The 115,343-nt window shown below is 39.9% G+C and carries 105 protein-coding genes, 7 tRNA genes and 2 riboswitches (1 of these 114 running past the window's edge); of the genes, 14 read left to right on the top strand and 98 right to left on the bottom strand.

What is annotated here, in order from left to right; translation table 11 throughout:
- From IAE53_RS03875 to IAE53_RS03885, 3 genes are all read right to left on the bottom strand, one after another.
- Window positions 1-5,172, bottom strand: a 5,172-nt coding sequence (locus tag IAE53_RS03875) for a KxYKxGKxW signal peptide domain-containing protein (protein WP_200554190.1), incomplete at its 3' end; no start/stop codon positions are given.
- Window positions 5,173-5,402: 230 nt separating this feature from the next.
- Entirely contained in the window at window positions 5,403-6,845 is a 1,443-nt protein-coding gene (locus IAE53_RS03880; RefSeq protein ID WP_139967654.1) for an amino acid permease, read from the bottom strand.
- 76 nt (window positions 6,846-6,921) lie between these two features.
- A riboswitch (Lysine riboswitch) is annotated at window positions 6,922-7,089 on the bottom strand.
- A 19-nt stretch (window positions 7,090-7,108) separates the two neighbouring features.
- The gene (locus tag IAE53_RS03885) at window positions 7,109-7,783 is read right to left on the bottom strand and encodes a phospholipid phosphatase (RefSeq protein ID WP_370568019.1); all 675 of its coding nucleotides are present in this window, start codon (window positions 7,781-7,783) and stop codon (window positions 7,109-7,111) included.
- Window positions 7,784-7,942: 159 nt separating this feature from the next.
- On the opposite strand from IAE53_RS03885, the gene IAE53_RS03890 reads away from it, so the two are divergent.
- Genes IAE53_RS03890 through IAE53_RS03900 form a run of 3 tightly spaced genes read left to right on the top strand, consistent with a single transcriptional unit; the run spans window position 7,943 to window position 10,356 of the window.
- A complete protein-coding gene (locus IAE53_RS03890) occupies window positions 7,943-8,770 on the top strand; it encodes a sulfite exporter TauE/SafE family protein (RefSeq protein WP_370568023.1) in 828 nt (275 codons plus the stop codon).
- A gap of 11 nt (window positions 8,771-8,781) precedes the next feature.
- The gene (locus IAE53_RS03895) at window positions 8,782-9,144 is read left to right on the top strand and encodes a DUF1634 domain-containing protein (protein WP_148423415.1); all 363 of its coding nucleotides are present in this window, start codon (window positions 8,782-8,784) and stop codon (window positions 9,142-9,144) included.
- Window positions 9,145-9,156: 12 nt separating this feature from the next.
- The gene (locus tag IAE53_RS03900; RefSeq protein WP_148423414.1) at window positions 9,157-10,356 is read left to right on the top strand and encodes an LCP family protein; all 1,200 of its coding nucleotides are present in this window, start codon (window positions 9,157-9,159) and stop codon (window positions 10,354-10,356) included.
- A 60-nt stretch (window positions 10,357-10,416) separates the two neighbouring features.
- On the opposite strand, the gene IAE53_RS03905 is transcribed toward IAE53_RS03900, so the two are convergent.
- The gene (locus tag IAE53_RS03905; protein ID WP_148423413.1) at window positions 10,417-11,745 is read right to left on the bottom strand and encodes an APC family permease; all 1,329 of its coding nucleotides are present in this window, start codon (window positions 11,743-11,745) and stop codon (window positions 10,417-10,419) included.
- A gap of 138 nt (window positions 11,746-11,883) precedes the next feature.
- Window positions 11,884-12,900: a tryptophan--tRNA ligase gene (gene trpS / locus IAE53_RS03910; protein WP_148423412.1), complete on the bottom strand. Its 1,017-nt coding sequence runs from the start codon at window positions 12,898-12,900 to the stop codon at window positions 11,884-11,886.
- Between the two features lie 273 nt (window positions 12,901-13,173).
- On the opposite strand from trpS, the gene hflX reads away from it, so the two are divergent.
- A complete protein-coding gene (gene hflX, locus IAE53_RS03915; RefSeq protein ID WP_148423411.1) occupies window positions 13,174-14,454 on the top strand; it encodes a GTPase HflX in 1,281 nt (426 codons plus the stop codon).
- A 54-nt stretch (window positions 14,455-14,508) separates the two neighbouring features.
- Here the strand turns inward: hflX and IAE53_RS03920 are convergent.
- From IAE53_RS03920 to IAE53_RS03955, 8 genes are all read right to left on the bottom strand, one after another.
- Window positions 14,509-14,582, bottom strand: a tRNA-Pro gene (locus IAE53_RS03920).
- 46 nt (window positions 14,583-14,628) lie between these two features.
- Window positions 14,629-15,822, bottom strand: coding sequence for an MBL fold metallo-hydrolase (locus IAE53_RS03925; protein ID WP_148423410.1), 1,194 nt, complete (start codon window positions 15,820-15,822; stop codon window positions 14,629-14,631).
- The gene (locus IAE53_RS03930; protein WP_148423409.1) at window positions 15,822-17,111 is read right to left on the bottom strand and encodes an ABC transporter substrate-binding protein; all 1,290 of its coding nucleotides are present in this window, start codon (window positions 17,109-17,111) and stop codon (window positions 15,822-15,824) included. The genes IAE53_RS03925 and IAE53_RS03930 overlap by 1 nt, the downstream gene beginning before the upstream one ends.
- A gap of 113 nt (window positions 17,112-17,224) precedes the next feature.
- Window positions 17,225-18,046 (bottom strand): carbohydrate ABC transporter permease, encoded by an 822-nt coding sequence (locus IAE53_RS03935; protein ID WP_010290812.1) that lies wholly within the window; start codon window positions 18,044-18,046, stop codon window positions 17,225-17,227.
- 12 nt (window positions 18,047-18,058) lie between these two features.
- Window positions 18,059-18,952 (bottom strand): carbohydrate ABC transporter permease, encoded by an 894-nt coding sequence (locus tag IAE53_RS03940; RefSeq protein WP_148423709.1) that lies wholly within the window; start codon window positions 18,950-18,952, stop codon window positions 18,059-18,061.
- Window positions 18,952-19,992, bottom strand: a complete 1,041-nt coding sequence (locus IAE53_RS03945; RefSeq protein ID WP_148423407.1) for an ABC transporter ATP-binding protein — start codon at window positions 19,990-19,992, stop codon at window positions 18,952-18,954. The genes IAE53_RS03940 and IAE53_RS03945 overlap by 1 nt, the downstream gene beginning before the upstream one ends.
- Before the next feature lie 259 nt (window positions 19,993-20,251).
- Window positions 20,252-20,324, bottom strand: a tRNA-Thr gene (locus tag IAE53_RS03950).
- A gap of 74 nt (window positions 20,325-20,398) precedes the next feature.
- Window positions 20,399-20,480: transfer RNA gene (locus IAE53_RS03955), tRNA-Leu, on the bottom strand.
- A 110-nt stretch (window positions 20,481-20,590) separates the two neighbouring features.
- Here IAE53_RS03955 and IAE53_RS03960 point away from each other — a divergent pair.
- Complete coding sequence (locus IAE53_RS03960) at window positions 20,591-20,941, top strand: bacteriocin immunity protein (protein ID WP_148423406.1); 351 nt, start codon at window positions 20,591-20,593, stop codon at window positions 20,939-20,941.
- Window positions 20,942-21,038: 97 nt separating this feature from the next.
- Here the strand turns inward: IAE53_RS03960 and IAE53_RS03965 are convergent, their stop codons facing one another.
- The 3 genes from IAE53_RS03965 to mutY are packed head-to-tail and all read right to left on the bottom strand — an operon-like array spanning window position 21,039 to window position 23,559.
- A complete protein-coding gene (locus IAE53_RS03965; RefSeq protein ID WP_010290801.1) occupies window positions 21,039-21,413 on the bottom strand; it encodes a DUF6508 domain-containing protein in 375 nt (124 codons plus the stop codon).
- A gap of 30 nt (window positions 21,414-21,443) precedes the next feature.
- Entirely contained in the window at window positions 21,444-22,547 is a 1,104-nt protein-coding gene (locus IAE53_RS03970; protein ID WP_148423405.1) for an AI-2E family transporter, read from the bottom strand.
- Window positions 22,525-23,559 (bottom strand): A/G-specific adenine glycosylase, encoded by a 1,035-nt coding sequence (gene mutY, locus IAE53_RS03975; RefSeq protein ID WP_148423404.1) that lies wholly within the window; start codon window positions 23,557-23,559, stop codon window positions 22,525-22,527. The genes IAE53_RS03970 and mutY overlap by 23 nt, the downstream gene beginning before the upstream one ends.
- 89 nt (window positions 23,560-23,648) lie before the next feature.
- On the opposite strand from mutY, the gene IAE53_RS03980 reads away from it, so the two are divergent.
- The 3 genes from IAE53_RS03980 (at window position 23,649) to proC (ending at window position 26,127) form a co-directional block, all read left to right on the top strand.
- On the top strand, window positions 23,649-23,792 hold the full coding sequence (locus IAE53_RS03980) for a hypothetical protein (RefSeq protein ID WP_004913936.1): 144 nt from the start codon (window positions 23,649-23,651) through the stop codon (window positions 23,790-23,792).
- Between the two features lie 104 nt (window positions 23,793-23,896).
- Window positions 23,897-25,300, top strand: a complete 1,404-nt coding sequence (locus tag IAE53_RS03985) for an MDR family MFS transporter (protein WP_148423403.1) — start codon at window positions 23,897-23,899, stop codon at window positions 25,298-25,300.
- A gap of 59 nt (window positions 25,301-25,359) precedes the next feature.
- The gene (gene proC / locus IAE53_RS03990) at window positions 25,360-26,127 is read left to right on the top strand and encodes a pyrroline-5-carboxylate reductase (RefSeq protein ID WP_148423402.1); all 768 of its coding nucleotides are present in this window, start codon (window positions 25,360-25,362) and stop codon (window positions 26,125-26,127) included.
- A gap of 100 nt (window positions 26,128-26,227) precedes the next feature.
- Here proC and IAE53_RS03995 read toward each other — a convergent pair whose 3' ends face one another.
- From IAE53_RS03995 to IAE53_RS04160, 34 genes are all read right to left on the bottom strand, one after another.
- Complete coding sequence (locus IAE53_RS03995) at window positions 26,228-26,515, bottom strand: bacteriocin immunity protein (RefSeq protein WP_148423401.1); 288 nt, start codon at window positions 26,513-26,515, stop codon at window positions 26,228-26,230.
- Window positions 26,516-26,693: 178 nt separating this feature from the next.
- Window positions 26,694-26,765: transfer RNA gene (locus IAE53_RS04000), tRNA-Glu, on the bottom strand.
- A 64-nt stretch (window positions 26,766-26,829) separates the two neighbouring features.
- Window positions 26,830-28,065, bottom strand: a complete 1,236-nt coding sequence (locus IAE53_RS04005; protein ID WP_148423400.1) for an NADH-dependent flavin oxidoreductase — start codon at window positions 28,063-28,065, stop codon at window positions 26,830-26,832.
- Between the two features lie 22 nt (window positions 28,066-28,087).
- Window positions 28,088-28,246, bottom strand: coding sequence for a hypothetical protein (locus tag IAE53_RS04010; RefSeq protein WP_167497516.1), 159 nt, complete (start codon window positions 28,244-28,246; stop codon window positions 28,088-28,090).
- A gap of 168 nt (window positions 28,247-28,414) precedes the next feature.
- Window positions 28,415-29,008 (bottom strand): LysM domain-containing protein, encoded by a 594-nt coding sequence (locus IAE53_RS04015; protein WP_148423399.1) that lies wholly within the window; start codon window positions 29,006-29,008, stop codon window positions 28,415-28,417.
- Window positions 29,009-29,213: 205 nt separating this feature from the next.
- Window positions 29,214-30,719, bottom strand: a complete 1,506-nt coding sequence (locus IAE53_RS04020; RefSeq protein WP_148423398.1) for a bifunctional UDP-sugar hydrolase/5'-nucleotidase — start codon at window positions 30,717-30,719, stop codon at window positions 29,214-29,216.
- Window positions 30,720-30,767: 48 nt separating this feature from the next.
- The gene (gene phnE / locus IAE53_RS04025; protein WP_010291613.1) at window positions 30,768-31,577 is read right to left on the bottom strand and encodes a phosphonate ABC transporter, permease protein PhnE; all 810 of its coding nucleotides are present in this window, start codon (window positions 31,575-31,577) and stop codon (window positions 30,768-30,770) included.
- Window positions 31,578-31,587: 10 nt separating this feature from the next.
- Complete coding sequence (gene phnE / locus IAE53_RS04030) at window positions 31,588-32,409, bottom strand: phosphonate ABC transporter, permease protein PhnE (protein WP_148423397.1); 822 nt, start codon at window positions 32,407-32,409, stop codon at window positions 31,588-31,590.
- The gene (phnC, locus tag IAE53_RS04035) at window positions 32,409-33,155 is read right to left on the bottom strand and encodes a phosphonate ABC transporter ATP-binding protein (RefSeq protein WP_010291615.1); all 747 of its coding nucleotides are present in this window, start codon (window positions 33,153-33,155) and stop codon (window positions 32,409-32,411) included. The genes phnE (IAE53_RS04030) and phnC overlap by 1 nt, the downstream gene beginning before the upstream one ends.
- Before the next feature lie 95 nt (window positions 33,156-33,250).
- Window positions 33,251-34,294, bottom strand: coding sequence for a phosphate/phosphite/phosphonate ABC transporter substrate-binding protein (locus IAE53_RS04040; protein ID WP_139967633.1), 1,044 nt, complete (start codon window positions 34,292-34,294; stop codon window positions 33,251-33,253).
- A gap of 332 nt (window positions 34,295-34,626) precedes the next feature.
- The gene (locus IAE53_RS04045; protein WP_010291618.1) at window positions 34,627-35,070 is read right to left on the bottom strand and encodes a F0F1 ATP synthase subunit epsilon; all 444 of its coding nucleotides are present in this window, start codon (window positions 35,068-35,070) and stop codon (window positions 34,627-34,629) included.
- A 14-nt stretch (window positions 35,071-35,084) separates the two neighbouring features.
- Window positions 35,085-36,485 carry a F0F1 ATP synthase subunit beta gene (gene atpD / locus IAE53_RS04050; RefSeq protein ID WP_148423395.1) on the bottom strand — a complete coding sequence of 467 codons (1,401 nt, stop codon included), beginning with the start codon at window positions 36,483-36,485 and terminating at the stop codon, window positions 35,085-35,087.
- A 147-nt stretch (window positions 36,486-36,632) separates the two neighbouring features.
- Complete coding sequence (locus IAE53_RS04055; protein ID WP_004911728.1) at window positions 36,633-37,541, bottom strand: F0F1 ATP synthase subunit gamma; 909 nt, start codon at window positions 37,539-37,541, stop codon at window positions 36,633-36,635.
- A 14-nt stretch (window positions 37,542-37,555) separates the two neighbouring features.
- Window positions 37,556-39,073 carry a F0F1 ATP synthase subunit alpha gene (gene atpA / locus IAE53_RS04060; RefSeq protein ID WP_139967632.1) on the bottom strand — a complete coding sequence of 506 codons (1,518 nt, stop codon included), beginning with the start codon at window positions 39,071-39,073 and terminating at the stop codon, window positions 37,556-37,558.
- A 12-nt stretch (window positions 39,074-39,085) separates the two neighbouring features.
- Window positions 39,086-39,628: an ATP synthase F1 subunit delta gene (gene atpH, locus IAE53_RS04065; protein ID WP_148423394.1), complete on the bottom strand. Its 543-nt coding sequence runs from the start codon at window positions 39,626-39,628 to the stop codon at window positions 39,086-39,088.
- An 11-nt stretch (window positions 39,629-39,639) separates the two neighbouring features.
- Window positions 39,640-40,143 carry a F0F1 ATP synthase subunit B gene (gene atpF / locus IAE53_RS04070; protein ID WP_004911733.1) on the bottom strand — a complete coding sequence of 168 codons (504 nt, stop codon included), beginning with the start codon at window positions 40,141-40,143 and terminating at the stop codon, window positions 39,640-39,642.
- A gap of 26 nt (window positions 40,144-40,169) precedes the next feature.
- A complete protein-coding gene (atpE, locus tag IAE53_RS04075; protein WP_004902064.1) occupies window positions 40,170-40,397 on the bottom strand; it encodes a F0F1 ATP synthase subunit C in 228 nt (75 codons plus the stop codon).
- Window positions 40,398-40,567: 170 nt separating this feature from the next.
- A complete protein-coding gene (gene atpB / locus IAE53_RS04080; protein WP_010291627.1) occupies window positions 40,568-41,293 on the bottom strand; it encodes a F0F1 ATP synthase subunit A in 726 nt (241 codons plus the stop codon).
- Between the two features lie 304 nt (window positions 41,294-41,597).
- Window positions 41,598-42,872 carry a uracil-xanthine permease family protein gene (locus IAE53_RS04085; RefSeq protein ID WP_148423393.1) on the bottom strand — a complete coding sequence of 425 codons (1,275 nt, stop codon included), beginning with the start codon at window positions 42,870-42,872 and terminating at the stop codon, window positions 41,598-41,600.
- 453 nt (window positions 42,873-43,325) lie between these two features.
- A complete protein-coding gene (gene nagE, locus IAE53_RS04090) occupies window positions 43,326-45,323 on the bottom strand; it encodes an N-acetylglucosamine-specific PTS transporter subunit IIBC (RefSeq protein ID WP_148423392.1) in 1,998 nt (665 codons plus the stop codon).
- Between the two features lie 242 nt (window positions 45,324-45,565).
- Complete coding sequence (gene gpmA, locus IAE53_RS04095) at window positions 45,566-46,279, bottom strand: 2,3-diphosphoglycerate-dependent phosphoglycerate mutase (RefSeq protein WP_004912306.1); 714 nt, start codon at window positions 46,277-46,279, stop codon at window positions 45,566-45,568.
- 108 nt (window positions 46,280-46,387) lie between these two features.
- Window positions 46,388-46,588 (bottom strand): cold-shock protein, encoded by a 201-nt coding sequence (locus IAE53_RS04100; RefSeq protein WP_004912309.1) that lies wholly within the window; start codon window positions 46,586-46,588, stop codon window positions 46,388-46,390.
- Window positions 46,589-46,863: 275 nt separating this feature from the next.
- Window positions 46,864-47,541 (bottom strand): DUF4811 domain-containing protein, encoded by a 678-nt coding sequence (locus IAE53_RS04105; protein ID WP_148423391.1) that lies wholly within the window; start codon window positions 47,539-47,541, stop codon window positions 46,864-46,866.
- Window positions 47,541-49,052, bottom strand: coding sequence for an MDR family MFS transporter (locus tag IAE53_RS04110; protein WP_148423390.1), 1,512 nt, complete (start codon window positions 49,050-49,052; stop codon window positions 47,541-47,543). Before IAE53_RS04110 ends, IAE53_RS04105 begins: the two co-directional genes overlap by 1 nt.
- 118 nt (window positions 49,053-49,170) lie before the next feature.
- Window positions 49,171-49,863 carry a type I pantothenate kinase gene (locus IAE53_RS04115; RefSeq protein ID WP_148423389.1) on the bottom strand — a complete coding sequence of 231 codons (693 nt, stop codon included), beginning with the start codon at window positions 49,861-49,863 and terminating at the stop codon, window positions 49,171-49,173.
- Window positions 49,860-52,226 carry an RNA polymerase recycling motor HelD gene (gene helD / locus IAE53_RS04120; protein ID WP_200136062.1) on the bottom strand — a complete coding sequence of 789 codons (2,367 nt, stop codon included), beginning with the start codon at window positions 52,224-52,226 and terminating at the stop codon, window positions 49,860-49,862. Before helD ends, IAE53_RS04115 begins: the two co-directional genes overlap by 4 nt.
- Window positions 52,227-52,331: 105 nt before the next feature.
- Complete coding sequence (locus IAE53_RS04125; protein WP_200136063.1) at window positions 52,332-54,569, bottom strand: BspA family leucine-rich repeat surface protein; 2,238 nt, start codon at window positions 54,567-54,569, stop codon at window positions 52,332-52,334.
- 129 nt (window positions 54,570-54,698) lie between these two features.
- Window positions 54,699-55,133: a hypothetical protein gene (locus tag IAE53_RS04130; RefSeq protein ID WP_010295859.1), complete on the bottom strand. Its 435-nt coding sequence runs from the start codon at window positions 55,131-55,133 to the stop codon at window positions 54,699-54,701.
- Window positions 55,134-55,545: 412 nt separating this feature from the next.
- On the bottom strand, window positions 55,546-55,848 hold the full coding sequence (locus IAE53_RS04135) for a hypothetical protein (RefSeq protein WP_148423385.1): 303 nt from the start codon (window positions 55,846-55,848) through the stop codon (window positions 55,546-55,548).
- Window positions 55,849-55,991: 143 nt separating this feature from the next.
- The gene (locus IAE53_RS04140) at window positions 55,992-56,759 is read right to left on the bottom strand and encodes a helix-turn-helix transcriptional regulator (protein ID WP_148423384.1); all 768 of its coding nucleotides are present in this window, start codon (window positions 56,757-56,759) and stop codon (window positions 55,992-55,994) included.
- Window positions 56,760-57,120: 361 nt separating this feature from the next.
- On the bottom strand, window positions 57,121-57,474 hold the full coding sequence (locus IAE53_RS04145; RefSeq protein ID WP_200136064.1) for a hypothetical protein: 354 nt from the start codon (window positions 57,472-57,474) through the stop codon (window positions 57,121-57,123).
- 26 nt (window positions 57,475-57,500) lie between these two features.
- Entirely contained in the window at window positions 57,501-57,695 is a 195-nt protein-coding gene (locus tag IAE53_RS04150; RefSeq protein WP_200554188.1) for a hypothetical protein, read from the bottom strand.
- Between the two features lie 28 nt (window positions 57,696-57,723).
- Window positions 57,724-57,909 (bottom strand): hypothetical protein, encoded by a 186-nt coding sequence (locus IAE53_RS04155; RefSeq protein ID WP_148423382.1) that lies wholly within the window; start codon window positions 57,907-57,909, stop codon window positions 57,724-57,726.
- A 79-nt stretch (window positions 57,910-57,988) separates the two neighbouring features.
- Complete coding sequence (locus IAE53_RS04160; protein ID WP_200136065.1) at window positions 57,989-58,156, bottom strand: hypothetical protein; 168 nt, start codon at window positions 58,154-58,156, stop codon at window positions 57,989-57,991.
- A 371-nt stretch (window positions 58,157-58,527) separates the two neighbouring features.
- On the opposite strand from IAE53_RS04160, the gene IAE53_RS04165 reads away from it, so the two are divergent.
- On the top strand, window positions 58,528-58,851 hold the full coding sequence (locus IAE53_RS04165; RefSeq protein ID WP_148423381.1) for a hypothetical protein: 324 nt from the start codon (window positions 58,528-58,530) through the stop codon (window positions 58,849-58,851).
- Between the two features lie 323 nt (window positions 58,852-59,174).
- On the opposite strand, the gene IAE53_RS04170 is transcribed toward IAE53_RS04165, so the two are convergent.
- The 6 genes from IAE53_RS04170 to IAE53_RS04195 form a co-directional block, all read right to left on the bottom strand.
- Window positions 59,175-59,262: transfer RNA gene (locus IAE53_RS04170), tRNA-Ser, on the bottom strand.
- Window positions 59,263-59,316: 54 nt separating this feature from the next.
- Window positions 59,317-59,853, bottom strand: coding sequence for a biotin transporter BioY (locus IAE53_RS04175; protein WP_148423380.1), 537 nt, complete (start codon window positions 59,851-59,853; stop codon window positions 59,317-59,319).
- Window positions 59,850-60,596: a biotin--[acetyl-CoA-carboxylase] ligase gene (locus IAE53_RS04180; RefSeq protein ID WP_188353350.1), complete on the bottom strand. Its 747-nt coding sequence runs from the start codon at window positions 60,594-60,596 to the stop codon at window positions 59,850-59,852. The genes IAE53_RS04175 and IAE53_RS04180 overlap by 4 nt, the downstream gene beginning before the upstream one ends.
- Entirely contained in the window at window positions 60,597-62,153 is a 1,557-nt protein-coding gene (locus IAE53_RS04185) for an ABC-F family ATP-binding cassette domain-containing protein (RefSeq protein ID WP_148423378.1), read from the bottom strand.
- A gap of 20 nt (window positions 62,154-62,173) precedes the next feature.
- Window positions 62,174-63,124, bottom strand: coding sequence for an Rgg/GadR/MutR family transcriptional regulator (locus IAE53_RS04190; protein ID WP_148423377.1), 951 nt, complete (start codon window positions 63,122-63,124; stop codon window positions 62,174-62,176).
- Between the two features lie 8 nt (window positions 63,125-63,132).
- Window positions 63,133-64,077, bottom strand: a complete 945-nt coding sequence (locus IAE53_RS04195; RefSeq protein WP_148423376.1) for a helix-turn-helix domain-containing protein — start codon at window positions 64,075-64,077, stop codon at window positions 63,133-63,135.
- Window positions 64,078-64,264: 187 nt separating this feature from the next.
- On the opposite strand from IAE53_RS04195, the gene IAE53_RS04200 reads away from it, so the two are divergent.
- On the top strand, window positions 64,265-65,545 hold the full coding sequence (locus IAE53_RS04200; protein WP_148423375.1) for an MFS transporter: 1,281 nt from the start codon (window positions 64,265-64,267) through the stop codon (window positions 65,543-65,545).
- Window positions 65,546-65,550: 5 nt separating this feature from the next.
- A complete protein-coding gene (locus IAE53_RS04205) occupies window positions 65,551-65,883 on the top strand; it encodes a VOC family protein (RefSeq protein WP_148423374.1) in 333 nt (110 codons plus the stop codon).
- 44 nt (window positions 65,884-65,927) lie between these two features.
- On the opposite strand, the gene adhP is transcribed toward IAE53_RS04205, so the two are convergent.
- From adhP to alr, 27 genes are all read right to left on the bottom strand, one after another.
- Complete coding sequence (gene adhP, locus IAE53_RS04210) at window positions 65,928-66,980, bottom strand: alcohol dehydrogenase AdhP (protein WP_148423373.1); 1,053 nt, start codon at window positions 66,978-66,980, stop codon at window positions 65,928-65,930.
- 170 nt (window positions 66,981-67,150) lie between these two features.
- Complete coding sequence (locus IAE53_RS04215; RefSeq protein ID WP_148423372.1) at window positions 67,151-68,053, bottom strand: NADP-dependent oxidoreductase; 903 nt, start codon at window positions 68,051-68,053, stop codon at window positions 67,151-67,153.
- A 253-nt stretch (window positions 68,054-68,306) separates the two neighbouring features.
- Window positions 68,307-70,157, bottom strand: coding sequence for an ABC transporter substrate-binding protein (locus tag IAE53_RS04220; RefSeq protein ID WP_148423371.1), 1,851 nt, complete (start codon window positions 70,155-70,157; stop codon window positions 68,307-68,309).
- Between the two features lie 123 nt (window positions 70,158-70,280).
- Window positions 70,281-71,177, bottom strand: a complete 897-nt coding sequence (locus IAE53_RS04225; protein WP_010295902.1) for an ABC transporter permease — start codon at window positions 71,175-71,177, stop codon at window positions 70,281-70,283.
- Window positions 71,178-71,187: 10 nt separating this feature from the next.
- Complete coding sequence (locus IAE53_RS04230) at window positions 71,188-72,153, bottom strand: ABC transporter permease (RefSeq protein ID WP_148423370.1); 966 nt, start codon at window positions 72,151-72,153, stop codon at window positions 71,188-71,190.
- A gap of 2 nt (window positions 72,154-72,155) precedes the next feature.
- Window positions 72,156-73,145: an ATP-binding cassette domain-containing protein gene (locus tag IAE53_RS04235; protein WP_148423369.1), complete on the bottom strand. Its 990-nt coding sequence runs from the start codon at window positions 73,143-73,145 to the stop codon at window positions 72,156-72,158.
- Window positions 73,142-74,155: an ABC transporter ATP-binding protein gene (locus IAE53_RS04240; RefSeq protein ID WP_010295912.1), complete on the bottom strand. Its 1,014-nt coding sequence runs from the start codon at window positions 74,153-74,155 to the stop codon at window positions 73,142-73,144. The genes IAE53_RS04235 and IAE53_RS04240 overlap by 4 nt, the downstream gene beginning before the upstream one ends.
- A 222-nt stretch (window positions 74,156-74,377) precedes the next feature.
- On the bottom strand, window positions 74,378-75,595 hold the full coding sequence (pgk, locus tag IAE53_RS04245) for a phosphoglycerate kinase (RefSeq protein WP_080518862.1): 1,218 nt from the start codon (window positions 75,593-75,595) through the stop codon (window positions 74,378-74,380).
- 93 nt (window positions 75,596-75,688) lie between these two features.
- The gene (locus IAE53_RS04250) at window positions 75,689-76,534 is read right to left on the bottom strand and encodes a glycosyltransferase (RefSeq protein WP_200136066.1); all 846 of its coding nucleotides are present in this window, start codon (window positions 76,532-76,534) and stop codon (window positions 75,689-75,691) included.
- Entirely contained in the window at window positions 76,531-77,979 is a 1,449-nt protein-coding gene (locus tag IAE53_RS04255; protein WP_148423708.1) for a glycosyltransferase, read from the bottom strand. Before IAE53_RS04255 ends, IAE53_RS04250 begins: the two co-directional genes overlap by 4 nt.
- A gap of 79 nt (window positions 77,980-78,058) precedes the next feature.
- Window positions 78,059-78,130, bottom strand: a tRNA-Gln gene (locus IAE53_RS04260).
- Between the two features lie 39 nt (window positions 78,131-78,169).
- Window positions 78,170-78,252: transfer RNA gene (locus IAE53_RS04265), tRNA-Tyr, on the bottom strand.
- Between the two features lie 169 nt (window positions 78,253-78,421).
- Window positions 78,422-80,314 carry a M13-type metalloendopeptidase gene (locus IAE53_RS04270; RefSeq protein WP_148423367.1) on the bottom strand — a complete coding sequence of 631 codons (1,893 nt, stop codon included), beginning with the start codon at window positions 80,312-80,314 and terminating at the stop codon, window positions 78,422-78,424.
- 101 nt (window positions 80,315-80,415) lie between these two features.
- A complete protein-coding gene (locus tag IAE53_RS04275) occupies window positions 80,416-81,351 on the bottom strand; it encodes an ABC transporter ATP-binding protein (RefSeq protein WP_148423366.1) in 936 nt (311 codons plus the stop codon).
- 2 nt (window positions 81,352-81,353) lie between these two features.
- A complete protein-coding gene (locus IAE53_RS04280; protein WP_010295928.1) occupies window positions 81,354-82,403 on the bottom strand; it encodes an ABC transporter ATP-binding protein in 1,050 nt (349 codons plus the stop codon).
- A gap of 15 nt (window positions 82,404-82,418) precedes the next feature.
- On the bottom strand, window positions 82,419-83,444 hold the full coding sequence (locus IAE53_RS04285) for an ABC transporter permease (protein WP_010295931.1): 1,026 nt from the start codon (window positions 83,442-83,444) through the stop codon (window positions 82,419-82,421).
- Between the two features lie 11 nt (window positions 83,445-83,455).
- Entirely contained in the window at window positions 83,456-84,373 is a 918-nt protein-coding gene (locus IAE53_RS04290; RefSeq protein ID WP_139967604.1) for an ABC transporter permease, read from the bottom strand.
- 84 nt (window positions 84,374-84,457) lie between these two features.
- Complete coding sequence (locus tag IAE53_RS04295) at window positions 84,458-86,089, bottom strand: peptide ABC transporter substrate-binding protein (RefSeq protein ID WP_148423365.1); 1,632 nt, start codon at window positions 86,087-86,089, stop codon at window positions 84,458-84,460.
- A gap of 204 nt (window positions 86,090-86,293) precedes the next feature.
- Window positions 86,294-86,953: an amino acid ABC transporter permease gene (locus IAE53_RS04300; RefSeq protein WP_010295938.1), complete on the bottom strand. Its 660-nt coding sequence runs from the start codon at window positions 86,951-86,953 to the stop codon at window positions 86,294-86,296.
- Window positions 86,954-86,963: 10 nt separating this feature from the next.
- Window positions 86,964-87,605: an amino acid ABC transporter permease gene (locus IAE53_RS04305; protein WP_148423364.1), complete on the bottom strand. Its 642-nt coding sequence runs from the start codon at window positions 87,603-87,605 to the stop codon at window positions 86,964-86,966.
- Complete coding sequence (locus IAE53_RS04310) at window positions 87,605-88,471, bottom strand: transporter substrate-binding domain-containing protein (protein ID WP_010295944.1); 867 nt, start codon at window positions 88,469-88,471, stop codon at window positions 87,605-87,607. Before IAE53_RS04310 ends, IAE53_RS04305 begins: the two co-directional genes overlap by 1 nt.
- Before the next feature lie 79 nt (window positions 88,472-88,550).
- Window positions 88,551-89,288 carry an amino acid ABC transporter ATP-binding protein gene (locus tag IAE53_RS04315; RefSeq protein ID WP_148423363.1) on the bottom strand — a complete coding sequence of 246 codons (738 nt, stop codon included), beginning with the start codon at window positions 89,286-89,288 and terminating at the stop codon, window positions 88,551-88,553.
- 171 nt (window positions 89,289-89,459) lie between these two features.
- On the bottom strand, window positions 89,460-91,259 hold the full coding sequence (locus tag IAE53_RS04320) for an ABC transporter ATP-binding protein (protein WP_148423362.1): 1,800 nt from the start codon (window positions 91,257-91,259) through the stop codon (window positions 89,460-89,462).
- Window positions 91,252-93,027, bottom strand: coding sequence for an ABC transporter ATP-binding protein (locus IAE53_RS04325; RefSeq protein ID WP_188353355.1), 1,776 nt, complete (start codon window positions 93,025-93,027; stop codon window positions 91,252-91,254). Before IAE53_RS04325 ends, IAE53_RS04320 begins: the two co-directional genes overlap by 8 nt.
- 72 nt (window positions 93,028-93,099) lie before the next feature.
- Complete coding sequence (locus IAE53_RS04330) at window positions 93,100-94,098, bottom strand: YdcF family protein (RefSeq protein ID WP_167497515.1); 999 nt, start codon at window positions 94,096-94,098, stop codon at window positions 93,100-93,102.
- A 92-nt stretch (window positions 94,099-94,190) separates the two neighbouring features.
- Complete coding sequence (locus IAE53_RS04335; protein WP_148423360.1) at window positions 94,191-95,288, bottom strand: aspartate-semialdehyde dehydrogenase; 1,098 nt, start codon at window positions 95,286-95,288, stop codon at window positions 94,191-94,193.
- 9 nt (window positions 95,289-95,297) lie between these two features.
- Window positions 95,298-96,410 carry an alanine racemase gene (gene alr, locus IAE53_RS04340; protein WP_148423359.1) on the bottom strand — a complete coding sequence of 371 codons (1,113 nt, stop codon included), beginning with the start codon at window positions 96,408-96,410 and terminating at the stop codon, window positions 95,298-95,300.
- 109 nt (window positions 96,411-96,519) lie between these two features.
- Window positions 96,520-96,687: riboswitch (Lysine riboswitch) on the bottom strand.
- Window positions 96,688-96,802: 115 nt separating this feature from the next.
- Between alr and IAE53_RS04345 the strand changes: the two genes are divergently transcribed.
- Window positions 96,803-97,624, top strand: a complete 822-nt coding sequence (locus IAE53_RS04345; RefSeq protein WP_148423358.1) for a serine hydrolase — start codon at window positions 96,803-96,805, stop codon at window positions 97,622-97,624.
- A 58-nt stretch (window positions 97,625-97,682) separates the two neighbouring features.
- A complete protein-coding gene (locus IAE53_RS04350) occupies window positions 97,683-98,366 on the top strand; it encodes an NAD(P)H-hydrate epimerase (RefSeq protein WP_148423357.1) in 684 nt (227 codons plus the stop codon).
- Window positions 98,367-98,414: 48 nt separating this feature from the next.
- Here IAE53_RS04350 and rlmH read toward each other — a convergent pair whose 3' ends face one another.
- The 15 genes from rlmH to IAE53_RS04425 all read right to left on the bottom strand — a co-directional run bounded on the left by rlmH (window position 98,415) and on the right by IAE53_RS04425 (window position 115,120).
- Window positions 98,415-98,894, bottom strand: a complete 480-nt coding sequence (gene rlmH / locus IAE53_RS04355) for a 23S rRNA (pseudouridine(1915)-N(3))-methyltransferase RlmH (protein ID WP_148423356.1) — start codon at window positions 98,892-98,894, stop codon at window positions 98,415-98,417.
- Window positions 98,895-99,523: 629 nt separating this feature from the next.
- Window positions 99,524-100,657, bottom strand: coding sequence for a S1C family serine protease (locus tag IAE53_RS04360; RefSeq protein WP_188353357.1), 1,134 nt, complete (start codon window positions 100,655-100,657; stop codon window positions 99,524-99,526).
- 63 nt (window positions 100,658-100,720) lie between these two features.
- Window positions 100,721-101,518 (bottom strand): two-component system regulatory protein YycI, encoded by a 798-nt coding sequence (gene yycI, locus IAE53_RS04365; protein WP_148423354.1) that lies wholly within the window; start codon window positions 101,516-101,518, stop codon window positions 100,721-100,723.
- An 86-nt stretch (window positions 101,519-101,604) separates the two neighbouring features.
- Complete coding sequence (locus IAE53_RS04370) at window positions 101,605-102,903, bottom strand: hypothetical protein (RefSeq protein ID WP_148423353.1); 1,299 nt, start codon at window positions 102,901-102,903, stop codon at window positions 101,605-101,607.
- Entirely contained in the window at window positions 102,893-104,758 is a 1,866-nt protein-coding gene (gene walK / locus IAE53_RS04375) for a cell wall metabolism sensor histidine kinase WalK (protein WP_010295976.1), read from the bottom strand. The genes IAE53_RS04370 and walK overlap by 11 nt, the downstream gene beginning before the upstream one ends.
- Before the next feature lie 64 nt (window positions 104,759-104,822).
- On the bottom strand, window positions 104,823-105,530 hold the full coding sequence (gene yycF, locus IAE53_RS04380; protein ID WP_004911084.1) for a response regulator YycF: 708 nt from the start codon (window positions 105,528-105,530) through the stop codon (window positions 104,823-104,825).
- Window positions 105,531-105,760: 230 nt separating this feature from the next.
- A complete protein-coding gene (locus IAE53_RS04385; RefSeq protein WP_010295979.1) occupies window positions 105,761-106,741 on the bottom strand; it encodes a ribose-phosphate diphosphokinase in 981 nt (326 codons plus the stop codon).
- 160 nt (window positions 106,742-106,901) lie between these two features.
- Complete coding sequence (gene tpx, locus IAE53_RS04390) at window positions 106,902-107,402, bottom strand: thiol peroxidase (protein ID WP_148423351.1); 501 nt, start codon at window positions 107,400-107,402, stop codon at window positions 106,902-106,904.
- Window positions 107,403-107,445: 43 nt separating this feature from the next.
- A complete protein-coding gene (locus IAE53_RS04395; RefSeq protein WP_148423350.1) occupies window positions 107,446-108,261 on the bottom strand; it encodes a Cof-type HAD-IIB family hydrolase in 816 nt (271 codons plus the stop codon).
- 79 nt (window positions 108,262-108,340) lie between these two features.
- On the bottom strand, window positions 108,341-109,573 hold the full coding sequence (locus IAE53_RS04400; RefSeq protein WP_200136067.1) for an MFS transporter: 1,233 nt from the start codon (window positions 109,571-109,573) through the stop codon (window positions 108,341-108,343).
- Between the two features lie 63 nt (window positions 109,574-109,636).
- Entirely contained in the window at window positions 109,637-110,158 is a 522-nt protein-coding gene (locus IAE53_RS04405; RefSeq protein ID WP_010295990.1) for an NUDIX domain-containing protein, read from the bottom strand.
- The gene (locus IAE53_RS04410; RefSeq protein WP_200136068.1) at window positions 110,151-110,807 is read right to left on the bottom strand and encodes an HAD family hydrolase; all 657 of its coding nucleotides are present in this window, start codon (window positions 110,805-110,807) and stop codon (window positions 110,151-110,153) included. The genes IAE53_RS04405 and IAE53_RS04410 overlap by 8 nt, the downstream gene beginning before the upstream one ends.
- On the bottom strand, window positions 110,804-111,613 hold the full coding sequence (hisJ, locus tag IAE53_RS04415; protein ID WP_148423347.1) for a histidinol-phosphatase HisJ: 810 nt from the start codon (window positions 111,611-111,613) through the stop codon (window positions 110,804-110,806). Before hisJ ends, IAE53_RS04410 begins: the two co-directional genes overlap by 4 nt.
- Window positions 111,614-111,729: 116 nt before the next feature.
- Window positions 111,730-114,183 (bottom strand): phosphoketolase, encoded by a 2,454-nt coding sequence (locus tag IAE53_RS04420; RefSeq protein ID WP_147651151.1) that lies wholly within the window; start codon window positions 114,181-114,183, stop codon window positions 111,730-111,732.
- Between the two features lie 208 nt (window positions 114,184-114,391).
- Complete coding sequence (locus IAE53_RS04425) at window positions 114,392-115,120, bottom strand: GntR family transcriptional regulator (protein WP_148423346.1); 729 nt, start codon at window positions 115,118-115,120, stop codon at window positions 114,392-114,394.
- Between the two features lie 75 nt (window positions 115,121-115,195).
- On the opposite strand from IAE53_RS04425, the gene IAE53_RS04430 reads away from it, so the two are divergent.
- Window positions 115,196-115,343: the start of an aminoacyl-tRNA deacylase gene (locus IAE53_RS04430; protein ID WP_148423345.1), read on the top strand. It continues 353 nt past the right edge of the window; only the first 148 of its 501 coding nucleotides appear in the window; its start codon is at window positions 115,196-115,198; its stop codon lies off the right edge, out of view.

A 115,343-nucleotide genomic window follows, 5' to 3' on the forward strand; every position in this document is an offset into this window, starting at 1 on the left:
TGTCGAATCACTGTTTGAAATAGAGTCACTCTTTGACGTTGATTCGCTGTTCGAAACGGATTCACTATTTGAAACAGACTCGCTATTTGACGTTGATTCACTGTCTGAAACAGACTCACTTTTTGACGTCGATACGCTTTTTGAAACAGACTCACTATTTGAGGTCGAATCACTGTTTGAAATTGACTCGCTATTTGATGTCGAATCACTGTTTGAAATAGAGTCACTCTTTGACGTTGATTCGCTGTTTGAAACCGAGTCGCTCTTTGACGTTGACTCGCTGTTCGAAATGGATTCACTCTTTGACGTTGATTCACTGTCTGAAACAGACTCACTATTTGACGTTGATTCGCTGTTCGAGATCGAGTCGCTCTTTGACGTTGATTCGCTGTTTGAAACAGAGTCGCTCTTTGACGTTGACTCGCTGTTCGAAATGGATTCACTCTTTGACGTTGATTCACTGTCTGAAACAGACTCACTATTTGATGTCGACTCACTATTTGAAACAGAGTCGCTCTTTGACGTCGATTCGCTGTTTGAGATTGACTCACTCTTTGACGTTGATTCGCTGTTCGAGATCGACTCGCTCTTTGACGTTGATTCGCTGTTCGAGATCGACTCGCTCTTTGACGTGGAATCACTGTTCGAGATCGACTCGCTCTTTGATGTTGACTCACTGTTTGAAACTAATTCGCTCTTTGACGTTGATTCGCTGTTTGAAACCGAGTCGCTCTTTGACGTTGATTCACTCTTCGAAATAGACTCGCTCTTTGATGTCGATGCGCTGTTTGAAACCGAGTCGCTATTTGACGTTGATTCGCTGTTCGAAACAGATTCACTGTTTGACGTCGATGCGCTGTTTGAAACAGACTCACTATTTGACGTCGATTCACTGTTTGAGAGGGACTCGCTCTTTGACGCTGAGTCACTATTCGAAATTGACTTACTATTTGACGTCGATTCACTGTCTGAAACAGACTCACTATTTGATGTCGATGCGCTGTTTGAAACAGACTCACTATTTGATGTTGAATCACTGTTTGAAATTGACTCACTCTTTGACGTTGATTCACTGTTCGAAATGGATTCACTGTTCGAAATGGATTCACTCTTTGACGTCGACTCACTCAAGCTTGCCACAGTTGACATTGACTCACTTTCGCTAATCGACGTTGACTTCTCAACCGACATTTGCAAATGAACCGTAATCGTTGGCGTGGCATCGACAGAAGTGCCATCGGTACCAGCTGACATAACATAGGTTCCAGAACCATTCTCGACACTCACAAGTTGATAATCAGCCGTATCATATTGCTGCTCACCATTTAAAGTATCGGACCCGTCAACGTCAAACAAAGATCCAACTTGCCCACTAATAGTAGCCGTTGAAATCACACTACCAGTCTCATCATCCACATAATTAACAGTAGCACTTGTTGTTTGTGGTGTTGCGGTAATAATCAAATAATGAGTATATGAACCGTCAGCTTCAGCAATCGCGCCACTAATGGTATAGGTTCCAGGCACACTTTTGTTGCCAAGTGTATCCCAATACATATCTGAGCCAAGAGTATAGCCAGCTGCAGTGAATCCCATATCAACAGCTTGTTCCGGATTATAATCATCTATAATAGGTTGGAGGCTTGCAGGATCAATGGTATCGCCAATATGCGCGTCTCCTTGAGTTAAGTCTGCCCCATCCATCGCCTCATAAACAATATAATACTTGTTCCCAGCGGCGTCAGTAAACTCCTTTAACGAAGAGCTAACCGTATCGGTATAATCACTCGCTTTAACAACAGTGATTAACTTCACAGCAACCTGTTGCGCTGCACCATATACTTCATTAATGGTCTGTGTTGAAGCCACAGTTTGATTCTCATCAAAGGTTAGTGTGATTGCGTTAGTACCGTCAATTGCATTACCTTGCGCATCTTCACCCGGTGTATGCAAATAGTATGTCTGCCCATTTGACGTGATCGTTGCTGGTACATCAATCGAGTTAACAGTATAAGTCGTGCCATCATCAGAAGCCACGCCATCTGCACCTTGCCAAACAACAGCGCCACTTTGCGTCGTAACACCAGTTACGCCGTCGGTAGCTAGAGTGGCTGTTCCAGTTACAGTGGTTGTTGTAGCCAGCTGTAGTGTATTGCCACTCGCATCTTCGTACGTCAATTGAATATTAAACGTATTCACCTTGCTTGACGTGGTAATTTTGTGCGGTACATCAATCGTCACTGGCTGATCAACCGTGCTATCATTGTCGAAGTTAACCGTTAAGACACCATTCGCATCAATCGTGCCACCAGTTACTACTGCTTGCGAAAAATCATATCCAGCAGGCATTACTTTTGATAAATCAAAAGTTGCTGTGGTGCCAGATCCACCATAGACAGTGCTATCTGATGTCAAAGTGACAGCTTGCCCAGTAGTTGCATCATTAACAGTGATAGTGGCTGTTTGAGCGACTAAATTAGCGTACGCTTGATTCAAATCTTGTTGTGACGCATTATCATTCGTCAAAACTTGTTGTGCAGCAGTCAATTGCGCCGCCATCACACTTGCAAGATTGCTATTGGCAGTCGTTGTGTTCACCAACGCCTGTAACTGTGTCTTATCAATTGCTTGATACGCAATTACAGTCGCTGACGTGCCAGTTACTGCGCCCGTATAGGTCGCCGAATAAGTTGTCGTCGCAAATTGCCCAGCCGCGACATCTGACACATCTGGCGTCCCAGTATCAAAACCAGCGGTAACTGTAACCGTTGGTGACACCGCAATATTTTGGAAAGCTACCAACGCTGAATTAATCCCATTCGCCAAATTAATCTCGGATTGCGTCACACCAGTCATCATTGTGTTGACCGCATTAGAAATATTAGTTGTCGATGTATTGACCAAATCAGTAATTATGGAAGTAAATAAGCCACCAATGGTACCAAGTTGCGTCTTGATTTGACTGGTAAACGTTGAAGATGTTAAATCCGTAGTGCCAAGATAGGCACTAGCCGCATTGTAGTTACTTGCAGCCGTGTCAGACATGCTTTGTTGAGCATCTGATAATTGTAATAAAATATTCTTGGCATACAACGAATTAGCATCAGTACCAGTAATGGCATTGGCAGCATTTAATAGTGTCTGAGCATAACCAGCTGAAAGTGCCGCAACCTTATTATTGACAGTGAGTGAAACAGCTTGTGAAATCAACTTCATCGCAGTAGCTGTCATACTTGCCTTAGTGCCATTATTATAGGCTGTATAAGTTGTTGCATACCACGCCGTCACAAAATCAGGTATTGTAGTATTAACATAAGTGTTAATCGCCGTATTAATTGCTGTTAGGTCGCTAGTTAAATTGGCAACGGCAACATCAATGTTGTCATGAATCAATTGATTTGGATCAACTGAAACGTTGGTTGATAGGGTACCATCACCATTATCAATAATTGGATTCAAATAAGTTGCTGAAGATAATTTATCTGACGTTAAAATACCATTCAATGTGGTAATATCATTCTGCAATTGTGTCAGCAAACTATTATTGTCGCCCAAAGTTAGTGCTGGAATAATACCCGCAATTTTACCAGATGAGTTACCAGCCATCATTGCTGTAGCGGCAGTCCCCGTACTATCAGCTGCTAAAGAAGAAGCAAATGCTGCAACGGTGTTCCACATCGCCTTTTCAGTTGCGTCACTAGTTGCCGCAGCTGTAGCAGCTGCAGTAGTTGCATAAGAACTAAAATAGGTTTTTGAAAATCCAAAAGTTCCGCCAACAGTTTCTGTTGCCGCAAATTTCAAATTAGCATCCGTATTGACTGCGGCAATACCATTGGTTAGTGTTGAGCTCATCGACGCAGCAGCAGCAGCAGCCGTGGCAGCGGCACTAGAAGTTGCTGTGGCATTCGCATTATAATTAACATTCACCAAAACCATATCCGCGTTCAGCAAGGCTGCGTATGAATCTGCAAGCGATGTTGCTTGAGACGTCACTTCAGCAGCAGCACTTTGGTTAGCAGCAATTTGTGCTGAAGTAGGTGCAGCTGCTAGGGCTGCTTGTGCTGCGGAATTAGCTGATGACGCAGCTATCAAAGGCGTCGTATCATTAATAATAGCTTGCGAAACTGTACCCTTACTTGTGTAAGTTGCCAATGAAGTTAACGTACTATAAGATGTCCCAAAAACGGCAGCAAACTCCGATTGTCCTCTCGTCAAGTTCACATAGTCAAAAGCTGATGAAGCAGCCGAATTATAAGCGCTTAATGCAGCCTGATAATCACCAGCTTTAGCAGCAGATAATGCTTGCTGCATTAATGGCAGTGTATTTTGCGTTTGGGCAGATTGTACATTAGCCACAGCCGTTGTGAGAATGTTAATGAGATCTACGCCTTGATTGGCTGAAAGACTATTTAACAAATTTTGCGCGCTTGAAGCTGCACTTTGTGCGTTTTGCAAGGCAGCTGCTTGTGATGTTGCAGCTGAGCTATAAGAATTTGCAGCAGCTGCTGCAGAACTGGCAGCTGCACTTGACGCTTTTTCAATTGTTGCCAATGCGTCTGATGTCACAGTAGCAGTCGAACCACCAGCCGTGGTTACTGTGCTGCCACTTTGTGTGGGTGATACCAATGAAGAAGTGGCATTACTTGGCGTAGCGATAGTTACCGCCACACTACCGTTATTGTATGTTGAAGCTGCACTGCTTGATGTAGCACTTGCACTCGTCGTCACATCAACAGCATTAGACGTTGCATCAGCATTTTTATCTACTGAAATGGCATTTTGGTCATTCACGTCCGCACTAACTGTGTTATCTGTGGCAACTGAATCAAGCGTTGGGTAGGCACTGCTCCCCAAAGAACCAGTGGCGTAAGAATCACTGGCTGAATTAGCTGATACTTGTGCATTGGCTGAAGACACTGCTTCACTGGTTGTATTAGAAAGTGTGTTGTCAGCGGCACTTGCTGGATTAGCTGCTGCTGAAGCCGCCATTGCGGTACTACCAGTCGTTGTGTCCGCACTAACTTTATCAGTGTCATCAATGAGAGCCATCCCCGTCAAAACCATCAACGTTGACAATCCAGCTGTAATCCATTGCCGACCAGACTTATACATTTTATAACGTTTTACTTCATTAGTTTGTCGACTGCTGCGACTATCATATTTTGCGCTCATAATCAACTTCCTTTTCGTTTAGTCAATTTTCTACTCTAAATATATCACTACTAATACCATTAATGATATTTTATGCCTATATATAAACACATATTTTACATATTATTCATATATTATACATACTTACAAAAAGAAAGTATATTTTCAGACTTAACTATGTCTTTTTAATGAATTTTGAGCACAAAAAAACGTTAAATGGTACCACACCAGCTAACGTTTGCAAAAAATATTTATTTTTTTGGTTGTGACAGGTCGACGTCTTTTAACTTAATCACTTTTGTTTTGTGAGAAATTTTGTACCAAATATATAGAATGGCAAATAATGGTACCGACAAGTATGTAACTGCAATCTTTTCCCAATTCAAATTAGTAAAGCTTTCTGGATCTTGACCAATAATGACCCCAATTGAGATAACCAGAGCAAACAGTGGTCCAAATGGGAACCACTTTGCCCGATACTTCAAATCTGACAGGCTTTTACCTTGCGCGACATACGCGCGGCGGAAGCGATAATGCGAAATTGCAATTCCAACCCAAGCAATAAAGCCAGTCAATCCAGAGGCATTAACGAGCCAAGTATAGGCAACCGAGCCACCTTTAGTATTAGAAATAAACGCTAATAGACCGATTGCCGTCGTCAATACCAGCGCTGCCACGGGCACGCCACGTTTTGACACTTTGCCGAAAATCTTAGGGGCTTCACCCTTACGCGCCATAGCAAACAACATACGTGAGGATGCATAAGATCCCGAATTAGCCGATGACACAATCGATGTCAAAATAACAGCATTCATTAAACTAGCAGCAAAAGCAATCCCCGCATTTTTGAAGACAATTGTAAATGGTGATACAGCAATATTTTCAGTTGATGAACTTAACAAACGTGGATCTTGGTAGTAAACCAAAGCTGAAATCACAAAAATGGCTAAAATATAAAACAATAAGATTCGCCAAAATACCTGATTGATAGCCTTAGGCACTGATTTATCAGGGTCTTGTGCCTCACCAGCCGTAATACCAATTAATTCAGTGCCTTGGAAAGAAAATCCTGCCACGACAAAGACTGACAAAATCGCTTGTGGTCCCCCAACAAAGCCATGATTGCCAACTGATAAGTTTTTCATGACATTGACGTCAGAATGAATAACACCAAAGATGGTTGCCACACCGACCACCAAAAAGACGATGATTGTAATCACTTTAATCATTGACAACCAAAACTCAGCTTCACCAAAAGCGCCAACGGAGAACAAATTAATCAAAAAGATGAATGCCAAAGCAACGGCTGAAAAAATCCAACCCGGTGTATTTGGCCACCAAAACTTGGCAACTAATCCAACAGCCACAATATCAACCGCCAGCGTGATCGCCCAATTAAACCAATAATTCCAACCCATCGCAAATCCTAATGCGGGATCAACATATTTACCTGCATAATCGGAAAATGAACCAGAGGTTGGTGCATAAGTCGCCATTTCTCCCAAACTGGTCATCAAAAAATAAACCATCACGCCAATCGCTAAATAAGCAACAATCGCGCCCATTGGACCAGCCTGTGCCACTGTAGCACCCGAAGCGACAAACAACCCTGTACCAATTGATCCGCCTAATGCAATCATCGACACATGACGTGTTTTCAGATTTCGTTTGACTTGCCCACTATCTTCAGACATAAAAATTCTCCTATTCCCAACAAAAAACCTCTTCCTGCTCACACAGAAAGAGGTTTAAAAAGTCATTTTCGTAATCACTTTTCAAAGCGCACCGTATTACTACGACAGTCTAGTAACTCTTAATTACCAGCCCAAATATCATATTGCCAGATGATATTTTCGGCAATCGCCCCTTTAACATAACATCAGTGTCTTGGCAGACTCAGTTATGCGACTCATGTTGATTGCAACCTCTTTGATATATTAGTAAAAGCATATCACAATCAAACCCGACCGTCAATTTTTAGAACATGTTGCCACTGGCGAGCACGTTTGCGGTAAATTTGTGCGCTTAATTGCCACCAAAAGTAGCCAAATAGCAAAGCGCCAATGCCGCTTGATAATAGCATATTATTGGCTTGCATCAGTGAAATCATCATGAAAAGCCAAAATGCACCAATCAACGTACTCATGATTATTTGCAGTCGCCTTGACTTCAGTAAACGCGGTAAAATCAACGCCACCACCAAGAACAAGACTTGCAACCACCATACCAACAATAAATTTGGCATCATGTCACGTAACTGTAGCCCACTATCCCAAGAGATACCAACTACAATGGCAACAATCAAACACACTAACATCCCCATTATTTGTGAAATAATGAACCACCACATTGCAATTTTGTATTGCGCCAGATAAAGAACACCAGCCATCAAAGCGATAAATGGCAAGACTAACCAATAATGCGCAAATAGATGGCCTATTGTTATCAAAGCTTGCAGAGAATGTGGCAACATATTTTGAACCACTAGCGTAGCCGCATCATCTCCAAAAGCTACCAAAACAGCATTAAACCTGACTGCAAGGCAAAAGACAATAAAAACGACACCAAAAATAATAATCAATAATTTTCGTAATTTATCAGGTTGAATTAACACAAATACACTTCCGTTCACTCGTCATGCCGAAGTAAACGCTCTCCCAATTTATTAAAATTCTACAAACACGTTTGCTTATCGTACACAATAATTGTAGCATTGTGTAGAATATAATTATTGAAAAAACAGTGAAGTGGTAGGAATTTAATCTTGGCTTTAACTTTATCCATTATCATTATGCTATTGGTTGGTGTTTTTGCCGGAACCCTTGGGGCGCTTTTGGGCCTAGGAGGTGGCATGATTGTCACACCAATCCTAGTGATTGGTTTTAATATTCCTATTCACTACGCAATCGGTGCCAGTATTGTCGCTGTGATTGCGACTTCATCTGGTGCTTCAATCGCATATTTAAAAGACGACATGCTCAATCTGCGTGTTGCTATGTTACTCGAAATTTTTACGACAATTGGTGCGCTAATCGGTGCAATATGTGCAGGTTTTTTTGCCCCAATTTGGTTAAATTTCCTTTTTGGCGTGCTGCTGGTTTATCAATCCTATCGCATGTGGCGTAAGTTACACACCCACAATCAAGCCGAATTAGTTGCTCATAGCGACCCTCTCGCCAACAAATTACAGCTCAACGCTACCTACTATGACAAAGCACTGAATCAAAACATTGATTATCGTGTAGAGAATATTCCCGGTGGTGCAGTGGTCATGTTGTGGGCTGGACTCGCGTCTGGTTTATTAGGCATAGGATCTGGTATGTTCAAAGTATTTGCCATGGATGGTGTCATGAAAATGCCACTCAAGCCTGCCAGCGCAACCTCTAATTTAATGATGGGCGTCACGGCTGCAGCCAGCGCTCTTGTTTATTTTTTTAATGGCACAATTCGAGCTGACATCGCAGTACCAATTGCTTTAGGTATCGTGTTAGGTGCAACAATTGGCGCACGTATTATGCCACATGTTCCAGCAAAACGACTCCGACAACTATTTATCCCAGTTGTCGGCATTGCTGGCTTACAACTACTACTAAAAGCATTTAATATCACGTTGTATTGAGGCACTCACATATGTCCACTAATCAAACAGAAAAAGATTTAGAACGCCAAATTGGCATTGTTTTACGAATTGGCGTCATAATAGCGGTTGTTGTCATGATTCTTGGCTTTGCCTGCTATCTTATCAATAGCGCTAAAACAGGCTATTTTCACAATCGATATCCTCGTCAACTAGCACAGATTGTAAGTGGTTCTCTTCATTTTCAAGCCGGTGCTATCATGATGTTAGGATTATTTTTACTCATTCTAACACCCGTTTTAAGAATTATCGCCTCCATTTACGCCTTCACCAAAGTTAAAGATTGGCGATATGTTTGCATTACCGTCGCAGTTTTCATTATTTTACTCGTTGCCATGTTCATTGGCCAACACTAATCGGAGATCATCATGGCAGAAAATCAAACAAAGTCTCGTACGGATCGTTTTAAGAAACCAACCCACAAATTGCGAAATACGATTTTAGCAATCATTGCTGTATTAGCAATCACGGCCGGCGGCTTCGCATGGTACGCAATTAATAATGCTAAATCAACCATTGATAAGGTTTATAAGAGCACAGGCACTAAAAAGGCCCGTAACGTCTCAAGCGTTGTTTCTAGTGGTAAACCATTATCTATTCTATTATTTGGAACTGATACAGGCGAACTGGGTCGTACCTACAAAGGCCGTACGGATTCCATGATGTTATTGCTCATTAATCCCAAAACAGAAAAAACGACAATGATTTCCATCCCTCGTGACGCAATGGTTGCTATCCCTGGTTATGAAGATACTTTCCCACAAAAAATGAATGCCGCTTATGCTTATGGTTCAACCTCAACAGCCATCAAAACTGTTGAAGCTTATCTCAATATTCCAGTTGATTTCTACGCGTTAGTGAATATGGCTGGTTTGGAAAAAATGGTCACCCAAGTTGGTGGTATTTCAGTCAAATCGCCACTTGATTTCACTTATAGCCAAGACACCGCTCACGATTACGGTCCTAATTTATACCGTTTCCATAAAGGTAGTACCGGTTATGAACATTCTGATGACAATGGCGTCACATGGTCTGAAACAAAGCATGTCATGACCGGCGATGCCGCACTAGCATTCTCTCGGATGCGCTATGACGATCCTGAAGGCGATTATGGTCGTCAAAAGCGTCAACGTCTCGTCCTTGAAGGTTTGATTAAAAAATCTGCCAATGTTTCGAGCCTCTTGAATAATTCATTTATGACAACGCTCAGTAAAAACGTCCTCACCGATTTGACATTTGGTGACATGACAACAATTGCAAGTAAGTATATCAAAGCTAAAAATAACATTGTGAGTGAACATATTCAAGGTGAGGGAACAAGCTATCCAGACTCTTCTGGTAATGCCATTTCCTATGAAGTTGTGACGCAGCAAGAAAAGCAACGCGTGACTAACCTAGCTCGTAAAGCGCTAGGGTTAAAGGCAGCAACCACAGGTCCTGCCTATGGCGGTGAAGTGCCAAGTACACTTCAGGCCGTGGCTGCCTCTCTCAGACCAGCAGATGATGAATCCTCAAGTAGCTCTGATTCTTCTTCTGACACGTCAACAGAAAGTTCGTCAGATCAATAATTTTATCATTTTAAAACCCCCGAAAAGTGATTTTCGGGGGTTTCTTTTTGACTGAAAAACTTACTTTTTAATTTGTCGTTTTGATAAGATCAAATAAACAGGCAATCCAATCGCGACAACGGCAATCGATATTACAACACCAGAAAAATCATGCAAAATTTCGGAAATTTCCACGTAAAGTGAACCTGCAATTGCTAGTATTGGGATAAACGGATATAACGGTGTTGAAAACGCCCTATTGACGCCAGTCGGATCTTTGTGTCGCAAAATGAAAACGCCGACAAATGCCAAAATATAGAACAAGAAAGTCGTGAACATAGCAATGTCAGTGAGTCGATCAGGATTAGTTAACAATAACATTAAGTCACCAAGAACAATCATAAACCAAATCGCAGCATTGGGTGTCTTGGTCCGCATGTTAATCTTAGAAAACGTTTTTGCAAACGGGAATAAGCCATCTCGCGCCATTGCAAACAAGACACGTGGAAATGAAACAATTTTACCATTTAATGTCCCTAATAATGAAATTAAAACCGCCACACTCATCAAACGACCACCAACGACACCAAAGGCACTGGTTGCCATATGAATTGTTGTATTTTGACCAAGCGCAACGATTTTCGCTGCATCTAAACTTCTATATGTCCCATAACTGACACCCACGTAAGAAATAATAACAATAATAAGCCCAAATACGATTGCCTTTGGCAGAACTTTTTGTGGATTTTTAATTTCACCACTAATATTTGCCAAAGTTACCCAGCCGTCGTAAGCAAATAGCGTTGCTAAAATAGCAACCCCAAATCCCCCACTGTTAGTGTGTGCTACCGCAGTGACTGTCTGTCCTAATGCTTCATGTTGTCCAAAAAACATACCAAAAATGATCAACGCAACAATCGGCAACATTTTAAGTGTCGTCGTCAATATCTGAAAGCCAGCACTGAAACGATTAGGAATTGAGTTGATTATGCCAACAAACGCCAATGCAATAATCGCTGAGGGTATCGCCCACATTTTGGGTAATTGAAACAAGTCAACAAATAGTATCCCAAAATAAGCAGAAATTGATCCCATCATAGCCGGACCATAAAATATGACTTGCATCCATCCAGCTAAATAGCCCCAAACTTTGCCATAAATTTTTTCAATATAAATGTATAAGCCACCAGTTTTAGCCATTTGGGAGCCAATTTCAGCAACACTCATACCAGAAGCAAGTGTCAAAATACCGCCAGCTGCCCATGCAATTAATGCAGATGTCGTACTACCTGCCGACGCTAATACACTACCTTGTTTAAAAAAAATCCCTGAACCAATGATTGTGCCAACCACTAACGCCAGTGAGGCAGTCAGGCCGAATCCGCGGTTGAGTTGTGCTTTATTGTCCATATCATCCCCTGATTTTTTATCTATCTTGCCATTATATACTATTTTGTTTTATCATATTTTAACAATTTGTGTCTTTTTTGTGTCCATAAGCATATTTTGGCACTAAAAAAGCAACCTTTTCAGATTGCAGTGATTTTTTTAGTCGAAATAATCAATACCCATTGCATGGCGTACGTCTTTCATTGTTGACTCTGCTACTTCATTAGCATGATCAGAGCCAGCCTTTAACATAGCCATCACAGCTGGAATATCTTGGGCAAACGTTTCACGTCGTTGACGAATGGGTGCCATTTCAGCTTCCATCACTTCAATCAAGTGCTTTTTGATTTTCATGTCACCAAGACCACCAGCAGTATATTGCTCTTTTAGTGCCTGTACACGTTGCTTGTCGGGATCAAAAATATCCAAATAAGTAAAGACGACATTGCCTTCAACATGACCGGGGTCATCAATATTGATATGCAATGGGTCAGTGTACATCGACTTGACTTTTTTAGCTAATGTATCTGCATCATCACTAATATAAATACCGTTGTTCAGTGATTTTGACATTTTAGCATTACCATCAATACCCGGAAGACGTCCTTGCCCTTTTGGCGGAAAGACACCGACAGGCTCAACCAATACTTCTGATTGATAAGCATTGTTGAATGAACGAACTAGCTCGCGCGTCTGTTCAATCATGGGTTCTTGATCGTCACCAACTGGCACTTTTGTAGCTCTAAAAATTGTAATATCAGCCGCTTGAGACACCGGGTAAGTCAAAAATCCCGCTGGAATGCCCTCTCCAAAACCTTTTTGTTGAATTTCTGATTTAACAGTCGGGTTGCGTTGCAGACGTGCCACACTGACCAAATTCATAAAATATTCAGTTAATTCTGGCAATCCAGTAATTTGAGATTGTACAAAAATCGTTGATTTAGCAGGATCAATACCAACTGCCAAATAATCCAATGCGACTTCTGTTAGTGAACGACGAATTTTTTCAGGATTACGAGCGTTGTCTGTAAAAGCTTGTGTGTCAGCAATCATAATAAATGGATCGAATTCACCGGATTCTTGCATTACCACACGATTTTTTAGTGAACCAATATAATGTCCAATATGTAATTTGCCAGTTGGTCGATCACCTGTTAAATAAATTTCTTTTACCATGTTTAACCTCGATTTAATTGATTAGCTTATTTCATTATACTTGAAAACGTACACGCCGTGACAAGAAATATCGTTTCAGTTTGACATTAGGTTTGAAAACTTATACACTATCACTATTAAGAAAAAGAGGTACGGGAACTTGTTGAACAAATTTTAAGATGTAGTGACAACAAACAGGCAACTGTTTTGGTGCGCTTTTCTTGAGATTGGTCTGCAATTTTCGTCAACACGTTAAATGCCCCAGTCTCGCAGTTTGATTGGAGGCATTTTTTGATGCAAGAAACACCCCGAAAGGTATTTTTAGTTGGCTTGACAACGTGTCAGGCAAATTTAACTTATGAATTAGAAGAATTAGGTAACCTAGCAAAAGCAAACAGCTTAGACCCAGTTGAGACTTTTACCCAAAAACTGGAACGCCCTAATCCAGCAACTTATTTTGGTAAAGGCAAAGTCGAGGAAATTAGCGCGGCAGTAGCCACTTATGACGTCGACATGATCGTTGCTAACGACGAGTTGACGCCTTCGCAAATCCGTAATTTGGAAAAAGCGACCAACGCGACTGTGGTTGACCGCACTGGTTTGATTTTAGATATTTTTGCGCAACGTGCACAAACAAAAGTAGCCCAATTACAAGTTCAATTGGCGCGTTTGCAATATCAGTTACCAAGATTACGTACAAGTATGTCAATCACGCTGGATCAGCAAACTGGTGCTGGTGGTGGTGGCTTTACGTCTCGAGGCGCTGGAGAAACAAAACTTGAACAATCTCGTCGTCGTATTACAGCTCAAATGGTTCATATTCGTCAAGAATTAGCAGACCTTGAGAAAGGCGAGACAACACGATCAGCACAACGCCAAAATAATGATCTGCCAAACGTAGCCTTGGTCGGCTACACTAACGCCGGTAAATCAACACTAATGAACCGGATGTTAGCGCGTTTTGGTATTGGTGCTAGTAACGATGATAGCAAACAAGTTTTTGAAAAAGATATGCTTTTTGCCACTTTGAACACAACCGTGCGCCAATTGACATTACCAGATAAAAAACAATTTTTGCTCAGTGATACCGTTGGCTTTGTCTCTAAGCTACCTCACAGCTTAGTCGCTGCTTTTAAATCGACTTTGCAAGAAGCAGCCAGTGCGGATCTACTGTTACACGTCGTCGATGTCTCTGACCCTCACTATCAAGACATGATGACAACCACTAACAAAACATTACAAGAAATTGGTGTTAGCGGTCGTCCAACTATCACAGTTTATAATAAAGCTGACCGTACCGAGCTCGTCTTTCCAGAAGTAACTGGTGAAAATGCCATCACCATTTCTGCATTAGATATTGCTTCCCAAGATGCATTAATTGACCTTATCAAACAACATGTGTTCAAAGATGTCGCAGTCGTTAACTTGCACATCCCTTTTGACAAAGGTAACGTTCAGGCTCAGCTCGCCGCAAAACACACATTTTTACAAGAAGATTATGATGATACTGGCACTCTGATAACCGTTGAACTGTCAACTAATGAACGCGAGACTTTCAAAGATTATATCATTTAAAAAAAGGGCAGCAACCCAATTGTGGTTTGCTGCCCTTTTAATATTTCTCGCTCATCGGGATGACGAGATTTGAACTCACGACCCCCACGTCCCGAACGTGGTGCTCTACCAAGCTGAGCTACATCCCGTTGATACGAGAATAATTTTAACGCAATCAATGCGCCAATTCAAATTTTAATACACTAACGTTTCACCTTTTCTTGGTAGATAGACATTCAAACCTACTTTGCGCAAGGCTTCTGCTTCTTTTTCTGGCTTGAACGAATGCCAAGTAACAGTCTTTTGAGCATTGACATGTTGTGCTAATGACACCAAATCTTCTGGCTTGGCGTGACCACTTGCACCCAAGCGTTGGAGCTCGACATGATTGGCATCTAAGTATGCCTGTAATTCGGCAAAGCGAGGATCATACTCGCCTAAAGGTTCACCATTCATGTGTAGATATACAAATTGACCATCAAATTGATCTAAATCATGTAATTGATTAAAGTGATTTTGAACAACGTAATGATTGGGTTCTGCCACAACGGCTTCCCAATCAATTTCTTTAACATCCGCAACACCCATGGCCCGCATGATTGTTGCAAATTGCTTATCCCAAAGGATTTCACGACCATGAAGCCGTGCTGTATTTTGCAAAGCCTCTAAGCGATCAATGTTACGTTCATAGGGATTAATGACAACCAATTGATGATGTTCATCTAAAATTTGTCCAAAATCTTGTTGCACTGACATCTCAGTATGGCGCACATGTTCCGTTTCGTCATCGGCATCGAAACTAAATTCCGTACCTTCTAACAAAAATAAATCAATGTGTGCTTCACGTAAGATATCTGCCCAATGATTGACACGTTCGGGGTGAGGACCATCAAGTCGCACATCCCCACTATGAACAAACGTGTGTACACCGTCACGGACACGAATTGCAGCAGCGCCACGTGCATCATGGTCAGTTTCGAAAAATGTAACTTCAAAATCACCAAACATCATTGGCGTCTCAAATGGGATCACTTTAATAGTCGCATTAGGCGCAGATTCTGTCCCTAATTCAGTCAAGACCTGATATAAATCAGCCGAAGCTTGACTCATGTAAACATCGGTTGGCTTGGTTAAATACTTCAACGCGCCCATATGATCCAGATGTAAATGAGAAACAAAGATTGTTGTCGCCATATCACTGTCAACATCAGTGAATAAATCAGGTAGTGCTGGTAATGTTCCGTCTGCTAATAAATCGCCAGTCGGCGTTTCAGCCGGGGCAAAATTAACGCCAAAGTCCATTACAAGTCGGGTGTTTCCCTGTGTGAACGAGACCACATTGCCACCAATTGTATTCAGCCCATTTAAAAATTGTACTTGCGTACTCATTATTTATTCTCTTTCAAAGTCTTCTTTGTTTGGTCAGATAATGTTTTCAAAGCGTCTGCAGCAGGTGTTTTCTTCGTCAACATTGAATCAACAGCATTCAGCAAGTTCGTACGGTAATCTTGGTAACCCAAGAATGCAGTGTCTGAGAAGGCACCTGGCAATGAGTCTGACGCTGCTTTAGCTAATGGGTTCTTCTTTAGGTATGCTTTATAAGCAGATGACTTCGTTGCTTTCTTAGTAATTGGCAAGTAACCTGTTGCTTCTGCCCACTTTTCAGTTTGCTTATCAGACATCAAATATTTCATGAATGCCCAAGCGCCTGCTTGTTGCTTCTTAGTGGCTGTTGCCGTAACTACTAAGCTATTACCAGCCAAAACAGTCGCTGATTTGCCTTTGTGAGATGGTAATGGTGCAGTACCCCAATCAAAGTCTTTAGCTGCAGCTGCCTGCGTTGCTGTAATTCCTGCAGATGATGAGAAAGTCAAAGCTGTCTTACCATTGACAAAGTTTGTTGTGCCGTAGATATCAGAACCAGCCGTTTTAGCAGTGCCATCAGCGACCATATCAGTAATCAACTTAGCAGCAGTCACAGCCTTCTTTGAGTCAACATTAACCTTGCCTTTGCTGGTTATCAACGATACACCAGCTGAACGGACCATTGAATCCCATTCCATGTCAAATGACTTATCGAATCCTACTGTTGTAATGCCATCTTTCTTCAAAACGTCAGACATTTTTGCAATATCATCCCACGTTTTTGGCACTGATAAATTGTATTTTTTCAGAAGCGTTTTATTATAGAACATTTCTCGTACAGAGGCTGAGAAAGGTGTTGAGTAGAATTCGCCCTTATACTTAGATTGTTGCAAGAAACCAGAATAAATATTGTTTAATTGCTTCTTTGACAAGCCATTCTTACCATCAACCTGTGATTGAAGTGACGTTACAATACCGTCTTTGACGTAATCAGGTACTTGTGTGTAAGTTGCTTGCGCCATAACTGGCAAAGTCTTTGACTTAGCGCCAGCCATGATTTTTTGGTTCAAAGTCGTATAGTCTCCCTGCGCAGTTGCGACAACCTTATACTTACTTTGTGATTTGTTGAAGGCGTCAATACGCTTTTGCAAAGCGTCTTTGTATGGGCCAGCCATGGCGTGCCAAAATGTGACTTTAACTGGTTTAGTTGCTGCACTCACTGTCTCTGTGTGCACAGCCGACAAACCCGCAAAAGATGAACTTGCCATAATCGTGATAGCAGCCAAAGCTGCAACTTTCTTCCCAGTACTCATGTGTACATGTTTCCTTTCGTGTTCCCAAAAAAATTTAGCTGCTTTTTATAAGCAGTAAAGAGATACCATGTCTCATCACATCTCTTTACCGCCTACAAAACGTGGACAGTAGCTTAACCCTTAATGCCGCCACCAGAAATACCAGCAACAACATATTTATTCAAGAATAAGTACAAGATAACCATAGGTAGAATCACAAACGTAGATGCCGCCATCAATTCCGGATAATTGACACCCGAATCTGAACTGAACGCTTGTAACCCAACAGGTAAAGTACGCATCTTGTCTGTATTTGTGACAATTAATGGCCACATAAATGAGTTCCATGAGCCAATAATTTGTAACAAGCCAATTGCCGTAATGGACGACTTGGCATTTGGTACCAAAATTTGCCACAGAAACTTCCAATCAGAAGCCCCGTCAAGCTTTGCGGCGTAGTAAAGCTGGTCTGGTACACTAGCAAAAGACTGGCGCAAAGTGAATACCGCAAAGAAACTAGCTAACCATGGAATAATCAAAGCGCCATAAGTATTCACCAGATGCATTTGTGATAGTGTCACAAAGTTTGGGATAATCAACATTTCACCCGGTACCATCATTGTTGCTAACAAAATAGTGAAAAGCGTTTTCTTACCAAAAAAATTCATTTTAGCAAACGCAAACGCTGCCATGATGGCTGTGATAATCTGTCCTATCGTAGTCACAAATGATACAACCACTGAATTCAGAAGATACGTTGCAAAAGGTGCTGCTTTCCATGCTGAAATCCAATTAGTGATTTGCAGCTTTTTTGGCAACCAAGTTGGTGGTGTTTGCAATGCTTCAAAACCAGTTTTAAATGATGTTGACACCATCCAGAAGAATGGCAATAACATTGTCAGTGCACCAACCACTAACAGTAAGTAAACGATTGTTTTTGATATTGTCTTTCTCATCGTCAACTCCTCTTAGTAATGAACATGTTTTTTGCTAAACCATGTCTGCAATAATGTCACAATTAAAATCATAAAGAATAATACGACACCTGCGGCCGCAGCGATACCGTATTTGTTTTGCTCATAAAACATACGATATAAGTAAAATACAACTGTCATTGCAGCATTTCCAGGTCCTGCCTGTCCGCCAAACAATGAGAATATTTCATCAAAGACTTTAAACGATCCAATCACAGCATTAACGGCAATCAAAAACGTCATCGGACTAATCATTGGCACTGTAACATGCAAAAAACGTTCCCAAGCGTTGGCACCATCTAAGGTCGCCGCGCTATACAGTCGTTTGTCAACATTATTGAGAGCAACCAAGAAGAGCATAATATTGAAGCCCAAGCTCTTCCAAATAGCCAAAATAATCAACGCTGGCAATGCCCATGTTGGATCATTCAACCAGTCAATTGGATGGATACCTACAAAGCTCAAAAAATAATTCAATAAGCCGGCATCTTTATTATAAATCCACTTCCAAACCATTGATATAGCAACAATACTGGTCACAAATGGTAGAAAATAGATGGTACGGAAGAACCCAGCCAATACTTTAATCTGGTTTAAAAGCACAGCCACGGTCAAAGAAATTATAATTTCTAATGGGACAACACCAACAACGAAAATTAAAGTGTTCGCCACAGCAGAATGAAATAATGGGTCTTCCCATAAATATTTAAAGTTATCAAAACCAAGCGCCATTACTTGGTTCGTGAAAAAGTTATATTGCGTATAAAAACTCATCGCCAAACTTGACACAATCGGGTATAAACTAAAAATCGCAACGATGATTAGCATCGGCAAGACATAAAGCCACCCTTTTAATGTCTGTTTCCAAGTAGGCTTTTGATTGTTCATCATGCGTGATCACCCCTAAGTGGCAACCGCTGACCACTTTGATCGAAAGCGTAAACGCCACTAAGTGCGGCAAAGAGTGTTGTTTCTTGTTCCAAAGGTGCTGCCGTTGTGACTTCTGTTGCAACTAGTTGATGTGATCCAACTGAAATCGCCGCTTGCCGATCACGTCCAAATGACAATACTTCATGGACAACCGCTTGCATTTTGATGGCAGGTGCTTTCACCTCATTTGTTAATGCTTCGGCACGAATACCAATTGTGGCAACGTCACCATCAAATAATTGTCTCACCTCGTCACCAAACTGGTCTGCTGGTACCATATTTAACGCAGGTTCTCCGATAAAGTTAGCGACAAATTGATTATTTGGATTTTCATATAGTGATTGTGGTGCATCATATTGTTGAATGCGACCATCGTTTAATAGCATAATTTTATCAGCAACATGCATTGCTTCACTCTGATCATGCGTAACAAAGACTGTTGTGACGCCTGTTTCCTTTTGAATACGTCGAATTTCTTCGCGCATTTCAACTCTGAGACGTGCATCAAGATTTGAGAGAGGCTCATCAAGTAACAAAATGTTAGGTGATTTTGCTAACGCGCGGGCAATGGCAACACGTTGTTGCTGACCCCCAGACAAATCACTTGGTTTTTTGTTAATTTGATCAGAGACACGAACCAGTTGTGCTAATTCTAAAGCACGCTGTTTACGTGTGGCTTTATCCACCTTAGCCATTTTCATTGGGAAAATAATGTTATCTAAAACGGTCATATGGGGGTACAAGGCATAGTTTTGGAAAACCATCCCAACACCACGTCCCAACGCATCTTGCTTTGTAACATCTTCGTCACCAAAGTATATATTGCCACTAGTTGCTGATAATAGACCCGAGATCAAATTCAGCGTGGTAGATTTACCACCACCTGAGGGTCCTAAGAGTGCAACGAGTTGTCCGTCGGTGATATCAAAATCCATGTCATGTAAGACTTCGATGCCGTTTGGGTAGGTCAAAGTCACGTGATTAAATTTAACTTCCACTGTGTTTCTCTCTTCTTTTTTGTTATAAAGTTAGTATAGATGAAATCATCTGTCCTGTGCAAATGATATGTGGATAAGGACAATTTTTGTCTATGCTTCAAATATAGCAGAGTTCTGTCATGATTATGTAAATATCAGATAAAGATTTCATCATCATTATAATATTAACTGAACATACACAATCTGTACTTAACTATGTCAAGTTTGATTACACGAAAAAAGCTTTGAATGAATAATCATTCAAAGCTTTCATAAATTATGCCGACCGCCGGGCTCAAACCGGCGACCCCCTCATTACTAGTGAGGTGCTCTATCAACTGAGCTAGGTCGGCAGATCAAAGTACTCAAGTATTATATCAAATAATACCAGATACCTCAATATAATAATATGGCGGCGACCATATTATACGGGTGACAGGAATCGAACCTGCACGGATTTCTCCACTGGAACCTAAATCCAGCGCGTCTGCCAGTTCCGCCACACCCGCATGTCTAACACAACCCTTTAATTTTACTGGAAAAATGATTGTACGTCAAGCATTTATTTACCTTTGATCGCAAATAGGCGTAACATGGAGTTAGCGAGGTGACACAACAAATGACAAAAAGAAACGTTACAACAATAATCGAAGCAAAACACAATATTGAATTATTATATTTATCACTACAATCTCAGCTTATTGTCCCAGGTATTCGTGATATAGCTGATGTTTTACTACAAGTTAACAAAAAAATAGACACTAGTAAAAACCCTGAAGCCTTAGTGAACAGAATGATTAATTATATTCGTATCACGGCTTCGTCTGAAAAACTTCATTTTTCAAAAACCGACGAAAAATTGATTATTGATTTAGGCGTGATTGGTCAACGATCCGGTCTGAATGGTCAATATATGGCTGATTTTTCTGATAAATCACAATTCTATAGTTATACCGACACAAATAGATAGATTGAAATTATCACCTTTAATCATTTATCAACAAAAAAGGTTCGATACAGAAAAATGTGTATCGAACCTTTTAATCACCCTATTTGAGTCGCAATTATTATGCTTTTTGTTTTAAGTCACGTTCTCTTACTAACAAATCAAGTAAAATCCCATTTTGCACCAACGCTTGCCACATCCCCGGCGTGTACTTTTCACCACGAATAATCGCTGATACAATCGCTCTGATCAAGCTATAATCCTGAGAAGTATTTGCTAGTTGTGCCACATCTTCTTCTGCCAAACCTTCATGAAATTGATGCTGACGTAACGTGCGATCAAAATTTCTATCATATTCATCAGACTTAAAATAACTCTGCGCTAACGTTAAAATATCGGCTGTATAAGACGGATATGTCGTCTCATGCCATGGAATAGCCTGCCCTTTTGCCTGCCGTAATATACTGATATTTTTATCAAAATCAAATGCTTGCATTGCGATACCTCTTTCCGTGGTATCATTGTATCACTTATCTTTAGTAAGTTCACGCATTTGTGTGCCAAATTTGATAACAGTTCTAACCACAGCATAGACTGGCACTACCAAAATCATACCAACGATACCTTTCAAGTTACCCGCTACCATCAGTAAAATCATAATTGTCAGCGGATGAATCTGTAATGATTTACCAATAACATTTGGATAAATAAAGTTGCCATCCAATTGCTGAACAACTGTCATAACAACTAATACCAAAATCATTTGCTTCCAAGATTGCGTTCCTGCCACTATTAAGGAAGGAATGACACCAATCCAAGGGCCGACATAAGGGACAATATTAGTAATACCGGCGATAACCCCTAAAAGCCAAGCATAAGGTTGACCGATGATTAGGTAGCCAATCGCCATCGCCACCCCAACAAACAGCATTTCAATCGCTTGACCAGAAATATACTTTTCAATCGTGTGATCCATCTTATTCGTCAAATCTGCGACATTATCAGCAAAGCGATCAGGAAAAAGACGTTGTAAAGCTGGCAAGAGACGGTTACCATCACTTAACATATAGAATAAAACAACCGGTATTGTCACTAAGTTAATGGTCACTGACGTGATTGTTGAAATCACATTGCCTAGCGTCCCCGCTGTAATAGTCAAAAACGAAGCTGCATACTTACCAACTGCACTTTTCACCTCATCAACATCAATCGACAAATGCAAACTGTTAAACCATTTACTTTGCAACGTATCATTAACATAAGTTTGAACCGTCTTTGCAAATCCCGGCAAAGCGTTAATCAGATTGGTCATTTCACGAACCAAGGTTGGCACCAGCAATATTAAAGCCCCACCAATCACCGTTAAAAACAGCACAAATGTTATGATAACGGCCAGTTGATGTGGCATTTTGTGATTTTTAATGGTGATTTTTTCAAGTAAGGTCAAGATAGGTTTCAAGACATAGTACAAAAAACCGGCTACAATTAACGGTACGAATACCGTTGAAATGAAAACTGATATTGGCTGCATCAAAAAGTCAAAACGTGACACAATCCAAATTAGTGCCGACAGTGCTAATAATTCTATTGTCCAAAAAAACAAATTTTTATATTTCAGATTCGGAAACATTTAATTTCTCCAGCAATTTATATTGTAATTTTGGCAGACTTAGTTCTGCCAATTCTTCTTGACTAAAGTATCGTTGCCGTGAATCCGGTGTAATTGGTGTCGATTTGACCAACCAAATCTCCCAACGGCGATGTGTGAAAATATGAACCACGGGCTTAATATTGAGCATGTCACCCTGAATGTCTTCCACACTGGTAATCGGTGTTAATGGAAACGTCCAAAAATTAGCCAACAATCCTGTTTCTGGTCTCTGTTCTAAAAGTAAGTCACCGTTTTGCTCATAAACATGAGCCACAAACATTTGCTTGACTGGTTTGGGTTTGGGTGTTTTAACCGGATAATGACTTTCAACACCATCACGATAGGCCGCATTAAAAGATTTTACTGGTGAATGTTGCGTATCAGGGCTTTTAGCGGACATATAGCTAGCACCTAAGTCCATAATTGCCTGATTAAAGTCCCCCGGCCGTTTAGGATCAACAATTGGCAAAATGGCATCATAAAATATTTGGCGTGACTTAGGCTGTGCAATATCTGCATCAATCTTTAATAAACGACTAAACACACGATATTGATTACCATCAACCGCTGGTACCACTTCGCCAAAACTGATTGAACCAATCGCAGCAGCTGTGTAGGGTCCCACGCCCGGCAAAGTCTGTAAATCTTTGCTGGTCGTTGGCCACTCACCATTATATTCCCGAACAACGTATTGCGCTGCTTTTTGGAGATTGCGCGCACGCGAATAATAGCCAAGTCCTTCCCACAATTTTAACACAACTTCCTCAGGTGCCTGTGCTAAGGCGCTCACTGTCGGTAACTGCTGCATAAATCGTTCAAAATAAGGAATAACCGTGGCAACTTGCGTTTGTTGTAACATTATTTCTGAGACCATCACACGGTAAGGATCATGATTTTGCCGCCAAGGCAAGTTTTTACGCCCCTCGTCATCATACCAACGAAGTAGTGTATCCCGAAAAGATTCAATTGTTTGTTCAGACCATTTTTCCATAATATCTATTGTAGCACTTGTAATTGCTATTTTTTTAAAGTATAATAGTTATTTGTATGGAAAACATTGGATAAAAAAGGAGCACTATCATGGCATTAAAGAAGCCTCTTAACTCATTCGCCCGTGCCCGCAAAGTTAGTCACAGCGCTGCGAAGAAGCAACGCCAAGCTGCTATTGCAAAGTTGCAACAATGGGCCAAAGGTAAGTCAGAAGAATTACCTACGACAAAGTAAGTTTGACTTAAAAAACAAAACCAGTATACGTACTGGTTTTTTGTTTGTTTTTTTAACAGTAGCTCTTCTATCACTAAAACTTCCAAAAGAAAGGACGTTATTACTTGAATATATCTCAAAAGAATCGCACAATTTTAATCATTTTGGTGATTGGCACTTTCCTTGGTTTCTTAAATCAAACACTGATGAACGTTGCGCTACCAGATATTATGCGTGAATTTCACATTTCAACCGCATTAGGACAGTGGCTAACCAATGGTTATATGCTAGTCAATGGCATTATGGTACCTTTAACTGCCTTCCTCATTCAGCGCCTAACAACAAGGACACTTTATCTGACAGCAGTTGGGTTATTTGCTGTTGGCACGATCACTGCTGGATTTGCACCAAACTTTGAAATTTTGATCACGGGTCGTATGATTCAAGCAATGGGCGCCGGTGTTTTTGGTCCGCTAATGAATGTCGTGGTTATGAATTTATTTGCCCCTGATCGTCGTGGATCGGCAATGGGAACTATTGGGTTGGCGCTAAACTTCGCGCCAGCCTTGGGCCCAAGTCTGTCTGGATTTATTGTAACCAACCTGAATTGGCGTTTTCTATTTTATATTGTTGCTCCCCTCATTATCGCCAATTTTATTCTGGCTTATTTTCTTCTAAACAACATTGGCACACCAAAACAATTAAAGTTTGATGTACTTGGTGTCATTCTATCAAGTATCGGTTTAGGCGCACTACTTTATGGGTTTTCCAACGCTGGTGGTACACCCTGGCATGACTTTACCGTTTGGGGATTTATCGTAATTGGTTTAGTTGTTACAGCATTGTTCGTTCTTCATCAATTGCATACGTCAACGCCATTGCTTAACATGAGCGTTTTTTCTCATCGAGAGTTCAATGTTGCTGTTTTGATTAACATCGTTTTGATGATGGCTATGTACGGTGGTGCGTTAATGTTACCACTTTATATGCAAAATGTCCGTGGTGCTTCTGCCTTTATTTCTGGTTTGGTTTTATTCCCTGGGGCTTTGGTTACAGCATTTTTGTCACCATGGAGTGGTCGCTTATATGATCGTTATGGTGCCAAATATCTCACCCTCACCGGAATCTTAATTACTGCTATTGGTACTTTTATTCTCGCTTCATTGACACTAACAACACCACTTTGGTTTGCTGTGATTGGACAATTTGTACGACAATTAGGCTTAGTTTTGGTTTTGATGCCGATCCAAACTGAAGCATTTAACGCCTTACCACTTACTATCATCCCTGATGGTTCGGCCATGTTTACAACCATTCGTCAGCTAGCTGCCTCGTTTGGTACGGCCGCATTAGTAACAATTATGACAAAAAGTGCCGCCAATTATCAACTGCACCACCAACATGCTAGCAGTTCATTAGTCAATTTGCATGGCGTCCACATTACCTTTTTAACTGCTGCGTTGTTAATGCTCGTTGCAGCAGCGATGACTAGTTTACTGAAACCCAAAACAGCTATTACAAAAAAATAACGAGTATCTAAACTATTTCAGTTATAATAGAGATAACTTAATTAATTGGAGGTATTGTTATGACTTACGGGTTTATTGGTGCCGGCAACATGGCGACCGCAATGATGAAAGGTCTACTGCACGCAAATGTTGATCCAGCAGATATTTACGTATCTTCACCACACCGTGCCAAGACGTTGGCAGAGGAACTTCACATCAATGCTGCCGATTCACAAACAGTTATTGACCATAGTGACATCGTCGTTTTAGCATTTTTGCCTAATCAATTAACAGAAATTGGCGCAACGCTTAATTTCACTAATAAAATCGTCGTCTCTGTGTTAGCACAAATCACCATTGCTGACCTAAATCAAGCTATTCCAAATGCGTTCAATGTTCGCGCTTTGCCAAACATCAACTCAGCTATCGGGCAAGGTAATACCGCGTTAGCTTTTGCCGGCAACATAGACGCAGAACAAAATAAAATCGTCACTCATTTTTGGCAGTTGTTGGGCAACAGTGTCACACTCGCGGAAGAACAGTTTGCTATATTTTCTGCCATTGCCGGTTCTGGACCTGCCTACGTCTTCAAGTTCATTGACGCATTGACTAAAGCAGGTGTTGCGAACGGCTTGGCCGAAACGCAAGCTGCAAGTATTGCAACACAAACTGTTTTAGGCTCTGCAAGTACCCTAAATCAGTCGGACAGCGACGCCGTCACACTCATGAATAGCGTTGCATCACCCGGTGGCTCAACCCGCGCTGGCCTAGATAATTTTGAAGCTAACCAATTTGATGATGTTGTCGCCAAAGCGATTTTAGCGACCGTCAATCATAAACACGCCTAATCATTAGCACTTCAATCATGAAGTGCTTTTTTAGTGGGGAATAAAAAAGCCGCAACCAACGTTGCGACTAATAAGCAGCTATCTCAGCAAAATTATTAAATCAAATACTGAACAAAACATCACGACCGCCCATATCATTTGCGCCAATATAGCGCTGAGATAATTCTACAAGAAACTTTGTCGATTCAGATGTCAACTGTCGCTCAACTGCAAGCAAAGATAAACTATCTTTGAGCGACGCAGCCACAGCGCGATCATTTTGACTTTTTTCTAGTTGGGTTTTATTGCTAACAAATATGTCGCGTTCATCACTTGTAATGGTTTCATCTAAAATTAAGTCAACCAAATTTTCTAGCAACCAATTTTTATCTGGTGTCTTCCATGTCATCACGATACACCTCCAATTTTTGTTCAATCGACAGCACGATACGCCATCCTTATCGTTTTAATTAACAATGATTATTTATATCATACTACTTTTATCAGTGACAGATTATTAAAAAAAGAAAAATGTATATCATATTTAACAGCACACAAAAAGCCGCAACCTAAGTTGCGACTTTTAGTAGCTCGTGAGAGAATCGAACTCTCGATTCCGCCGTGAAAGGGCAGCGTCTTAGCCACTTGACCAACGAGCCATGGTCAGTTGTTGTTCGCTCTCGCTAAACAACTATATTAGTATACCAAGAATTCAAATACTCGTCAACCCTTTTTCTTCAAAGTCATCAGTTTTGTTGGATCAATTGGTTGTGGCACTTTGACTGGTGTACTTTTGTAATAACGCCAAGGCTTGTTCGGATCAAATTCCAAATCTGTCGTCACTGGCAAGCCATTCTTAAAGCGTGTCAACAACCATTGTTCCAATGGTTTTGGGACACCCAACAAGTCGAAATCTGCCGGTGAAATGGCATACCGAATTGCCCGTTCATCATTCATCTTCACCTTTTGTACCCAGTTAGGTTCAACAATTAATTCACGTCCCATCGCAGCAAAGGTCACGCCGGTATCCATCAATTCTTCAACTTGCGCAGGTTGTTTTACTAAGCCAGCCACCATCAGCGGAAAGTCGTCTGGTAGTGCCTGTCGATAATAATCAACAATTTTTGTCTGATCATCCTTATCTTTGAACGGTGTTTGAAAGGCGTCTTTCAATGATAAATGCAGATAATCAACCGGCAGGTCAATTAATTTATTGACAAAAGCTAATGAATCTTGCAATGTAATCCCTGGTGCCATTGGTTCTTCAGGTGATTGACGATAGCCAAGTAAAAATGGTCGATCAGCATACTGTTCAATAGTCTGCGCAACTTTAGCAGTCACCGCTAAACCAAAGCGCATCCGTTTTGCCAATGTCCCACCCCAAATATCATCACGTTGATTACTATCAGGTGAAAAAAACTGTTGCATTAAATATAAATTGGCACCATGAAGTTCAACCCCATCAAACCCAGCCAAAATAGCTCTTTTTGTAGCAGCAGCAAAATCATCAATTGTTTGTGCAATTTCTTGATGCGTTAGCGCACGTGGCGTTTCAAAGTCACCACGTGGATACGCAACGGCTGACGCCGATACTGGTTGTTGCCCACGCAATATTGCAGTAGTCGTTTGCCGACCAGCAGAAAATAGTTGCAGTATCGCTTTTGCACCGCCTGACTGTATAGCACTGGCTAAGCGTGATAACCCCGCAATTTTGTCGTCATCAGCGGCGGAAATACCACCTTCCCAACCTTTTCCTAAATGATTGACATGCGCCACTTCACTCACAATAATTCCTGGACCACCGCTGCGCATTTGGTAATAGCGCAACTCATTGTCTGTTACACTACCATCTTCAAAGGAAGCACGTAAGGTTGTAGGCGCCATCACAACATGATTGCGTACTGTCATTTGCTTATTTTTAAATGTATATGAGTCTAAAAAATCGTAATTTATTTGCATATCAATATTGTAACACGATATGTTAGTGCGTCACGAATTGACCAGTGGCAATATTCGGTGAGCCCCCGTGGTGATCATTTTTGCTAGTCCCCACTTGGTGTAAATAATAGGCATACTTTAACTTCAAATCGCTAATGATATTCTGATTCAGTTTTGTTGGTTTAACAGCCTTTTTTTCCATTTTATATAGATGAGCGGCAATTAAAAGATCGCTATCAGTTATTTTTTTGATTTAATTTGTGAATCTGAGAAAATCACATCACACTTTTTTGCCTTTAACTCATTTTAGACATAAAAAAATCATCCCCGCAAACGGAGGATGATTTAATATCACTTTTTGATTAATAAATTAATACCAACCAGTTGCTTGTGAGTGGGCCCAAGCATTTTCAGCAGTACCGTAACGTGCTGCAATATAAGCCTTCATAGCATTTAATTGATCGTTATAATCAGCTGAGTTTCCACCATAGATAGCACGTGCTTGTGCTGAAAGTTGACCTAAACCATAATATTGACCATTAGTAGCATTAACGTTACCACCTGATTCACGCGCAATCAAAGCATTCAATGCAGCAGAGTTAGAGCTGGTAGTTGAAGTTGTTGTTGCAGATGAAGTGGTAGTGGTGGTAGTTGTTGTCGTTGTGCTTGTTGACGCTGCTTCAGTTGTTGTTGACTGTGCAGGCGTTGCTGCCGCTTTTGTTGCTGTGGCAAACGATAAGTGTTGACCAACCATAATCAAGTTAACATTTGAAATGTTGTTATTAGTTGCAATTGTGTCAACTGAAACACCATACTTTGCTGATAACTTGTTCAATGTGTCACCAGATTGCACAACATAATCTGATGGGGCTGTTGTTGTATCGGCGCTAGCATGTGCACCACCAAAGGCAAAGGCACCTGCAACACCAGCAGCAATGGTCAAAGTCTTCTTAATATTAAACATTATATATTTGTACTCCTAAATTATCTGTTCGAAGATGACAACACCCGAATTGATGAAGTCATGTAATTAACTTACGAGTATTAGTTTAGTCGCTGAATATAATAAGCAAACATCTGTTTCATATCAAGAACATTACATACTATTATTTATTATACATTTACCGTGTTAGTTGTCTTATAAAAATCTTAAGATTTACAATAAAGCCTTAATATAGAACTTTTAATAGTAATTGTGGGGTCTTTGGTAATTGATCATGATCCTCAAAATATGCAACTAACATATCTTGAATTGCCTTATCCCCAGTATAAATTGTCTCAGAATTAGCATAACTTTGGTAATCACCACCGCCGACAGCGCGATAATTATTCATCGCAATGCTAAAGTAATCAGTGTCTTGAATATCTTTTCCCTGATACTTTAATTTTGTAATACGGTTTCCTACTGGTTTACGGACATCAATTTCATAATCAATACCAAAGGCCAAGTCGTAGTTATAATGTTCCACTTTTGGTTTCAACCAATCAGGATTAACAGCTAATTTCTGATTTTCAATAACAAAATAATTTGCTGTATGCTCCAATCCAACGCGTAAATCAGCACCCGAAATACGTTTTGTGACCAATGTATTATCAAATGGGTAATTTTGCAAAATTGATCTGAGTGTCAACTGTTTTGGTAAGCTCGACGGATTATTATTTAGGCCTTGCAATGTGATTTGCGCACCAGTTGCAGCCATTTGTACCGCCGCCACCCAGCGCAAAACATCATTACCATATTGTGCCAAAATTAACGGTTCTTCAACCGCGACAGATGATGTCAAATTAGCGATTGGCTGATCCAACCACGCTTCAACTTTGTCATTAAGTGGTTGTAAGGCTTTAAACATGTCAGGTTGGCTAGTCGTACCAGCAGCATTTGTTGATGCGGTGAATAACCATTTCCCGTCTCTTAACTCGCCATCAATTTGCGCAAAAAACTTAGCTTGGTTAGGTAATTGTAGCGTTAATGTGTCGTTCATTAACTGGGCCGGCACTTGACCATGCTGATGTGCTGTCAATAAAATATCCAAATCAAGTTCTGCGGTGAGTTGCCAAGCAATATTTTCAGATGTTGTACTAATTACCTTGCCTGAATCCAAGTCACGCTCATAACCACCATGATAAATGCCAATCACAACATCAGCTGATTGGCGCAGACGCGCGATAGTCTGCGCCGCTTTAATCAAAGGTGATTCAATTTTAATGCCTGCGAGATGTTCCGGTTTTTCCCAAATGTTAATATAATCAGTCACTAAACCAATTAAACCAACTTTTGTACCATCAGCTAGGGTCTTAATTTCTGCTGGATATAAGGTCTGTCCGTTTTCATCCGTAACATTTTCGGCTAACACAGTCGCATTCAAATTTGCCAAATGCTTCTTCAGTTCGTCATAACCAGCATTGAAATCATGATTACCAAGCGTAACATAGTCATATCCTGCCATATTCATCATGTCTGATACAGCGTCAATATCGTCATACTTCTTGAGATATTGTAATAGTGGTGAGCCTTGATACATGTCACCGCCATCAATTACTAGGGTGTTGCCATCTTTTTGATAGTTCGCAGCTACATTGATAAGGCCTTGAGATTGTGAACCGCTTTGAATGTAGTCAGTGGGCCATAAGTAACCGTGAACATCCGAAGTGTAATATAACTTGAAATGCTTCATTAAATTCCTTCTTTCAAAAACAAGGCAGCCAATGAGGCCGCCCATCTTCTAACCATGGAGTAAGTGTTGACGTAATTTATCTGATAAGTACTCAATGACAAAAATTAGCACAAACAGACCAATTAGAATGGCACCAACTTTATGCCACTCATACCCACTCATTGCAAAAATCATCGGTGCACCAATACCACCAGCACCAACTAATCCTAAAATAGTGGCTTCGCGTAGATTCATATCAAATCGGTACGCAAGAATTGAAATGAAGTCGGAACTAAGTTGTGGCAAAACACCATAACGGATTTTTTGGAAAAATGTGCTACCTGCTGCATCTAATGATTCCAAGATGCCCGAATCCAAATCTTCAATTGTCTCAATAAATAGTTTTGAAATCATACCAATAGAGACAACTGCCAGTGTCATCACACCGGCAAACGGTCCTGGCCCAGTGACGCGAATAAACATCAAACCATATACCAATGATGGTACTGTCCGAATCGCCATAATCACAAATCGTGTTACTACGACAACGGGTTTTGGCACTATATTTGTAGCTGAAATAAATGACAATGGTACTGCAATAATTGCCCCAACTAGTGTTCCAAGGAAAGCAATTGCAATTGTTTGCAAAATCAAATAGGCAACGCCACTATCCCCACCACCGAATAATAGGTCTTTATCGGGTGTTACAATTCCTTCTAAGATATTCCAACCAATTCGCCAACCTTTATCGGTTAAAGTCATTTGATTGACAGCAGATGATGACCAAATTAAAGCAATCAATACGATGATAGCAGCGGTGATATAATATTTAGCACGTTTAGGTTGCGTCAGCAGAACAGCTTCTAGTTTTTTATTCATGTTGTTCTCCTTAACTCAAAAATTTCCGTAGTTGTTGACTCAATGTTTCAATCAGCACCACGGCAACAAATAATGAAACCAAGATCATGCCAACACTTTGAAATTCGCGCCAACCAATTTTTTGGTTCAAAATCATACCAATGCCACCAGCACCAACGTAACCTAAAATAGCAGCATAGCGAACATTACCTTCAAAAGCAAATAACGATGTCGACAAATAAGTCGGCAAAATTTGCGGCATAATAGCGGTAACGAAAGCTCGCGGTGCATTTGCACCTGTTGCAATCAAGGCTTCATATGCTCCCATATCGACTGTTTCAATATACTCAAACAGTTGTTTACCAACGAATGATAAACTAAACATAAAGATAGCAACCGTACCGGCAAATGTGCCTAATCCAAAAATATAAGTTGCAATTAAGGCAGCAACTAATGTTGGCAAGGTTCGTAACACTGTCAATGAAAAGCGCACAATAAGATTGACGAATCGATTATTAGTCACATTGTTAGCAGCCAATATTGCTAATGGCAAGGCCACCACTGCCCCAAAGAAAGATCCAAAGAGTGACATTTTAATCGTATCAATGAGAGGTTGCCAAACTGATGGAAAATAAGACCACTTTGGTGGAAATAAATCGCCAAAGACAATCCAAAACTGCTGAAAATTAGCAAACAAAGTTGGCAAACTAAAACCAGTCACAACAACTGAAATAATTAAAATAACTAACAGTATCAACAAAATCAATGGTGCTCTCGTAAACTTCTGGCTGACTGTTTTACCGTTGGCTAACGTATATTTCTTAGCTTTAAATAATTTATCATACCACCACATTATTCGGCCTCATCTTTTGAATAGATATTATCTAAAATTTCTTGTGTCACACCAGAAACAGGACCATCGTATACAACACGGCCAGAACGAATACCAATAATGCGTTTGGCATAGTCAAGGGCCAGGTCCACATGGTGAATATTGATCAAAACGGTTTGACCAAGTTCGTCATTAATGCGTTTAAAATCGTCCATAACTTCATGCGCTGTCACCGGATCAAGTGCCGCCACTGGTTCATCCGCCAAGAGCACTGATGGATTTTGTGCCAAAGTTCTCGCCAATGATACGCGCTGTTGTTGTCCACCAGACAATTGATCGGTTCTAACAAAAGCCTTATCTAACATCGAAACACGATCTAATGCCTCTAACGCGCGCATTTTATCATTCTTTGAGAATAGCCCCAAAATGACCCGCCATAATGGCATGTCTGGTACCAATGAACTCATAACATTGCGAATAACCGTAATACGGGGCACCAAGTTATATGATTGAAAAATCATACCCACCTTACGACGAAAACGGCGTAATGCCTTTCCTTTTAAGTTTGAAATTTCAACGCCATCGACCGTCAATTTACCCTCTGTGATATTATTTAATCGGTTAATGGTTCGAATAAATGTAGATTTTCCGGCCCCAGACATACCAATAATGCCTACAAACTCACCATCTTCAATTTCTAAATTGATATCTTGTAAACCCTTCACACCGTTGGGATACGTTTTTGAAACATGCTCAAATTTAATCATCTTTTCTTCCTAAACTATAATATGTATTGGCGCCATTTAAGGCACCAAACGCAATAAAAAGCAGCTCAGGAGCCGCTTATTAATGTCGTTGATTTTTACTTAGTTGACTCTTTCAACACTTTTTGTGCTGCACGTTCACCGTCATAGTTAGATGACTTTGCCTTAACATAACCTTCGTGTGAATAGATTGCAATCACTTTTTTACCTTCTTTAGTCTTAGCCAATTTGATAAATGACTTTGACAAAGCTGACTTAAACTTCTTTGTCATAATCTTTGACTTCTTTGAAACTGAAATTGTGTCGTTGTAAATTGGTTGTGAAACACCGATAACGTTTGTTTCAGCCCAAATTGACTTTGATTGCTTGTAATCTTTTGTCCAAGCATCCGCAAAATCACGACGTGCATCTGCATAAACTGGCAAAATATCAATTTGTCCAGAAGCTAAACGTGCCATACCTGAACCGTATGAATCCACTTGTACTGTATTTGACAAATCAGTCACTGTCTTCTTGTAGTTTTTGTTCAACCACAATGATGGATAAATGTAACCAGCTGACGAAGTAGTTGATGACAATCCCCACTTAGCAGAGTTCAAATCTTTCCATGTCAACTTCTTGCCTGCGTTGATTTTCTTAGCCAATTCCTGTCCCTTAGCAGAAGGACCAGCGATAAATAATGAACGGTATGTCGCTGCTTGCTTTTTAGTAGGTTCAGTGGCCTTGCCATCATTCCACTTTGCAGCAGAAGTGAAGTCTTTATTTAAACCGGCACGCGTTGCAGTTAACAAAACTTGAACGCCGTCTTCATACATCACATAAGTACCACCAGGAATAAAACCAACATCAGCAGTGCCTGATGTTAGCGCTTCTCCGGCAGCTTCATAACTGGTACCTACTTTGATATCAACATTCTTAACGTTGTAACCTTGCTTTTTTAATTGTGCTTTCAGCAAGCCTTTCAATGGCTTAGTTGCTGTTACAATTTGGTCAGGTTGCTTTGAAGGAACAAAATAAATTTTCAATTCCTTGATTGTCTTTGTTGCTGCACTTGCGCTCTGCACGCTCAATGTTGCAAAAGCAATCAATGCAACAGCAAAAACCATACTCAAACGGACGATCTGCTTAGCAGTCTGTTTCATGATTCAGTTCTCCTGTGACCTTAACGGTCTCTCTCGTTTTAGTAACCATTGCGTTACCAGTATATTCTACACAAACATTGTCAAATTTTCGTCAAACTTTTGTCAAGAAAAATTCAATGTTTGTCCAGATACTACTTTACCAAAAAAAACATTATCATAGCGAAAAAATTATTAAGTATTTCCTCATTTTTAAAAATAACGTACGGAACGTCATGAACATTCATTATGATCTTTAATAAAAATACGAACGTTTAGTTTGTAAGCGCTTTTCATACAAACTAATGTCATCATAAAAACCCCGAAACAGTTGTTTCGGGGTTTTACAAATTGATTTAACGTCCAGATTTAAGAGCAGCAACGTGAATTCGGTTAACGGCACGCATCAAAGCAATACGAGCACGCTTTAGTTCTTCATCATTGTTGTCATCTTGGGCATGAGCTAAACGCGCTTCCGCACGCTCTTTAGCACTTTCAGCACGTGAAACATCAATTGTATCAGATGTTTCAGCACTATCAGCAATCACTGTCAAAATGTTATTAGAAAATTCAGCAATACCGCCATTTACGGCTAATGATTCTTTATCATCACCACGCTTGACAATTAATTCATCAATCGTCAATGCAGCTAAAATAGGAACGTGTTTTGCCATAATTCCAATTTGACCACCTTGCGTATTTACAATCGCGATATCAATACCACTTTCATTGTAAACATCACCAGCTGGCGTAACAATTTGAACTTGGATACCATGTGTTGCAGTTGTTTCATCTGCCATATGTCAATACCCCCTTATTGGGCCATTGTCTTGGCTTTTTCAACAACCTGTTCAATAGCACCAACGTTACGGAATGCATCTTCAGGCAAATCATCATATTTACCATCCAAAATTTCCTTGAATGAACGTACAGTTTCAGCAACTGGCACATATTCACCATTGATACCGGTAAACGTCTCAGCAACTGAGAATGGTTGTGACAAGAAGAATTGAATACGACGTGCGCGGTTAACAGTCGTTTTCTCTTCGTCTGACAATTCATCCATACCCAAAATTGAGATAATGTCTTGCAATTCACGATAACGTTGCAACGTGCGTTGCACTTCAGTAGCAATTTCATAGTGCTCTTGACCAACGATTTGTGGATCCAAAGCTGATGAAGTTGATGCCAAAGGATCAACCGCAGGATAAATACCTTGTTGTGTCAATGAACGCTCCAAGTTGGTTGTTGCATCCAAGTGCGCAAATGTTGTGGCAGGCGCCGGATCAGTGTAATCATCGGCAGGCACATAAACGGCTTGAATTGAGGTAACTGAACCCTTCTTCGTTGAAGTAATTCGTTCCTGCAATTGTCCCATTTCTGTTGCCAACGTTGGTTGGTAACCAACGGCTGATGGAATACGACCCAACAAAGCTGACACTTCAGAACCAGCTTGAGTGAAACGGAAAATGTTATCAATAAACAACAACACATCCTTACCTTCATTATCACGGAAGTTTTCAGCCATTGTCAAACCAGTCAAAGCAACACGCATACGTGCACCCGGTGGTTCGTTCATTTGACCATAAACCATGGCTGTCTGTTTCAAGACACCTGATTCTTCCATTTCGTGGTACATATCATTACCTTCACGGGTACGTTCTCCGACACCTGTGAAGACTGAAATACCATTGTGGCCTTGCGCAATGTTGTGAATCAATTCTTGAATTAGAACTGTTTTACCAACACCGGCACCACCAAACAAACCAATTTTTCCACCACGAACGTAAGGCGCCAATAAATCAATCACCTTAATACCCGTTTCCAAAATTTCGGTTGAGTTTGTTAATTCGTCATATTTAGGCGCTTCACGATGGATTGAATTACGTGGGACATCATTGGCAATTTCGCCATTGTTGTCGACAGGTTCTCCCAAAACGTTGAACACGCGTCCTAATGTCGCTTCACCAACTGGGACTTGGATTGGCTTACCAGTATCAGTGACTGACATACCGCGTTGAAGTCCATCTGTTGAATCCATGGCAATACTACGGACAATCCCGTCACCTAATGCCAAAGATACTTCAACTGTTAATGTTTGGCCTTCGCCTTTGTCAATGACAAGCGCATTGTTAATATCTGGCACTTGTTGACCAGCTTCAAACGCAACATCAACGACCGGACCAATCACTTGTACGACTTTTCCAGTACTCATTGTCGTTTCCTTTCATGATAAACATCAATAATCGAATTACCTTTATCGTCTGTCCAGATGTGTCACCACAAATAGTTCTGATATCGGGTAATTATTGATGTATGCTACACAAACAGTAGTTGTGTTTTATTTAATGTGACAGTCGACTTACTCTAAAGCAGCCATACCACCAGTAATTTCTGTAATTTCAGTCGTAATCGCTGCCTGACGTGCTCGGTTAAACTGTAACTCTAAACGACCTATTAAGTCCTTAGCGTTATCCGTAGCGCCCTTCATCGCAGTTGATGAAGCCGCATGTTCAGCCGTTTTTGCGTCAAGCACCGCTTCATACACTAAGCTTTGTGCAAATTGTGGTAAGACAACATTTAGCACCGCCGTTGTGTCTGGTTCGATTTCATACGTGGATTGAACGTCTAGTTCAGCTTTTTGTGCTTCTGTTCCACCCATTGCTTCCAACGTATCTGTTGTTAGTGGCAATAACTGGACATCACGGTACTCACTAGTCAATCGGTTAACAAAGTGATTATACACAACGTGTAAGGCATCAAATACACCCGTCTCATACAAACTCGTTACTGTTTTGACAACAGAACGAATTTCGTTAAATGACGGCACATCCGACACACCACGATGTTCTAAAATCACTTCAAACCCACGCTTTTTGTAGAAATCAGCACCATTTCCACCTACAGCAAGAATAGCTGTGTTAGTGGTATCCAAATTCAATTTTTCTAATAATGCGTTAGTTTGCTTAATAACGTTAGCGTTGTACGAACCAACCAAACCACGGTCTGATGTTACCACCAAGATACCTGTTTTTTGAATTGGACGTTGCGCAATCAACGGAATATGTTCAGCATCCGCATTATCGAAAAGATGAGCAGAGACAAGATGCTCAACCACCGTCTCTAAACGAGCAGCATACGCACCATATCCAGCACTGTATTTTTGAATTTGACTCAACTTGGCCGTTGAAACCATTTGCATGGCACTCGTAATTTGGCGTGTCTTCTTAGTTGATGAAATACGACGCTGAATATCTTGCAAAGAAGCCATTGCAGCGCCTCCTTTTATTCTGCTGATTCAGATCCAGCAAATCCAGCCTTAAAGGCCTCAATTGCTGCATTCAAATCAGCCTCTTCAGGTAAGTTCTTGGTTTCAACAATTGTCTTAAACAAATCAGACGCATTGGCGTCAACATAAGCAATTAATTCATCTTGGAAACGTTGAATATCTTCGACAGCAACATCATCCAAGTAACCATGTGTCAAAGCATACAGAACAACAACTTGATGCTGTACTGGCATTGGCTTGTGTAATGGTTGCTTCAACACTTCAACTGTACGACGACCACGAGCCAACTTTGCTTGTGTCGCTGAATCCAAATCAGATCCGAATTGGGCGAAACTTTCCAATTCACGGAAAGAAGCCAAATCCAAACGCAACGTACCAGCAACCTTCTTCATAGCTTTAATTTGCGCGTCACCACCAACACGAGAAACAGAAGTTCCGGCATCAATAGCAGGACGAACACCAGCATAGAATTGATCAGCATCCAAGAACACTTGACCATCGGTAATTGAGATAACGTTGGTTGGAATATAAGCTGAAACATCACCAGCTTGTGTCTCAATGAATGGCAAAGCAGTCATTGAACCACCACCCAATTCATCACTCAACTTAGCAGCACGTTCCAGCAAACGTGAATGCAAGTAGAAAACATCACCTGGATAAGCTTCACGTCCGGGCGGACGACGAAGAATCAATGACAGCTCACGGTAAGCCGTAGCCTGTTTTGACAAATCATCGTACACGATCAACACGTGCTTGCCATTGTACATAAATTCTTCACCCATTGCTGCACCGACATAAGGCGCCAAATACAACATAGGAGCTGGTTCAGAAGGACCAGCATTAACAACGATTGTGTAATCCATAGCACCCATTTGGCGCAAAGTTTCAACTTGTGTACGCACAGTTGAATCCTTTTGACCAATAGCCACATAGATAACAATCATGTTTTGATCTTTTTGGTTCAAAATTGTATCGATAGCCAAAGACGTTTTACCAGTCTTACGGTCACCAATAATCAATTCACGTTGTCCTCGTCCAATAGGCACAAGGGCATCGATTGCTTTAATTCCAGTTTGCAACGGTTCAAAAACTGATTTACGTTGCATAACACCGGGTGCTTTTACTTCAACAGGGCGTGTCTTATCAGTTTTGATATCACCCAATCCATCAATTGGTTGACCCAAAGCATTTACAACGCGTCCGATTAATTGTTCGCCAACTGGCACTTCCATGATACGGCCAGTACGCTTTACTGTGTCACCTTCACGAATGTCATCAAAACCACCAAGAATGATGATACCGACTTCGTTTGATTCGAGGTTTTGGGCCATGCCGTAAGTGCCATTAGCAAATTCGACAAGTTCACCAGCCAAGGCGTTAGCCAAGCCGGTTGCACGGGCCACACCATCACCAACATAGGTAACAGTTCCCACTTCTTCTACAGTTAGCGTTGTGTCGAACTTTTCGAGCTGTTGCTTAATTAAAGCAGATATTTCTTCAGCTTGAATAGCCATTATTCTTCCTCACTAACCTAATAATTGTGCCTTCATTTTGGCAATTTTTGTTTGTAAGCTACCATCAATCAGAATTGATTGTGATTGCAAGATAACACCACCAAGAATGCTGTTATCAACGACGTTTTCAATATTAACTTGTTTTGCGCCAGTCTTGGCTGCAAATACGTTAGCTAATTTATCTAAACGTTGGTCATCCAGAGCAACAGCCGTTGTTGCTTTGACGTCAACGATGCCCTTGACCTCATTATAATGACTGACAAATTGATCAATAACCATTGACAGAATGTCTAAACGCTCATTGCGCGCCAGCAGCTGAATCAAATTTTGAATTGACTCAGCTGCGCCCTTTGTGAGCGTCTGCAACAATTGATCACGATCTGTTATCGCTAAATCCGAAGCAGTCACAACAGTTACAAAACTTGGATTCTCAGTGATTAACTTTTGGATCGTTTCTAAGTCATGCAAGACATCATCAAGCTGATCTTGTTCACTTGCTAGCTCAAAAATTGCTTTGGCGTATTGGTCAGCAATATCTTTAATATTTTTTGCCATCCCAATACTCCTTATTTAGTTTCTAAATCTGAAATGTAAGCATCAATTAATGCTTGTTGATCATTCAACGACAATTCCTTTTGCATTAACTTTGATGCAATAGCCACTGAAAGGGCTGCTACATCGTCTTTTGCACCTGAAATTGCGTCTTCCTTGAGCTTTTGTGCATCCGTCTGAGCTTGTTGATTGATTGACGCTGCGCGATCAGTTGCAGCAGCAATCAAAGAATCACTTTGCTTTTGAGCACTTGCTTTGGCATCTGCCACGACTTTTGTGGCATTTTGACGTGTCTCAGCTAGCTCAGATTGACGTTGTGATGCTAATTGTTCTGCCTCTTGACGCGCTGACTCAGCCCCGTCAATATCAGAAGAAATTTTATCTGCACGTTCGTCAAGAATTTTTGTCAATGGTCCGTAGGCCACCTTCTTCAAAATGAGCATCAACAAGAGGAAGGCAATGATAATAAACAGCATATTTCCCAATGGAAGTGCTGCTAATGTTGTTAATCCCAACATGATTTTCCTCCGCTACTATTATGTGATTACTTGCCCATCAACATGAAGGCGAAGACGATTGACAAAATTGGCATAACTTCGACCAACGCGACACCCAAGAACATACGTGACAACAAACGACTTTCAAGTTCAGGTTGGCGGCTCATACCTGCCAAGAACTGTGAGATCAAAACACCGTTACCAATACCACCACCAACGGCAGCTCCAGCAGCTGCAAGACCTGCTGCGATTACACCAAGATTGTGCAAATCCATTAGATTTCTCCTTATTGTACCGTGTCGCATGGGTCTTCCCATACCACACACTTTATACTATATAGATGATACGCTCTCGCGTTCTTTTGGCAAACCAACTCGTGTCATAACCCCATCAAACACCTCAGTTTAGTGCGATTGTGGCACAAATCCCATTTGCTCCAACAACACTATTCATTACCTGACAATTGTGAAATAAACACGCCAGTCAAAATAACAAATACGTATGCCTGAATGGCACCAATAAAGAGTGAAAATCCTTGCCAAACCATTTCGATTGGCAATGACAACACTGACCAAAGACCATTAAAGTGTCCTGGCCATGCCAAACTGTTAGCTACGAGTGTCAGCAACATTTCACCAGCGAAGATGTTACCGAACAAACGCAGTGACAACGTCAAGAAATTGGCTAATTGTTCAATAATATTCAACGGTAACATCCATGCATACGGGGTGAAGAACATATTCTTGATATAGCCTTTAAAGCCAAGTTCTTGCACACCCATACCATGAGCTACCATTAACGACATAATTGCCAAGGTCATTGTTACAATTGGGTTGGCCGTTGGTGACTTAATATAAGTCACACCATCACCAAGCTTAATTTGTAACAGCAAGCCCATTTCGTTTGACACAATTACAAAGAAAAACAATGTAAATGCGAACAAACCAAATTGACGTGCTTGTTTTTTTGATAGTTGTCCACCAACGATACCGTTCGTGAAATCTAGCAAATATTCAATCACATTTTGCCGCTTGTTAGGTTTTACACTAAGATTGCGGGTCAATACAACTGAGACAATGACAACAATTGCCATAGCCAGCAACGTTGAAATAATTGTGGTCCAATCAAAGGTCAAACCAAGAAACTTAAACGTTGCCGTTGGGTCATCCATGCGCCTTCTCCTTTCTCAAATATTTGGCGAAGTGGTCGTAAGTATTTCGGCTATTCGTCATAATATAAATCTATGATACGCCTTTCAGTTTGAATTTCAACTACTTAGCGAACCTTTTTCACAAACTTTTTATTATCTTGACTTTGTAAGGTTGTCAACTTAGTTATCAACGCCCAAAAATTAAAATTTTAACCGGTTAATTTCGATCGACAACAAGATTATTTCATCACAATTTCAATCAAAAAAGTGCTACGTTTCAGCCTTTACAGGCTAACGCAGCACCTACTAACAAGGTTTATTCAAATTATTTTTCACTGGCAGCCACTTTTGGCAAAACCAGATTCAACACAATACCCAAAACGGTAGCGATAGCGACACCTGAAAAGTCGACTTGCGAACTTAACTGTAAATGGAAATTACCAATACCAACCACAAGAATCGGTGCAGCAATCATCAAATTACGCTTTTTGCTATAGTCAACCTTATTGTCCACAATGACCTGCAAACCCGCCGCCGCAATGACGCCGTACAGCATGAAGCCAACACCCCCAGTGACTGCACCAGGAATAGTTGAAATTAACGCAGATAATTTACCAATGAAACTAAAGACAACAGCGAAGAATGCCGCACCACCAATAACCCATACAGAGTATACACGACTCAACTGCATCACACCTATATTTTCACCGTAAGACGTTACCGCTGGTCCACCAACTAATCCAGCAACTACTGAAGCCGTACCATCACCAGTTAGTGTCCGCTTCAAGCCTGGATTAGCGAAAAAATCATGCCCAGTAATTTTAGACAATACCATCAAATGACCTAAATGCTCTGATAAGGTCACCAACGCCAAAGGTGCCATGCTCAACACCGCTGCCGGATAAAAGACAAAGCCATTCTTACCAATGAACGTTTCAAAGTTAGGTAATTGGAACCAGTGCGCTGAAGCAACTGGGCTTAGGTCAACTAAACCAACCATTAACGCGACAATATAACCAAATATAATCCCTAACAACACGGGAAGTAGTCCCAAGAAACCTTTTAAGAACATATTAAACGCAATTGTCGCAAGGAGTGTAACCAAAGCAACAACAAAGACGCGCCAATCATATTTATTGTTCAGCATTGTCGCAGAGCTAGCAGCCGATCCTGCCAAACTCAGACCAATAACCATAATAATCGGACCAACAACTTCTGCTGGAAAAATGTATTCAATCCAACCAGTTCCTGTAAATGTCACAACAAGAGCAACAATTAAGTAGACTAGACCAACGGAAATAATACCTTGCGCGACCGCTGGATAGCCAATTGTTTTCAAAAGCGAAGCCATCGGTATAATAAAGGCAAAGCTTGAGCCCATGTACGCTGGTACTTTACCACGTGTAATCAGTAGGTGTAATAGTGTGCCGACTCCCGAAGTAAACAAGGCCACACCGGGATTTAACCCAACTAGCAACGGCACTAAGACTGTTGCGCCAAACATTGAAAACAAGTGCTGCAGTGATAATCCAAGCCACACAAAAAATGGTGGTTTGTCATGAAGATCATAGATAGCATTGCTATTGGTATTTTCTGACATAATTACTCTCCTGAACGTATTGAGTCTATTATATACAAAAAACCTGACTTCATGCACGATGATGTCAGGTTTTTTGTTATATAATTTTGTCAAATATGCGCGGCAAACGCATAGTGTTGCTGAAACATCCACTGTCACGCAACACCTCGCTTCTTGCCAGTACACAACGTCATCCCACTTTTATTGGGGTGGTCAGACAAAATTTGTCTGCTACATATATATCATTTGGATAACTTGTGTACTTTTGCGACGTCAGTTGATTGCGCTTTATCATTAGCATTTGTTTATTCGCATTTGAATAATTAATTAATCTCAACCTTAGTCTGCGAGGCGTTGCCTTGAACTGCTTCAATTTCTGTCAAATTGTTTTGCGACATTCATGGCCTCCTCTTATTTGATTAACTACAGTATAACACTCTTTGTAAGCGCTTTCAACTATTTTTTATCCTTATTTTAGTACAATATTTGACCGACATAGTCCCCACTATGACCATCAAAATCCAATTCTTCATCAATTTTAACGGTGGCGGTTTCCGGTAATTCAAGGCAAATCACCATAATCGTTGCCATTTTGTCAGCTTCATGAATTGCTTTAATGTCCATATCTGCCAGCTTATCGCCATGTTTAACATGATCACCGACGACAATTTTAAGATCAAATGGTGTGCCATTCATAGCGACTGTGTCAATACCCATGTGAACCAACACATCTGTACCACGCTCTGTTTTAATACCGATAGCATGTTGTGTTGGTGCAATCATTGTAATTTCACCATCAATCGGCGCTAAAACATTACCATTAATAGGCTCAATAGCAAAACCATCTCCCATCACTTTGCTAGCAAATGTATCATCTTTTACATGTTCTAAATGTAAAAGTGTTCCATCAGCTACCGCAAAAAGCGACTCAACTGCTGTATGATTGACCGGTGTTGTCGTTTCTGAGAGTGTCAGTTCACTTGATTGTAATGGTTTCGCCAGCGTCGGTGACAAGTTGCCATCATAAATGTTTTGAATATTATCTGCCACAAATTGCACATCTGGTCCAATCACAATATGAATTTGATGTTTATCTAAAACATTAACGCCCATAACACCCGGTGCATGTTTTAAAGCATTAACATCAGCCAATGCCGTATCCGTCATTTTGTAACGTAAACGCGTCGTACAGTTATATAAATAAGTTAAATTGTCTTTTGCATTATCTCCGCCCAAAGCTTGCCAAATCACACGTGCAGTGCGTAAATACTTGTCTTCTGTTGACGGACTGAGCATGACATCACTTTCTGGCGAATCATTTTCTTTCGGATCACGACCCGGTGTCATCAAATTGAATTTTTGAATTGCATAATTAAAAATCACATAATACAAAATCGCGAATAAAATACCTTGTAGTAACAACATATATGGCTTGTTAGCCAAAGGCATTTTGAACGCTAATACATAGTCGACCAGCCCGGCTGAAAACCCAAAGCCAGATGTCCAATGGAAAAAAGCAGCAACTGCCAAGCTCAAACCAGTTAAAGCTGCGTGAATCAAATATAGTGGCCACGCAACAAACATGAATGAGAACTCTAAAGGCTCTGTTACACCTGTAAAGAATGAGGCAACACCTGCTGCCAACATTAACGAACCAATCCGTTTCTTTTGCTCTGGTAACGCATTACGATAAATGGCATACGCCCCTGCGGGCAAACCAAACATCATAATTGGGAAAAATCCTGCCTGATAACGACCGGTAATGCCCAAAACACCATGGGAATCCCAAAAATTACCAATATCATTAATTCCCGCCACTTTAAACCAAAAAACCGAATTCAGGGCATGATGTAGGCCAGTTGGAATCAGTAATCGGTTAAAGAAACCATACAATCCTGCCCCAATCCAACCAAGATTAGAAATAGTTGTTGCAAAAGCAACTAATGCCGCATAAACAAACGGCCACACCACAATCATCACAATACTAAATATCAGCATCGCCAAGGCCGTTAAAATCGGTACTAATCGCTTGCCACTAAAAAAAGACAGCGCTTGAGGCAATTTTGTTTGTCCAAATTTATCAAAAAGCGCTGCTGCGACTAAACCAGATACAATACCAAATAAGACATTGTTGTGCGTTGGTGTACCAAAGGCGGCGTTGACCGCTGTTATTTTTTGACCAAACAACGTCGCAATGTTTTCTGGACGCAGTACATAGTCTGTCAGCGCGTAGCCAACGACTGCTGCCAAAGCAACCGCTCCATCCTTTTTATTGGACATTCCCAAAGCTAAGCCTACTGCAAATAAAAGTGCTAAGATATCAAGTATCGAGCCACCAGCAAGCTTCAAAACGCCACTTACAAACCAAGTAGCTGGTAACCAATTACCAATACCTGTCAAAATTGCAGCAGCTGGTAACACTGCCACTGGCAGCATCAATGAGCGTCCTATTCTTTGAAAATAATCTTTCATAATTTCACCCACCAATTTGTGCTAAATTAAGCACAAATGCAGTGATTCCTTTCCCTATATGACATAACACTACTGATAATAACGCTTTTTAGGACAAATGAGTTTTTTCATGTAAACTTTCATAACACATCAAAATCATTTTCACAACATATACCAATGTACGCCTTTCTACTATAAAAAGCAAAAAAATAGCAATAAAAAAGGTATACCAATTTTGGTATACCTAAGAATGATAATTAGTTTTATTTTGTTAATGTTGTCTTTGATACAACTTCCAAATTGTCATCCAAGTCGTAAACTAGTGGTTGTCCATTCGCAATTTCAAGATTCAAAATATCATCATCTGAAATATGTTCGATATGCTTAGCCAAAGCACGGAGTGAATTACCATGAGCGGCGATGACAACATTTTTGCCAGCTTTCAAGTCCTTTGAAATGTTTGATTCCCAGAAAGGTAATACACGTTCCAAAGTAATCTTCAAATTTTCACCTAATGGCAATTCACCTTCAGGTACATCGGCGTAACGACGATCAAACGCAGGATATGTCTTACCTTGAACTGTCATTGTTTCATCGTATGAATCCAACAATGGTGGCAAAACATCGTATGAACGACGCCAAATATGAACTTGTTCGTCGCCCCACTTTTCAGCAGCTTCAGCCTTATTTTGGCCTTGCAAAGCGCCATAGTGACGTTCGTTAAGGCGCCATGACTTCTCTTCAGGAATAAACAATTGACCAGCCTCTTCCAAAGCATAGTGCAACGTTGTAATCGCACGTGTCAAAACTGATGTATAAGCCTGATCAAATTGGATGCCTTCAGCAGCCAACAATTCGCCAGCTTCCTTTGCTTGTTCAACACCCTTGTCTGACAACTTTGTGTCAATCCAACCATTGAATAAGTTCAATGCGTTCCATTCACTTTGACCATGACGGATTAGTACTAATTTAGCCATTTGTTCTAAACTCCTTAGTTTATGTTTGTGTTAATCGTAACGATATCATTATACCACGAAATCACGACACAAAAAAACTCGCCGAAGCGAGTTCCTTCTAATTGGTTATTAGCCCTTAACGATGTTAACAGCTTGCAAACCGCGGTCACCACTTTCAACTTCAAAAGTAACTGCTTGACCTTCGTCAAGAGTCTTGAAGCCGTCGCCTTGGATTGCTGAGAAGTGTGCAAATACATCTTCGCCGTTTTCGCGTGTGATGAATCCGTAACCCTTTTCGCCGTTAAACCACTTTACTGTGCCTTTTTCCATGATATGTTTCTCCTTTGGTGTGCTCACCAAGTAATATTGTGCGTAATCTAAAATAATTGGTACTGAGCGCCTTCCGAAAAAAACAAATCAAAATCAAAAACTTTTATTACCCCATTAGTGTAACACATTCACAGAAATTAGCAAGTAATACACTAATAACTGTAATTCTTTTTCACTCCCAATTATTGGATTATTTTTTTCACCGATTAAAAGCAACTTCAATGGTATCAAAAAAACGTTTTCAACCTGTTTAAGGCGAAAACGTCGATGATATATTATTTAATATTTAACGCTTTTTTGACTGCTGCAACTTGTAACTGTGCTGCTTTGTCTGGATCTGTTTTTGCCAAGGTAGCTAACTGCGCTTGCTGTTGGGCTAGTGCTTGCTTTTCAGCATCCGTTTTTGGCGTCATTTTCGATTGCAATGACTTAGCTTGAGTCGTCGTCAAAGCAACCCAAGTACTTGGCACTTGATAAATAACATGCTTATTTTTCAGTTGGTGATTATTACCACCAATACCAAACATCAATCGCATTGTGGCATTTTTATAGACATAACGCGTTGTTTTCGTAATTTTATAAGCTTTATTACCGGAAATGTTGGACATACGAGAACTAGTTTTCAAGCTTGGCTTTGCCACTGTAGTCTTTTTAGCACTTTCTGTCGCACGGTAAACATAGACATTTTCAGCGCCATTTGTACCAACACTTTGATAAAGCAATAGACCAAATCCTTGTGAAGCTGTGCCAGCTGTATAGATTTGTTTTTTGGTCGTAGTGGTAACTTCCTTCATACCGTAGTGTGCGTTCATATTAGCCGCAACGCCAGCAACACTTAAAATCAAGCCTACAAACATAATCACTGTCGTTACAATACGTACGCCACGATTAGTAATCATCATATTTGCCACAAAGGCCAAAATAGCAAATAACGCTATCAACAAAATAATCATTAGGCTGCGTCCTCCTTGTGTGCTGGTGTGTTAATTTTGCCACTGTGTAGTAAGAATGTAATTAACAATGCAACAAGAGCAAATCCTGCGGCCAACAAGAATGAAGCATGGAAGCCGTTCAATGTTGCATCTATTAACTTATTAGCATAGGACAATGGATCTTGACCTTTAAGTGAAGCAGCTGGCTTATTGTTATCAGTAACAGACTGCATGACTGATGCCAAAATTGCCGTTCCCAATGAAGAAGCAATTTGACGCATCGTGTTGTTGGCAGCTGTTCCTTGAGCAGCAGTTTCGGGTGACAAAGCACCCATAGCAGAAGCTGTCAACGGCATCATCGTCATCGCAATACCAAACATACGCAATGTATATAGCGCAGTGATGAAGTGTTGTGACGTATCAGCTGTCATATAAAATAGTGGTACCGTACCAATTAACAAAATAGAAAATCCCGTAACGGCTAAGCGCTTTGCGCCATGTTTATCGTAGAAAGCACCAGCAATTGGTGACATAATTCCCATCATCAATGCACCTGGAAGTAATGTTAATCCTGAGTCCAAAGGTGTTAATCCGCGAATATTTTGCATATAAATTGGCAAAACCATTTCAACACCAATCATAGCCATCATTGCTAGGGACACTAATATTGTCGTAATGGTAAATTGTCTAGACTTGAAGACAGACATATCCAAGAATGGCTTTTCCATACGAGATTGATGCCACATAAACTCAATTGTGATCAATAATCCGACAATCAATGGCAAAATAACCCAATTAAAGTCACCCCAACCATGATTAGAAACCATCGCAAAGCCAAACAAAATCAAACCAAATCCAAATGTTGATTCAATCAAAGAACGTACATTCAGTGTTACTTTCTTTGTTGGTAAAACATTGCGGAAATAGAAGAATGAAGCGATCATCACCAAAATAACAACTGGTAGAACAACGCCAAAGATTGAGCGCCATGAATTTTCAAGTGTGAATCCCAAAATTGTGTGGTCTTTTTCCAAAATCCAACCTGACAGCGTTGGTCCAATGGCAGGTGCCATTCCCACAACCAAACCACCAAGTCCCATCGCTTTACCACGTGATTCAGCATCAAACAAATTCAGTGAAATCACTTGCATTAATGGCATCAACACACCAACAGCCATAGCCTGCAAAACGCGGGCCACCATTAGCATCCAGAAAGCACTAGTTGGTGTCACGAACGCTAGTAAAGTACCAGCCGTAAACAAACCAAGCGCTGATAAATACAACGTTTTTGTTTGAATTCGTGTTGTTAAGAAAGCTGAAACTGGAACCATAATCCCGTTAGCCATTAAGAAAATGGTTGTCAACCATTGTACTGTTGAGGCATTAACATCAAACGCCTTCATCAATGCAGGTAACGCTGTCCCCAAAGCTGTTTGCATCAGCATTACAGAGAACACACCGACCAGCAACACAATCATCATGGCGACGCGGTTGACTGGTTTCCCCTTTGTGTCTACTATTTTATCAGACATATCAAAATCCTTTCATTTGTTTTCTGTCATTTACAGAAAACACTTTAGTTCTTCATTAGCTTCAAAAATGTATTTTACGCTTAAATAAAAAATTGTCAACTAAGTTGACAATTAATTATCATTTATTATATGTGATTTTTTGCACATCATGTTGCCCATTTAGCGTAACAATCACATCTGCTAATGATTTCGTAGGTAAAATATAGTGATCCAAATTAGTTTGATTCGTTGTATCCCACACTTTCATGACCAGATCACTCAACTCGTCTAACGGCATTTTGGCGTATTGATAGCGCCAGCTAGACGGATCATTCTTGGCTAAGGCTGTTTCTTGTAGCGTTCTTGACAAATACCATGACTTAATATCAACCAAATCTGCGGTAACAAAAATTTTGAAGTCTAACACATCCTCTGGTAATCGCAAGGCTGTTACACCTTCAACAATTAAAATGTTGGGTCGCGTAATTGTTTGCAATTGGGTGGGGTGAATATCAGCCAGTTCTTGCGTATAAAGGGGTATCTCGATTCGCTCACGACCAGCCTTGAAATCTCTAATCACTGTTGCCATACGGTTCAAATCGTATGTCTGTGGGAACCCTTTTTGTTCAAAAATGCCAGCAGCCAATAATGTGTCATTAGACATCATAAAATCATCTGTACTAATCACACTAGCCATCAAATTTTCCTGATGAAATAAGGATGCCAAATTATTAGCAAATGTACTTTTGCCAACTGAAACTGAACCGGTAACACCAATTACCATGAAAGGTGGCTGATAGCGTTTCAAAATTTCATTGACTAACTCGTTCATTTTTCAACCTCATAACGTGTAGCACTGACATGGTCCAACAACGGTGTCACTGACTTTTCAGCCAACAATGTCAAACGATGCATCGCGCGTGAGGCAACTGTATACAACAGACGGCGTTCGTCTTCTGCCGCATATCGTGTCCAATCCGCGTGCCAAATGACGACTGCGTCAAATTCAAGTCCCTTAGCCAAGTACGACGGCACTATAATGGTTCCCAGCGCCAAACGTTGATTTTCTGATTGAATCAGTGTCACACTTTTATCCGCCAATTGTTGCGCCAATAATTTCGCATCAGCGAGTGTTTTGGTAATAATAGCTGTCGAATCTTGGTCTTTGGCATTTTGTAGTAACTGTTGACGTAGCTTATTCAGCAATTCGCTTTCATCGTCAGCAATTTTTACAATTGGCTTCTCGCCATTACGATTAAACGCTTCAATATCTTGCCCACCCAATAAAATGTCTTTAGTGAAATCAGTAATTTGTTGCGTCGAACGGTAAGTTTGCGTGAGCTTAACCGTGTCTACCCGTTCTGAGTCAAACAAGCTAGCCAGATCTTCCTGCAAATTAGCCGCATTATCCTTGGTGAAGATGGCTTGGTTAAGGTCGCCAAGCACCGTGAACTTTGCCAATGGGAAGCTAAACTTTAAGAAAGCTAATTGGAACGGTGTATAATCTTGCACTTCATCAATGAATAGGAAGCGAATATCACGTTCGCCATGCTTACCAGTCATTAAATCATATAAATACAAATATAACGTTGTGTCAGCAAGGGACATTTGATGATTCTTGAGATTAGCCACAACGTGTTCAACATGCGTCTGCCACTCTTCTTCTGATAGTTGATAAGCCGCTAAGTCAAAGAATCTTGGTAATTCATGTAAGAAATCAATAAATTGCGCATTGATATTAAGGAAACTTGCACGTCTCACTTGTCTTGCCAAAGGCTTCAAAGCCCGTGTCGTAATTTGCTTGGCCAAGAACTTTCGCTCAGCTTTTTCACTGGAAAATTCTCGTTCTTGTTCCCCGGCACCTAATTGTGTACGACGTGTCACCGCAGCAGCATCATTTTCTTCATTATCGCCCATACGAACACGGCCAGCGCCAACAAGCTCATCATATTCTTCCTTAGATAGATTTTCAATTTCTAAATCTACCCAATCTTTACGCATTTCTGTGCCAATGCGGCTGCTTAGCATACGCATAAGTGTGTCGCGAGTTGCATCCAAACGTTGACTTAACTTGTAATTTTCGTTGTACTGATAATAAATTTCTGCCATGCGTTCTTTGGCAATAAATGGCTCGCCTCTAAACATAATGCTGCGGAACTTCATCCCCTGACGTGTCAAAGAGTTGGCATAATTGGTGACTGCGTTAAACATGTCAACACTACCTTTGGCCAATGCCAGTCGATTATTCACATGATCCAATTCAAAGCGTTCTTGCAACGTTTCTACAGACATTTTGGGTAAACGTCGTGAGGCGTATTGGTAAAATGTCATTTGAATCATATTCTGTTCACCTAATTCAGGCAAAACTTGATCAATATAATCATTAAATAGTTGGTTAGGACTAAATAGCACCACTTGCCCGCTGGTTAATTTACCACGGTAGCGATAAAGCAAGTAAGCCACACGTTGCAAAACTGCCGCCGTCTTACCGGAACCAGCTGCACCTTGAACAAATAAAAGATTCGCCGAAGTATTACGTATAATCTTATTTTGCTCTTTTTGAATGGTTGTCACAATTGACTTCATCTTGGTTGATGATTCGCCACTCAAGGCATTCATCAACATAGCGTCCCCAATTGCCTCTTCCGTGTCAAATAACGTCACAATCACGCCATCTTCAATTTGAAATTGACGTTTCAGCGTGACATTAGCTTTTTGAGTGCCATCCGGTGTCAAATATTCAACTGGTCCAATGCCACCATCATAATAAATAGAGGCTACCGGTGCACGCCAATCATAGACAAAATAGCGATTGTCGTCATCACTAAATGACCCCAAACCAATATAGATGGTTTCTGGTTCACCGCTTTCTGACACAGATTCACTAAAATCAATACGTGCAAAATACGGATTATGAATCTGCTTATTCAACACTTCATAGCGACGCTCTGCCCGTGACTTAGAATTTTCACGTTCAGCCAACATTTGTTGTTGCTGGCGGACAGACATGGCTGTTTCAACAATACCGGAATAGGTATCGGTTTTGAGACGCACATCTCCCCAACTTTTGGAAACGTCAGAGATGTTCTTGTTTGTCCGCTTAATTTCTAGCTCGGTATCAGCCAAAGATTGGTTCATGGCTGATAGTGTTGTCTTCAAATATTGCTCTTCAACTTGCTTAATTTTTTCGTCCAAAAACGCGTCCCACTCTCTTAAATTTCAATGATATAATTATACGCTTAGATTGAATAAATGAAAAGCAAAAACGTTTAAATGCTTAACATTTAAACGTTTTTGAGGTTATGGTGTTTCACTTAAAGTCCAAGTTAGTTCTGATTGTAACTGTTTGCCTAATAATATGGTATCAATCACCGCGTTAGGATTTAACCAAATGCTAAATGCGTTAGTGGCATTGTGATTAAACAAAATACTCTTTTGACTGGTTGTCGAATTACCCGACCAGAAGTCAACGCTATTGGTTAAACTATTGTCACCATATTGAATACTCAAATCATTCTTTGAAATCATTGCTGATTGACCAGATGTCGTCCAATCACTTGTTTGCGTCACAGACACTTTGTATGGTACGCCGCTTTCCAAGTTGATGAGATTAACTGAGCCAGTTGTCATATTAGTTGCCAATGGTTTGTTGCCGTTACGGAAATTCCCAGCCCCCAGTGTGCCAAAGGTAAGGTTAGCAACGCCATCAAAAGTGGGCGATTGTGCCCACACATAGGTAACTGGTTCCGATCGATCAGCGTACATTTCCGTTGTGGTAACCATGTCTCCGTTTGGGTGATGGTCCGTTCCATTGCCAACAATCTGCCAAGACGCGCTTGTGGTTTTGTAGTTTTGTCCATTATCTGTAGTTGTTGTACCGATAGATGGTGCTGACGTGAAAGTAGGATTACCGGGGAACTTGATATTTTGACCTAGCGTAATCTTCCAGAGATTAGTATTGGAGGTAAACATATTATCAACCAAAGCAGCACTCTGAGTATTCCACCCTGATAAATTCAATGTTTTCAGTGCCGTTTCTTGAAACATGCTAGCGAAAGTTGTTACTTTTGTGACGTCCCACCCACTGAGATCAAGGCTGGTTAAGCCATTGAGCCGAAACATGTACGACATATTCGTGACATTGTTAGTCGTAAAATTAGTCAGGTTTAAACTAGTGAGGGCGCTCATTCCATAAAACATACCTCGCATGGTAACATCAGTTGCTGTGCGATATTCGCCCCAACCAGAGAGATTTAACGTCTCCAACTCAGTAGCACTATTAAACATATACTCGAAATTTGTCACCTTAGCAACGTCCCAACTACTCAAGTCCAGCTCAGTTAATTTTGTCCTTTGGAATATGTAAGATATATCTGTGACGTTAGTGGTTTTAAAATTTGTCAGATTTAAACCAGCATTAGTTAACACGCTTGCATTAGAAATCATATGAGACATGCTAACATTGGTTGCTGTACGATTGACGCCCCAACCAGAGAGATTTAATGTTGTCAAGCTGCTACAAGTACTTAACATATAATTGAAATTTGTTACCTTAGTCACATCCCAATCACTCAAATCTAATTCAGTTAAGCCAGTGCCAAAAAACATATAAGACATATTTGTTACGTTAGTGGTTTTAAAATTTGTCAGGTTTAAAGTAGTAGTACGTGTATAACCAAACATAAAGTTCATATTAACAGATGTTGCTGTACGGTTGCCACCCCAATTCGACAAATTCAAAGTGGATAGTGCTGTATCATTATAAAACATATAACTGAAATTTGTTACCTTATCAACATTCCAACCACGCAAGTCTAAATTAGTAACGCCGCTTCCATAAAACATAGAAGACATATTCGTCACATTACTGGTATTCAACGCACTCAAATCAGGATTAGTCAGTCCTTTACTGTTGTAAAACCAATAAGACATCGAGGTTACATTACTCGTATCAAAATTTTGCAAATCAATAAACTCACTGAGTTGTCCTAAATTAGCGAATAAATAAGTCACTGATACTGGTGCTATCACGTTGCTTTCAAATTGAATTTTCTTGACTTGTGTGGCAACTAGTCCAGCGGCTTCCAAATTCTGATCAATTCTCTGTGCTAATTGCCCCGCCCCAAAAACCAACAAACCAGTATCCGAATCAAATGTCCAAGTACTAGTGCCGTTTGCGTTTGTCGTTATTCCTCGTGGTGCCTTTGCAGATGACGCTGGTTTGCTATCCGCTTTCGCCACCGTTGGCTGTTCAACTTGTGGGTCAGCTTCTGCTGGCTGTTCCGGTTCGGCTACTTCAGGTGTCTCGGGTTCATCAGGTTCCGGCTCTGTTGGCTGACCGTCACCCGTATCACCAGTAGCGACGCGCTGAATCAATTCTTGCAAGTCAGAGCGACCGTCATTTGGTAGACGTAGCTTTTTATCCGTTTTGACGTCATCAGCTGTCATCACTTCGGCAGCTGTCACGGCCTGTACTGGACCTGTGACGGTTAATAAGGTAATTAATATTGGTAAGTAGAATTGTTTGTTCAAACGCATGATTTTTCTCCATTAGTAGCCTAGACCCTCATTCTACTAGGGGGGTGGAAGACCAGACGAATTTTTAGTGAACAAATTGTGAACGTTAACCTAAAAAGCGGAAACGACATGATGTCGTCTCCGCTAATTTTATTTATCTGTCACAATCACAGTGGCATTGTCTCCAATGTAGATTGACGTTTTCTTACCTGTCTTATTATCAACCAGATTAACACCATGTCCGCTCCGATCAAAGCTAAATGAGCCAGTATATTGATAAATGACCTTACCTTGATAGTCTTTGATGACAATTTCACGTTTTTGATTGTTGTTATATTCCAACTGGTAAGTCTTTTTTGACTTAATGTAACTTGATGAGTGGATATAATTATAATATTTTGACGACGCTGCTAGTCCGAATACAACCAGTGCTGCGATGATACCGATGACACCAATCGTGTTGCCTAAACGCTTCTTACCACCAAAGAAATAGGCATAGACGCCTAGCAAAATAATGACAACAGGTACGGCAAACATAGCCGCCCACAGCACCCAAGAAATAGGCGTTGGCTGAATATGAAACATTTGATTCTCCCCAATTAATGAATTTTTTGTTATTTCTTACTATATAATATCAAACATTTTATCAATTTTCACGGTGTCTGGATGATAAGAAGATTATGGTATTTTTCAAATAAAGCAAGACGTATTACTTTGATTATAAATAGATGTCTGCTACTATTAAATTGATTAGTCCCACGAAAGGAGAAGTTAATGTATACTACCATGCTTGTTACCATAATATGTTGTGTCGTTGTCGGGGTATTTTCTTTAGCGATTGGTTTTAACATTCACCATCCTGTCGCAAAATATGTTTGTCAATTTATTGGATTTGCACTGTTAGTCTTTGCCATTATATTCTTCCTCACACATTATTGGTGGTGGATATAATTGACAATTAAGTCATCTGTTCTTTTCGCGTTCGCCAAACGACCTGTCAACGATTAAGATAGCTAATAATGTTTTGAGCGATGCTGGAATTCATAATACCCATTGTGAATTCACCGCCTTTGTCAATATTCAGTTCATTAGCCAAAATCAGATCTTGTAACTGTTTATTACCTACCAAGAGTTGCAACAAGTCGTTCTTAGAAATTTTATTTTGGCTCGTATCGCCCTCGTGTGTCACATAAAAATAATAACGATGTGTACCCACAGCAGCAATATTACCAATATTTCGGAGGGTATCTTTAAAACTATGCTTTTCAGCAATGCCATAGTTCATCTGATTATCGTTCATGATTTCGACCTCCCAATCGCTTCAATCAACCTAGTATATAACTCTCATTATAGTACAATGTGGCAGATAATTTCTCCGAATTTTTTAATCTTTTTTCAATAAAAGCAAAAGAATCATCCCCAATCATGATTCTTTTGTTGCGCCTACTGCACAACCAGCTCTTGAATGACTTTATTAAAGTGCTTTTTATTTTTTAAATCCTTAACTGATTGGAAATTCATACTCAAATTGTCGTGATCTTTTGAATACATCAATCTTGTGATGGCTGAAACATTGCTTTTCATGACGGTGCTAACTGATGATCCCGGTACAATTCTGGCAATTTTAACGTAGCTGCCTTTGTGATAAGCCATTACGTACGGATCTTTCACGCCGGGATTGAGTCCCGTTGTTAGCGTTAGCTTCGTCCACTCCGTCCCCATGTCATTATCTGAAAACCATTTTGTCCAATAACCACGGTTTGACTTATTATTGGGATTAGTGACTTTATCGCTAGGCATTTTTGTATAGGCTACTTTATATTGCAAAAATGGATTCATGCGGTCAATTGTATCAATGCCTTTTTGGTAACCAACCAACAGCATGCCTAACCATAATACCAATAATACAAAAATGGACCCCAGTATCATTGTGAGCCGCTTATAGCGATGCTTCAATGACACATCTTGATCAATTGCTTCAGCAATGCTTTTCTGTTTGTCTGTCATGTCGATTTCTTCTCCGAACATTATTTTTTCGAAAGATACGTCAAACAAATCACTCAAACGCCTCAAGACATCCAAACTAGGATAATTTTTACCTGTTTCCCAAGTTGACACAGTTTGCCGGCTGACATGAACTTCCTCTGCCAGTTCCTGTTGTGTCATCTTTTTTTGTAGTCTTAGTTGTTTAATATCTTGTTCAAAACTCATAGCTTTCATCTCCTAATGTAACCGAATCACTAAGAACAATACTAGCAATTCATGCTTGCTCTTGTAAAGCAAGCGTCACTAGCATGGCGTTATTTGGGGATTTGGGCACAAAAAAATATCAAGTAAGGCTCACTTGATATTTTGGATAATTGCGTTTAAATGCTTACTTATGCCCTTTTCCAATGCCAGCCCACTTAGCAGCATAATTGGTGCCTGCATAATCGCATGACCACCCACCATAAAAGGCTGTTGCAATATTGCCAAGTTCACTATAATGTGGCACTGTGCTGTCCCATACAACTGAAACGCCACTTTTTGGAAAACGAATTGATGGTTTATGGTACGCTGCCTGTGGATTGGGTCAACAATCATTACAATACCAATATTTATCGCCTTTAGCACATGAACCCAATCGCCAACACACACCAAAACCATTCGCAACAGCCATTTGAGCACGATACTTTAACGTCTTAGCACCACTTAAATTATTTAGAAGTTGTCCCAAATTTATGCCAAACCAGTTAGCACCGCCGCTATGATTATCAAAGTTTTTAACGTACCGAACACTTTCATCGAAAGATAAATAGTACATATTTCCTTTACCAACAGCATGCGGTTTTGGTAGTGCATTACCTGCCACGGCACCACACGCTTTGTGTGTTATTGGTATCAACAAAATTGTGATTATGCCTAATATGATAACTAATTTTTTCATGTATACCCTCTCTATCGGTGCGGTAGTCAATACTTTTTTGCACCTTGCTGTTTTTTCCTATCAGCGGACCTTGCTCTGAAGGCCAATACTAGTGAAAAAATCAATAACATGCAGGCCATTTGTATATCTATTAAAAACTCAGGTACTGCCATTCCAAACATACACCATGCACTATCACGTAAAGTTACTGTTTCTCGCCAGTTCATAAATTTCTGCCACATATTAGTTTCGTTTGTATTTTAGCAAAACTCACTTTTCGTTGCGTTGCTTAGCTTCTTTAGAATTAGCCAGCACGGCGTATATTACTGATCCCAAAAGCATCGTAATCGCCCACTGCATATCAACAAAAACACCAGAAACGGCGACTCCTAGAAAAAAAGCTGACATTTCACGATAGCTCGTACCAGGTGACAACATTTTTATTTTATCCCACATCAGCGTGCTCCTTAGTATGCCGTTTTATTGCCATTAACACTTATCCGACTATTGTATTCTTACAGTCTTTTATTTTTCTCTATTTTCTGTCTTTCAAAGATATTAATCCACATATTGCTGAAAAAAATAGATATGTATAGCCGTCTGCTGCATCAATTCTAAAAGAGGCCATTGCAAAGCCAAAGAAAAACCACGCGCCATCTCGATAATTAACTTTTTTAGACAATTTTTTAAAGTTCGCCCACATATCAACTCCTTTTGGTAGCCAGTGCAGCACCACAAAATAACCAAGCTAAATCACGATAAATCAGTAGTTCTGAATAGTAGAATTTTATTTTTTGCCACATCATAGTTCCCCTCTTAATATGCTGTTTTATTGCCATTGTCTATTTGCGTAAATATTTTCACTCAACCATTCATTTTTCATTAATCACCCCCTAATAAATCATATTTATTGCCAATAATGTTATTTCAGTGAACTTTTGTGACTTTAATGTGAATAAATGGATATTTTTATGTGCGCATAAAATGAGAAAAATCAATATCATATCCGACCACTTCGTCATTATGATAGCAATGGTTTATGGTACAATAAGAAAAACTTGAAGGACAATTACCATGGAAGAATTATTTGGCATGATTTTGGTATTCTCAGACACGTTATTTGATGTTGATGATGACAAACCATTTGGATTTAGATTCTGGCTCGCGCTAGTCGTCTGGGCTGTTACGGTTTGTGCTTTTGTCATTGCACTTTACATGTTCATCATATTTGTACCCAGCTTATTTAATCACCCTCTAACTCAGTTTTGGTGCGTGTGTGTTGGTATAGAAACTTTATTTGGTGGGGTGTCTTATTTTTTAGGATGGCGCACTGTAATTTGGGCTTTGCAAATTAAAAATAATATTCAAGCCCACAGTTCACATCAACACCACAACTAAACGAATACTTTAATTATGCCGGTAGACAATTTTTAAAATTAACCGTAGGACAAAAAAAACATGACTTGAATTACCTTCCAGTCATGTTTTTTTGAGATGTTAATTTGGATAAGTACCACACGTCATATCAACATGTTACTGTGCTCATGAAATATTGTTACCCGAGATACTGCGTTTAATGAGCACTGTCAATTTTGCAACGATTGTAATCCATATACTTAGTTTTATTAACAGTCACTGTTAAAATTTCAATCAATTTACTGCATGAAAAAAGCGTCATATCAAGGTTTTTACAACTTGATACAACGCCATTCAATGGTTAGTGGAGAAGAAGGGATTCGAACCCTCGCACGCTTTAACACGTCTACACCCTTAGCAAGGGCGCCTCTTCAGCCGCTTGAGTACTTCTCCATAACAGATAATACTATACCAGAATTTCCCGATGATAGCAATACCTGTTAACACTTATACCGTCAAACGCATTTTTTGAGTAGCCTGACGGATCAACACTGTAGCTAATACCACAACAAGTATTTTGATCAATCCTGATAATACGAACGGTGTCACACCAGCTGCAATTGCTGCTGTTGCACTCATGTGCGTACTGATAGATAACCAAATTGTACCAATCGCCAAATTAACGACCACTGCTACAACGTTGGCAACAATCAATGCCAAAATGTTTGAGGTGTGCTTAATTGTCAACCCAATGATTGGTGCATAAAGCAAGAATGACCACAAATAGCCGGCCGTTGGTCCAATCAAGACGGCAAAACCACTAGAATATCCTGCAAAGACTGGCAAACCAAGTGCGCCAAGTACAATATAAAGTCCAATTGCTGTTAAACTAACCCGCGTTGACGCTACTGAAGCTACTAATGCAACAATTAAAGTTTGTAGTGTCATTGGCACTGGTCCAACATTAATTGATAGTGGTCCAATAATCAGTAAAAGTGCGGTCAAAACCGCTGTAATCGCAATTCGTTGTGTATTATTTTTCATTTCTTCCCCTTAATGAACACCTTCGTTACATCACCACTGATGAATGGTGTTAAGTTTTCATCATGTTTCAATAATAATTCACCCCGTGTACCAATGTCAAGAACTTGTCCAGAAATTTCTTGGTTATTTGTCAGTAAAGTGACCATCTTATCCTTTAAATATGAATGCTGACGGTAATAATCAAGATGTTGACCAGCTTGATATCCAGATATATTTTGAACAATTCTTTCAAAAATCGCGGCAACTAACGCATTGCGATCCACGTCCACACCGAGTGTTGTTACAATATCTTCCAAATCAGATGGCACCGCCGTCGGTAAAATATTTAAACCGATACCGATAATCACCTGTGTTATTTTACCCGAATTTAAAATACCTTCAACTAAGACACCACCCATTTTACGATCATGTAGGTAAAAATCATTGACCCACTTCAATGACACTTGAATCCCAGTCATTTCAAAAAGAACTTCTGCCACAGAAACCGCCACCCCTGTTGTTAAGAGACCAGCGTCAAATTCGCCCGCAATATCAAAAACATAAGTTTGATAAACGCCTGCGCCTCGCGGTGAAAAGAAAAAGCGTCCCTTTTTACCATAACCAGCGCGCTGCTGATTGCTCACAATGCCAAAAGGTCGTGACACGCCCTGTTTGAGCATATCACGACCTATTGTCATTGTTGAATCAACCACATCAATCACAGTAATATCGTCATGCATACCTGTTTGAGTAAGTAAATTCATTTAATCTGATTCCTTTTTATAACTTAATGCTGCAACGTTCAATTCCTTGTCCCCAAGTCCTTGTGTAAAGCTGGTCTCGTGAGACACAATAATGACATTGCCTTGAAACTTGTCAATCGCTGCGCGCAAAGCATTCTTAGTACCTTCATCCAAATGGTTAGTTGGCTCATCTAAAATCAAGAAATTACTTGGTTTCATTTCCATGATTGCCAACTTAACTTTGGTTTGTTCACCACCTGAAAGTTGTTGCAATGGTTTTTGGGCATTTTCGGCATTGATGCCTGCTGCAGCTAAGCGCGTACGCAAGGCTTTTGGTTCCAATGTTGGAAAACGATCTTGCATTTCCTGCAACGGTGTCTTGCTATCATTATCCCAAGCCAAATCTTGGTCAAAATAGTTAACAACCGCTGACGGGGAAAATTCAGATTGACCGGCTAATGCAGGTATGACACCCAAAATTGATTTAATCAAAGTTGATTTACCAGCGCCGTTAAAACCTTTAAAGACAACTTTTTGCCCAGTGGTAATTGAAAAGGTCACGGGCTCTAGTACTGGTGTCACATAGCCCACAGACAAATCACTAACTGTCAACGCGTTAGCTGACTGTGAATTAACATAGGGAAAATTAAATTTAGCTTGTAATGTGTCAGAAGGTGGATCAACACGATCCATGCGCGCCAACATTTTTTCACGAGACTTTGCTTGCTTCGAAGTTGAAGCACGTGCCTTGTTTTTGGCAATGAACTTTTGTGCTTTTTCAATTTCTGTTTGTTGCTTTTCGTACTGACGCAATTGTTGTTCGGCGCGTTCGTCTTTTTGACGCATAGCCTTTTTAAATGAACCACGGAATTTAGTGATTTTACCAAATGAAACATCAATGATTGCGTTAGTGACTTTGTCTAAGAAATCAAAGTCATGGGAAATAATCATTGCTGAACCTTCAAAGGTTTGCAAAAAGTCTTCCAGCCATTCAATGTGTGCCACATCCAAATAGTTGGTTGGCTCATCCAAAATAATCACGTCGTCATTTTCCAACAAGAGCTTGGCCAAAATGACCTTGGCGCGCTGTCCACCAGACATAGCTTCCAACTCACGCTCACGTCCAATAGCCTCTAATCCCAAACCAGAAATCACACGCTCAATTTGCGTGTCGACCTCATAAAAGCCTGCCGCATCAAGTTCTTCTTGCATGCGACCAGCGCGTTCGAGCAATTTATCAGACAACGTTTCGGCATACTCATTGTAAAGTGCCGTGATACGATCTTGTTTGTCATAAAGGTCTTGATAAGCGGTATGCAAAAAATCAACCAGCGTCATACCCTCTGGAATTTCTGCATACTGGTCCAAATAACCGATTTTCAAGCCTTTTTGCCAATCAATTTTGCCTGATAATGGGAGTTCTTGCCCAGTGACAATCTTAATGAGTGTTGATTTGCCGGCACCATTTTGTCCAACAATTCCCATGTGTTCGCCGCTTTGAAGCTCAAACTCTGCGTCTTCATATAAAGTTTTTTCTGCGTAGGCCATGGTTAGGCCGTTTACTTCTAATAATGCCATAACTATAAGTTTATCACATTTTAAATCAACATTGAGTATGTGTGTGGTATATTGCCTGGATTATCAGCCAATATTTCCTTGCGCGTTAATTTGGCTCTCTCTTTAACGAACTTTGACATCTTATTCATGCCAGCAATTTCGTATGCTGGTACAACAGACATTGCTTGTGTGTAGCCACCTTCAACATCCCCCTGAAGCATTTTCAACAACCCTTTGCTAAAAATCAATCTTAACCGTTGCGTCGTTAAATCAGTCATGAACTCGTCCATGCCATTCATTACTGACTCTTCTAAGGCTAACATTTCAGCTGCACCCGCAATATCTGCATAAATCAAACCATTAAAAGCAGTATAAATAATATCAACTAAACGCATCTGTTCTGTTCGCAATTGTGAATAAAAATGTGCCCGTTTAATGGCTAAACGTCCTAGTGTTAACAAGTCTGTTGGTGACATCCCCGGATAAAATAAAGTAAAAATGTCTAGTTCAATTCGCCCCCAAGTTTCAGCTTGCTTGAGAAAATCAACAGCTGGTTTGACATGCTTTTTTACTTCAACACGATTATAGAACTGCTCATTCGTTTCTTTGTCTATGCCGTACTTCAGCATCAAACCAAATTCACGCATAAAACGAGCGCCAATCCCACCACGACCATGTTTTAAATCATTAGTTGCTCGTGTAATCATCGCCTCAAGTTGTTGCATTTCTTTTGGTTCACCGGTTTGCACGCCCATTTCATGTAGTTTTGTATAAATATAATTATCACTACGATCACCACCAAGAAATAAGAATTCATCATGGCTAACACCCATGTCGGCTAATAATTTGTCTAAACGATCAGCCGACATCCGTGTTTGACCGCTTTCAAATTTACCAATCAATGATCGTGAAATATTGGGTTGCTCGAGGTCAACAATTTTCAAGCCCTTATCTTCTCGCAAGCGTTTAAATGTCGCGCCATAATCAATCATAGTTTACCTCACAATTCAAAACGCAGAATGCGTGTATGTTGTTGCCCGTGCTTCACTTGATCTTCAAAAGCTAACCAGTCCTGTGCTGAGAAGCCAAAGAATGTATCAAATGTCAAACCAATTTGTTGGCTTACAGTTGTCAATTGTTCAAAATCTGCTCGACCTTTTGCAATTTGACCTTCAGCAAGCGCTTGTAACGCCTCAGCTAACCGGTATTTCAAATGATTATCAGCATTATTTCGAGCTGTCATTTCTCTGGACATAAGTGTCAGGATTTCAGCTGATAATTGCGTATCAGTGTACACAGTCGCAAAGAAAACTGAATTTAACAAACGAAACATATAATCTTCATATACAGCTTGCTGCTGATACATGGCAATTTTTTGTACCGCCAACTGAACTAATGGTCGTAGCTCTGAGGCGCTGATCATTGAGGCAAATCGGGTCAATATTTTCATCTCAAATTCACCCCATGTATCAACTGACAATAAATAATTTTTTGCTCGGCGACCACCTTGTAACAAACGTTGAGAAACATTTGTCATATTAGCATGTTGTGCTAAGTGTTGCACATCAAGTAATGTTTGAAAGAAATCTAGCGCCAACAACACCGGCAATCGCTGTGTCGTATGCGTTAATTTCTTAGCTAATAATGACACATATTGAGCCACAACTGCGCTGTTACGCGTTAAATCAATTGTTGCCTGTTCGGTTATTTGTGTAAATAAATCATCAAACACTTGCGCAGAAAAATTGTTGGCTAGCGCAAAAAATTCTAAGGGGCTGACATTTAACCGCTGCAATATCCTTGTGAAGTGTTCTAACGATATGTTGGTGTCACCTTTTTCAAAACGAGCCAAAAAGGAGGCAGATACAATATCCCCCGCTGTTTTTGCTAATGTCATCTGTTTGCCAACACGCAATTCATGCAAAACTTCGCCATAATTTGTCATTTGATACCTGCTTATTTTTAAAAGTTGTCATATATGTCACTTATATCGTATTAACAACAAAATCAACTATGCTTACTTTACTAACTGTTGTGTACAGATGATTTAAAGTAGAATATATTCTCTTATTTTTCTTTAATTTATCTTACCGTGTACACTTAATTTATTCAAGTCAAAAGGAGTATTGCTAATGCAGGTTTTCAAAGTCAACAAAGCATTTCGTGTGATGATTATAGCGCAGTTCTTTAATAATATTGGGAGCAGTTTTTTTAACATTGTTTTTTTAATTTATGCCGCTACCCTACCCAATAAAACGCTCGCAGTAACATTAGTGGCATTCGCTGAGTTCTTCCCGTCGCTATTATCAGTTGTGATGGGAAATTTGGCAGACAAAACTAAAAATCATCTGCGCGCTTGGTCATTTGCCCGACTATCGCAAGCCGGTATATTCTTAATTGTAACTGTTATTTTAACATTATGGCATGGTCGGTTTGACAGTTTTATCGTGCTACTAATACTTATTTTTTTCGCTGATACCATTGGTTCATACAGTAATCTATTAATGACCCCCGTATCACGATATATTTTAAGCGATGATCAATTACAAAACGCAATGGGATTGGAGCAAGCAGTCAGTATCACGGTGAGTTTAATTGGCGGTTTTGCCGGCGTGGGATTATTGGGATTACTACATCAAGATTATGCCGCTTTTAGCTTGATCAATACGTTCATGTTCATCCTCGCTTGGTTGATCATGACTGTCAATCGTCACCACTTCAAACAAGCCGAAGCACATATTGAAACAACACAACGTCCAAAATCAACGCAACCCATGTGGCACGACTTAAAAATGACTTTTTCGTATGTTTATCAAGACAAGCTGTTCTTTCAGTTAATGCTATTAGCCACTGCTGTTAATTTTATCGGCACCTCGCTAAATGGCGTATTTAATGTCACACTTTTACACGAAAAAAGCCTGCTCATTGGTAGTTTTGGCACTACCGTCGCGATGTTTGGCGCTATCTTTTCAACTGGGATGTTGTTAGGCTCTCTCCTGCCCATACCTTTTCTGAGTCATCTAACGACTAAGCAATTACTAGCCGTAGCGCTGACTGGCGTACTAGGCTTAGAGCTCGTGCCAATTATTTATCCAAACGGCAGTGTATGGATGATTATTTCCTTTGTCGTTGCTTATTTTAACGCGCAAGTCAATCCAAAATTTGGTGCTATTTTAATGAAACGCATTGATCAAAACAAGCTGGCAAGTGTCAGTGGTTTGCTCAATACATTTGCTTTATCAAGCGCGCCAGTTGGTCAGTTCTTGTTCCTTGGTATTGCAAATTTGATCTCACCAAATATCTCGTGGTTAATCATGGCGATTGTGACATTGATGACTGTTGTATACATCATTTTAACCCGTCAACATGACATTGAGAAGGTTGAAAAAACCGGTGAAACAGCTATACTATAAGTATTATGAAACCAAGAAAACTCAACATTAAAACAATTCCTGCTCAAGATGTTAACCGCGCCTACCGTTTTTGGCGTGATGTATTCGACCTACCACAATCTGGTCACGCAAGTGGTCGCCACTTAATGATTGATGGTGATGATATTATTTTTGTAGCCGGTGAATCAACAGATCGACTAGAAATGTTGATTAGAGACCATCAAGATGAGTTAAAGCAACATCTTCGAAATAATTTTATTCCGATTGTAGGCAAGCCCGAGCCACGTTTCGGCAATAAAATCGCCTTTAAAATCCATGACTCCGAAGGTAATTTAATCACACTTGAGGCAAATCAATAGTTAAAAAAAACGAGATACAAATTCTGTATCTCGTTTTTATTTGATTATAGTGCTGTGAAGTCAAAGACTTTACGTCCAGTAATGTTACCAGCCTTCATCTCATCAATCACATCATTCATATCCTTGAAATCAACTGTTTCGACGATTGGCTTAACTTTACCTTCAGCCCCAAATTGGAAGGCTTCTTTCAAATCGGCACGAGTACCAACAAGCGATCCTCGAACTTCAATGCCGTCTAATACTGTTTTAGCAATATTGAGTGCCATATCACCTTGTGGCAAAGCAACAGCTACTAACTTACCCATTGGGCGCAAAACATTAACAGCTTGTGAGAAAGCTGCATCATTAACAGCAGTTACTTGCGCGTTATGCACACCACCAGTTAGTTCATTAACCTTAGCAACCACATCTTCGGTCTTACGGTTGACCAACACCTCAGCACCGTTAGCCTTAGCAGCAGCCAACTTGTCATCGTTACCATCAATAACGGCTACGTGTGCGCCAAATACATTATGAGCATATTGCACAGCCAAGTTACCTAAACCACCAGCCCCATGAACTGACACCCATTCACCTGGCTTTGTTTCACCAACTTTAAGTGACTTATACATTGTCACACCGGCACAAGTGATTGATGTTGCTTCAACTGGATCCAAACCTTCTGGTACTTTCACTGCATATTTTGAGTTGACAACAACTTGTTGTGACATCGCCCCATCAATCGTGTAACCTGAGTTACGAACTTTACGGCAGAATGTTTCATTACCTGAAACACAGTAGTCACAAACACCACAAGCATCATAGAACCAAGCAATTGATACGCGATCACCAACTTTAAGATAATCACCGGCACCTTCGCCTAACTTTGAAACACGTCCCACACCTTCATGACCGATAACACGACGGAATTGACCATTGCGTTCACCAATTTCGTTTGGATTACCAAAATCACCATTAGCACAGTGCAAATCAGTGTGACAAAGACCAACGTATTCAACATCAACCAAAGCATCACCAAAGCCTAGCGCACGTGGTTGCCAATCATCAATTAAATCAACATACCCATCATTCACTTCACGAACAACTGCTGCTTTCATGTTTAACCTCTTTCATATATGTGAATTTATTTACAAGTAAATTGTAACCATAAAATTCATATTTGTAAATAGTTTTTATGTAAAATTTACATAAAATTCTTTTATAAAGTGACGTGTTTCACTAACAAATGTATAGAGAACCTCTACGGTTTCTAAAAATAAAAGTTGGATTACGAGAATTTTAAAACTAACTTGCCTAAAACGTGTTGACGACTATGGAATTCTTTCAGATTAATCACATTAAATGGCGCCACTTCAGCAATATTGACTTTCACATCACCACTGGCAACCATCTGCAACAATTCCGCCAATTGCTGACCATTTGACTTCATAAAACTATGAGTGACTCTTGGGTCATCATTATCATCAACTATGGACACAAGTCGACCTTCGAGTTGCAACACGTTCAAAGAATCAGTTAGTGTTTTACCACCAATGGTATCAAGCACGACATCTACTTTATCTTTAATAACAGTCGCCAAACTTTCTTTCTTATAGTCAACAACATGTAAATGCGGATTGAACGCCTTTAAGAATACGGCTGATTCCCCACTGGCGGTTGTGTATATTTTATCCGCACCGATTGCCTGAGCAACTTGAATCGCAGTAAATCCAACAGAGCCGGCGCCACCGTGAATCAATACGCTCTCACCAGGTCGTAAATCTAAATCGCTCGTCATCATTTGATAACCCGTTTGACCACCCAAAACAACTGCTGCAGCTGTTTCATAACTCACACCAGCTGGAATTTTAGCTAATTGCTTACTACTGACAGCCACAAATTCAGCGTAACTTTTGAGATGCGGTGATGCAGCAACGCGATCACCAACATGAAAATCACTTACTTCACTACCTACTGCAATAATGTCACCAGCCACAGACGAGCCATTAATCAGTGGTGTTGGTGCACTAGTTCCCATGACACCTGCACGAAACTTTACATCATAGGGATCAATAGCTGTTGCACGTTGCTTAACCAGTACCTGACTGGGCTTAATGTCTGGTGTTTTGGCATCTGTTACCTCTGCAAAAACATCGACGTCGCCATAATCTTTCATCTCTATTGCGTACATTTTTTCACACTTTCTTTTCTTCGAAATGTCTGAGTCGTTGTCACATACATTGTAAGCTAATTAGCCAATAAAATGTTAATTTTGGTTCAAATTTTTATAAAACAATTAGAAAATGACATAAAAAAAACATCACAACATTAGGAAGTCAAAAATCCATGCTGTGATGTTTTTTACTGTTTGGCTCAACTACTGCTTACGGGCTGGAAAAGTAACGTGAGCCATGGGAGGATACCAACCCGTATTTAATTTGTGATTACTTACGTGGATTACCAGAAGTAGTCAATTTATTTGAAGTAACACTCAATTTAGCGTACAAATCGTTGACAGGTGCATTTGTCCATCCCTTAACACGACCATTGACCAATTGTACATCAATGTTAGTGTAAGTAGGAATTGTGTAGGCTTCTTTATCAACAACTAACTTTTGGAAGGCCTTGATATTCTTAATCAAACTTGCATCAGAAGTTGAATTCTGTGTGTCAGTCAAATTCTTAGTCAAAGCTGCTGATGTGACATGACCAAAGTTATAAGCAGCATTCTTGCTCCAAAGTTGGTCAAATGTTGGTACTGTACCTTCACCCCAGCCACCATCAGTGATATCCCAATCATTGTTCTTTGCTGACAAAACAATTGACTGCCAAGTAGCCGCATCAACTAACTTGTCTTGATAAAGCTTAACTTCAATACCGGCTGCTTTCCATGCTGCGATGTAAGCTTTTGCTTCAGACTCAGCTGTTGAACGACCTGAACGAGCCAAGTAAGTCAACGTTAGACGCTTGCCGTCTTTAGCATAGTAACCATCAGAATCTTTCTTATAGCCTGCCTTTTCCAACAAACTATCAGCTTTCTTGATGTCGCCGTTTGCTTTTTCTTGATAACCCTTGACATTCTTATCGTAGAACAACTTCTTAGTTTCTGACTTTGAAACTAATGTGTTAGTTGTTACACGTAGACCGTTTCCATACTTAGCAACAACCGCACCGACGTTTTGTGCATAACCAACTGCCTTACGTACGTTGGCATCTTGCAATGGTGTTGAACGATCTTGAATACTTGTTCCCTTAGAATCTGCGTGTCCTAAGTTAAAGTAAAGTTCCCAATAGCCTGCATCAGCTTGGCCAGTAGCAGCATATCCCTTGGCATTATTATACTTTGACAACACCGGTGTGTTACCATTCTTCCACAATGTAGCTGGTGCTGTTGTCACAATATCAAACTTTTGCTTTGATAAGTCATTTTCAAGCTTTGACTGATCTTGGTTAATGTAATATGTGATTGTCTTCAACTTAGCTGGTTTACCCCAGTAATCACTGTTACGCACATACTTAACTGTGGAATCTGACGACACAGAAGACACTTTAAATGGTCCAAATGACAAAGGCGTTTTTGTAACTTTTTTAGACGTATCAATTGTCTTTGAACTCACATCTTTCAAATCATGATATGGCAAAGCATAATATGGTACACCATCACCCCAGTTAACAGCAGCAGGTAGACTTGTGTAAGATACAGTTAACTTCTTACCATCTTCACCATCATCAAACTTGATACCTGAAATTGACTTTGACTTACCATTTTGGAAGTCAGTTAAACCTTTAATCTTGGTATATGATTCTGTAAAGTTTCCTGAGGCCACTGTGTTAGTAGCCAAAGTTTCAAGTGAAAATTCAACGTCTTTAGCAGTGACAGCTTTACCATCCGACCACTTCAAGTTGTCGCGCAATGTAATCGTGACGGTTTTGGCATCTTTATCAACTTTCAATTTGGCTGGACCGCTACTGATAACTTTCCCGTTCTTATCAGTATAGAACAATGTATTCGATCCAGCAGGCTGCAACTGTTGGGCAGCCGCCGACCATTGTGCGAATTCTGTATACCCAGCAAACGTAATTGGCGAAGCGGCTTGTCCGGGATTAGTAACCGTCAAGTTACCACCCTTAATTGCCGTCTTAGTGTTAGTGTAATCACCCTTAAATGAGCCAACACTAACTGCTTTTGGTGTAGTGTCCTTATTTGATGTTGCTGACAATGCTGCCCAGCCACCTCCCACAACAACGACTAGGCCAACAACGCCAAAGCCAATTTTTGCACCTGTGCTTACCATATATATTCTCCCTTTTGTGTTTCTTCATTGGAATGTTCTTTTTTAAAACACTCATCATGTTAAGCAATATATCACTTATTTATTTTACTGTCAACATCATTTTCTCATTTTTATATTATTATTTTAAGAAACCGATTGTCGCTGGTCACTTGCACGCCGTGCAACTTGACCCAAAATCACAACACCAACCGTCAAAATAATCAACACAATAGTTTCTGGCAACCATAACCACCATTGCGTATAGATCGTTGAAGCTGAGTTCTGGCTTAACACAGTCAACATCATTCCGATTGAGTTAGTGCCTTGTTTTAAACCAAAACCAAGGAATGTCAAACTTGTCTCAATACCAATTGAGGTAGCCAATGTTAGTGCAAAATCCGATATAATCGTTGGTGAAATATTTGGAAAAATACCTGTAAAGAGTATTTTGTACCAAGGGGTTCCCGAAATTTTGGCCGCATCAACATAATCACGATTAACTTCAGATAACGTCAATGTTCGAACCAAACGCACGCTGGCTGGCCAACTGGTTAGTCCCAAAATCAATATTAAATTCCAAATCGACAAGCCTTTGGCCGTCGAAAAAATAATTGCTAAAATCATGATAAGTGGCATAATCAACCAGAAATCAATAATACGCATTGATAACCAATCTATCCAGCCACCAAAATAGCCGATAATCATACCAGCAACAACTGAAATAACTGTAATAATGATTGCAACGCCAAAACCAATAATAATTGAGTTTTTAGCTGAGGCAATCAACGTTAAAATAAAGTCAGCACCAGAATCTGTTGTGCCTAAGATATGACCACCACTCATAGGTGGTAGATTAGCATTCAAAATATCACTCATAGTCCCAATGTTACTTGGCACAAAGAATTGACCAATGACTATAAATAAGAATAGTGCAATTAACAAGACAACTGTCACTAATGCTAAGTTATCTTTTTCGAGTTCACGCCAGAAATTTTTAATAAAGCGTGCACCAAACCGTTGTTTTTTCATTTTAGTTTCCATGGTTCACTCCTTATTTCACTCGAATACGTGGATCAACCCAAGCTGAAATAACATCAGATAGTAAGCCACCCAGCAATGCTAAGAATCCTTGCAATAACATAACTGCTGTGATGACTGTATAATCACGGCTAGTCAGAGCTTGGACGAATAATGCACCAATACCGGGATAACCAAAGATTGTTTCAGCAAACATTGCACCACCCAGCACCCCAGTAATTGAGTAACCAATTCCTGATGCGATCGGCAGAAAGGCATTCCGTAAGATGTGTTTTCTAAAGACATCCTTAATCGTGACACCTTTAGCACGTGCAGTTCTAACATAATCTTGTGCTTGTTGGTCTAATAAGTTTGATCTCAAATATTGAAAAATACTGTTCGTACTGAACAAGGCAATCGTTAATGCAGGTAAAAACGCATATCGTAGATTACTGAAAAAGCTTGTCATAACAGTCTGTGAATCATCTATTCCTGTACCGGAGGCCGGGAAAATTGGAATCAAGTAAACAAACAAAATCATCATCAAAAAATAAAAAACAAAGGATGGTACTGCTGAGGTGATTGTATTCCACACCATCAAAATGCGGTCAATTGTTTTGTTTTCATGTCGTGCTGATAATAAGGCTTCAGAAATTGCAAAAACATAAGTTAAAATCGCCGCGATAATTCCCATTGAAATAGTTGGCCAAAGACGTGAAGCAATAATTCTCGTCACAGTCCAACCTTTGTTAACAGCGTATGATGTGCCTAAATCACCGTGAAAAACACGATCAATCCAGTGAATATATTGTTGATAGAGTGGTTGGTCCAAACCAGCCGCATGTCGCATGCGCGCAATGGTAGCTGGATCGGAGTTAGGATTTAAATTACCATAGAATGGATCACCAGGCATTAACTGCGCCAACATAAAAATCAGTATTGAAACCAAAAATAACTGAGGAATCATAATCAAAACACGCCGTAAAATCGTTCGCCACATAATTAAGCCTCTCCTTTCTTAAGTGCCGCAGAATGAGTCGGCGTAATTTGCTTTAAATCGTACGCACGTGCCCGTAAGCCATCCTGCTCATAATATGCAGCTTGATTTTCAGCAAATTCAGCTTCAACCCGCTTGCGATAAGCGCGGTTAGCATCACGTTTGCTAACATCTAGACTTGGAATTGCGGATAGTAACCGTTTGGTATAAATATGACGCGGATCATAGAAAATATCTGCCGTCGTACCCAATTCTACAAAACGCCCATTATGCATAATCGCAATGTTATCCGTCATGTACTTCACAACACCTAAATCATGCGAAATAAATAAGAAACTAATGCCGAAGTCACGTTGTATTTTTTTCATGAAATTCAAAACTTGCGCTTGAACTGATAAATCTAACGCCGAAACTGGCTCATCTGCCACAATTAATCGTGGATTGGTTGCTAAGGCGCGGGCCACACCAATACGTTGCCGCTGACCACCCGAAAACTGGAACGGATATTGCGTCACAGTTCGTGCTGGCAAACCCACAATTTCTAATAATTCTAATACACGTTTATCAATAGCATCTTGATCAAACGAACGTTTATCTCCCGCTCCCGCGCCAATTGCGTTAGGTACACCAAAGCTCTTCAAAGGTTCAGCGATGATTTCTCCGATAGAACGACGTGGGTTTAGACTAGATTGACTATCTTGAAACACCATTTGGACATCTTTGTTATAATTTAATTTCTTTTTCTGCTTGATTGTTGTAGCTTCCTCGCCATCAAACAAAATTGTCCCGCTAGTGGGGTCTTCTAATCCTACCAATGATTTGCCAATCGTCGTTTTGCCTGAGCCTGACTCACCTACTAACCCGTATGTTTGTCCTGCTTTAATGGAAAATGACACATCATCAACAGCCTTAATGTTATCCGTTACACGATTAAAGAAACCAGAACGTACCGGATAATAGACTTTCAAATTTTCAATTCTAATTAAGTCGCTCATACCTGATTTTCTCCCTCAGTAACGTCATTAAATTCAAAATTTTGCCACGCTGTACCACGAACATAGTGATGATCCCCAACTTGTTGTAGCTCATCTTTTACGTTGGCATTTACTACTGATTCATCTAACCAAGGCACACGCTGCAAAAACAAATCTTTATTGTGATCCATATCTTTTAGAGCTGGCACTGTACCTGGAATAGCATATAGCGTTTCACCTGGTTTAACATCTGAAGGATCAGCTCGCAATAACGAACGTGTGTACGGATGTTTCGGATGATTAAACAATTCCTCAACACCAGCTTTTTCAACAATCTGACCCGCATACATAACCGCGACAGTATCAGCCATTTCAGCCACAACACCTAAATCATGGGTAATGAGTAAAATACCGGCGTTCTTTTTTTGTTGGATTTCCTTAATCAAATCCAAAATTTGTGCTTGAATCGTAACGTCCAAAGCGGTTGTCGGTTCATCAGCAATGATCAAATCTGGCTCGTTAGCCAATGCAATTGCAATCATCACACGCTGACGCATACCACCAGAAAGCGCATGCGGATATTGCTGTGCGACACGTTTAGCGTCGACAATACCAACGTCATCAAGTAATCCTAACACGCGATTTGACACTTGTTGCGTGTGTTTATCATGAACAGTCATGGCTTCCGCAATTTGATCGCCGATTTTCATAAGAGGATTTAAACTTGATAGTGGATCTTGAAAAATCATGCCGACCGAAACACCACGATACTGATCGAATTGTCGTTCGGTTAAACCGATTAATTCATTGCCATTAAGTTTAATGGACCCAGTGACTTTTGTCTGGTCAGGGTTATGAAGTCCCATGACACTCATTGCAAACGTTGATTTTCCTGAACCGGATTCACCCACAAGGGCAAGAACTTCACCATGATTGATTGATAAATTAACTTTATGCAATGCTTTTTGATATTCACCGGCAATCTTAAATTCTACCGAAACATCTTGAGCATCTAACAATTTTTCTGCCATGTTACTCTTCCTTAATTTTAACCTGGGTAATATTATATCATGTATATCTAATCTTTGTACATGGTTTAGAAATCAAATTAACATATTTCTCATATAAACGACATTATAATATAGAAAAATAGCTATTTCATAAATGGTAAAGAAATCACTAAAAATGTGACAAAAAAAAAACACAGGCTCCTAGTAGAGCGCTGTGCCTTTAATCAGGTTTAACTGATAAATTTATTTTTCAGAAATTGAAGCAATACCTGGTAATTCCTTACCTTCAAGGTATTCAAGTGATGCACCACCACCTGTTGAAATATGTGTCAATTTGTCAGCAACACCCAATTGTTGTACTGCGGCAGTTGAGTCACCACCACCAACAATTGTTGTACCACCATTTTCAGTCACCTTAACCAATTCTTCACCAATTGCCAATGTACCCTTGGCGAAGTTAGGCATTTCGAACACACCCATTGGGCCGTTCCAAACAACTGTCTTAGCGTCTGACAAAGTATCTTGCAACAGCTTAACTGACTTAGGACCAATATCAAGTCCCATGTAACCATCAGGAATACCAGCTGTGGCATCAACAACTTCTGTCTTGGCATCATTTGAAAATGCATCAGCAGCAATTGAATCAACTGGCAAAACCAACTTGTCCCCAGCTTCAGCCATCAATTCCTTAGCCAATTCAACCTTATCGGCTTCAAATAATGAGTTACCGATTTTTTCACCCTTAGCAGCGTCAAAAGTATAAGCCATACCACCACCAACAATAACCTTGTCAGCTTTAGACAATAGTGACTTAACTATCTCAATCTTATCAGAAACTTTTGCACCACCAATGATGGCAACAAATGGACGAACTGGGTTAGCCACGGCGTCACCCAAGAACTTAATTTCCTTTTCCATCAAGAAACCAGCGGCTGCTTGTGAAACATTTGAAGCGATACCGACGTTTGAAGCGTGGGCACGATGTGCTGTTCCAAAGGCATCGTTGATGAACAAATCATCACCCAATGATGCCCAATACTTGCCTAACTCTGGATTGTTCTTTGATTCGTTTTTGACTTCAACGCCGTCAACAACATCCTCAAAACGTGTGTTTTCAACCATCAAAACTTCGCCATCTTGCAAAGCATTAATTGCTGATTCTAATTCTGCACCACGTGTAAATGGTACGAACTTAACGTCCTTACCTAATAATTCGCCCAATCGCGCAGCAACTGGTGCCAATGACAATTCTTTTTTATCATCTTCAGACTTAATACGTCCCAAGTGTGAGAACAAAATTGCACGACCGTTGTGTTCCAACACGTACTTGATTGTTGGCAATGCTGCCACAATACGGTTATCGTTTCCGATAACGCCTGCTTTGATAGGCACGTTGAAATCAACGCGCATCAATACTTTCTTACCTGAAAGTTCCAAATCTGAAACAGTCAATTTAGCCATGATAGCCTCCAATTTTTTATTGTTACAAACTCTATTATAAAACAAAACGCTTTAATTGTCTTGCTTGGTGTGTGAAAAAATGCACGATAATAACTACTTATGGCGTTCGGTCCTAATGACATGAACCTTTTGACCCGGTAACCCAGACATTTTCAACGTTATTGCGTCTTGTGGCTTAACCCAGACTGATTCAATCGGATGATGTTTATTCTTTAAAATATCAGACACTTCTTTCAAAACATGCCCATTCTTATCTGTCACATCATTAAATAATGTCAGTTTGGTTTTTTGTGGTGCAAAGTCAATTGAACGTCCAAGCTGTGTCACATTGTACTGATTATCAACATGTTGATTACCAACATTTGCAATATAATCACTCTGTCGCCGGAACTTTTGTCCAAAAGCCACCACTAAGTTGCAGTGCCCATCAGCATAAAAATCTTGAACAACCACCTTATTATTACCAAGATAAAAATCAGATTGCAACAATTCACCATCACTAAAATACTGTTTAGCAAATAGTCGCCCGTCACGTCGATAAATATCTTTATAGTCAATTTTGCCGTCGCCATCATACCATGTCACAGCTTGTACTAGTCGTTTAGATTGACTAAACCATCTCACCTTTGCCAGCTCACGCCCAAAACTCATGATACTTTTAGTACCATCTTGATTGACGACAATTTGACTTTCATTTGGCACAATCAAGTCTGACCACCAAATACCTTTTGTTTCATCAATTGTTGAAAAATATTGTTGCCCATACATGTCAAACACCTTATCAGGTGACAATCCCATCTTTTTGATGAGGTAAACAGCATCTTCATGGGGTGTGGCAACCCATAATTCATCACTACGCCCGAGCTTAACTTGTTCGATTTGCCAAGCAATACCATCCAATTGCGTGATCGATAAAGAATTGATGATTTCAATTTTCATGATAGCCCCTCAACAACACGCGCCCACTGATCCGCTATTTTTTTAATTTGAAAGTTTTCAGCCGTCAATGTAGCGCCCTCCGATAACGAATCATAATCTGTGAAAATAAGTTGCATCGCTGCTGACAAATGAGCAATATTGGCAGCTTCATTTTTGTTATGACGATCAAATTCTGCTAAATGACCATTTTTACCATCTTTAATCAATGATTGTGCGCCGTACAAATTAGCATAGGAGGCAACTGGTAGTGCTGCTCCCAACGCTTCAATATATGTCAGACCGAAACCTTCTGAATAAGACGCGGAAACATAAGCATCATAATTCAGCAGCTCGCGTGTAATCGACTGACAAAATCCCTTTAAAGTGATTTTGTCATTCAAATGGTAGTCGTTAATGAGCTGTTTTAATTTATCTTCTTCATTTCCCGTACCATATATTGACAAAGTGGCAGCAAAGCCCTTTTGATTAAGTTGCGCAATCGACTCAACAATGTGCGCTATCTTTTTTTCTGGGTGCAGTCGTGAAACCGTGACGAATTTTGCGACATTACCAGCCCATTTTTTTGGCGCCGCAATTTGATTAACACCACCGACTGGAATCGCTATTATTTTATGAGAATCGACTGGGAAACCGCTATCACGCAATTGTGACAATATATCTTTTTGTTGTAAGGTTGTCGCCACAATCACTCTGTCAACATCATCTAAATGATCAAACATATATTGATAATAGTTATTCCATACCGGTCGATTATTCTGATAAGACACCAAGTGAGCTGCATGCACAATGTCAACAATTTTCAACTGATAACCTCGATTTTTCAAGGTAATAAGCACTTCCTCATTGTCGGTACCACGATCAATGAAGTAACAATTATGAGTAAATTCACGTTGCAATTCCAGTAAAAAAAACATGAGTAACTCTTCAAACGTCGCAAACAAATAATCATGGTCATGAAATCCCGAAACATGAATGTTAGTCATGATTTTACCAAGCGATTCAGAATGACGATAATGCCAAGTCACACGATGTTGTCCATTTTCTAAAATGACGCGGTCATCCCCAACTAAATAAACATTTTTTTTGCTATCAAACCGTTTACTTTTCAGTATCGTCGCCTGATATTGACCCGTCGTTTGTTGATGCACTACTCTTTGCGTGTCCACAAAATCTACTAAAGTTTGCTGTCGGTACACATTTGTGTGAGCTAATCCGTTTTGCAAATATTCTGAAGGATTATCGCTCAATAAATAGTCATACAAACCAATAACTTCATTTTCCTTTAAGCGCCACTCTTTCATGTGTTCATGCAATTGCGGTAGGTAATCAGTGTAAATCAACTTGAACACCATGTTTTTTTCACGAAAACATTGGGCGCGATAAAATTGCGCGTGTTCAACACCGCTATTACCATGTCCAATTCTTTTGTTCACAAAAAAATTCATCATTGATACCTCTTACTAGGCTATTCTTATCATGATAATTATATACAAAAAAAGGAACTTTCCCAAGTTCCTTTAGCAATTGCCCCTGCTGGATTCGAACCAGCGCATGTCGGTACCAAAAACCGATGCCTTACCGCTTGGCGAAGGGGCAATAGTTAATTTATTTTGCCGTTAACTATTAAATCGGCAATGGGAGCGGTAGGATTCGAACCTACGAACCCGAAGGAACGGAGTTACAGTCCGTCGCGTTTAGCCAGACTTCGCTACACTCCCATATCTCAAACAACTATATTATAATACCAGAAAATGAGAGTGATAGCAAGCAATTTTGACATAAAAGACAAAATAAACGACGATTCGCTATATTGCACCCATTAACTAACCAAAACATATAATTGTTTGAGAACAAATCAGATGACTAATGTGTCATTTAGACCAGTCATCACCAGATTTGAACGCGTTTATCTGGCGCCAACCACATGCCGTCAGTTTCTTTAACATCAAATGTTGTGAAAAAGTCGTCAAAATTTTTTACTTGTACGTTAACACGCGCCTTAGCAGGACCGTGTGGGTCCACTGCCGCTAACAATTGCATGTACTCAGGACGTGCTTTCATACGCCAAATAGCAGCCCAATTGGTAAAGAATGCCTCCGATGAAAAATCCTCATCTCGTTTGGCAGCGGCCAAAGCAGCAGCTAATCCACCCAAATCAGCCACGTTTTCTGACACTGTCAACTTACCATTCACTTTAGCGCCATACGAATCTAAGCCATCAAATTGATCAACAACTTGCTGTGTACGTTCTTTGAAGGCAGCATAATCCGCATCAGTCCACCAATTATTCAAACTACCAAATTCATCAAATGACGCGCCATTGGTATCAAAAGCGTGAGAAATTTCATGAGCAATCACTGCACCAATCCCACCATAATTGGCTGATGAAGATTGATTTAAACTATAAAATGGTGCTTGTAAAATGGCTGCCGGAAAGAAAATTTGATTTTGTTGCGGATCATAGTAAGCGTTGACCAAGTGTGCTGGCATTTGCCATTCATTTTCATCAACTGGTTGATGCCATTGTTGCCAAGTATGGGTAATCTCAATTTGCCTAAATTTAGCTGCAGATTCAAACAATGTCGCACCTTCATCAACTGTCTTTTGTGACAAACGATCTGGCAGTTTATCAGGATAACCAATGTGAGGCACAATCGCGTTAAGTTTGATAATTGCTTTATCCCGTGTCGCCTTAGTCAACCAAGTAACGTTCTGCAAACGATTTTTATAGACATCAATCATCGTCGCTACCTTTGCTTCAACGTCTGCCTTTGCCTCTGGAGAAAATTTCTCATGTGCATAATACATACCAATCGCTTGGCTAAATGGTCCTGCTGCCAAGTAAAAAGCTGCTTTCTCGGTACTTTTAGCTTCAGGCAAGCCTTGTAAAGCTCTTGCGTAAGCGCCACCCAAGACACGCAAATCATCACTCAACAAATCAGTATATTCATTAGCAACGTTTATAAGCAGATAGTCTTTCAATAATGGCCATGCATCCTCAGAATAAAATTGATCTGCAGAAGCCCAAAAACGCTCTGCAGGTACAATGATTTTATCCGGCATCTGTCCAATCAAAGATTTGATAATATCATTTAGTGGCAACTCCGACGCTTGTTGAACAAAATTATCCCATTGATAAGGGTGATACAATTTGGCATATTCGTTTTGTTCCTCTCGGCTCAATGAAACACTTGCAATTCGGGCGTCCAAAGCAATGTAATTGTCAATCATTGTTTCCGCTTGATCACTTGAAAAACCAAACTGAGGCAATAATTTCATTTGCTGTTCACGAAATTTCGCGAGTAATACTTTAGCTTGCTCATTGTCGGGAGTGTAATATGTCGTGTCTGGCAGCAGTAATGGCAGACTACCAGCCCACAAAACATTTAGTTTGGCGTTCTTGAAATCTGGATCAATACCAAAAGGCAATGCGTTTGGCAATCCCCTTTGCTCAAGTTCAGCAATATGAGATGCAAAATCAGCAAACGATTGATAACCTTTATATTGTTCCAGCAAGGGCAATACTGGCGCGACACCAATTTTATCCCGTGTTTGTGTATCGGCCGTCAAACGATGATAAGCAATAAACTGCTGCAATATATCATCATCTGGTACGTTCTCACCGTTTTGCCATTCGTTAGTCGTTGACAACAACCACTTTTCAATCCCTACTGCTAAATCGTTAAAACCCCCAGTTGAGGGCTTATCAGCTGGTATTTCAGCTGTTTTTGCCCACTCACCGTTAATGGCTTCATAAAAATCATCTTGTAATCTTGTCATGCCAATTCTCATTTCTTTATCTTAATTAACTAATAAATATTATACACTTTTCGTTTTTGTTTACAAAAAAAGCCAACCAATAATGGTCGGCTAACAGGTGTTTATTTTTGTTGTTGCTTATATAGTTCTGCTTCTTCAGGCGTAGCCAAAACAAAATGTCCTGGATTAACTTCAATCATGCTACGCTCTTTACCATCAGTTTCAATGGTTGTATCATAATCAATGTGCTGCCTCAAATTTTCAGCTTCAGGATCTGGTACTGGAATAGCAGATAATAGACTCTTTGTATAAGGATGTAATGGATGATTATAAACTGCATCTGAAGTACCAATTTCTAATAACTTACCCCAATGCATCACCCCAATACGGTCTGAAATATATTTCACCATCGACAAATCATGCGCAATAAACAGATATGTTAATGAATGCCTTTTCTGCAATTCTTTCATTAAGTTGACAACTTGTGCTTGAATTGACACATCCAAAGCGGAAATAGGTTCATCTGCAATGATAAACTTTGGATCAACTGCCAACGCACGTGCAATCCCAATTCGTTGCCTCTGACCACCAGAAAATTCATGTGGATATCTCGTGGCGTGATCTTTGTTTAGGCCGACTAAATCCAATAATTCCTGAACTTTAGCATTTCGTTCATTCTTTGACTTGGCCAAATGGTTAATATCGATGCCTTCAGCAATAATATCACGCACCTTCATTCGACCGTTCAAGCTAGCCTGTGGATCTTGAAAGATCATTTGTGCGTCTTTGCGGAAATTAGATAACTGTTTGCCCTTAAGTTTAGTGACGTCTTCACCATCAAAGGTAATCGTACCATCATTTGGTTCATATAACTTTAAGATAGTACGACCAATCGTCGTTTTACCAGAACCAGACTCACCTACTAGGCCAAACACTTCACCTTCATAGATGTCAAAACTGACATGGTCAATAGCCCGTACTTCATTGGCCTTTCCCTTGTTGAAGTACAATTGCAAATCATTCAGCTCAACCAATTTTTTTGCTGTTTCTTCAGTCATGATTAAGCCTCCTGTCCTTGTATTTCTTCCCATCGTGCCCAACGTTTCAAAATCTGTTCGGGTGGGGTCACTTTAGGTGCTCGCTCATCAAGTAGCCAAGTAGCCGCATAATGTGTATCGCTAATTTTAAAGAAAGGTGGCTCTTCTTTACTATCAATGGCAAGTGCATACGAATTTCGCGGTGCAAAAGCATCACCTAGCGGTGGCTCCAACAAATCTGGTGGTGTCCCCGGAATAGCCTGCAATGACCCTTCAGCCGTATCAGTGGTAGGCATTGAATTTAATAGTCCCCATGTATAGGGATGCTGTGGATTAAAGAAAATTTCATCAACTGTACCATACTCAACGATTTTACCAGCGTACATGACAGCTACTCGATCAGCCATACCAGCAACAACACCCAAATCATGTGTGATAAAGATAATTGAAGAGTTTGACTGCTTTTGTAACTGCTTCATCAAATTCAAAATTTGTGCCTGAATCGTAACATCCAAAGCAGTAGTTGGCTCATCAGCTATCAAAATTTCGGGATCCGCAGCCAGCGCAATTGCAATAACAGCACGCTGCCTCATACCACCAGACCATTGATGAGGGTAATCGTTAATATGCTCTTCAGCGTTAGGAATACCAACGCCCTTCATCAACTCCAAAGCGCGAGCCAAAGCATCTTTTTCGCTCAACTCTTGATGTTTAATTAATGGTTCAGCAATTTGCTGCCCAATCTTCATTGTTGGGTCTAAACTAGTCATTGGATCTTGGAAGATCATCGCAATTTCATTACCACGAACATGTTGCCATTCTTCTTCGGACAATTCCAACAAATTTTTGTCTTTGAACAAAAGACGACTATTCTCAGGTATCACAGCATTTTTAGCATTCAGACCCATCAATGTCTTCGTTGTGACTGACTTTCCTGAGCCAGACTCACCAACAATTGCCAACGTTTCGCCTTGATTTAAATCAAATGACACGTCTCTAATGGCTTGCACCGTACCAGCATAGGTATTGAAATTGACGTGCAAATTTTCAACTCTTAATATAGGATTACTCATAAGTACCTGCACCTCTTAATCTTCACTAGCACGTGGGTCAAAGGCATCTCGTAACCCATCACCCAGCAAGATAAACGCCAACGAAATCAACACCAACACACCAGAAGGAATCAAAACCTGGTAAGGGTAGAATTGCAACATACTTTGAGCATCAGAAATCAATGAACCAAGTGAAGCCGTTGGTGGCTTAACACCCAAGTTAATGGCAGACAAGACCGCTTCAAACATGATTGCGCTTGGCACTGTCATCATGATTTGAACAATGATTGTACCAGCCATATTAGGAATCAAATGCTTAATCGCAATCTTAGTTGAACTTTCACCAAGAGATTTGGCAGCCAAGACGTAGTCACGCTCTTTCAAGGAAAGTGTCATGTTACGTACTTGTCGTGCCATACTTAACCAACCCGTAATGGCAATCGCAATAATGATTGATGTGACACCGTTTCCCAGTAACAAACCAAACATAGTCACAACAATCAAATTAGGTACAGAGGAAAGAATTTCAATGATACGCTGCATGACAACGTCAACCCAGCCACCTTTCCAACCGGAGAATACACCGTAAGTGACACCAATCAACAAATCAATAAATGTTGCTGAAATAGCGACTAACAATGAGATACGAAGCCCTACAATAACACGTTTTCCTAATGAACGACCAAGATTGTCAGTTCCCAAAATGAAATTTTCCTTAACGTTATTGTTTTTATAGGGATCAGTAGTATCTGTGGCACCAGGTTCTTTCAATTTACCATTCCACCCTGGAATTGGTAACCCTGAGTTTGGTGGTAAGTTTTTATATTTACCAACGTTATCAGAATCAAAAGCGTTAGCTTTGTTTTGTGTTACGAAAAAATTTGATACTAATGCAAAGCCGAGAATAAACACCAAAAACCAAAGTGAAATCACAGCTAGTTTATTTAATTTTAATCGACGCCAAGCATCTTGCCAAAATGACAAGGCAGGCTTAGAAATATGTTCGTTAGCTTCAGAGTTTTGTGCGCCAACGATGACAAAGTCTTCTGTATTTGCAGCCATCATGAGCCTCCTTATTGCAACCGAACACGTGGATCAACAATTGCCGTCAAAATATCCGTAATCAAGATCATAACCATCAGCATCAATGCATATACGATAGTAGTTCCCATGATAACTGGAAAATCTTTAGTGGGAATTGAGGAAACGAATTGTTGCCCGATACCTGGAATTGAGAAAATATTTTCAATCAATGTGGAACCGGTTAACAAACCAGCCGCCATTGGTCCAATCAATGTCAGGACAGGAATCATAGAGTTACGGTAGGCGTGTTTATTAACAACTTCTTTCTCGCTCAGACCTTTGGCTCGAGCCAATTGTACATAATCAGAACTCAATGATTCAATCATTTCAGATCGAACAAATCGTGTCACAACAGCTGCTGGTGAAACAGCCAGCGCCAATGTTGGCAATACTGATTGTGAAAACGAGTCTCCCCAGCCTGATACTGGGAATAATGGCCACTTGAAACCAAACAAGTACAAGAAGATAATACCTAATATGAAACTAGGCACTGAAATACCAAGTGTTGAAACAACACCCAATAGACCATCAATCTTGTTATTTTTATTACGCGCTGATGCGGCACCCATGAGCAAACCAGCAATAACGCCTACAACCAGGGCTTGTGCGCCAAGTTGTGCAGAAATTGGTAGACGCTGACCAATCAGCATACTAACACTTTGGTTTTGATATTGGAATGATGTTCCAAAATCACCACGAAAGGCGTTTACCAAGTAATGAAGATATTGTTGCCAAAGCGGCAAATCCAATCCATATGCTTTGTTCAATTGGGCAATCATTTGTGGCGTTAGCTTAGGGTTATTGAACGGTGTTCCAGGCATAATTTGCATCAGGAAAAAAGTTGCAGTAATCACTAAGAATAACGTGAAAATCAAAAGCGCCAATCGCTTTAAAATGTATTTCACCATAGTCTTGACTTCCTAATAAATAAGAATTGACATATGTCAATTCTCATTTTTAATTAAATGTAGTTTAATTCTATCATAAATTACTTACTTACGGTAGGCGTATTTGAAATCAATGTTCAATCCAGTAGTGTTAGTGATAATGCCCTTAACACTTGGACGAGCCAATGAATATCCTGCACGGAAGTACAATGGGTTGAAGTTAGCTTCTTTATACAAAGCAGCTTCAGCAGTCTTGTAATCTGAGTCACGTGCTGCATCATTCAAAGCGTCTGTTGTCTCTGCCTTGTTAACAGCTGTAGTATAGGTCGTATTCTTGAATTGACCATCATTGTATGAAGCACCATCCTTAAACAAATCATAGAATGTTGAGCCTTCTGGATAGTCACCACCCCAAAGAGATACAATAGCATCAAAATTTTGATTTTGTGCATCTGACAAACGTTGCTTGAATGGGACAAACTTTTCTTCAACCTTCAAGCCTGGCAAAGCCTTTTGTAGTGAACCTTGCAGGTAATCCAAAGTTGTCTTGGCAGTTGAACTGTCAGCATCAGAAGTGATTGTCAAAGTCATCTTTGTTTCACCAACTTCTTTCAAACCTTCAGCGAACAACTTAGCAGCTGCCTTAGCATCGTACTTGTAGCCAGGTGCTACGTACTTAGCCAAATCTTCACCTGATGCAGTCTTAGCCAAACCTTGTGGTGCTAAGCCAGTAGCTGGTGTTGAAATACCAGATGTTACTTGATCAACCAATTCTTTACGGTTAGTTGCAAGATTCAAAGCCTGACGAATCTTCGTGTTAGCTAAGAACTTGTTCTTACCGGTTTGGTTATATTCGATATAAGCTGTGGTTGCTTCGGGAACCTTCACCTTATCCTTATTGCTCTTGTTGGCAGCATATAGTTCAGGTGTTGAGATTGAAGCGCGGTCTAGCTTGCCTTGCTTATACAATTGAACGGCCGTTTCTGGCTTTTTAACAACAGAGTAGTCGATTTCTTTTGTCTTAACACTCTTGGCATCCCAATAGTTATCATTTTTTACTAACTTAAAGCTGTTGTTAGTACCATTCCATCCTTCAAACTTATAAGGACCAGAATATAGTTGCTTTGCAGAAGTTGTACCATACTTCTTACCTTGCTTTTCAACAAAGCTTTGCTTTTGTGGCATGAAATTAGCAAATGTCAACAAATAGTTAAATTGTGGCATTGGGCGTTCAAGCTTGAACGTAATAACATTGCCCTTTGCTGAGACACCCAAAGTGCTAACTTTAGCTTTACCTGCAGTAATGGCATCAGCATTCTTCACACCTGAGGCAAGGTAAGAATATTGTGAAGCTGTCTTTGGATCAACAATACGTTGCCATGAATAAACGAAGTCTTTTGCTGTCAAAGATGAACCATCAGACCACTTCAAGCCACTTCGCAAAGTTGCCGTATAAGTCAAACCATCTTTTGAAACCTTAACTGACTTAGCCAATTCAGGAACAGCCTTACCCTTGGCGTTCACACGCAACAAGTTGGCGCCTGTGTTACCAATAATTGTGCCAGAGTAAGTATCCGTATTCTTTGAGATATCCAATGTTTGGATTTCTGTTGGAAAAGAAAACTTAAGTGCGCTGGATGATTCATTTGAACCACCCCAGAGGCCTGCGGCGCGGGTTCCGCCACCTACCACAACGACAACGGCTGCGCCGATTGCCCATTTTTTCCATGTATCCATGTTAATATATCCTCCCGATATACTTTTTTGCTAACAATGATATTAGTTTACCATGTGTATTTCTCATTTGCAATTCATTTTGTTATCTTTTAAGATTTTACTGTGATTTAACGTATAATATAACGTTTTTACTAGAATTGCACTGATAACGCGAACCTTATTTGAACCTTTTATCACAATTAGCGTTAATTCTCTCTCATCAATTTAAGCTAACTTACTATCAAACCATCTTGCAATCAATGACAAGCCATAGTTTAGTAAGAAGTAAATTAGGGTAATCACAATCAACACAGGAATGATATACGTTGAATTCTGTGCATAGATAATTTGACCACGATAAGTCATTTCTGACAAAACAATTCCCATTGCCAAACTCGTATCCTTAACCAATGATATTAACTGTGAAATAATTGGTGGAATCATCTTCTTGTAAGCTTGTGGCAATACAATGTAAAACATTGTTTGCAAGTTAGAAAGACCGTTGGCACGTGCACCTTCAAACTGACCTTTATCAATTGATTCAAGTCCGCCACGAACAATTTCAGCCAACATTGAAGACTCAAACGTACTCATAGCAACCACTGTTGCCCAGAATATCGGCAAGTGAATGCCTAATTTTGGTAAGGCAAAATAAACAAAGAAAATAATCAATAGCAAGGGTAAGTTACGGATAATATTATTAATTGTCCCAACGAACTTTGAAAAATACGGTAATCTCTCAAATTGAATAATACCGATCACCGAACCTGCAATGAAACTTAAAATAACTGAAATAACTGAAACACCAACTGTAATGCCTAAACCACCCAACAAATATTGGACGTTCTGTGGTGTAAAGGCGTCAAAAATTCCTAATGTAACCATAATGTCCTCCTTAAGCCGCGTGCTTTAGTTTACGTTCAAGATGCTGCATGTAGTAACTCAATGGTAGGGTAATCACTAGATAGAAAAGCGCAACAATAATGTATGTGCCAAACGTATCAAATGTGTTAGCTGCAACCATATTACCTTGATACATCAAATCAAGACCACCGACAAAAGCCAAAATAGATGAGTTTTTTACTAAATTAATGAATTGATTACCCAGTGATGGCAAGGCTATTTTAAACGCCTGTGGTAAGACAATGTGTTGCATCGCCTGCCAGAAAGATAAACCATTAGCACGAGCACCTTCCATTTGTCCACTGTTCACTGATAAAATACCCGCGCGGACGGTTTCTGCAATAAAGGCTGATGTGTATAGTGATAGGGCAATCGTCCCAGCGGTGAACCCATTCATTGGTATCATTTTCGCAACAACTAAGAAGAAAAAGAAAGTGATAATCAACAAGGGAATATTACGAAAAACCTGAACGTAAATGTTACCAATTTTTTGTACCCATTTTTGGGGTAAAATTTGCAAAATAGCAAAGAAAGTACCCAGAATCATTGAGACAACTAGCGCAATAACACTTGATAATAACGTATAACCGAATCCTTGCAAAAATGTCGAAAAATTATTCTGTAATAAATCCATTATTTCGCCTCCAATTCATGCCAATCGAGACCCGGCACATTGCTGAACCATTTTTTAATCAATTTATTGTATACACCATTTTTCTTCAATGTAGCCAAGGCTTTATTGGTCTCTCGAATCATTGGTCCTTGATCATTATCAAAGGCAATACCATAAGGTCCGTGTGTAAATGTGCCACCAACAATTTGATAATCAGGGTTTTCAGTTGCAAAACCATATAAGATCGCATTGTCGGTTGACATTGCTTGACCTTGTCCGGCCTTTAATGCTTGCATGCCAGTTGCATAGTCTTGAACGGCCAACAATTTCGCTTTAGGTGCGAACTTTTTAGTTTCTTCCGCAGCTGTTGTACCTACGACCACGATAATCGTGTACTTTGAGTCATTCATATCCTTAATTGACTTGATGCCCGAATCTTTTTTAACTAGAATTGATTGTCCGGCATCAAAATACTGTTTTGTAAAGTCAATAATTTTTTCACGTTCTGGCGTGATAGTCATTGTGGAAACAGTACCATCAATATTGGTATTTTTTAAAAGTTGAATTTTTGAGGATGATGAAACGGGTACAAATTCAGCAGACATCGGCACACCAGTTTGCTTGGATAACTGTACCGTCAGCGCTTTGGCAATATCAACATCAAATCCTTTAGAAACACCAGTTTTTGTATCCATCAAACCAAATAATTTTGTATCTGCTTTAACACCCCACACAATTCGACCCAGTTTTTCAACACGTGCCAAAGTGTCTTGATGTTCTTGATTTTTCTTAGCGGTAGCTGTTGCCCACATTAGACCGAGGACAATAACGGCAGCTAAGACGATTGTGGCAATAATGCCGAATTGTCTTTTTTTAGCTTTTTCCATAATAATGTTGCATTAAAAATTTTACCGATTATTGTTGGCATCAATAAAATTTTTAACACTTTTCCTCCCAATCTAAATTTTAGTGATGCTCGACCTGGCTCAAGAATTGTTGCGCTCGTGGTTCACTTGGATTATTAAAGAACGCTTCCGTTGAGCTATCTTCGAGAATTTGACCATCAGCCATAAAGATAACACGGTCAGCAACTGCCTTAGCAAAACTCATTTCGTGCGTCACAACTAGCATGGTCATTGACGAATCTTTAGCAATGTCACGCATAACATCCAAAACATCACCAATCATTTCTGGATCCAACGCTGAGGTAGGTTCATCAAATAAAAGCGCCTTTGGTTGCATGGCCAGTGAGCGAGCAATCGCAACACGTTGCTTTTGACCACCAGAAAGTTCGGAAGGCATATTAGCAGCCTTGTCTGCCAAGCCGACTTTTTCTAACAATGCCATTGCCATTTTTTTGTTTTCAGCTTCGTCTCTTTTTAAAACAAGACGTGGTGCTAACATGATGTTTTCAATTGTTGACTTGTTATCATACAAATTAAAGTGTTGGAACACCATGCCAACATTCTTACGAATACGGTTGATGTCAGTTTTAGGATCATGAAGATCAAAGCCGTTGACAAGTAACTGACCTTCTTGAATTTCTTCCAATCCATTAACGGCACGAATTAAAGTTGATTTTCCTGATCCTGATGGTCCAATCAAAACAACTGTTTCGCCCTCATCAATTTCCAAATTAATGTTCTTAAGTGCATGAAAATTCCCGTAATATTTCTCAACATTCTTAAATTCAATCATTGACATGACCTAATTCTCCTTTTCACTCGTTGTGATTGCCTTAAGCACTCACGATATCAAAAAAACTGGACGAACGTAGAGTTCTAGTCCAGTCTGTTCTAGTTCCATTTTACGCACATTTTGTCAATTTAGTCAAAGTTATGTCAGGTTTTATAACAAATATATTAATTTCAACCTTTATTCAACAATAGCATCATTGGCGCCTTGCAAACGATACAAGTCATAATAACGTCCTCTCTGCGCTAACAACGACTCGTGCGTACCACGTTCAACGACTCGTCCTTCATCCAAAACAAGGATTAAATTAGCATCTTTAATGGTAGATAGTCGATGCGCAATAGCAATAGTTGTCCTATTTTCGCGCATTTTTTTAAGTGACTTTTGAATCAAGGTTTCAGTCTCAGTGTCGACATTTGCCGTTGCTTCATCCAAAATTAAAATTTTAGGGTCTTGCACAATAGTTCGTGCAAAGCTAATTAATTGTTTTTCCCCGGCAGAAAAACCAGAACCGCCTTCTTGAACTTTGGCGCTATATTGATTATCTAATTTTTCAATGAAAGTATTGGCACCTACAAATTCGGCAGCTTCCCTCACACGCGCGTCAGAAATACTGTCATCATACATTCGGATATTAGAAGCTACATCACCAAAAAACATAAACGGTTCTTGCAAAACTAATCCCATTTTTTGACGTAAGTTTTTCATGCTAATATCTCGAATATCCTGCCCGTCAATCAAGATTTCGCCACTTTGAAACTCATAAAAACGCATCAATGTATTTATCGTTGAGCTTTTCCCAGATCCTGTATGTCCCACCAAGGCGATCGTTTCCCCTGGATTAGCTGTAAATGTCAGGTCCTTCAGAATTTGATGCTGACTATCATAACTAAAATTAACGTGCTTAAATTCTATCTTGCCATCGGTAACATCGCCTTGCGCATTAACATTTTGAGCAGGGGAATATGTTTCATCCGCTAAAATACCCAAAATTCTGTAGCCAGACACCAATCCTTCTTGAAATGGACTGAATAAACTCATAATATTTTCTAATGGTCCAAAAATGTTATTTAAATAGGTAGTAAATGCATAAATTACACCAGCGGCTACCACTGTATGCATTGACAATTCACCGAAATACCAAAGGATTAGCACTGTTGCACCACCTAATAACATGTCAATCATAGGCTCGAGTAATAATGCATCTGCCTTAACCATTTTAAATCTAGCATTAAAGTATTCACCGTTAATTCTTGAAAACTCTTTTTTAAAGCGGTCTTCTTGGTAAAACTCTTGAATCACATCAATACCAGTAATACTTTCAGCAATTTTTGCATTCAGTGCCGACAACCTTTCTCGCATGTGCCGAAAAAGGCTCGATGAAAATCGCTGATAAGCAATGATACTAGCAACAATGAAGGGCACAACGACTAACATAAGTAGCGTTGCTTTCACATCAACTGTCCACATACCGATATAGGCACCAATCATACTCATGACAGCAAATGTTAATTCCATAAAAAATCGCCAAAAGTCAGCAAGCGACGCTGTATCATTGTTCACACGCGTCACTAATGATCCCGCAGGTACTTGATCAAAAAATCGCATCCCTAGCGTGTGCAATTTTTTAAAGACACGAACTCGAATATCCTCTAAAGCATATTCACCCGCCACCGAAAAGTAATAGGCATTCAAAGCATCCGTGATTGCCTGTAAAATCCGAATGACAGCCACCAATACAGCAAAACTAATTGTTATCTGTAAAGGGACACTCGTCGTTTGATGCAAATAGTTTGTCATATAATACGAAATCACACGTGGCGCGGCGGCCTGCAATAATGCAAAAGCGGCCCCAATTGACAAAGCCCAAATGAACATCGCTCGAAATGGCTTAGCCATCTTGATTAACGTCCAAATAACATGAAGTTGTTCTTTTACGGGAATACTTTTAGCCCAAACTGATTCATTTTTCTCAGGCATCATTTTCCTCCTTTGCAGACAACTGTTCATCTAATTGTGTCGCTAATTGCTGTTGCGCATACATATGCGCGTACCAACCGTTTAACGCTAACAATTCCGCATGCGTACCGCGTTCCTTGATTTGACCATCGTCAAAAACAATAATTTCATCAGCATTCATGACCGAACTAATACGATGAGCAGCAATAATAGTCGTTTTATCTTGTCGTTCTGCTTTTAACGCACCCAAAATTTGTTTCTCCGTGCGTGCATCAACAGCTGATAAGGCGTCATCTAGTATCAAAATTTCTGGATCAACAATTAAAGCGCGCGCAATAGCCAAGCGTTGCTTTTGCCCACCAGATAAGCTAACACCATGTTCCCCTACCTCTGTTTCATAGCCCGCTGGAAAACCTAAAACATCGTCGTGAAAGGCAGCTTTTTTTGCAGCTGCCTCAACTTCTTCCCTTGTTTTAGTCAAATCTGCAAAGCGAATATTATCCAATACTGTCGTTGAAAACAAAAAGTTTTCTTGTGCCACATAGCCAATTGCTTTCAGATAAGCTTTTAACTTATATTGTTTGATATCAAAACCACCCACAGTGATATTTCCTTGATAATCGTCAAACTGACGCAGCAGCAATTTGATTAGTGTGGTTTTTCCGGCACCGACACGGCCAACTAACCCTAGCGTTTCGCCAGCTTTGATTGTCAAATGAACATCAGATAAAGCAGTTGTTGTCTCGTCATCAGGGTACTTAAATTCATCAATGTTTATGGTAACATCCCCATGAGCTAAAGTTTCACGACCTGATTCATCTTCAATAATAGCCGATTTTTCTGCCAGAATTTCCTGAACTCGCATGTATGATGCGTTGCCACGTTCCAACACATTGAATAATTGTCCCAAACCAAACATTGGCCAGACTAACAAACCTAAATAAGTAGAAAAAGAAACCAGTTGACCAATCGTGATTGTCTGATTTGTGACCAAAGAACCACCATACGTCACCATAACCACATAACTAATTGTCATCACAAGCGTTGCCATGGGCCCAAACATTGAATCAATTCTAGCCACCTTTTTATTGATTGCAATTGTGTTTTGGACTTCACTTGTAAAAGATGCGACGTCTTGTTGTTCTTGTCCTAAAGTTTTAATCGCTTTGATTCCAGCAATTGATTCTTGTGATTTATTAGAAAGCCGTGAAAAAGCTTCTTGCGAGGCAGTAAAGGCACGTCTAATCTTTGGTGACAAATAGCGGACACCCCAAGCCAGCAAGGGCAGTGGCAAAACACCAATCAGTGTCAAGCGCCAATCGACAACAAAGGCCATTGAAATGACTGTGAATATAATAATAACGATCGAATCAACTAGCATTAACACACCACCAGAAGCAACTCTTTGAATTGCCGAAAGATCATTAGTTGCATGTGCCATCAAATCACCAGTACGACGACGTTGGTAAAACGTCGTATCCATTTGCATATAATGATCAAATAATTGTTGCCTTAATGTGCGCTCTAACAAAGCTGACCCTTGAAATATATGCGTGATCCATGCATAACGAAAGCCATACATTAAAATCGAAAACAGTAGAATGCCACCACCATAAATCAATAAATTTTGACTGGTGACTTCTCGCGCTACTAAAATATCGGTAAACCGCCCAATAAGCGCTGGCGATACCATTTGTGAAATTTCCGTCAGCAACAAAAAAGACAACCCTAAGATGTAGAGCCGCTTATTGGCCTTAAAAAACCACATTAACTTACTAAAAATACTCATTTTCTCTCCAAACTAAGCAAAATTAAAGTTATCTAATAACATATCATACTTTTATAACAGTTGTATATATTTTTATCTAAAAACTATTATAACTACTGCCATTGCTACAAAGAATAAAAGACTACCCCAAACAATCTGTGCTTTCTTTTTAATATTCATCACACCAGAAAACTCGCGCAAAAAAGCAATAATTCGATATGGGAAAGGGCTCTTACCACCACGCCCACTAGCAGTTACCTTTTGTTGTTGCGCTAATGTTGCACCCCGCAAAATGTGATAATCACTACTATAAAAGGTAAATGGCGTGTGTAACATTTCTGATGAATTTCTGATGTTTTCAAACGTATTGCGTGATTGATCTTCTAACCTTGTCTTTTCAATCGGGACATGAAGCTCTTTCACAGCATAATCTCGCATGGCTTGAGCCTCTGATATCAGCTCATCTTCCCCCTGACCACCTGAAAAAACAATCATCGGATAGGGCGTCATTTGTTTAGCATCTTTAACAGCTGCTTTAATACGTTGACTAACAATGCGACCAACAAAATAGCCATCAACCAATCCACCGCCCAATACCACCAATGGACCTACTTCGGGACGCTTGACAACCAATCCGTAAATCAAACTCGTAATGAAAAAACGTAAAAATTGCCATAACACAAATAAAGCCAACCATGAAATGACACCGCGTAATTGCCAGATATCTGATGGCAGCCATTGTGGTAAATAAATAGAGACATTGAGCACAACATAAAAAATAATCATGCCCGACAAAATGATGTTAGTCACTGTATGCCCTGACTGATGCCACTTCTTATAGCTATAAAACAGCAAAACTAATAAAAGACTCAATCCCAAAAAATCACCAATCATGCCAACTATCAATGCAACATGATAAACGACATTATTATCAGGCCGAAAAAATGTATACATGAAATACCCAAAAACGGCAAGCATAAAAAGCACGTATGCGCCAACTTGTAAAGACGCCACATTCGTCCTAATTTGGTAATTCAGCAATATAGCTAAGCTGAAAAATACGATGATTATAATGATTTCATTGATTATCATGCCTCAATTGTAACACGCCACCCACACCGATATTGCATGATCTTAATCTTTAAAAAATGAATGATAATAAAAAAGCGCTTACTGGCACTTTTTTATTTTGTCACTGGAAACTTCTCGGACGCACCTTCCGGCACCTTAACTAAGTTGAGTGCTACAAGACGCTCTGCAATTTGAACCGTATTCCATGCCGCACCTTTTAGTAGATTGTCTGACACAACCCACATGTGGAAACTATCATCATTTTCCAAATCAGGACGTACACGACCAACAAATGTCTCGCGTTTACCAGCTGCATTAACTGGTTGTGGATATAATTGTTCTGCTGGATTATCTTCTAGCACAACGCCAGCAGCTGAACGCAAAGCTGCTTGAATGCTAGCGGTTGTCGCTCCGGCGCCGTCATTAGTTTCAAAATAAACCGTTTCCCCATGTCCAATAGGTACAGGGACGCGTACAGCTGTACCCGTTACTTTGACAGCTTTAGAATTTTTGTCACCAAACATGATTTTCTTAGTTTCATGGATCATTTTCCATTCTTCATGTGTATAGCCATCATCTTCAAAAACGTCGATTTGTGGTAATAAGTTATATGCCAATGGATAATGATGTTGTGCCCCTTTGACAGGTAAAATGTTAGCGTGTACTGGTTCACCAGCATTATAAGCAGTTGTTTCGGCCACCAATTCATTCCAAGCAGACTGACCAGCACCTGACGCAGCTTGATATGTTGATACTATGACCCGCTTCAACCCAAATTGTTGTTTAATAGGTGCTAATGCGACCACCATTTGAATGGTCGAGCAATTAGGATTTGCGATAATGCCATTATGCGATGATAATGCGCTTTCATTAACTTCAGGAACAACGAGGGGCACCTCATCGTTCATGCGCCAATAACTCGAGTTGTCAACAACCACTGCCCCGCGTTTAACTGCTTCTGGCGCATATTGGGCTGAAACTGAGCCACCACCACTTGCCAAAACCAAATCAACACCATCAAAGCTGTCTGGCGCGGTCGCTTCAACGGTAATTTTTTCACCTTTAAATTCTAATTGTTTACCTGCTGATCGTGGTGAAGCCAATAATTTCAACGAATTTACTGGTATTGTAGACTGTCCCAGTTGTTCAATAAGTCTCGTCCCCACAGCACCCGTGGCACCTAAAATAGCGACATTATATGATTTTGTCATGATTTTCTCCTAATCTACTAAAATACGATGTATCCGTTCATGGAAACCTGTGGTAATTTCCCATGGTGCTAATTTGGCATATTGCGCGACATCTTCTACCGTGTTTTCTAAATCACCGTCCACGCCGATAAATGTTACTGTTGTGCCAAGTGGATATTCATGTGGCAACCGAATCATCAATTGATCCATGGCGATTTGTCCTACAATTGGTACATATTGTCCGTCAACAATCACATTAAAACCAGTTAATGAACGCAACCAACCATCTCCATAACCAATAGGAACTGTCCCAATCCACTCGTCTTCGGAAGTAGTATAAATATGAGAGTAACTAATGCCTTCTCCAGCTGGTAATTTTTTAACAAAATTCATCTGACTACGTAATGATAATACGGGCATCAAATCATGTCCATCAGCTAACTCACCACGAGATGGTTCAATACCATAAATCACAGTGCCAACTCGAACAACTTCATGTGGTACTTCATTTGGATGATATAATGCTGCACCAGAATTCGCTACATGATAATACTCAGGTTTTGGTAAACCGTCAGTCAAAGCATGCCAACGTTTGAGCTGCTTCTCAAAATAGCGAGTGTCAGATGAATCGGATTCAGCAAAATGGGTGCACAAACCGACATATTCGAATTTATCTGCATGTGCCTGTACAAAAGCAATTGCTTCGGCCACCTCAGAACGTTCTCGAAAACCAATGCGCCCCATTCCCGTATCTAGTCCCAAAGTTACTGGCAAACGCTGTTCACCACTCAAGTGTTGTGCTGCTGTTTTCAGCCAATCTATCGAGACAACTGTCGCCATAATATGTTGCACAGCCATTAATTCGGCGTACTCTGCTGGTGAAATGCCTAGAATCAAAATAGGAACTGTCAAACGTTGGTGTCGTAGCGCTAGCGCTTCATCAATGATAGCAACAGCAAGGCCGTACACACCACCGGCCACTGCAGCTTCAGCCATTGTATGCAAACCGTGACCATAACCATTTGATTTTACAGCTAGAAAAACTTTATCAGCACCAGAAGTAGCTTTAACCACTTCAATGTTATTTTTAACTGCCGCCAAAGAAATTGTCATTTCAGTTGGTCTTGTAATTGCTTCTACCATTAGTTCCTTTAAGTGCGTCCATTAAATCAATGTCGCACACTCGCCTTTCTATATAGAAAAAATCCACAGCACACAAACTAGTAGCCATGGATTCCAATTATATTGCAATCAACCACATAGCACCCCGCTTGCGCGACAGTTCGCCAGTTATTGACTAACGACCCAGCTAACTAACCTTACAGTACTAGTGCTTCGGCTATTTCCCCTTTGACTTGCTTCCTCGTATCTGTAAATACTCCACAAGCTACTGATGTCAATAGCAACCTCTATGATTTTTAAATTGTTATTATTGTATTCTAATTTTTCTTATTTGTCAAATGACCAATTTAAGTTCCGTTTAATATTTTTGAATTATGATATACTTAGTTTAGTGCGATATTAAGGATCATTTTATGCGTAAAATACTGATTATCTTTCTAGCCAGTTCTTTCATAGTAACGACAGCAAGCGCAAGTACCATTCAAAATCCAACCATTAGTTGGAAAAAAGTCATCAAGAAAACTGACAGTGACGCAACTGTTATTGCCAGTATTCGTGATTTATCCACCGGTAAAACTTATACCTATCGCAATAGTAAAACAAAAAAAATCATGATGGCGTCAACCATTAAGGTTTCCATTTTGGAAGCACTTATGATCCAAAAACAAAATGCTGGCGAAACCTTAACTGCTGATGAAAAAGAAAATGCAACACAAATGATTACTAATTCTGACAATGATGCTGCTACGGCATTATGGACAGAAATTGGTGGTGATGATGGTCTAAATAATTTTTGGCACAGCATTGATGTTAAAATCACACAGGCCACTTATTTCGGTGAAACAATGGCCACTGCTAGCCAACAAAATAAAATACTTGATCAACTATATAACAAAAATTCATTATTAAATACAACCTCAAAATCTTATATTTTATCCTTGATGAGTAATATTTCAGATACACAAGACTGGGGTGTTAGTACCGGCGCTAAAGATGTCGCTTTAAAAAATGGTTGGATGACAGATTACAACGCCGATAACGGCACTTGGATTGTCAACTCTAGCGGTATTATTGATGACAAATACATTTTAACAATTTATACAACAGGCAATAGTGATTACCAAACCGGAGTGACATTAGTCAATAAATTAAGCAAGGCTGCAAACAAACAGCAAAATAAAAAAGCAACAACCCCTACCAGTATTTGGGACAGGATAAAAGCGTTACTAGTTTGATTAGCAACTCAATTCCTCGTATAATAGATTTAACAACTATGAAGAAATGATGGAAATTATGACACAACTTGTAACTGCAAACGAAATGCAACAAATTGATCAATACACGATTGATGTCATTGGCATGCCACAAGATGTTTTAATTGAACGTGCTGCCATTGCTGTAGTTGATGTCATTGGTGCTGGCCACTTTGATCTCAATCATGTTCTGGTATTGGCTGGGTTAGGCAATAATGGCGCTGACGGCGTTGCCATTGCGCGATTACTCTATGCACAGGGCATTAACGTTTCGCTACAATTTGTGGGCAACGTTAATCGGGCCAAAGATAGTGTCAAACGACAGCTGTCTATTATTGAGGCCTACGGTGTTGTTCGCTCTGAAAAAAGTGACTTCAACGAAGCAACGTTGATTATTGATGCTATTTTTGGTGTCGGCCTTAATAATGATTTACCAGAAGGTCTGCAAAAAATGATTAAGGCAGCCAATCATATTGAAAAACCGGTTATTGCTGTCGACGTTCCCACAGGGGTCGATGCAACTACCGGCGAGGTCAGAGGAGCAGCATTAAAAGCCCATACAACAGTTACCTTTGGTTTTAAAAAAGTCGGCCTAACAAAACGCGTAGGTGGCTACCTGTCTGGTGATACTATCGTGAAAGATGTTGGTATGCTTGTACCTGATGATTTTGAATTTAGTCTGCCAACAATGCAGGCCACAGTAACCGAGAACGCAACGATTTAAATATTACAAAAAAGCTACCTATTAGGTGGCTTTTTTTGTTATCATTTGCTATTTATGATAGGGAGACCCTTGTTGAATCATAAAAGCACGGTATACTTGTTCAACCAAAACTAAACGCATTAACTGATGTGGCAAGGTTAACAGCCCAAAACTAATCTTAAAATTAGCGCGATGCTTCACTTCCGGTGACAACCCCAATGAACCACCAATTATAAACGTTACATCTGAGTAACCATCCACCGTAATTTGATTCATTTTTTCAGCAAAAACCTCTGAAGGTAACTGCTTACCTTCAATGGCTAAAACGATAACATAATCACGTGCACCAATTTTTTCCTGAATACGTTGCCCCTCTTTAGCCATAATCTGCGTATTCTCTGCTTCACTAGCCTTTTCTGGTGTTCTTTCATCAGGCACCTCGATCAAATGAACTTTAGCAAACCGAGATAACCGTTTGGTATATTCTGCAATGCCATCTTTTAAATATTGCTCTTTTAATTTGCCTACTGTGATAATTTTAATATTCACTGTCTATTACTGATTTAACCTTTCTTAATTATTTTTAGATTATTGTAATTACGATTTTGATCAAGTTATCCACACGAACAAATTTTATTTGTTTTTTCTAAAACGCCTATATATAAAGCTTTGTTCTGTTCGCTTGTAATAATTATCCACAGTTTTTAACTTTTTTTGCTAATAAGTGGATAACTTTATAAACGTATTTTGTATTAAATTAACTGAATTTCTGTCTTTAAAGCACCACTTTTCCACAGTTATTCACAACGTTATCCACAGATGTGGATAAGCACATTTGTTCGCTAAACATTACTTCATTATTCATCTCAAATGTTCGTTAATTTAAAAATTAAGACTTCTTATCAAGGATAAAAAAAATAAATCGACATTTACACGAACATTACAATATCTACTCATTATTTGTGTGGATAAGTCTGTTTTTGATTACCTAATCACCAATAATTTACTCTTTTTTAAAGAACAGGCTTTCTTATCCACTATTATACTGGATTTTTCCACATTTTTCAGGAGTTTTCCCCCAAGTTATTAACATTTACACACAGTTTTCAACATTTTCTGAAAACACACGTTGTCGTCTCGCTGTCAACTAAAGGTAAAGAAAAAGCTAACGATAACCGTTAGCTTGCTAATTTTTGAGTTAATTTAACTTTAACTGTTTTCTTATTACTGTGGTGGTAGTATGTCAGTGAAACCGTATCACCTAATTTATGTTTATACAGCTCTTCACGTAAGTCAGCTTGTGTCGTCACTTTCTTGCCATCAATACCCACAATTACATCATACTTCTTCAACCCAGCAGTATCAGCCGGTCCTTTTTTCGTCAAACTCATAACAACCACACCACCAGTGACACTATCAGGAATTTTGAGTGTAGACTTTTGATCGTCAGCAGTCACTTCTGACAAATTAACTAAACCAATGCCAATGGCTGGCCGCGTAATCTTCCCATCCTTAACCAACTTATTGACAACGTCTACCACTTGATCTGAAGGAATAGCAAATCCCATTCCCTCAACACTAGTCCCTGATGACGAAGTAGATAACTTCATTGAATTAATGCCAATAACTTGACCAGCAAAATTAATCAAAGGACCGCCAGAATTACCCGGATTAATCGCGGCATCTGTTTGAATAACAGTTGAACCACCATAATTTTGACCATTTTCAGAAGTTGCTTCGACTAATCGTTTTTTAGCTGAAATTATACCTTGCGTGACCGAAGAGGCATACTCTGATCCTAGAGGAGAACCAATCGCTAACACATTTTCTCCAACCGCTATTTTACTAGAATCACCAAACTCAGCAGTTGTCGTCACATTATCACTCTCAATCTTTAGAACCGCTAAGTCAGTCATAGCATCTTTACCAACTAGGGTAGCAGTCACTTTTTTGCCATTGTGGAGCATCACTTGAATTTTAGCTGCACCATCAATAACATGATTATTCGTTACAATAAACGCTGATTGATCTGCCTTTTTGTAAATGACACCAGAACCTTCAGATGATTCTTCATAATTTTGTCCCGATTTACTAAAATTCAATACAGACACAACCGCATTTGAAACTTTATTATAGGCCGTTGTCGCTGTTGCATTTTTAGAAATTGACGACGTTTTAGTTGCTGTGGTGTGCACCGTTGTCTGTGTACTACTTTGTTCAATACCCTCTTGTGCGTATAAAATAACGCCTCCGCCAACTAAACCTGCAATGACGCCAGTTAACACTGTTTTTGTTAATGTTGATTGTGCCATATATTACACCTCTTCATGTCGTTATGTTTTACTTTATCAAGTTGAAATTAACCTAAAATTAAATTACTCGGACAAATTATCACCAGTAAAGGCGTTGATTTTCAACGCATCTCTCTCTCCGTCACTGTGAGTCACCACAAACAACCAAACTGGTGTATAAATATCATACCCATTCACCTTCAAAGTGGAGTCATAGGATAACATTCCTTTTGATAATTTATCACCAGAGTTTAGTTCATTAAATCGATACAAACTGACAATTGCGTCTTCTTCACTCAACGTAACACGCTCATCCCTCAATTCAGTAATATGAGATATCTTAGTTTGTGTAAACCCAGTAGCTTTGCCATCTTTTTGATAATTCACAACAAACAAACCTTGCTGCGAAATCACAGGTCGTTTATCAATCTCTTGCGAGTAAATAGCCTGTTTAGTCCCCTGTTCATAAGATAGATTTTTATTGTATTGATATCCCGCACTATATGCTAAGGCAACAGGATCAATCTGATTACCAATATATTTGCTAGTCTCACTTTTACTACCATTTGTATTAATATTTTGTGGTACTTTAAAGACGACAGACAGTTGTTGATTTTTGACCTTGGCTTCGTAATTGGACATTTTACTTGATAAAGAGATCAGTTTGCTGGATTGTTTACCAGCTAAATAATTAGCATAAGGTATCTTAGTACTAAACTTCGATAACTGGATATTTTGATGCTTTATTTCAGAAATAATGGTCGTGTTCGCATCTGTCACTTGAGTGCTATCTGGACGGTTACTTCGCCACCACACAAACAGAAAGGAATCCAAAGAAATAAACAAGATAATCATCAAAATTTTTAGTCTTTTAAATTGCATGGTATTTCAATGGCTGCTGGTATAGAATTTATAAACCAGTAACCTGCCTCCCCTGTCTAAAAATGTTGGTACTCTCGATCAGAAGTTTACCGTTTCGTACGAGCATTCAAAAAATCGTCTACACTTTGCCATCCGCTGGCCGTTTCAATCATCCAAGTTGGACTCATATTAACTGCGGCATGACTATCTTTATTGACAAGCCACTCATAGCCCGGAGTCACAAAATAATAATCACTTTCTTTGACACCTGCCCTTTTCAAACGGTTAAGAATATCTGCTGTTTTTGGTAGTGTAACTTCTTTTTGATTGTTCGGCACCGGCACACCTAATTCATTCAACGAATAAGTACTAATCAGATTCCCGTGATTGTCTAATGTCATGTGGATTGCACCACTTTCAGATTGATAATAAACTGGCATACCTTCAACAAAAGTACGATAAGTGACATTTTTACCATCATTGCGACTTTCATAAAAACGTGTATCCGTTAAGTTGAGTTGCAACAAATTAATTTGAGAAAACCCGATGTTTAATCTAGCAGCATACGTTTTATCTAATTTACCGTCAGCCTTGTTGTCTTTAAAGGTCACTGTATCAACATCAGGATCGTAAGTAACCTGTTGATCAGTAAACTTATTAGTGTAAATGACTTTATTACCACTGGTTGTTGTTTTTAACTGATTGGTTGTCCCTAATAGTGTTGAAACGTAAGTCGTGGGGTCACGGTGATTAACTAAATAAGAATAAATAGGCAGCTTAATCTCTTTTGGAAAATTTAATCGTACGCGATTATTCAATTCTTTAAAGTTGACTGTTAGTGCCTTGGGCAATTTTTCTGCTAATTCCCACATTTTTGCCGTATTAATTTTACTCAAACTCACGGTTACCATCGTTTTAGTTTGGGTATTTATAAAATAGGCTAGATTAGATTTGTCTAGTGACAGCACAAAATAATCAAAGTTAAAATTTTTAATCGTCGCAATATGCTGATTATATCGCGCGTTAAAGTAATCAATAGGAACCACATCCGGATAGCGATAAACGGCTGACTGCTTTTTACTAATGGCGGAAATAATCGTTGCGTTTGAAACTTTTTTCTTATGAGGATTTTTAATTTCAGCAGACGTCAAATAACCACGCATTGTTTTGATTTGCTGGTTATCAGCGTGCATCACCATATTCTGAGTGCCATCTTTATCATTAATAATATAGTTTGTTGGTCTAAATGCTGTCACAGACTGTTGATCCTGCTGATTAGAAGAACTCACATTTTGTTGTTGTCCAATAGACATAAAAACACATGCTGTCAACACGATCGAAATTAAAATAGTTATTGTCAGTATAACATTCAACGTAATTCCTTGAACAGATCGATTATTCCGCATCCCAATCGTCCTCCGGCACTTCATCCACATAGGCTAGAGAAATATAGAACGTCGAGCCTTTGTTTTCAACAGAATCAACCCAAATTCGACCATTGAATTTTTCAACAACTTCCTTAGAAATTGCCAGTCCTAAGCCAGTTCCTCCTTGAGCACGCGAACGTGATTTATCAACTCGGAAGAACCTGTTGAAAATGTTATCCAAATCCTTGCGCGGAATACCCAATCCTTGATCTGAAATACTCAAAATAGCACGTGTTTTAGTCTTGATTAAACGTGCTGTGATTGTGCCACCATCTGGCGAGTATTTCACAGCATTATTCATGATATTGTCTAGTACTTGCGTAAACTTATCTGGATCCACTTCAACCCAAACATCTTCTTTCGTAAATTCACGTAAGATATTGTATCGCTTTGACGGTGATTCATCATTTTTAGCATCGTTTTCCAAGATCATATCAAAACGATTCAGCACAAAATTAAACAAGCTATTTAAATTGATGACTTCTAATTTAACATCCATTGTGCCCTGATCAAGTCTTGATAATTCAAGCAGATCATTAATCATACGAATCATGCGTTGCGTTTCATCTTGCACAACACCCAAAAAGTTCTGTGCCATGTCGGGATCATTAATTGCCCCTTCAGCAAGGGCGTCAACATACGAACGAACAGAGGTTAACGGTGTTCGTAACTCGTGAGACACGTTAGAGACAAACATTCGCCGTTCAGAATCGATACGTTGTTGTTCAGTAATGTTATGTAAAACCACCACTAGTCCAGAAATAAAGCCAGATTGGCGCTTAATCAATGATACATAGGCTTGCACCAATAAATCTTTACTATCGTCAGATAAATCAACCCGAAAATCATCTAGATTTTCAAGCATTTCACGCAATGTGCGCTTATTTTTCAGATGTAGTAAATCAATAACATTTTTTCCTAAAGCTTCTTCACGGTCAACACCAACAAAATCAGCGGCAGCTTGGTTAATAATTGTCACTTCGCCTCGTCGATTAGCTGCTAAAACACCATCAGCCATATGTGTCAAAACCGAATCCAGACGGTTTCGTTCCGCGTTCACCGTTTCCGTCGATTCTTCAATACGCATTGAAAGTTCATTCACTGACATCGCTAATTGACTCAATTCATCAGAACCATAAATGTGGTTGACCATTGAATAGTCACCGTCAGCGATTTTGGTTGTCTGTTCATTAATTTGCTCAATTGGTCGTGTCAGCGTTCGCGCCAAAAAGAGAGCTAACGCAATACTAGCAATCAGCGCAACTAACCCGGCAATAATAAACAACTTCATAACGTTGTTAATGTTTTTATAGACTGGTGAAAGACTCGCTTTCACCACAATCACGCCGGGTATATCCTTGAGCCGACCATTAGTCGCACCAAGTGGTGTCGTCATCAACTCTTTACGATCACCACCTTCATTAATGGTACGCGTTTGCAAATAGGATTGATCACCAGCCAATGCTTTTTGAGCGTTAATATCAGTCGTTTTTTGTCCAATCGTTTGTTGTCCAGAGACAGAAATTGTGCCCCGGATAGTTCCAGTTTTGTCAATAACTTGCGCTTCTTGTATGTTTGTATTGTTTAGTCCTGACAAAACATCCTGAATTTGATGGTTACCAGTATCTGTATCTTTGTCGCGAAGCGCTGTTGTGATTTGATCCGTCAAATATTTTGGGAGGGTAATTTGCTGCTGAAAAGTCGCCAAATTTTGCTGTTCCATTTGCCGTACGAAAAACGCACCCAGTAATTCGAGTGCGATAATCATTAGCAACACGAATACGAGTGCAATACGAAAGCGAATAGATTGAAAAAATTTAGTCATTGCCGTCATGTCAGTTATGCTCAGCTGAGAGCTGCGATCTCCCTAATTATGTATGCGGTCTAGCCGCTTATTCTTACTCTTCTGATGGGCGCAAATAATAGCCAACACCACGTCGAGTAGCTAGCCAATTAGGATGGCTCGGATTATCTTCGATTTTTTCACGCAAGCGACGCACGGTAACATCAACTGTGCGAACATCCCCAAAATAGTCATAGCCCCACACTTGTTGTAGCAAATGTTCACGTGTCATAACTTGGCCAATATGTTGTGCCAAATAGTAAAGCAATTCAAATTCACGGTGAGTCAACTCAATATCAGCACCGTTTTTAGAGACCATATAGGCTTGCGGATGAATAGTCAAATCTCCCAAGTGAATGTCTTCTGTACTATTAAATGACTCTTCTGTACTTTGAGCAACTGATTTACGACTGCGTAAATTAGCTTTCACACGTGCTACAAGTTCACGGTTAGAAAAAGGTTTAGTCACATAATCGTCAGCGCCCATTTCAAGTCCTAGGACTTTGTCAATTTCACTATCTTTAGCCGTTACCATGATAACTGGAATGTCTGATTTTGATCGAATTTGGCGCAATACCTCGATGCCATCGACTTCTGGTAACATTTGATCAAGCAAAACAAGGTCAGGATTTTCATCGTTGTACATGTCCAACGCTTCACGTCCGTCAGCTGCTGTCACAACATCGTAGCCTTCTTTTGTTAAATTAAATTTGATAATATCTGAAATCGGCTTTTCATCGTCTACAACTAAAACTTTACTCATGCAGAACTCCTATCATAATAAGTGTATTCTAAGTACATTATAACATTTTCAACAGCTAAATGTGTTTATCGTTGATATGTCCTACATTATAAACAAGCTTGTCATTACTGTAAAGCAATCATGATAACCGTAAATACCCACATTTGGTTCAAACAGTAACACTATTATTGCAAATTCACGCTGATAAAAAAACCAATCACATCAAATGATTGGTAAACTTGAGACAAAACTTAATGGCTTCTGCGATGGAAACGTGTTTTGAAAAGAGAACTGATTGCTTCATTGTTACTAATACGACGAATCGCTTCGCCGATTAATTCACCAACGGAAACAATTTCTAGTTTTTCAAACTTCTTTTCTTCCGGTAAATTAATTGAGTCTGTCAAAATAACCTTTGTGAATACTGAATTTTGTAGGCGTTCCACTGCTGGACCTGAAAATACCGCATGTGATGCCACAACATACACTTCTTTAGCACCATGCGCCATAATTAGCTGTGCACCCTGTGTAATGGTTCCTGCGGTATCAATCATGTCATCAATCATGATTGCCGTTTTTCCTGCGACATCACCAACAATGCTGCCAATTTCAGCAACATTTGGCTTTGGGCGGCGTTTATCAATTACTGCCACCGGTGATTCTAATCCCAGCATGTTGTTAAGGTTACGCGCACGCGTCATACCGCCATGATCTGGTGACACAACCACCGCATTTTGCTTGTTGGCTATTCCTGATTCAATCAAATAATCAGCTAATAGCGGTGCCCCTTGTAAATGATCCATTGGAATATCAAAAAATCCTTGAATTTGGGCAGCATGTAAGTCAAGTGCCAGCACACGCGTTGCGCCAGCACGTTCCAGCATATTAGCGACAAGCTTGGCAGTAATTGGTTCGCGAGAGCGTGCTTTACGGTCTTGCCGAGCATAACCATAGTAAGGTAATACAACATTAATTTGATTAGCACTGGCTCGACGCAAAGCATCGATCATAATCAACAACTCCATCAAATTATCATTGACAGGCGCAGAAGTGGACTGAATCACGAATACATTATCACCACGAATACTTTCTTCAATGTTAATTTGTACCTCACCATCAGCAAAGCGTTTAACAGAAATTTCACTCAGCGGCACGCCTACTGAATCGGCGATTTTTTGAGCAAGTGGCTCATTTGAACTCAACGAAAAAAGTTTCAATTTAGGTTCCGGCATGTCTAACTCCAAATTTTTATAGGTAAAATATCACTACTACACCCATTCTATCAAAAAAAACGTCTTAAATACATAGCTAACCGAATTTTAAAATCAATTGATTACCCCACAATAAAACGACCACAGGTGAAACTGTAATCGTTCATTCAAATGATTATATTTATGCTTCTAAAGCTTTTGATAGGGCTTTCAAGACGTCATCATAGTCTGGCTCTTCAGATATTTCTGGTACGATTTGTGCATAAATCACAGTCCCTGTTGCATCCAAAATATAAACAGAACGTGTATCAAAGCCAGTGTCCGGTACATATAATTTTGTTGCATAGCCAAATGATTCTTGTTCATCCGACAACATTCTCAAATTATGCACGCCTTCCGCAGCACACCAATCGCGTTGTTCTGCAACTGTGTTTGTTGATACAGTGATGAAATTAACACCATCGAATTGATCAACAGTTTGATTAAAATGGCGTGTTTGCAATGAACATGTATCAGTATTTAGGTCTGGTACAACAGAAATGAGTGTGACTTTACCTAGTAAATCAGCCGTTTTAACCTTTTCACCTGATTGGTCTAACAACTTGAAGTGTGGCATTGCCTCACCAACTTTTGTTGGTTCCCCTTCTAATTCAACTTCTTTTCCACTTAATGTAACTTTCATCTTCTGCCTCCTTGGCTTATATTACTCATAAATTTAGGCAATACTATTTTAAAACATACTTTTCCAGCGCTCTGGCAACACCAGATTCATTATTGGACACTGTCTCAACATCAGCAACATCTTTAATCTTTTTAATGGCGTTACCCATCGCAACGCCCAGACCAGCAACTTCAATCATTGAAAAATCATTTTCTTGATCGCCGATTGCCATTGTATCTTTAATATCAATATTAAGAGACTGTGCAAGTGCGGCTAAGGCATTCCCTTTTGAAGCTTTCTGATTGATAAATTCCAAATTATTTGCCGTTGATCGAATAACGGAAACCGCTTCAGTAATCGCTGTTGGAATTAATGCCTGAACACGGTCTAATGCCTCAGCCTCATCGTTAGCAATGCCTTTAATGATTTCAACTTCTGCCAAATCCTTAACATCATCAACGACGTGCAATGGTAATTTGACTAAAGCATTTTCAAAACTTGCCCAACGGTGAACCAAATGGTTGGTCGTATAAGCAGCATTTTGACTTTCTGCCTGAATATAGGTAGTTTGTCCGCGCATGAAATCATTAATTTGCTGATATTCTGATAAACGCAGTGCCGCCTGAAAGAGAATACGAGAACCATCAGCAGTTTGCATTAAACCACCATTGTGTGTAATTACAAATTGCTCACTGCCAGCAATCTCTAGTTGATCTAAAATATCTTGCACACCAGGCAAGGGACGTCCCGTTGTAATCACGATTTTAACGCCTTGTGCCATGGCTGCTTGGATAGCTGACTTCACGTCAGGGGTAATTTGTCGATCATCGTTTAATAGCGTGCCATCAATATCAATGGACACAATTTTTATTTCTGACATGTCTGAGCTCCAATTTTATTGTAACTACATTATAGCAAAAAGTAATCGCTTTCAAAACATTGATTGTTATTTTTATCAATTAAACGGTTCTTTTCTCACGCAACATCACAACAGATAAATACGTAAACCAAATGCTAATGCCAGTAGCAATCAGTAAAATCATTGCGGCGCCAATATTGCCGATAAACGCAGAAACACTGACGATAGCAGATGAAATAATAAAACCGACTGGTCGCATTGCGGCACTAAAACCACTATAAGTGCCAATTTTTTTCTGGTTCATCATTTCCGCACGCAACGATTGCTGCGCCGGTGTCACAATCATTTCCCCTAGTGTCAGAAAAATCGCCACCAAAAATAGTGGCCAAAAGTCATTCAACAGAAATGATAGTGCAAAACCTGCGCCTTGCATCGTAGTCCCTACGGCAGTCGCTTTCATGTTCGACCACTTCTGAAAGAGTTTGGTCATGGTTCCCATCAATAACACAATCATTAATGTGTTGGTCACAGTAATTACGGAAAGCATTCGTTGACCAAAAATTGTTACCCCAAATAACGTTGTATTGTGGAAACTCTGTCCTAAGTGCGCCGCTAAATAATAATCTGGTGACGAAAAAATGACCGTCGCTCCAATAGCAGCAATCATAAACTTAAGATAACGTTTATCAGCAAAAACTTCTCGATAACTTTTAACTACTGACCAGACTGATTGACCATGAACGGTTCGCTTTGAAGCAGGAAATGTTTCAGTAATCCATAAGACAACAATGACCAAACTCAATAACGCCCCTAATGCTGTGCCCAGAAGCAACTCGAATCGGGCTGTTTTGAAAAACCAGCCACCCAAAGCCGCTCCAATCATGACCGCCAAATTAATGACCCAATAAATCATGGCATAGATGAATTTACGATTTTGTAATGTTGATACATCAATCATCATTGCTTCTTCAGCTGGTGAGGCAAAGCTAATACCCAAAGTTGCCATTAAAAAACCAAAAAACGTTAAATATGGATTAATATATAATGGTGAATTCATGGCAGCCGCTAGAATATAGCCGACCGTCATAACCGCAATGCCACCAATCATGACTCTTTTTCTGCCCCAAGTATCAGCCAAATGACCACCATATAGACCAGCTATAAAGCCTGCCACTTGGACTGCTACTAATAATATCCCAGTTACAAACGGACCGAAATAATCTACATAATATATTGTCATATTTGGGCCCACTGAAGAACCAATTGCAATTGTGATAAACATCATCACGATTCGCAATTGAATATTGCGATCTAACTTAAAAAAATCAGACATAGTTCCTCCCTCGAGCCTGTGAGTTATCACCAGACAATTTATAATTAAAATAATAAAAACAAATTATATCATATTAAGGGCTATGCGCTGTGCTTTTATTAGAATATCGTCATCTAAATAATCAGGGTCACTGCTTATCCTTTGTGCGGCAGGAATTGATAGCCAAGTCACTTGCTCAACTTCAGAAGTCTGAATCTTCAAGCTGTCCAATGGCTGATTAATGCGGGTAACATACAAGTCATCGAACCAATCTTTTTCCCAACTAGTTCGGATTCTTTCAAAGTGAGTTGCTTGTGCGCCTAATTCTTCGACAACCTCTCGTTGAATACCTTCTAATGATGTTTCTCCTTGCAAAACTGACCCACCGGTCGCCAAAACCCAGCCACCTGGTAATGCCATTTTTTTAAACGATCGCTGCTGAACCAGTAACTCTCCGTCTTGATTAAAAACAAGCGCATTAGCAACCATATGGTATTCTCCTTGCGCTAGCGGTTCCCCTCGTCGATGTGTTCGCCCAGTTAATTGTCGTTGGCGGGTATACACGTCCCACAACTCACCCAATTTATCGGCACGTTGATCACTCATTGATAATTATCTCCGTTAATTGTTTTGCGTCACTAATCAGATAATTAGGTTGAGATTTTTCTAAAATCGCCTGGCCATGTGATCCCCACGTAACTGCAATTGTATCAATTCCAGCCGCATTACCAGCGTCAATATCAAAAGTTGCATCACCTATCATCACAGCTTGCGTGTAATCAATATTGTGCTCCCTCATAGCTTGTAATAAACCACCCGGTAGTGGCTTAAATGCAACGACACGATCCGAACCATAAATGTCGCTAAAATATTGGTTAATGTCTAGAATCGCTAGATTACGTTGCGCTACGGCAGACTTTTTACTGGTCATAATAAACAACTCAACACCAGCAGTTTGGAGTTGTGCTAATGCCGCTGCAATTCCTGGAAATGCTGTTATAGTGTCTTCAGATTCGCCATTTTGATAGGCAGCACGAAAATACGTATATAATATCTGCAATTCTGACGAATTTAAATCTTTTACACCTAATTTTGAAAATGATGTTTCGATTGGAACGCCTTGATAATGAACAATATCTTGCGCGTCGGGTACAGGTAAATTAGCTTGTTTAAAGGCCTGTTGTGTTGCCAATACAGATAATTTTTCGGTATTTGCTAAAGTACCGTCAAAGTCAAAGAATGCTGCTTTTTTCATTTGATAACCTCTTCTATTTCATTGAAAAACTGACCCACCTCACTGACACTGTGGGCATGAGAACTATAAATCACTTCAATCCCCATATCAAAAGCTGAAGCAGCTACTTCCAGCGCTGGATAAGTATCTCCATAACCCACATCATTGAAGCCAGCAGCATTAATTTCCAGCTGGTAGCCACGCGTCATCATCATTTGGAATATATCACCTATCTGCTTGTAAATATTGTCATCAAAATCAGGCAGATTCAATGTCTTTTGGAAACGCTTAATAATCCCAAAATCACCAATTCGAATGGGTTTGTTTACACCAAGGATTGCTTCAATACTTTGAGCCATTAATGCAAAATAGCGTTGATAGAACTCTTGAGGTGTTGTTAGCGTTGTTGCAAAATACTTTTTAATGATATCAATATCATCAATACGCCGTAATGTACCCATATCATCTGGTATAAAATGCACTGACAAAATTACCTCATCAACCCAATCTATTTGCGAACGCAAGAACTGACGCATCTGGTTTTCATAAGCCGAAAAATAATTGATCTCAAAAGCACGTTTAATAACGATTTGGTTCTGATACTGATCAACTACTCGATCCACTTCTAATTTGTAAGTTGACAAATCATCTGACGTGAGACCTGGATGTGATTGGATCACATTTGCTTCATCTGGTAAAGGCGCCATTTCAGCGATGGTATATTCTTTAAATCCGAGTGAAATTGCACGTTCGATTAAATCGTCTAAGTTATCTTTGCTTTCATAATCTAAATTAGGAACGTGTGTCAGTCCGTCTTTTTTTAACATGATTTTTCACCTTAATTTTACTCAATACAACCATTCTACATATTTACAAACAAAAAAGCGAACCAGAATTAACTGATTCGCTTAGTCTTTCACTCATGGCGAAGTCGCACTTTGTCTTACTTAAGTGCTGACCACTTCCAGTCAGTGAATTCTGCAATATCGCGTCCTTCATTACGAGTGACTTCAAAGTGCTTTGCCAATGTGTCATCCATCTTAGCGATGAATGTGTCGGCTGCTGCTTGATCAATCTTACCATTTGCTGACAAGATTTCTGCCGCTTCCTTAGCTTGGTGGAAACGATCCAAGTGTGAGTAAACACGCATGTCGTAAGTCGTTGTGATGTCACCATCTTCACGATAACCATGAACGTATACATCACCTTCAAACTTACGTTCGAAGAAGAATGATTCAATCAAATCTTCATACGCGTGGAAGCCAAAGATAACTGGTGTTTCTGGTTGGAAGAACTTGTTAAATTCTTCGTCTGACAACTCACGTTCGTCGTTCATGTTAGGTTCTGACTTCTTCTGCAAACGTAGCAATTCAACAACGTTCACATAGCGGAACTTAACTTCTGGGAACGCTTGGTTGATCAACCACAAAGCGGCCAAAGTTTCGATTGTTGGTTCTGTACCAGCAGATGCAAATGTAATATCAACATCACCTGATGGTGCAGTAGAAGCCCAATCAATAATCTTCAAACCTTCGTTAGCCAATACATCAGCTTCGTCAGCAGTAAACCATTGTTGACGTGGTTGCTTTGAAGCAATCAACAAGTTAACCTTATGACGTTCTGAGAAGGCACGTGCTTGAACAGCCAACAATGTGTTACCATCGGCTGGCAAGTATTCACGAATGAAGTTTGACTTCTTTTCAGCCAAGTGAGTCAATAGACCTGGATCTTGGTGAGTGTAACCATTGTGATCTTGTTGGAACGCAGTTGACGTTGCAATCAAGTTCAATGATGGGTAATCATTACGCCATGCTTGTTCTGAAGCGTGACGCAACCACTTGAAGTGTTGTGTAATCATTGTGTCGACAACACGTAAGAATGACTCGTATGAAGCAAAGATACCAACACGGCCAGTCAATGTGTAGCCTTCCAACCAACCTTCTGCTTGGTGTTCTGACAATTGCGCATCTAAGATACGTCCTTCAGGACCTTCGTATTGATCATTTGGTTCTTTAACTTCTTCCATCCATTGACGGTTAGTTGTGTTAAAGAGGCTCCACAAACGGTTTGACATTGTTTCGTCAGGACCAAAGACACGGAATGATGTTGGGTTCAACTTCATAACTTCTTCCAAATAGTTTGAAAGTGTTGTCATGTCCATGTTTTGTGTTTGCTTTGGCAATTCTGTACCACGATTATCGTCTGTGATATCGTTGGTAAATTGACGCCAATCAGGCAAAGTCAAGTCTTGCGCCTTTTCGCCACGACGACGACCGCCGTTGGCAATTGGGTTAGCTGACATGCGCTTGTCACCCTTAGGTGCAATTGCTTTCAATTCATCTTTCAATGAACCGTCTGCGTTGAACAATTCTTCTGGCTTGTATGAGTTCATCCATTCTTCGAATTGTGTCAAAGTTTCAAGCTTGTTTTGTGCCAAAGGCAATGGCACTTGGTGAGCACGGAATGAGTTTTCGATTGGATCACCATTCTCATCATGTGTTGGACCACCCCAACCCTTTGGCAAACGAGCAATGATAACTGGCCATGCAGGAATTGTACCGTCTTGGTACTTGCCATTTTCACGCGCATCCTTTTGAATAGCTTGGATATCTTCAATTGCTTGATCCAAGACCTTTGCTGCTAATTCGTGATAAGCAGTGTAGTCATGAATATCATCGTTTTCGATGAAGCGTGGTGAATAACCCAAACCTTCAAAGAACTTTGTGATTTCTTCATCAGACATACGTGAGAAAATTGTTGGGTTAGAGATCTTAAAGCCGTTCAAATCCAAAATAGGCAGTACAGCACCATCGTTCTTGGCGTTCAAGAACTTTGTTGAGTGCCATGATGTCATTGATGGACCAGTTTCGGCTTCACCATCACCAACAACTGCAAAAGCAATTTGGTCTGGGTTGTCCAAAACAGCACCAAAGGCGTGTGATAATGAATAACCTAATTCACCACCTTCATGCAATGAACCTGGTGTTTGAGCTGTCATGTGCGATCCGATTCCACCTGGGAATGAGAAGCGCTTGAACAAACGGCTCATACCTGCCAAATCTTGTGTGATTTCTGGGTAATCTTCTGTATATTCGCCATCCAAATAAGCGTTTGTGACCATAACTTGACCACCGTGACCTGGGCCACCGATATAGAACATGTTCAAATCATACTTGTTGATCAAGCGGTTTGCATGGGCATACAAGAATGTTTGACCTGAAATAGTTCCCCAGTGACCGATTGGCTTTACTTTAACGTCTTCGGCTTGGATTGGTGTGTTTGTTACTGAGAACAATGGGTTGCTCTTCAAGAAGATCATCCCTGCTGACAAGTAGTTGGTTGCACGCCACCACTTATCAACGAGTTCTAAGTACTCTTTTGAATCGAAATCTGCCATGAGATTAAGTACTCCTTATTTTTTGAGAGAATCGTAAACCACGAATCTACTTCCGCTATTTACTCTTACAGTATAACTGATTTTAGTAGTGAGTTCAAGAAGAAAGATTAGATTGGTTCAGGTCTATTGTTATTTTGGTTGGCGCACATACATTTTTGGTACGGTCCAATTCATTGAAATGCCATAAAAAAATGCTAATCGCAGTATTTCATTCTGAGTCAAGGCTGACAAAGGCATTATAACGAAGATATTTATAGTGCAAGCGCATTGTTGAAAATTCTAATGGCGTGCCGTCATCCATGAAAAAAATGCCTTCCATAATACCAACCGGTTCTTTTTCAGTGAGTTTTAACAGTTTTTGATCTTCATTATTGGATGGTTCAGCCATAATTGTCATAAAGGACTTTGTGACCGAGCGATGTTTATTTTTTTCAATATATTCATACACTGAACCTGAAACAATATCACGATTTAAACCAGGTAAAACACTAATTGGCACATAGCCACGTTCAATCATAAATGGCACACCTTCTAAGCGACGCAATCGTTTTATTTCATAAACAAAATCACCCTCATTTAAGAAAAGCGCTTGCTGTTGTTCTGGTGTTGCCGGAATGACTTTGAAATCTATTAATTCGATTGCCGGTGCTTTGCCGTCGACACGAAAAGAATCAGAGACACCAAGATTTGATCCTTCATGCTGAAAAATAGCGTGGTTCTTCAAATATAATGGATTGACAAAAGTACCACTGCCACGTTTTTTGAAAATGACCCCTTGTTGAACAAGCACATTGAGTGCTCTTTTGATTGACGAACGGGAAACATTGTACTGTTCAGCTAGTGATCGCTCATCTGGTAATTTCAAATTAGCAAATTCGCCTTGATAAATTTTTTGTTTTAAGTCCGCTTGCACGGTAACATAGATAGGTTCTGACATAATGTTAATAAGTATATCACATATTGGTCTGACCAGTCATTTTATTGGTTGTTCCAATTGTGGTAAAATATGAGCATGAGTAAAAAGAAAATGAAAAAAACATTGCCTGAACAAGTAATGGACAAGCATAACATTCCATACGAAGCACTGTCTCTCAACATTCTTGACAAATCTGAAGCCGAACGTGATGCTATTTTAGAAACGTTTCACGTGAAACATGATG

It is taken from the genome of Leuconostoc sp. S50, from assembly GCF_016624925.1.
GTDB lineage: Bacteria > Bacillota > Bacilli > Lactobacillales > Lactobacillaceae > Leuconostoc > Leuconostoc pseudomesenteroides.

What these genes read in the sequence shown, in the direction of transcription:
- IAE53_RS03880 (WP_139967654.1), bottom strand. Translation starts at nt 6,845, where the DNA reads ATGTCTGAAGATAGTGGGCAAGTCAAACGAAATCTGAAAACACGTCAT.
- IAE53_RS03890 (WP_370568023.1), top strand. Translation starts at nt 7,943, where the DNA reads ATGCTATTGGTTGGTGTTTTTGCCGGAACCCTTGGGGCGCTTTTGGGC.
- IAE53_RS03895 (WP_148423415.1), top strand. Translation starts at nt 8,782, where the DNA reads ATGTCCACTAATCAAACAGAAAAAGATTTAGAACGCCAAATTGGCATT.
- IAE53_RS03900 (WP_148423414.1), top strand. Translation starts at nt 9,157, where the DNA reads ATGGCAGAAAATCAAACAAAGTCTCGTACGGATCGTTTTAAGAAACCA.
- IAE53_RS03905 (WP_148423413.1), bottom strand. Translation starts at nt 11,745, where the DNA reads ATGGACAATAAAGCACAACTCAACCGCGGATTCGGCCTGACTGCCTCA.
- trpS (WP_148423412.1), bottom strand. Translation starts at nt 12,900, where the DNA reads ATGGTAAAAGAAATTTATTTAACAGGTGATCGACCAACTGGCAAATTA.
- hflX (WP_148423411.1), top strand. Translation starts at nt 13,174, where the DNA reads ATGCAAGAAACACCCCGAAAGGTATTTTTAGTTGGCTTGACAACGTGT.
- IAE53_RS03925 (WP_148423410.1), bottom strand. Translation starts at nt 15,822, where the DNA reads ATGAGTACGCAAGTACAATTTTTAAATGGGCTGAATACAATTGGTGGC.
- IAE53_RS03930 (WP_148423409.1), bottom strand. Translation starts at nt 17,111, where the DNA reads ATGAGTACTGGGAAGAAAGTTGCAGCTTTGGCTGCTATCACGATTATG.
- IAE53_RS03935 (WP_010290812.1), bottom strand. Translation starts at nt 18,046, where the DNA reads ATGAGAAAGACAATATCAAAAACAATCGTTTACTTACTGTTAGTGGTT.
- IAE53_RS03940 (WP_148423709.1), bottom strand. Translation starts at nt 18,952, where the DNA reads ATGAACAATCAAAAGCCTACTTGGAAACAGACATTAAAAGGGTGGCTT.
- IAE53_RS03960 (WP_148423406.1), top strand. Translation starts at nt 20,591, where the DNA reads ATGACAAAAAGAAACGTTACAACAATAATCGAAGCAAAACACAATATT.
- IAE53_RS03965 (WP_010290801.1), bottom strand. Translation starts at nt 21,413, where the DNA reads ATGCAAGCATTTGATTTTGATAAAAATATCAGTATATTACGGCAGGCA.
- IAE53_RS03970 (WP_148423405.1), bottom strand. Translation starts at nt 22,547, where the DNA reads ATGTTTCCGAATCTGAAATATAAAAATTTGTTTTTTTGGACAATAGAA.
- mutY (WP_148423404.1), bottom strand. Translation starts at nt 23,559, where the DNA reads ATGGAAAAATGGTCTGAACAAACAATTGAATCTTTTCGGGATACACTA.
- IAE53_RS03980 (WP_004913936.1), top strand. Translation starts at nt 23,649, where the DNA reads ATGGCATTAAAGAAGCCTCTTAACTCATTCGCCCGTGCCCGCAAAGTT.
- proC (WP_148423402.1), top strand. Translation starts at nt 25,360, where the DNA reads ATGACTTACGGGTTTATTGGTGCCGGCAACATGGCGACCGCAATGATG.
- IAE53_RS03995 (WP_148423401.1), bottom strand. Translation starts at nt 26,515, where the DNA reads ATGACATGGAAGACACCAGATAAAAATTGGTTGCTAGAAAATTTGGTT.
- IAE53_RS04005 (WP_148423400.1), bottom strand. Translation starts at nt 28,065, where the DNA reads ATGCAAATAAATTACGATTTTTTAGACTCATATACATTTAAAAATAAG.
- IAE53_RS04010 (WP_167497516.1), bottom strand. Translation starts at nt 28,246, where the DNA reads ATGGAAAAAAAGGCTGTTAAACCAACAAAACTGAATCAGAATATCATT.
- IAE53_RS04015 (WP_148423399.1), bottom strand. Translation starts at nt 29,008, where the DNA reads ATGTTTAATATTAAGAAGACTTTGACCATTGCTGCTGGTGTTGCAGGT.
- IAE53_RS04020 (WP_148423398.1), bottom strand. Translation starts at nt 30,719, where the DNA reads ATGAAGCATTTCAAGTTATATTACACTTCGGATGTTCACGGTTACTTA.
- phnE (WP_010291613.1), bottom strand. Translation starts at nt 31,577, where the DNA reads ATGAATAAAAAACTAGAAGCTGTTCTGCTGACGCAACCTAAACGTGCT.
- phnE (WP_148423397.1), bottom strand. Translation starts at nt 32,409, where the DNA reads ATGTGGTGGTATGATAAATTATTTAAAGCTAAGAAATATACGTTAGCC.
- phnC (WP_010291615.1), bottom strand. Translation starts at nt 33,155, where the DNA reads ATGATTAAATTTGAGCATGTTTCAAAAACGTATCCCAACGGTGTGAAG.
- IAE53_RS04040 (WP_139967633.1), bottom strand. Translation starts at nt 34,294, where the DNA reads ATGAAACAGACTGCTAAGCAGATCGTCCGTTTGAGTATGGTTTTTGCT.
- IAE53_RS04045 (WP_010291618.1), bottom strand. Translation starts at nt 35,070, where the DNA reads ATGGCAGATGAAACAACTGCAACACATGGTATCCAAGTTCAAATTGTT.
- atpD (WP_148423395.1), bottom strand. Translation starts at nt 36,485, where the DNA reads ATGAGTACTGGAAAAGTCGTACAAGTGATTGGTCCGGTCGTTGATGTT.
- IAE53_RS04055 (WP_004911728.1), bottom strand. Translation starts at nt 37,541, where the DNA reads ATGGCTTCTTTGCAAGATATTCAGCGTCGTATTTCATCAACTAAGAAG.
- atpA (WP_139967632.1), bottom strand. Translation starts at nt 39,073, where the DNA reads ATGGCTATTCAAGCTGAAGAAATATCTGCTTTAATTAAGCAACAGCTC.
- atpH (WP_148423394.1), bottom strand. Translation starts at nt 39,628, where the DNA reads ATGGCAAAAAATATTAAAGATATTGCTGACCAATACGCCAAAGCAATT.
- atpF (WP_004911733.1), bottom strand. Translation starts at nt 40,143, where the DNA reads ATGTTGGGATTAACAACATTAGCAGCACTTCCATTGGGAAATATGCTG.
- atpE (WP_004902064.1), bottom strand. Translation starts at nt 40,397, where the DNA reads ATGGATTTGCACAATCTTGGTGTAATCGCAGCAGGTCTTGCAGCTGCT.
- atpB (WP_010291627.1), bottom strand. Translation starts at nt 41,293, where the DNA reads ATGGATGACCCAACGGCAACGTTTAAGTTTCTTGGTTTGACCTTTGAT.
- IAE53_RS04085 (WP_148423393.1), bottom strand. Translation starts at nt 42,872, where the DNA reads ATGTCAGAAAATACCAATAGCAATGCTATCTATGATCTTCATGACAAA.
- nagE (WP_148423392.1), bottom strand. Translation starts at nt 45,323, where the DNA reads ATGAAAGATTATTTTCAAAGAATAGGACGCTCATTGATGCTGCCAGTG.
- gpmA (WP_004912306.1), bottom strand. Translation starts at nt 46,279, where the DNA reads ATGGCTAAATTAGTACTAATCCGTCATGGTCAAAGTGAATGGAACGCA.
- IAE53_RS04100 (WP_004912309.1), bottom strand. Translation starts at nt 46,588, where the DNA reads ATGGAAAAAGGCACAGTAAAGTGGTTTAACGGCGAAAAGGGTTACGGA.
- IAE53_RS04105 (WP_148423391.1), bottom strand. Translation starts at nt 47,541, where the DNA reads ATGATTATTTTGTTGATAGCGTTATTTGCTATTTTGGCCTTTGTGGCA.
- IAE53_RS04110 (WP_148423390.1), bottom strand. Translation starts at nt 49,052, where the DNA reads ATGTCTGATAAAATAGTAGACACAAAGGGGAAACCAGTCAACCGCGTC.
- IAE53_RS04115 (WP_148423389.1), bottom strand. Translation starts at nt 49,863, where the DNA reads ATGAACGAGTTAGTCAATGAAATTTTGAAACGCTATCAGCCACCTTTC.
- IAE53_RS04125 (WP_200136063.1), bottom strand. Translation starts at nt 54,569, where the DNA reads ATGCGTTTGAACAAACAATTCTACTTACCAATATTAATTACCTTATTA.
- IAE53_RS04130 (WP_010295859.1), bottom strand. Translation starts at nt 55,133, where the DNA reads ATGTTTCATATTCAGCCAACGCCTATTTCTTGGGTGCTGTGGGCGGCT.
- IAE53_RS04135 (WP_148423385.1), bottom strand. Translation starts at nt 55,848, where the DNA reads ATGAACGATAATCAGATGAACTATGGCATTGCTGAAAAGCATAGTTTT.
- IAE53_RS04140 (WP_148423384.1), bottom strand. Translation starts at nt 56,759, where the DNA reads ATGAGTTTTGAACAAGATATTAAACAACTAAGACTACAAAAAAAGATG.
- IAE53_RS04145 (WP_200136064.1), bottom strand. Translation starts at nt 57,474, where the DNA reads ATGAAAAAATTAGTTATCATATTAGGCATAATCACAATTTTGTTGATA.
- IAE53_RS04150 (WP_200554188.1), bottom strand. Translation starts at nt 57,695, where the DNA reads ATGTGGCAGAAATTTATGAACTGGCGAGAAACAGTAACTTTACGTGAT.
- IAE53_RS04155 (WP_148423382.1), bottom strand. Translation starts at nt 57,909, where the DNA reads ATGTGGGATAAAATAAAAATGTTGTCACCTGGTACGAGCTATCGTGAA.
- IAE53_RS04160 (WP_200136065.1), bottom strand. Translation starts at nt 58,156, where the DNA reads ATGTGGGCGAACTTTAAAAAATTGTCTAAAAAAGTTAATTATCGAGAT.
- IAE53_RS04165 (WP_148423381.1), top strand. Translation starts at nt 58,528, where the DNA reads ATGGAAGAATTATTTGGCATGATTTTGGTATTCTCAGACACGTTATTT.
- IAE53_RS04175 (WP_148423380.1), bottom strand. Translation starts at nt 59,853, where the DNA reads ATGAAAAATAATACACAACGAATTGCGATTACAGCGGTTTTGACCGCA.
- IAE53_RS04180 (WP_188353350.1), bottom strand. Translation starts at nt 60,596, where the DNA reads ATGAATTTACTTACTCAAACAGGTATGCATGACGATATTACTGTGATT.
- IAE53_RS04185 (WP_148423378.1), bottom strand. Translation starts at nt 62,153, where the DNA reads ATGGCATTATTAGAAGTAAACGGCCTAACCATGGCCTACGCAGAAAAA.
- IAE53_RS04190 (WP_148423377.1), bottom strand. Translation starts at nt 63,124, where the DNA reads ATGATTGATTATGGCGCGACATTTAAACGCTTGCGAGAAGATAAGGGC.
- IAE53_RS04195 (WP_148423376.1), bottom strand. Translation starts at nt 64,077, where the DNA reads ATGACAAATTATGGCGAAGTTTTGCATGAATTGCGTGTTGGCAAACAG.
- IAE53_RS04200 (WP_148423375.1), top strand. Translation starts at nt 64,265, where the DNA reads ATGCAGGTTTTCAAAGTCAACAAAGCATTTCGTGTGATGATTATAGCG.
- IAE53_RS04205 (WP_148423374.1), top strand. Translation starts at nt 65,551, where the DNA reads ATGAAACCAAGAAAACTCAACATTAAAACAATTCCTGCTCAAGATGTT.
- adhP (WP_148423373.1), bottom strand. Translation starts at nt 66,980, where the DNA reads ATGAAAGCAGCAGTTGTTCGTGAAGTGAATGATGGGTATGTTGATTTA.
- IAE53_RS04215 (WP_148423372.1), bottom strand. Translation starts at nt 68,053, where the DNA reads ATGTACGCAATAGAGATGAAAGATTATGGCGACGTCGATGTTTTTGCA.
- IAE53_RS04220 (WP_148423371.1), bottom strand. Translation starts at nt 70,157, where the DNA reads ATGGTAAGCACAGGTGCAAAAATTGGCTTTGGCGTTGTTGGCCTAGTC.
- IAE53_RS04225 (WP_010295902.1), bottom strand. Translation starts at nt 71,177, where the DNA reads ATGGAAACTAAAATGAAAAAACAACGGTTTGGTGCACGCTTTATTAAA.
- IAE53_RS04230 (WP_148423370.1), bottom strand. Translation starts at nt 72,153, where the DNA reads ATGTGGCGAACGATTTTACGGCGTGTTTTGATTATGATTCCTCAGTTA.
- IAE53_RS04235 (WP_148423369.1), bottom strand. Translation starts at nt 73,145, where the DNA reads ATGAGCGACTTAATTAGAATTGAAAATTTGAAAGTCTATTATCCGGTA.
- IAE53_RS04240 (WP_010295912.1), bottom strand. Translation starts at nt 74,155, where the DNA reads ATGGCAGAAAAATTGTTAGATGCTCAAGATGTTTCGGTAGAATTTAAG.
- pgk (WP_080518862.1), bottom strand. Translation starts at nt 75,595, where the DNA reads ATGGCTAAATTGACTGTTTCAGATTTGGAACTTTCAGGTAAGAAAGTA.
- IAE53_RS04250 (WP_200136066.1), bottom strand. Translation starts at nt 76,534, where the DNA reads ATGAAAATTGAAATCATCAATTCTTTATCGATCACGCAATTGGATGGT.
- IAE53_RS04255 (WP_148423708.1), bottom strand. Translation starts at nt 77,979, where the DNA reads ATGAATTTTTTTGTGAACAAAAGAATTGGACATGGTAATAGCGGTGTT.
- IAE53_RS04270 (WP_148423367.1), bottom strand. Translation starts at nt 80,314, where the DNA reads ATGACAAGATTACAAGATGATTTTTATGAAGCCATTAACGGTGAGTGG.
- IAE53_RS04275 (WP_148423366.1), bottom strand. Translation starts at nt 81,351, where the DNA reads ATGACTGAAGAAACAGCAAAAAAATTGGTTGAGCTGAATGATTTGCAA.
- IAE53_RS04280 (WP_010295928.1), bottom strand. Translation starts at nt 82,403, where the DNA reads ATGAGTAATCCTATATTAAGAGTTGAAAATTTGCACGTCAATTTCAAT.
- IAE53_RS04285 (WP_010295931.1), bottom strand. Translation starts at nt 83,444, where the DNA reads ATGGCTGCAAATACAGAAGACTTTGTCATCGTTGGCGCACAAAACTCT.
- IAE53_RS04290 (WP_139967604.1), bottom strand. Translation starts at nt 84,373, where the DNA reads ATGGTGAAATACATTTTAAAGCGATTGGCGCTTTTGATTTTCACGTTA.
- IAE53_RS04295 (WP_148423365.1), bottom strand. Translation starts at nt 86,089, where the DNA reads ATGGATACATGGAAAAAATGGGCAATCGGCGCAGCCGTTGTCGTTGTG.
- IAE53_RS04300 (WP_010295938.1), bottom strand. Translation starts at nt 86,953, where the DNA reads ATGGTTACATTAGGAATTTTTGACGCCTTTACACCACAGAACGTCCAA.
- IAE53_RS04305 (WP_148423364.1), bottom strand. Translation starts at nt 87,605, where the DNA reads ATGGATTTATTACAGAATAATTTTTCGACATTTTTGCAAGGATTCGGT.
- IAE53_RS04310 (WP_010295944.1), bottom strand. Translation starts at nt 88,471, where the DNA reads ATGGAAAAAGCTAAAAAAAGACAATTCGGCATTATTGCCACAATCGTC.
- IAE53_RS04315 (WP_148423363.1), bottom strand. Translation starts at nt 89,288, where the DNA reads ATGTCAATGATTGAATTTAAGAATGTTGAGAAATATTACGGGAATTTT.
- IAE53_RS04320 (WP_148423362.1), bottom strand. Translation starts at nt 91,259, where the DNA reads ATGCCTGAGAAAAATGAATCAGTTTGGGCTAAAAGTATTCCCGTAAAA.
- IAE53_RS04325 (WP_188353355.1), bottom strand. Translation starts at nt 93,027, where the DNA reads ATGAGTATTTTTAGTAAGTTAATGTGGTTTTTTAAGGCCAATAAGCGG.
- IAE53_RS04330 (WP_167497515.1), bottom strand. Translation starts at nt 94,098, where the DNA reads ATGATAATCAATGAAATCATTATAATCATCGTATTTTTCAGCTTAGCT.
- IAE53_RS04335 (WP_148423360.1), bottom strand. Translation starts at nt 95,288, where the DNA reads ATGACAAAATCATATAATGTCGCTATTTTAGGTGCCACGGGTGCTGTG.
- alr (WP_148423359.1), bottom strand. Translation starts at nt 96,410, where the DNA reads ATGGTAGAAGCAATTACAAGACCAACTGAAATGACAATTTCTTTGGCG.
- IAE53_RS04345 (WP_148423358.1), top strand. Translation starts at nt 96,803, where the DNA reads ATGCGTAAAATACTGATTATCTTTCTAGCCAGTTCTTTCATAGTAACG.
- IAE53_RS04350 (WP_148423357.1), top strand. Translation starts at nt 97,683, where the DNA reads ATGACACAACTTGTAACTGCAAACGAAATGCAACAAATTGATCAATAC.
- IAE53_RS04360 (WP_188353357.1), bottom strand. Translation starts at nt 100,657, where the DNA reads ATGGCACAATCAACATTAACAAAAACAGTGTTAACTGGCGTCATTGCA.
- yycI (WP_148423354.1), bottom strand. Translation starts at nt 101,518, where the DNA reads ATGCAATTTAAAAGACTAAAAATTTTGATGATTATCTTGTTTATTTCT.
- IAE53_RS04370 (WP_148423353.1), bottom strand. Translation starts at nt 102,903, where the DNA reads ATGCGGAATAATCGATCTGTTCAAGGAATTACGTTGAATGTTATACTG.
- walK (WP_010295976.1), bottom strand. Translation starts at nt 104,758, where the DNA reads ATGACGGCAATGACTAAATTTTTTCAATCTATTCGCTTTCGTATTGCA.
- yycF (WP_004911084.1), bottom strand. Translation starts at nt 105,530, where the DNA reads ATGAGTAAAGTTTTAGTTGTAGACGATGAAAAGCCGATTTCAGATATT.
- IAE53_RS04385 (WP_010295979.1), bottom strand. Translation starts at nt 106,741, where the DNA reads ATGCCGGAACCTAAATTGAAACTTTTTTCGTTGAGTTCAAATGAGCCA.
- tpx (WP_148423351.1), bottom strand. Translation starts at nt 107,402, where the DNA reads ATGAAAGTTACATTAAGTGGAAAAGAAGTTGAATTAGAAGGGGAACCA.
- IAE53_RS04395 (WP_148423350.1), bottom strand. Translation starts at nt 108,261, where the DNA reads ATGTCAGAAATAAAAATTGTGTCCATTGATATTGATGGCACGCTATTA.
- IAE53_RS04400 (WP_200136067.1), bottom strand. Translation starts at nt 109,573, where the DNA reads ATGTCTGATTTTTTTAAGTTAGATCGCAATATTCAATTGCGAATCGTG.
- IAE53_RS04405 (WP_010295990.1), bottom strand. Translation starts at nt 110,158, where the DNA reads ATGAGTGATCAACGTGCCGATAAATTGGGTGAGTTGTGGGACGTGTAT.
- IAE53_RS04410 (WP_200136068.1), bottom strand. Translation starts at nt 110,807, where the DNA reads ATGAAAAAAGCAGCATTCTTTGACTTTGACGGTACTTTAGCAAATACC.
- hisJ (WP_148423347.1), bottom strand. Translation starts at nt 111,613, where the DNA reads ATGTTAAAAAAAGACGGACTGACACACGTTCCTAATTTAGATTATGAA.
- IAE53_RS04420 (WP_147651151.1), bottom strand. Translation starts at nt 114,183, where the DNA reads ATGGCAGATTTCGATTCAAAAGAGTACTTAGAACTCGTTGATAAGTGG.
- IAE53_RS04425 (WP_148423346.1), bottom strand. Translation starts at nt 115,120, where the DNA reads ATGTCAGAACCTATCTATGTTACCGTGCAAGCGGACTTAAAACAAAAA.